This window comes from Bifidobacterium sp. LH_743 (assembly GCF_056355775.1).
In genome coordinates this window covers 517,580-632,922 of record NZ_JBKESZ010000001.1, presented here as the reverse complement: position 1 = coordinate 632,922, position 115,343 = coordinate 517,580, and the positions used below count along the sequence as shown (strand labels likewise).

The 115,343-nt window shown below is 60.7% G+C and carries 90 protein-coding genes, 6 tRNA genes and 1 pseudogene (2 of these 97 running past the window's edge); 39 read left to right on the top strand and 58 right to left on the bottom strand.

Annotated features, from left to right (window positions below; genetic code table 11):
* The 3 genes from AC1ATL_RS02660 to AC1ATL_RS02650 all read left to right on the top strand — a co-directional run.
* Positions 1 to 2,100, top strand: partial view of a glycoside hydrolase family 94 protein gene (locus AC1ATL_RS02660; protein ID WP_476568206.1) — the 3' portion only. It extends 402 nt beyond the left edge of the window; only the last 2,100 of its 2,502 coding nucleotides appear in the window; the start codon falls outside the window, past its left edge; it ends in the stop codon at positions 2,098 to 2,100.
* A 136-nt stretch (positions 2,101 to 2,236) separates the two neighbouring features.
* Positions 2,237 to 3,058: an alpha/beta hydrolase gene (locus AC1ATL_RS02655; protein WP_476568204.1), complete on the top strand. Its 822-nt coding sequence runs from the start codon at positions 2,237 to 2,239 to the stop codon at positions 3,056 to 3,058.
* Between the two features lie 96 nt (positions 3,059 to 3,154).
* Positions 3,155 to 3,970: a TetR/AcrR family transcriptional regulator gene (locus AC1ATL_RS02650; protein WP_476568202.1), complete on the top strand. Its 816-nt coding sequence runs from the start codon at positions 3,155 to 3,157 to the stop codon at positions 3,968 to 3,970.
* Between the two features lie 97 nt (positions 3,971 to 4,067).
* On the opposite strand, the gene AC1ATL_RS02645 is transcribed toward AC1ATL_RS02650, so the two are convergent.
* Positions 4,068 to 4,901 carry an ROK family protein gene (locus AC1ATL_RS02645; protein WP_476568200.1) on the bottom strand — a complete coding sequence of 278 codons (834 nt, stop codon included), beginning with the start codon at positions 4,899 to 4,901 and terminating at the stop codon, positions 4,068 to 4,070.
* A gap of 393 nt (positions 4,902 to 5,294) precedes the next feature.
* Here AC1ATL_RS02645 and AC1ATL_RS02640 point away from each other — a divergent pair, with 393 nt between their 5' ends.
* Entirely contained in the window at positions 5,295 to 8,090 is a 2,796-nt protein-coding gene (locus tag AC1ATL_RS02640) for an InlB B-repeat-containing protein (RefSeq protein ID WP_476568198.1), read from the top strand.
* Between the two features lie 166 nt (positions 8,091 to 8,256).
* Here the strand turns inward: AC1ATL_RS02640 and AC1ATL_RS02635 are convergent, their stop codons facing one another.
* The 3 genes from AC1ATL_RS02635 to yicI all read right to left on the bottom strand — a co-directional run bounded on the left by AC1ATL_RS02635 (position 8,257) and on the right by yicI (position 12,744).
* A complete protein-coding gene (locus tag AC1ATL_RS02635) occupies positions 8,257 to 10,287 on the bottom strand; it encodes a beta-galactosidase (RefSeq protein ID WP_476568196.1) in 2,031 nt (676 codons plus the stop codon).
* A gap of 81 nt (positions 10,288 to 10,368) precedes the next feature.
* On the bottom strand, positions 10,369 to 11,457 hold the full coding sequence (locus tag AC1ATL_RS02630; protein ID WP_476568194.1) for a glycoside hydrolase family 5 protein: 1,089 nt from the start codon (positions 11,455 to 11,457) through the stop codon (positions 10,369 to 10,371).
* A 123-nt stretch (positions 11,458 to 11,580) separates the two neighbouring features.
* On the bottom strand, positions 11,581 to 12,744 hold the full coding sequence (yicI, locus tag AC1ATL_RS02625) for an alpha-xylosidase (RefSeq protein WP_476568192.1): 1,164 nt from the start codon (positions 12,742 to 12,744) through the stop codon (positions 11,581 to 11,583).
* On the opposite strand from yicI, the gene AC1ATL_RS02620 reads away from it, so the two are divergent.
* Positions 12,722 to 12,991 carry a hypothetical protein gene (locus AC1ATL_RS02620; protein ID WP_051633887.1) on the top strand — a complete coding sequence of 90 codons (270 nt, stop codon included), beginning with the start codon at positions 12,722 to 12,724 and terminating at the stop codon, positions 12,989 to 12,991. The two genes, yicI and AC1ATL_RS02620, sit on opposite strands and share 23 nt — an antisense overlap.
* A 21-nt stretch (positions 12,992 to 13,012) precedes the next feature.
* On the opposite strand, the gene AC1ATL_RS02615 is transcribed toward AC1ATL_RS02620, so the two are convergent.
* Positions 13,013 to 14,245 carry an ROK family transcriptional regulator gene (locus tag AC1ATL_RS02615; protein ID WP_223895037.1) on the bottom strand — a complete coding sequence of 411 codons (1,233 nt, stop codon included), beginning with the start codon at positions 14,243 to 14,245 and terminating at the stop codon, positions 13,013 to 13,015.
* 169 nt (positions 14,246 to 14,414) lie between these two features.
* Here AC1ATL_RS02615 and AC1ATL_RS02610 point away from each other — a divergent pair, with 169 nt between their 5' ends.
* A complete protein-coding gene (locus AC1ATL_RS02610) occupies positions 14,415 to 15,935 on the top strand; it encodes a xylulokinase (protein WP_117836817.1) in 1,521 nt (506 codons plus the stop codon).
* Between the two features lie 202 nt (positions 15,936 to 16,137).
* Here AC1ATL_RS02610 and AC1ATL_RS02605 read toward each other — a convergent pair whose 3' ends face one another.
* The 8 genes and pseudogenes from AC1ATL_RS02605 to AC1ATL_RS02570 form a co-directional block, all read right to left on the bottom strand.
* The gene (locus AC1ATL_RS02605; protein WP_021913013.1) at positions 16,138 to 16,767 is read right to left on the bottom strand and encodes a sugar O-acetyltransferase; all 630 of its coding nucleotides are present in this window, start codon (positions 16,765 to 16,767) and stop codon (positions 16,138 to 16,140) included.
* Positions 16,768 to 16,829: 62 nt separating this feature from the next.
* Positions 16,830 to 17,162 carry a carboxylesterase family protein gene (locus tag AC1ATL_RS02600; RefSeq protein WP_229027832.1) on the bottom strand — a complete coding sequence of 111 codons (333 nt, stop codon included), beginning with the start codon at positions 17,160 to 17,162 and terminating at the stop codon, positions 16,830 to 16,832.
* Positions 17,163 to 17,273: 111 nt separating this feature from the next.
* Positions 17,274 to 18,248: pseudogene (locus AC1ATL_RS02595) on the bottom strand (carboxylesterase family protein); the annotation flags it as partial.
* A 23-nt stretch (positions 18,249 to 18,271) separates the two neighbouring features.
* The gene (locus AC1ATL_RS02590; RefSeq protein WP_446472681.1) at positions 18,272 to 20,218 is read right to left on the bottom strand and encodes a sialate O-acetylesterase; all 1,947 of its coding nucleotides are present in this window, start codon (positions 20,216 to 20,218) and stop codon (positions 18,272 to 18,274) included.
* A gap of 90 nt (positions 20,219 to 20,308) precedes the next feature.
* Entirely contained in the window at positions 20,309 to 21,940 is a 1,632-nt protein-coding gene (locus AC1ATL_RS02585) for a glycoside hydrolase family 43 protein (protein WP_021913011.1), read from the bottom strand.
* Positions 21,941 to 22,016: 76 nt separating this feature from the next.
* Positions 22,017 to 22,910 carry a carbohydrate ABC transporter permease gene (locus tag AC1ATL_RS02580; protein ID WP_021913010.1) on the bottom strand — a complete coding sequence of 298 codons (894 nt, stop codon included), beginning with the start codon at positions 22,908 to 22,910 and terminating at the stop codon, positions 22,017 to 22,019.
* Entirely contained in the window at positions 22,910 to 23,953 is a 1,044-nt protein-coding gene (locus AC1ATL_RS02575) for a carbohydrate ABC transporter permease (protein ID WP_021913009.1), read from the bottom strand. The genes AC1ATL_RS02580 and AC1ATL_RS02575 overlap by 1 nt, the downstream gene beginning before the upstream one ends.
* 100 nt (positions 23,954 to 24,053) lie before the next feature.
* Positions 24,054 to 25,328 carry an ABC transporter substrate-binding protein gene (locus tag AC1ATL_RS02570; protein WP_046999156.1) on the bottom strand — a complete coding sequence of 425 codons (1,275 nt, stop codon included), beginning with the start codon at positions 25,326 to 25,328 and terminating at the stop codon, positions 24,054 to 24,056.
* A gap of 360 nt (positions 25,329 to 25,688) precedes the next feature.
* Between AC1ATL_RS02570 and AC1ATL_RS02565 the strand changes: the two genes are divergently transcribed.
* Positions 25,689 to 26,708 carry a LacI family DNA-binding transcriptional regulator gene (locus tag AC1ATL_RS02565; RefSeq protein WP_021913007.1) on the top strand — a complete coding sequence of 340 codons (1,020 nt, stop codon included), beginning with the start codon at positions 25,689 to 25,691 and terminating at the stop codon, positions 26,706 to 26,708.
* A 132-nt stretch (positions 26,709 to 26,840) separates the two neighbouring features.
* On the opposite strand, the gene AC1ATL_RS02560 is transcribed toward AC1ATL_RS02565, so the two are convergent.
* Together AC1ATL_RS02560 and xylA are read right to left on the bottom strand one after the other, a co-directional pair.
* Complete coding sequence (locus AC1ATL_RS02560; protein ID WP_476568184.1) at positions 26,841 to 28,538, bottom strand: glycoside hydrolase family 43 protein; 1,698 nt, start codon at positions 28,536 to 28,538, stop codon at positions 26,841 to 26,843.
* A gap of 388 nt (positions 28,539 to 28,926) precedes the next feature.
* Positions 28,927 to 30,276 (bottom strand): xylose isomerase, encoded by a 1,350-nt coding sequence (gene xylA, locus AC1ATL_RS02555; RefSeq protein WP_011742887.1) that lies wholly within the window; start codon positions 30,274 to 30,276, stop codon positions 28,927 to 28,929.
* 236 nt (positions 30,277 to 30,512) lie between these two features.
* Here xylA and AC1ATL_RS02550 point away from each other — a divergent pair, with 236 nt between their 5' ends.
* Positions 30,513 to 31,793: an O-acetylhomoserine aminocarboxypropyltransferase/cysteine synthase family protein gene (locus AC1ATL_RS02550; RefSeq protein ID WP_085407562.1), complete on the top strand. Its 1,281-nt coding sequence runs from the start codon at positions 30,513 to 30,515 to the stop codon at positions 31,791 to 31,793.
* Positions 31,794 to 32,105: 312 nt separating this feature from the next.
* On the opposite strand, the gene AC1ATL_RS02545 is transcribed toward AC1ATL_RS02550, so the two are convergent.
* Entirely contained in the window at positions 32,106 to 33,605 is a 1,500-nt protein-coding gene (locus AC1ATL_RS02545; protein WP_217063211.1) for an amidohydrolase, read from the bottom strand.
* Between the two features lie 346 nt (positions 33,606 to 33,951).
* On the opposite strand from AC1ATL_RS02545, the gene AC1ATL_RS02540 reads away from it, so the two are divergent.
* Positions 33,952 to 34,794: a DUF559 domain-containing protein gene (locus AC1ATL_RS02540; RefSeq protein ID WP_476568181.1), complete on the top strand. Its 843-nt coding sequence runs from the start codon at positions 33,952 to 33,954 to the stop codon at positions 34,792 to 34,794.
* 211 nt (positions 34,795 to 35,005) lie between these two features.
* Here the strand turns inward: AC1ATL_RS02540 and AC1ATL_RS02535 are convergent, their stop codons facing one another.
* Positions 35,006 to 35,794 (bottom strand): bifunctional diaminohydroxyphosphoribosylaminopyrimidine deaminase/5-amino-6-(5-phosphoribosylamino)uracil reductase RibD, encoded by a 789-nt coding sequence (locus tag AC1ATL_RS02535; protein ID WP_476568179.1) that lies wholly within the window; start codon positions 35,792 to 35,794, stop codon positions 35,006 to 35,008.
* 153 nt (positions 35,795 to 35,947) lie between these two features.
* On the opposite strand from AC1ATL_RS02535, the gene AC1ATL_RS02530 reads away from it, so the two are divergent.
* The 3 genes from AC1ATL_RS02530 (at position 35,948) to AC1ATL_RS02520 (ending at position 39,541) form a co-directional block, all read left to right on the top strand.
* Positions 35,948 to 36,373 carry a peptide deformylase gene (locus AC1ATL_RS02530; RefSeq protein ID WP_476568177.1) on the top strand — a complete coding sequence of 142 codons (426 nt, stop codon included), beginning with the start codon at positions 35,948 to 35,950 and terminating at the stop codon, positions 36,371 to 36,373.
* 245 nt (positions 36,374 to 36,618) lie between these two features.
* Positions 36,619 to 38,295 (top strand): energy-dependent translational throttle protein EttA, encoded by a 1,677-nt coding sequence (ettA, locus tag AC1ATL_RS02525; RefSeq protein ID WP_026646437.1) that lies wholly within the window; start codon positions 36,619 to 36,621, stop codon positions 38,293 to 38,295.
* Between the two features lie 322 nt (positions 38,296 to 38,617).
* The gene (locus AC1ATL_RS02520; RefSeq protein WP_432624864.1) at positions 38,618 to 39,541 is read left to right on the top strand and encodes an acyl-CoA thioesterase; all 924 of its coding nucleotides are present in this window, start codon (positions 38,618 to 38,620) and stop codon (positions 39,539 to 39,541) included.
* A gap of 3 nt (positions 39,542 to 39,544) precedes the next feature.
* Here AC1ATL_RS02520 and AC1ATL_RS02515 read toward each other — a convergent pair whose 3' ends face one another.
* The 9 genes from AC1ATL_RS02515 to AC1ATL_RS02475 form a co-directional block, all read right to left on the bottom strand.
* The gene (locus AC1ATL_RS02515; RefSeq protein WP_432624396.1) at positions 39,545 to 40,084 is read right to left on the bottom strand and encodes a DUF3180 domain-containing protein; all 540 of its coding nucleotides are present in this window, start codon (positions 40,082 to 40,084) and stop codon (positions 39,545 to 39,547) included.
* Positions 40,081 to 41,637: a 2-amino-4-hydroxy-6-hydroxymethyldihydropteridine diphosphokinase gene (folK, locus tag AC1ATL_RS02510; RefSeq protein ID WP_476568174.1), complete on the bottom strand. Its 1,557-nt coding sequence runs from the start codon at positions 41,635 to 41,637 to the stop codon at positions 40,081 to 40,083. The genes AC1ATL_RS02515 and folK overlap by 4 nt, the downstream gene beginning before the upstream one ends.
* Positions 41,638 to 41,690: 53 nt before the next feature.
* Positions 41,691 to 42,569: a dihydropteroate synthase gene (gene folP / locus AC1ATL_RS02505; protein ID WP_476568172.1), complete on the bottom strand. Its 879-nt coding sequence runs from the start codon at positions 42,567 to 42,569 to the stop codon at positions 41,691 to 41,693.
* A gap of 102 nt (positions 42,570 to 42,671) precedes the next feature.
* A complete protein-coding gene (folE, locus tag AC1ATL_RS02500; RefSeq protein ID WP_432622771.1) occupies positions 42,672 to 43,307 on the bottom strand; it encodes a GTP cyclohydrolase I FolE in 636 nt (211 codons plus the stop codon).
* Complete coding sequence (gene ftsH, locus AC1ATL_RS02495) at positions 43,307 to 45,412, bottom strand: ATP-dependent zinc metalloprotease FtsH (RefSeq protein ID WP_432622773.1); 2,106 nt, start codon at positions 45,410 to 45,412, stop codon at positions 43,307 to 43,309. Before ftsH ends, folE begins: the two co-directional genes overlap by 1 nt.
* Positions 45,409 to 45,972 carry a hypoxanthine phosphoribosyltransferase gene (gene hpt, locus AC1ATL_RS02490; RefSeq protein WP_432622775.1) on the bottom strand — a complete coding sequence of 188 codons (564 nt, stop codon included), beginning with the start codon at positions 45,970 to 45,972 and terminating at the stop codon, positions 45,409 to 45,411. Before hpt ends, ftsH begins: the two co-directional genes overlap by 4 nt.
* An 80-nt stretch (positions 45,973 to 46,052) precedes the next feature.
* Entirely contained in the window at positions 46,053 to 47,495 is a 1,443-nt protein-coding gene (gene dacB, locus AC1ATL_RS02485; RefSeq protein ID WP_476568169.1) for a D-alanyl-D-alanine carboxypeptidase/D-alanyl-D-alanine endopeptidase, read from the bottom strand.
* 90 nt (positions 47,496 to 47,585) lie between these two features.
* Positions 47,586 to 48,809 carry a glycosyltransferase family 2 protein gene (locus AC1ATL_RS02480; RefSeq protein WP_432622779.1) on the bottom strand — a complete coding sequence of 408 codons (1,224 nt, stop codon included), beginning with the start codon at positions 48,807 to 48,809 and terminating at the stop codon, positions 47,586 to 47,588.
* Positions 48,809 to 50,329 (bottom strand): AI-2E family transporter, encoded by a 1,521-nt coding sequence (locus AC1ATL_RS02475; protein ID WP_476568166.1) that lies wholly within the window; start codon positions 50,327 to 50,329, stop codon positions 48,809 to 48,811. The genes AC1ATL_RS02480 and AC1ATL_RS02475 overlap by 1 nt, the downstream gene beginning before the upstream one ends.
* 54 nt (positions 50,330 to 50,383) lie before the next feature.
* Between AC1ATL_RS02475 and AC1ATL_RS02470 the strand changes: the two genes are divergently transcribed.
* Positions 50,384 to 51,310, top strand: coding sequence for a glycosyltransferase family 2 protein (locus AC1ATL_RS02470; protein WP_476568164.1), 927 nt, complete (start codon positions 50,384 to 50,386; stop codon positions 51,308 to 51,310).
* Between the two features lie 113 nt (positions 51,311 to 51,423).
* Here AC1ATL_RS02470 and fucO read toward each other — a convergent pair whose 3' ends face one another.
* The 14 genes from fucO to trmB all read right to left on the bottom strand — a co-directional run bounded on the left by fucO (position 51,424) and on the right by trmB (position 67,734).
* Complete coding sequence (gene fucO / locus AC1ATL_RS02465) at positions 51,424 to 52,575, bottom strand: lactaldehyde reductase (RefSeq protein WP_476568162.1); 1,152 nt, start codon at positions 52,573 to 52,575, stop codon at positions 51,424 to 51,426.
* Positions 52,576 to 52,749: 174 nt separating this feature from the next.
* A complete protein-coding gene (locus AC1ATL_RS02460) occupies positions 52,750 to 54,936 on the bottom strand; it encodes a GGDEF domain-containing protein (protein WP_476568160.1) in 2,187 nt (728 codons plus the stop codon).
* Positions 54,929 to 55,594, bottom strand: coding sequence for a DUF4956 domain-containing protein (locus AC1ATL_RS02455; RefSeq protein WP_432622789.1), 666 nt, complete (start codon positions 55,592 to 55,594; stop codon positions 54,929 to 54,931). Before AC1ATL_RS02455 ends, AC1ATL_RS02460 begins: the two co-directional genes overlap by 8 nt.
* A gap of 81 nt (positions 55,595 to 55,675) precedes the next feature.
* Positions 55,676 to 56,467 (bottom strand): polyphosphate polymerase domain-containing protein, encoded by a 792-nt coding sequence (locus AC1ATL_RS02450; protein WP_476568364.1) that lies wholly within the window; start codon positions 56,465 to 56,467, stop codon positions 55,676 to 55,678.
* A gap of 4 nt (positions 56,468 to 56,471) precedes the next feature.
* Complete coding sequence (locus AC1ATL_RS02445; RefSeq protein WP_476568157.1) at positions 56,472 to 58,247, bottom strand: CotH kinase family protein; 1,776 nt, start codon at positions 58,245 to 58,247, stop codon at positions 56,472 to 56,474.
* 62 nt (positions 58,248 to 58,309) lie between these two features.
* Complete coding sequence (gene pelG, locus AC1ATL_RS02440; protein WP_476568155.1) at positions 58,310 to 59,791, bottom strand: exopolysaccharide Pel transporter PelG; 1,482 nt, start codon at positions 59,789 to 59,791, stop codon at positions 58,310 to 58,312.
* A gap of 1 nt (position 59,792) precedes the next feature.
* Positions 59,793 to 61,211: a GT4 family glycosyltransferase PelF gene (gene pelF / locus AC1ATL_RS02435; protein ID WP_432622795.1), complete on the bottom strand. Its 1,419-nt coding sequence runs from the start codon at positions 61,209 to 61,211 to the stop codon at positions 59,793 to 59,795.
* Positions 61,208 to 63,139, bottom strand: coding sequence for a DUF2194 domain-containing protein (locus AC1ATL_RS02430; protein WP_476568153.1), 1,932 nt, complete (start codon positions 63,137 to 63,139; stop codon positions 61,208 to 61,210). The genes pelF and AC1ATL_RS02430 overlap by 4 nt, the downstream gene beginning before the upstream one ends.
* Positions 63,136 to 64,053 (bottom strand): hypothetical protein, encoded by a 918-nt coding sequence (locus AC1ATL_RS02425; protein ID WP_476568151.1) that lies wholly within the window; start codon positions 64,051 to 64,053, stop codon positions 63,136 to 63,138. Before AC1ATL_RS02425 ends, AC1ATL_RS02430 begins: the two co-directional genes overlap by 4 nt.
* Entirely contained in the window at positions 64,050 to 66,185 is a 2,136-nt protein-coding gene (locus AC1ATL_RS02420) for an NAD-dependent epimerase/dehydratase family protein (RefSeq protein ID WP_476568149.1), read from the bottom strand. Before AC1ATL_RS02420 ends, AC1ATL_RS02425 begins: the two co-directional genes overlap by 4 nt.
* Before the next feature lie 272 nt (positions 66,186 to 66,457).
* Positions 66,458 to 66,533 (bottom strand) — tRNA-Phe (locus AC1ATL_RS02415).
* A gap of 23 nt (positions 66,534 to 66,556) precedes the next feature.
* Positions 66,557 to 66,630, bottom strand: a tRNA-Asp gene (locus AC1ATL_RS02410).
* 25 nt (positions 66,631 to 66,655) lie between these two features.
* Positions 66,656 to 66,727: transfer RNA gene (locus tag AC1ATL_RS02405), tRNA-Glu, on the bottom strand.
* A 134-nt stretch (positions 66,728 to 66,861) separates the two neighbouring features.
* Complete coding sequence (gene trmB, locus AC1ATL_RS02400) at positions 66,862 to 67,734, bottom strand: tRNA (guanosine(46)-N7)-methyltransferase TrmB (protein WP_432622803.1); 873 nt, start codon at positions 67,732 to 67,734, stop codon at positions 66,862 to 66,864.
* Positions 67,735 to 67,901: 167 nt separating this feature from the next.
* Here trmB and galE point away from each other — a divergent pair, with 167 nt between their 5' ends.
* The gene (gene galE / locus AC1ATL_RS02395; RefSeq protein ID WP_432622805.1) at positions 67,902 to 68,912 is read left to right on the top strand and encodes a UDP-glucose 4-epimerase GalE; all 1,011 of its coding nucleotides are present in this window, start codon (positions 67,902 to 67,904) and stop codon (positions 68,910 to 68,912) included.
* Between the two features lie 234 nt (positions 68,913 to 69,146).
* Positions 69,147 to 69,223, top strand: a tRNA-Asp gene (locus AC1ATL_RS02390).
* Between the two features lie 319 nt (positions 69,224 to 69,542).
* Here the strand turns inward: AC1ATL_RS02390 and AC1ATL_RS02385 are convergent.
* The 3 genes from AC1ATL_RS02385 to AC1ATL_RS02375 form a co-directional block, all read right to left on the bottom strand.
* Positions 69,543 to 70,046, bottom strand: coding sequence for a low molecular weight protein-tyrosine-phosphatase (locus AC1ATL_RS02385; protein ID WP_432622807.1), 504 nt, complete (start codon positions 70,044 to 70,046; stop codon positions 69,543 to 69,545).
* 7 nt (positions 70,047 to 70,053) lie between these two features.
* On the bottom strand, positions 70,054 to 70,719 hold the full coding sequence (locus tag AC1ATL_RS02380; RefSeq protein WP_432622809.1) for a dihydrofolate reductase: 666 nt from the start codon (positions 70,717 to 70,719) through the stop codon (positions 70,054 to 70,056).
* A gap of 76 nt (positions 70,720 to 70,795) precedes the next feature.
* The gene (locus tag AC1ATL_RS02375; RefSeq protein WP_476568146.1) at positions 70,796 to 71,668 is read right to left on the bottom strand and encodes a thymidylate synthase; all 873 of its coding nucleotides are present in this window, start codon (positions 71,666 to 71,668) and stop codon (positions 70,796 to 70,798) included.
* A 192-nt stretch (positions 71,669 to 71,860) separates the two neighbouring features.
* On the opposite strand from AC1ATL_RS02375, the gene AC1ATL_RS02370 reads away from it, so the two are divergent.
* Positions 71,861 to 72,274 carry an OsmC family protein gene (locus AC1ATL_RS02370; protein ID WP_432622813.1) on the top strand — a complete coding sequence of 138 codons (414 nt, stop codon included), beginning with the start codon at positions 71,861 to 71,863 and terminating at the stop codon, positions 72,272 to 72,274.
* A 126-nt stretch (positions 72,275 to 72,400) separates the two neighbouring features.
* On the opposite strand, the gene AC1ATL_RS02365 is transcribed toward AC1ATL_RS02370, so the two are convergent.
* From AC1ATL_RS02365 to AC1ATL_RS02355, 3 genes are all read right to left on the bottom strand, one after another.
* A complete protein-coding gene (locus AC1ATL_RS02365; protein WP_432622815.1) occupies positions 72,401 to 73,435 on the bottom strand; it encodes a universal stress protein in 1,035 nt (344 codons plus the stop codon).
* Positions 73,436 to 73,591: 156 nt separating this feature from the next.
* Complete coding sequence (locus AC1ATL_RS02360) at positions 73,592 to 74,365, bottom strand: C40 family peptidase (RefSeq protein WP_476568143.1); 774 nt, start codon at positions 74,363 to 74,365, stop codon at positions 73,592 to 73,594.
* Positions 74,366 to 74,426: 61 nt separating this feature from the next.
* The gene (locus AC1ATL_RS02355; RefSeq protein ID WP_476568141.1) at positions 74,427 to 75,362 is read right to left on the bottom strand and encodes a CHAP domain-containing protein; all 936 of its coding nucleotides are present in this window, start codon (positions 75,360 to 75,362) and stop codon (positions 74,427 to 74,429) included.
* A 226-nt stretch (positions 75,363 to 75,588) separates the two neighbouring features.
* On the opposite strand from AC1ATL_RS02355, the gene serC reads away from it, so the two are divergent.
* Positions 75,589 to 76,731, top strand: coding sequence for a phosphoserine transaminase (gene serC, locus AC1ATL_RS02350; RefSeq protein ID WP_432622821.1), 1,143 nt, complete (start codon positions 75,589 to 75,591; stop codon positions 76,729 to 76,731).
* Positions 76,732 to 76,762: 31 nt separating this feature from the next.
* Positions 76,763 to 77,017, top strand: coding sequence for a DUF2530 domain-containing protein (locus tag AC1ATL_RS02345; RefSeq protein WP_432622839.1), 255 nt, complete (start codon positions 76,763 to 76,765; stop codon positions 77,015 to 77,017).
* A gap of 113 nt (positions 77,018 to 77,130) precedes the next feature.
* On the opposite strand, the gene AC1ATL_RS02340 is transcribed toward AC1ATL_RS02345, so the two are convergent.
* Positions 77,131 to 78,306 (bottom strand): sensor histidine kinase, encoded by a 1,176-nt coding sequence (locus AC1ATL_RS02340; RefSeq protein ID WP_476568138.1) that lies wholly within the window; start codon positions 78,304 to 78,306, stop codon positions 77,131 to 77,133.
* A gap of 194 nt (positions 78,307 to 78,500) precedes the next feature.
* On the opposite strand from AC1ATL_RS02340, the gene phoU reads away from it, so the two are divergent.
* The gene (gene phoU, locus AC1ATL_RS02335) at positions 78,501 to 79,181 is read left to right on the top strand and encodes a phosphate signaling complex protein PhoU (RefSeq protein ID WP_432622825.1); all 681 of its coding nucleotides are present in this window, start codon (positions 78,501 to 78,503) and stop codon (positions 79,179 to 79,181) included.
* 220 nt (positions 79,182 to 79,401) lie between these two features.
* Positions 79,402 to 81,282, top strand: a complete 1,881-nt coding sequence (locus tag AC1ATL_RS02330; RefSeq protein WP_476568136.1) for an oleate hydratase — start codon at positions 79,402 to 79,404, stop codon at positions 81,280 to 81,282.
* Positions 81,283 to 81,471: 189 nt separating this feature from the next.
* Here AC1ATL_RS02330 and AC1ATL_RS02325 read toward each other — a convergent pair whose 3' ends face one another.
* Both AC1ATL_RS02325 and menA read right to left on the bottom strand, forming a co-directional pair.
* Positions 81,472 to 82,212, bottom strand: coding sequence for a phosphoglyceromutase (locus AC1ATL_RS02325; RefSeq protein ID WP_432622829.1), 741 nt, complete (start codon positions 82,210 to 82,212; stop codon positions 81,472 to 81,474).
* Between the two features lie 108 nt (positions 82,213 to 82,320).
* Complete coding sequence (gene menA, locus AC1ATL_RS02320) at positions 82,321 to 83,388, bottom strand: 1,4-dihydroxy-2-naphthoate octaprenyltransferase (protein ID WP_476568133.1); 1,068 nt, start codon at positions 83,386 to 83,388, stop codon at positions 82,321 to 82,323.
* Positions 83,389 to 83,598: 210 nt separating this feature from the next.
* Here menA and AC1ATL_RS02315 point away from each other — a divergent pair, with 210 nt between their 5' ends.
* The gene (locus tag AC1ATL_RS02315; protein ID WP_432622841.1) at positions 83,599 to 83,979 is read left to right on the top strand and encodes an RDD family protein; all 381 of its coding nucleotides are present in this window, start codon (positions 83,599 to 83,601) and stop codon (positions 83,977 to 83,979) included.
* Positions 83,980 to 84,288: 309 nt separating this feature from the next.
* On the opposite strand, the gene lysS is transcribed toward AC1ATL_RS02315, so the two are convergent.
* Entirely contained in the window at positions 84,289 to 85,968 is a 1,680-nt protein-coding gene (gene lysS, locus AC1ATL_RS02310) for a lysine--tRNA ligase (RefSeq protein ID WP_217063199.1), read from the bottom strand.
* 95 nt (positions 85,969 to 86,063) lie between these two features.
* On the opposite strand from lysS, the gene AC1ATL_RS02305 reads away from it, so the two are divergent.
* From AC1ATL_RS02305 to AC1ATL_RS02295, 3 genes are all read left to right on the top strand, one after another.
* A tRNA-Pro gene (locus AC1ATL_RS02305) sits at positions 86,064 to 86,137 on the top strand.
* Between the two features lie 173 nt (positions 86,138 to 86,310).
* On the top strand, positions 86,311 to 87,465 hold the full coding sequence (locus AC1ATL_RS02300; RefSeq protein ID WP_476568131.1) for an MFS transporter: 1,155 nt from the start codon (positions 86,311 to 86,313) through the stop codon (positions 87,463 to 87,465).
* Between the two features lie 486 nt (positions 87,466 to 87,951).
* Entirely contained in the window at positions 87,952 to 89,679 is a 1,728-nt protein-coding gene (locus AC1ATL_RS02295) for an alpha/beta hydrolase family protein (protein ID WP_476568362.1), read from the top strand.
* On the opposite strand, the gene AC1ATL_RS02290 is transcribed toward AC1ATL_RS02295, so the two are convergent.
* Both AC1ATL_RS02290 and AC1ATL_RS02285 read right to left on the bottom strand, forming a co-directional pair.
* Complete coding sequence (locus tag AC1ATL_RS02290; protein WP_476568129.1) at positions 89,638 to 90,093, bottom strand: hypothetical protein; 456 nt, start codon at positions 90,091 to 90,093, stop codon at positions 89,638 to 89,640. The two genes, AC1ATL_RS02295 and AC1ATL_RS02290, sit on opposite strands and share 42 nt — an antisense overlap.
* Positions 90,090 to 92,021 (bottom strand): PspC domain-containing protein, encoded by a 1,932-nt coding sequence (locus AC1ATL_RS02285; protein ID WP_476568127.1) that lies wholly within the window; start codon positions 92,019 to 92,021, stop codon positions 90,090 to 90,092. Before AC1ATL_RS02285 ends, AC1ATL_RS02290 begins: the two co-directional genes overlap by 4 nt.
* Positions 92,022 to 92,134: 113 nt before the next feature.
* On the opposite strand from AC1ATL_RS02285, the gene AC1ATL_RS02280 reads away from it, so the two are divergent.
* On the top strand, positions 92,135 to 93,676 hold the full coding sequence (locus tag AC1ATL_RS02280; RefSeq protein WP_476568125.1) for an ATP-binding protein: 1,542 nt from the start codon (positions 92,135 to 92,137) through the stop codon (positions 93,674 to 93,676).
* 74 nt (positions 93,677 to 93,750) lie between these two features.
* Positions 93,751 to 94,431: a LuxR C-terminal-related transcriptional regulator gene (locus tag AC1ATL_RS02275; RefSeq protein ID WP_476568123.1), complete on the top strand. Its 681-nt coding sequence runs from the start codon at positions 93,751 to 93,753 to the stop codon at positions 94,429 to 94,431.
* 96 nt (positions 94,432 to 94,527) lie between these two features.
* On the opposite strand, the gene AC1ATL_RS02270 is transcribed toward AC1ATL_RS02275, so the two are convergent.
* A tRNA-Ser gene (locus AC1ATL_RS02270) sits at positions 94,528 to 94,612 on the bottom strand.
* A gap of 239 nt (positions 94,613 to 94,851) precedes the next feature.
* Entirely contained in the window at positions 94,852 to 96,138 is a 1,287-nt protein-coding gene (serS, locus tag AC1ATL_RS02265) for a serine--tRNA ligase (protein WP_204441754.1), read from the bottom strand.
* A 128-nt stretch (positions 96,139 to 96,266) separates the two neighbouring features.
* On the opposite strand from serS, the gene AC1ATL_RS02260 reads away from it, so the two are divergent.
* Positions 96,267 to 97,391, top strand: coding sequence for a diacylglycerol/lipid kinase family protein (locus AC1ATL_RS02260; RefSeq protein WP_476568120.1), 1,125 nt, complete (start codon positions 96,267 to 96,269; stop codon positions 97,389 to 97,391).
* Positions 97,392 to 97,542: 151 nt separating this feature from the next.
* Here the strand turns inward: AC1ATL_RS02260 and AC1ATL_RS02255 are convergent, their stop codons facing one another.
* A complete protein-coding gene (locus tag AC1ATL_RS02255; RefSeq protein ID WP_476568118.1) occupies positions 97,543 to 98,400 on the bottom strand; it encodes a PRD domain-containing protein in 858 nt (285 codons plus the stop codon).
* A gap of 29 nt (positions 98,401 to 98,429) precedes the next feature.
* The gene (locus tag AC1ATL_RS02250) at positions 98,430 to 100,523 is read right to left on the bottom strand and encodes a glucose PTS transporter subunit IIA (protein ID WP_476568116.1); all 2,094 of its coding nucleotides are present in this window, start codon (positions 100,521 to 100,523) and stop codon (positions 98,430 to 98,432) included.
* Positions 100,524 to 100,844: 321 nt separating this feature from the next.
* Here AC1ATL_RS02250 and pgm point away from each other — a divergent pair, with 321 nt between their 5' ends.
* The 5 genes from pgm to rpiA all read left to right on the top strand — a co-directional run bounded on the left by pgm (position 100,845) and on the right by rpiA (position 107,195).
* Positions 100,845 to 102,521 carry a phosphoglucomutase (alpha-D-glucose-1,6-bisphosphate-dependent) gene (pgm, locus tag AC1ATL_RS02245; RefSeq protein ID WP_476568114.1) on the top strand — a complete coding sequence of 559 codons (1,677 nt, stop codon included), beginning with the start codon at positions 100,845 to 100,847 and terminating at the stop codon, positions 102,519 to 102,521.
* A 285-nt stretch (positions 102,522 to 102,806) separates the two neighbouring features.
* A complete protein-coding gene (locus AC1ATL_RS02240; RefSeq protein WP_476568112.1) occupies positions 102,807 to 103,601 on the top strand; it encodes a LytR/AlgR family response regulator transcription factor in 795 nt (264 codons plus the stop codon).
* 1 nt (position 103,602) lies between these two features.
* The gene (locus tag AC1ATL_RS02235; protein WP_476568110.1) at positions 103,603 to 104,976 is read left to right on the top strand and encodes a sensor histidine kinase; all 1,374 of its coding nucleotides are present in this window, start codon (positions 103,603 to 103,605) and stop codon (positions 104,974 to 104,976) included.
* A 53-nt stretch (positions 104,977 to 105,029) separates the two neighbouring features.
* On the top strand, positions 105,030 to 106,319 hold the full coding sequence (locus tag AC1ATL_RS02230; RefSeq protein WP_476568108.1) for a ribonuclease H family protein: 1,290 nt from the start codon (positions 105,030 to 105,032) through the stop codon (positions 106,317 to 106,319).
* A 174-nt stretch (positions 106,320 to 106,493) separates the two neighbouring features.
* A complete protein-coding gene (rpiA, locus tag AC1ATL_RS02225) occupies positions 106,494 to 107,195 on the top strand; it encodes a ribose-5-phosphate isomerase RpiA (RefSeq protein WP_026646483.1) in 702 nt (233 codons plus the stop codon).
* 147 nt (positions 107,196 to 107,342) lie between these two features.
* On the opposite strand, the gene AC1ATL_RS02220 is transcribed toward rpiA, so the two are convergent.
* Together AC1ATL_RS02220 and AC1ATL_RS02215 are read right to left on the bottom strand one after the other, a co-directional pair.
* Entirely contained in the window at positions 107,343 to 107,432 is a 90-nt protein-coding gene (locus AC1ATL_RS02220) for a 30S ribosomal protein bS22 (protein ID WP_004268639.1), read from the bottom strand.
* A 169-nt stretch (positions 107,433 to 107,601) separates the two neighbouring features.
* A complete protein-coding gene (locus AC1ATL_RS02215; protein ID WP_476568106.1) occupies positions 107,602 to 108,255 on the bottom strand; it encodes a hypothetical protein in 654 nt (217 codons plus the stop codon).
* Positions 108,256 to 108,472: 217 nt separating this feature from the next.
* Between AC1ATL_RS02215 and radA the strand changes: the two genes are divergently transcribed.
* The 7 genes from radA to AC1ATL_RS02180 form a co-directional block, all read left to right on the top strand.
* Positions 108,473 to 109,891: a DNA repair protein RadA gene (gene radA, locus AC1ATL_RS02210; RefSeq protein WP_476568104.1), complete on the top strand. Its 1,419-nt coding sequence runs from the start codon at positions 108,473 to 108,475 to the stop codon at positions 109,889 to 109,891.
* A gap of 77 nt (positions 109,892 to 109,968) precedes the next feature.
* Complete coding sequence (locus tag AC1ATL_RS02205; RefSeq protein ID WP_476568102.1) at positions 109,969 to 111,441, top strand: adenosylhomocysteinase; 1,473 nt, start codon at positions 109,969 to 109,971, stop codon at positions 111,439 to 111,441.
* Between the two features lie 80 nt (positions 111,442 to 111,521).
* A complete protein-coding gene (locus tag AC1ATL_RS02200) occupies positions 111,522 to 112,838 on the top strand; it encodes an amidohydrolase family protein (protein WP_476568360.1) in 1,317 nt (438 codons plus the stop codon).
* Positions 112,839 to 112,866: 28 nt separating this feature from the next.
* Positions 112,867 to 113,331, top strand: a complete 465-nt coding sequence (locus AC1ATL_RS02195) for a cupin domain-containing protein (RefSeq protein WP_476568100.1) — start codon at positions 112,867 to 112,869, stop codon at positions 113,329 to 113,331.
* Between the two features lie 166 nt (positions 113,332 to 113,497).
* Entirely contained in the window at positions 113,498 to 114,358 is an 861-nt protein-coding gene (locus tag AC1ATL_RS02190) for an ABC transporter substrate-binding protein (RefSeq protein ID WP_476568098.1), read from the top strand.
* Positions 114,359 to 114,388: 30 nt separating this feature from the next.
* Positions 114,389 to 115,267, top strand: coding sequence for an amino acid ABC transporter permease (locus tag AC1ATL_RS02185; protein ID WP_476568096.1), 879 nt, complete (start codon positions 114,389 to 114,391; stop codon positions 115,265 to 115,267).
* A protein-coding gene (locus tag AC1ATL_RS02180; protein ID WP_476568094.1) for an amino acid ABC transporter ATP-binding protein crosses the window boundary here: on the top strand, positions 115,264 to 115,343 show its 5' end (the start). It continues 667 nt past the right edge of the window; the window shows 80 of its 747 coding nt (coding positions 1-80); it begins with the start codon at positions 115,264 to 115,266; its stop codon lies off the right edge, out of view. The genes AC1ATL_RS02185 and AC1ATL_RS02180 overlap by 4 nt, the downstream gene beginning before the upstream one ends.

Below are 115,343 nucleotides of genomic sequence, written 5' to 3'. Positions count from 1 at the left end.
CACGCCGAGATCAACCGTCTTGATGTGACCAACACCACCGGCAAGCCGGTCGTCATCGACGTGACCGGCTCCGTGGAATGGTGCCTGTGGAACGCCGTGGACGATTCCTCCAACTTCCAGCGCAACCTGTCCACCGGCGAAGTGGAGATCGAACGTGAGGCGGACGCCACGCTGCTGTACCACAAGACCGAGTTCAAGGAGCGCCGCAACCACTACGCCTTCTATGCCGTGAACTCCCCCGTCGTCGGCTTCGACACCAGCCGCGACGAATTCCTCGGCCAGTTCAACGGCTGGGACACCCCGCAGGTCATCGCCGAAGGCAAGGCCCACGATTCCGTGGCGCATGGCTGGTTCCCGATCGCGGCCAACCGCGTGCGTCTGACCCTCCAGCCCGGCGAGACCAAGTCTCTGGTCTTCGTGCTCGGCTACATCGAGGTCGCCAAGGACCAGAAGTGGGAGGATCCGAACGATCCGGCCAAGGTCGGCATCATCAACAAGAAGCCGGCGCACGAGCTGTTCCGCCGCTTCGCCAACGTCGAGCAGGTCGAAGCCGCGTTGAAGGAGCTGAATTCCTACTGGACGGAGCTACTGAGCACCTACAGCGTCGAATCCGGCGACGAGAAGCTCGACCGCATGGTCAACATCTGGCACCAGTACCAGTGCATGGTCACGTTCAACATGTCCCGCTCCGCCTCCTATTACGAGTCCGGCATGGGACGCGGCATGGGCTTCCGCGATTCCAACCAGGATCTGCTCGGCTTCGTGCACCTTATTCCGGGCCGCGCGCGCCAGCGCATCATCGACATCGCCTCCACCCAGATGGAAGACGGCTCCGCATGGCACCAGTACCAGCCGCTCACCAAGAAGGGCAACGCGGACATCGGCGGAGGCTTCAACGACGACCCGCTGTGGCTGGTGGCCAGCACCTACGCCTACCTCGCCGAGACCGGCGACGCGAGCATCCTGACCGAGCCGGTGCCGTTCAACAACGTCGAAGGCTCCGAGGTGCCGCTGCTCGAGCACCTGCGCCGCTCCGTGAACTTCACCATCACGCACAAGGGCCCGCACGGACTGCCGCTGATCGGCCGCGCCGACTGGAACGACTGCCTGAACCTCAACTGCTTCTCCGACACCCCGGGCGAAAGCTTCCAGACCGTGGAGAACAACGACACGGGCGTCGCGGAATCCGTGTTCATCGGCGGCATGTTCGTGCTCTACGGCGGACAGTACGCCGACATCCTCGAGCACTATGGCAAGCTCGCCGGCATGACCGACGCCGACGTGGCCAAGGAGGCGGCCAGCACGCGTGCGGAAATCGGACAGGTCTCCGAAGCGGTCAAGACGGCCGGCTGGAATGGCGAGTGGTTCGTGCGCGCCTACGACGCCTACTCGCGCAAGGTCGGCACACACGAGGACACCGAAGGCCAGATCTACATCGAGCCGCAGGGCATGTGCGTGATGGCCGGCATCGGCCTGGACGACGGCAAGGCCCAGCAGGCCCTGAAGTCCGTCAAGGACCGTCTGACCTGCGATTGGGGCACCGCCATCCTCGCCCCCGCCTACTCCACCTACCGCATCGAGCTCGGCGAGATCTCCTCCTACCCGCGCGGATACAAGGAGAACGGCGGCATCTTCTGCCACAACAACCCGTGGATCTCCATCGCCAACGCCCTCGCCGGCAACGACGACGAGGCCTTCGCCGTCTACCAGCGCAACTGCCCGGCCTACGTGGAGGACAAGTCCGACGTGCGTAAGGTGGAGCCGTACGTGTACTGCCAGATGGTCGCCGGCCCCGAGGCGGCCACCCCGGGCGAAGGCAAGAACTCCTGGCTGACCGGCACCGCCGCATGGACCTTCGTGGACGTGTCGCAGTACCTGCTGGGCGTCCGTCCGACGCTCGACGGCCTGGCCATCGAGCCGCATCTGCCGGAACGCTTCACCGAACTGGTGGTGACCCGCGTGTTCCGCGGAACCACCTACCGTATCCATATGAAGCGCACCGGCGAACGCACGGTGAGCGTCGACGGCAAGCAGCTGGACGGCAATGTCGTGCCGGCCCAGGAATCGAACAGCAGCGTGGAAGTTGAAGTCACGTTCTGATAATCCACCGCGCGAGCGTCGTGGCGGGCACCCGAAACGGCGCCTGTCCGCCACGACGCTCGCATAATGTTCGTACCCATGCGCATAGCATGGAAGTCTCCATGCGGCGCACCCGCGCCGCCGAAAGGATAGACCAATGAAGTACTTTGAAGATGAGATTCCCGGCATCGACGGCAGCCATGCCAAATTCGTCGGATATTGCCTCGATAACAGCGAGGAGATCGTTCCCGACCGTGTGCGCCCATCCGTGCTGGTGATTCCTGGCGGCGGCTATGAGATGACCTCCGACCGCGAGGCCGAACCGATCGCCATGCAATTCCTTGCAGCCGGATACAACGCCTTCGTGCTGCGCTACTCCGTCAAGCCCTCCGTGTTCCCCGTCGCGCTGCTGGAAGCCGCCGAGGCGATGAAGCGCATCCGCGACCATGCCGCCGAATGGCATGTGGACGCCGATGCGATCGCCGTGATCGGATTCTCCGCGGGCGGCCATCTCGCCGCCAACCTTGCGACCAGCGCAAGCGACGACGTGATCGCCGCGCACGGCTACGATCCGGACTATGTGCGTCCGAATGGCCTGATGCTCTCCTACCCGGTGATCACCTCCGGCCCTCTCGCGCACCGCGGCAGCTTCGACGCGCTGCTCGGCGACAGAAAGGACGACAAGGAGGCACTCGACGCCGTCTCCATCGAGAAGCACATCGATGCCAAGACCCCGCCGGTCTTCGTCTGGCACACGCTCCCCGACGGCTGCGTGCCGTGCGAGAACACGCTGATGCTCATCGACGCCTGCAAGAAGGCCGGAGTGAGCATCGAGGCGCACCTGTTCCCCGAAGGCGGCCACGGCCTGGCTCTGGGCAATGCCGAAACGGCATGGCAGGGCGTGAACGGCATCGAACCATGCGTGCAGGCATGGCCGAAGCTCGCGATCGACTGGATGCGCAGGACGTTCGCAAAGTGATCGCGACGGCGGGTGATCGTCGGACATTCCGATAATCACCCGCCGGAGTACAGTAAGGACGATACCCCAGACACCGACTTTTTCGAAGGAGACCGAATGAGCGTCGCGGCATGGAACCGGTTTCTGCAGGAGCAGGACAACTGGCCTGCGGCTTCCCGGGTCAACAGCCCGACCCCGTACGCCGTCCAGGCACGCAATGCCCTGGCCGGCAAGACCTTCGAAAAGAAGAAGCGCATGAGCCAGGAGGAGCGCCACCTGCAGATTCTTCAGGCCGCGGTCAAGATCCTCGCCACCAAGGGATTCTGGGGCATGAGCCTGCAGGACATCGCCGACGAGATCGGCATCACCGAAGCCGCGCTCTACCATTACATCTCGTCGAAGGACGACCTGCTCAACATGGTGTTGTCGGAATGCTACGACACCCCTGATGCGGACGAGTACAACGCGGTGACCGCGGGTGTCACGGACAGCGACGGCCATCGCGTGTATTTCTATCCTCGCTACTGTCTGAACATCGCGCTGTACAACCTGCAGCGGCCCGAACTGGTACAGCTGTACTCCGTGCTCAACGGCGAGGCGCTCAGCCCGACGCATCCCGCGCACAGCTTCTTCATCGGCCGCCACATGCGCAATTGGGAGATGATCGGCTCGATGAACTGGGTCCTGCCGCCGGACGTGGATGAGGAACGCTTCTACGACCTATACACCTTGGCGATGAGCGCGATGGACGGCCTGCAGTACCGTTGGCTCGGCGACGACTCGTTGAACCTGCTCGAGGAATGGATTTCGATCTCCGACATCATCTTCCCACCGAGCGAATGGGCCGGATACACCGATCCGAGCGAATACGACCCAGCGCCGGATCATTGTCTACTGCCGATGACGCTTTCCGCACGTCAGCAGATGGCCTGAGGATCCTCTTCCGAATCCGGCCGCATGATTCGGACGGCGCCGTCCGAATCACATCGCGAGCCACGCAGGCCGCGACGATGGCCACACCATCCGCGAATCAGCGGATCGGCACCTGCTCCAGCCCTTCGACTTCGGTTTCGAACGCGTAGTAGGCTCCGATCAGGCCAGCGTTGTTGGTATGACGGCAACGCTTCACGGACGTGCGGAAATCGGCCCACTGCGGAATCCCGTCAAGAGCCGCATTGACCATCGGCAGGATCTGCTGCTCCCTGCAGATGCCGCCACCCAGCAATATGCATTCCGGATCGGCGATGGCCGCGATGTTGAAGACCGCGATGGCCAGGTAATCGATCCACTTGTCCACGATGGCGCGGACGCGCGGCTCGTCAAGCCTGCGGAACAAGGAGGCCGGAACGATGGATCCCGTCGGCACGTCGAATTCCTTGGAATAATCCTCCGCGAGCACGATGGTCGACAGGTAGTCCTGCATGGTCAGGAATCCGCCGGTCTCGTAGTTCGGGATCATCATGCCGAGCTCGCCCGCGCGCCAATCCTTGCCGCGGCGGATCTTACCGTCCAGGAACAACGCGCCACCCACGCCACTGTCGATGGTGATCAGCGCGAAATCGTCGAGCTTGACGGCGTTGCCGGAAAGCTTCTCCGCCATGGCGGCGCAGTTGGCGTCGTTTTCCATCCACGTGGGCACCGGATCGTCGAGGTATTCCTGCAACTCCTTGCCGATCTCATGCTTGTACAGCATGCCCAACGCGCCGGCGGTCACGGCCAGCTGCTTGCTGACGTCGATGAATCCCGGCACGCTGATGGCGATGCCGTCAAGCTGGCAACGCTGGTTGTTGGCGATGTGGGCGAGCGCCTGATAGAAGGATTCCACGCTGTCGACCGGCGTCGCGATGGTACCGGGAATCCCCATGCGCCCGTCCTCAAACACCACATAGCGTGTGAAGAATGTTCCGATCTCGAATGCAAGTATGTGCTTCGACGCTGCCATATCGCTATCTAACCTGTCTTTAATAGAAGTCAAATCTTGATACAGTATAGCGTTCATCGGCGCTTTTCAAGCGATTCCGCCCACGACGTGACACCTTTCCGTCATATCGGCAAGACTCCCTTATTTGAACCGCCCGTCATCGCTGAAACCTTCATCGCATCAAACAGACAAACGGATGCCTTGTCAGCGATTACAACTAATCTCACACATTGGAGGGTTCGTTATCGATAATTAGAATAACCCCCCCCCGGCCATATACCCCTAGATATACATCCCTTAGACGATGTCCAACATTCGTCAGGACAGGAGTAGCAGATGAGAAGAAAGGCAATCACCTGCCTTGGTGCAATCGCGGCCTGCGCGATGACCTTCGCGGGAATTCCAGCCAGCGCCATTGCGGATGAATCCGCCAGCCTGGCACCCAAATACACGTACAATTCCCAGAACGGCAACGGCATGACCTTCGAGAAGATCAGCCATGCCGATCAGGGGCTGAGCCAGGCCGACGGCGTGGTCGATTACACCGGCAACGGCACCATCGCCCCGTACACCGCAGGTCTGAGCGCCGCCGGCAACGGCGACCGCGGCCAGTCCTACAGCTACGCCGCCGCATCCTCCGGCGACTGGGTCTACATCGGCACCATGTACGGCGGTCTCGGCGTGCAGGCCATTCTGAGCCGCGACATGACGAGTCTGGGCATGACCGCCAAGCAGGCCACCGCGCTCATCCAGACCATGTACGCGGGCAACATGTATCTCGGCGAGCCGGATGGCAAGAGCGCCGGCGGCATGCTGTTCAAGTTCAACGTGAAGACCGGCGAGACCAAGATCCTCATGTCCCAGAGCGCCGGCGTCGCCGGTGGCAAGGGCGTGATCCCGACCTTCCGCAGCGCCTTCAAGATGAACGGCAAGCTGTACTTCGAGGGCATGGTCATGGATACCAACAACAAGGATCTCACCCAGAAGGAGATCCAGACCGCCATGGCCTACCAGAACGGTTTCCCGTGCATCTACGAAATCGACCCCGCCAATAACGACAAGCTCACCAAGGTGTACGACAGCGTCGACGTCGACGGCTTCCGCTCCCTGGTCAAAGGCAACGTGTTCACCTCCACCCGCGCCATCGGCTCCTTCGGCGACACGCTGATCGCCGGCGACCTCAAGCCGACCGCCGACGGCAAGGGCCAGGCACTGCTCGTGGCCTCCAAGACCCCGTCCGATCCGAACTCCTACAAGGTGATCGCCGACATGGCGAGCTTCGACAACCTGCCCGCCATCCACCGTCAGGACGTCAATGGAGGCGGCGGCATCTACCAGGTTCAGGAATTCAACGGCAAGCTGTACGTCGTGGTCTGCACCGGCGACACCAGCACCCTGAACGAAGAGACCGGCACCATGCGCTCCTTCGCCATCTACGTGGGCGAGAACAAGGGCGATTCCACCAACAAGGCCGATTGGACCTGGCGTCCGCTCGTGGGCGACACCTCCAAGGGCGCCAAGTACTACTACGGTCTTGACAAGAGCCGCGTGAGCGCCGGCGCCTGCACCCTGCAGGTCTACGGCGACCACCTGTACATCGGCGACTACAACGACGTGTCCAGCGCGCTGCAGGGCTTCGTCACCAAGAGCAACTTCGTGACCCAGGCCACCAACCTCGAACAGTCCGTCAACCTGTACCGCATGGACAAGAACGAGAACGTCGAGATGCTCGTGGGCGACGCCAACGACACCTTCCCGAAGGGCGGCTCCACCGGTCTGGGCAGCGGCTACGACAACCACATGAACCAGTACACCTGGCAGACCACCGTTCACGAGGGCAAGATGTACCTGTCCACCATGAACACCACCACCCTGCTGGAGCCGGTCGCCCAGTTCACCAACGGCGATATCCTCAACATGAGCGAGAAGGACTGGAACAACACCGTCCACTACCTGCGCGTGTTCCTGCGCCTGCTGTGGGGCATGGGTCCGACCGATCCGGCCTCCGCCGTCAACGCGCAGAACGCCGATCAGAACGCCAAGGCGTCCGCCCAGGCCATGCCGTCCACCGACGATCCGGAAGCGCTGGTCGATTGGGCCCGCACCCAGGCCGGCAAGGACGCCTCCGCAGCCCAGCCGCAGACCGCCGACTCCAAGTCCGCCTCCTCCGCCAAGGCGATCGACCTGACCAAGGAGCAGACCCAGGAACTGGTCGACGGCATCAAGGACGGCAGCATCGTCCCCGGCAGCCTGGCAGCCTCCAATTCCGCCGATGAGGCCTCGCAGCTCTTCGACATCAACAACGAGCTCGACACCCTCGGCTCCCAGCTGGGCGACAAGGGTTCCGCCGACTTCGCCAACGCCTACGGCGAGGTCGTGGACGCGTTCTCCGGCATCTCCGACATCATCCCCGACAAGTTCAAGGGCCTGTACGAGACGCTCGTCAAGCTGACCAGCAAGGCCAACCTCAAGGCCTACGCCAAGTCCCTGCCGTACCTGACCAAGTCCAAGCGCGGCTTCAACCTGTTCGAGATCACCGACCGTTCCGCCGCGAACGAGGGCGTGACCGTCGGCACCGTCACCGACAACGGCTTCGGCGACCCGTTCAACCACGGCCTGCGCATCTTCTGCGACACCGACGACTACATGGTGATCGGCACCGCGAACCCGTTCTACGGCACCCAGCTGTGGCGCGTGCGCGATACGCAGTACGCCGTGAACGTCTCCTCCACCGAGGGCGGCTCCGCCTCAGCGAATGCCGAGCGCGCCGCCAAGGGCAGCAAGGTCACGCTGACCGCGACCGCGGACAAGGGCTACCACTTCAAGGAATGGAAGATCCTCAAGGGCGGCGTCACCGTTGAGGACAACACCTTCACCATGCCCGACGGCAGCGTTTCCGTCCAGGCCGTGTTCGAGAAGGATGCCAAGGATCCGTCCACTCCGTCGGATCCGTCCACTCCGTCCAATCCGACGAATCCGGCAAAGCCCGCCGCCGACACGAAACCATCCACGGCTCCGACCGGCACCACGTCCACTCCTGCAACCGGCTCCTCCGTGCTTGGCATGGCGGTGGCCGCGATTGTGGCGCTGATCGCGGGCGCCGCGATTCTGCTGAAGAAGAAGCAGGCGTGATAATGGCCAGTGCCGCGATTGCGGTCTTTCGCTGAATGCGAAACGACGTAATCGCACCGCTGGTTCCAATAAGGAAGGCCGATGCCTATCAAGGGCATCGGCCTTCCTTATATTCGGGTTGCGTTGGACACAACTTATTTCATCCAACGCAACCTATCGAACGCGGTCACCGCAAGGCGATCACATCCACGCCATACGACTTGAGCGAGATCACGCCGTTGATGACGGAACCGGAAAGCAGCTCCCTGCCACCGTCAAGCTCGCCAAGGCACAGCTGCTTGGCATTGGCCGACTGGTTGATCAGAAACGCATACCGCGTGCCGTCGTCGGCATGGCGGATGGACAGGCTCACGTCCTCCGGGGTGTCGAGCGGCTTCAGATCGAGCTGCTGGACGATCGGCGCCATGAAGGCGCTCATGCCGGTCTCGTCCAACGGGGTGCCGACGAAATAGGCCTTGCCCTTGCCGTACTCGTTGACAGTGAGCGCGGAATGGCCGGCATAGAATTCGTTGCCGCCGTACGAGGCGAGCCGTTCCGCCCCCTCGCGGTGGATGATGCTGGCCACGATCTCGCCCTTGGCGTCGACCACATCGCCGTGCACTTCGATGGTCTCGTCCGGTGCGAGCGCGTCGATCTCCTCGACCCACACGCCCATGAGCCTGCGTAGCTTGCCCGGGTAACCGCCAGGCACCACGAGATCATGCTCGTCGTGGATGCCGGCCATGTAACCGGTGATGAAGCTGCCACCGTCGGCCACATACGATTCCAGTGTTTCCGCCACGCCCGGAAGCACGGTGATGAGCGCCGGCGCGATGACCAGATCGTACTTCTTGAGATCATCGAGCGATGCCGTGCTTTCGATGAAATCTACCGGCACGTTGCGGCGCCACAGCGCGCGGTAGAAGCGATGCACCTCGTTCGGATAGTTGAAACCGGCGGTAGGTCCCACACAGCCCTCAAGCGACCAGTAGCTCTGCCAGTCGAACATGATGGCCACGCGCGATTCGATGCGCGATCCCATGATCCGCCCGCCGATACGGTCCAGCTCCTCGCCCAAGGCCGCGGTCTCCTTGAACACGCGGGATTCCTCGGTGCCGTCGTGCGCGATGACCGCGCCGTGGAAACGTTCGCAGCCGCCGATGGACTGTTTCATCTGGAAGAACTGCACGGTGTCGGCGCCATGGGCCACGGCCTGCCAGCTGAGCTTGCGCACCTCGCCGGGGCGCTTGACCTTGCAGAACGGGAACCAGTTCTGCTGGTTCGGGGTCTGTTCCATGAGCATGAACGGCTTGTTGCCGCCGATGCCGCGCATCAGATCATGGCACATGGCGGTGTAGCTCGGCGGGGTGTCCATGCCCGGGTAGTTGTCCCAGCTGACCACGTCCATCTCCTTGGCCCACTCGAAGTAGTCGAGGTCCTTGAACGTGCCCATGAGGTTCGTGGTGACCGGTGTGGCGGCGTCGTATTCGCGGATCGCGTCGCGCTCGTTCCTGTAGCAGTCGAGCTGGGCCTGGCTTTGGAAGCGACGGTAGTCCATCTGCAGGCCGGAGACCACGCATTTGGCGTCGCTGATGCCGTCGCCGTAGCTGACGGGCGGCACCACGTCGTCCCAATCGTAGATGGTGTGGCTCCAGAAGTTCGCGCACCATGCCTGGTTGAGTTTTTCCACGGTGCCGTACTTGGCTTTGAGCCATTCGCGGAACGATTCGGCGCACTGCTCGCAGTAGCACAGGCCGCCACCTCCGCCGTACTCGTTGCACACATGCCATGCGACCAGTCCAGGGGTGCCTGCGTAACGTTCGGCCACATGTGCGGCGAGCGCACGGGACGCCTTGCGGAAATACGGGGATGTCGGGCAGAAGTTATGTCGGCCGCCGAACACGTGTCGGGTGCCGTTCTGCTCGGTGCGGATCACTTCGGGGTGCTGGCGCACCATCCAGCCGGGCAGGGCCGCGGTGCCGGTGGCCATCACGATGTTGAAACGATGCTTGACCAGCAGCGCGACGATTTTGTCGAGCATGGTGAAATCGTAGCGGTCCTCCTCGGGCTGGAGCAACGCCCACGAGAACACGTTGATGGTGGCCTCGTTGATGTGCGCGTCCTCGAGCATCTCGATGTCGTGCTCCCAGGTGTCTTCCGGCCACTGCTCGGGGTTCCAGTCTCCGCCGAACAGGAAGCTGTCGAACATCGGCTTCATTGTTCTTCTCCTTTGTTGTGCATGGGTGTTGGCACGCCGCAGGACGCGCCGGATATGACGAATCGGAATGTGACCGGCCGGTCAGTCGCGCAGCCGCGTGCGCGCGTCGGCGAAGATCCTCTCGACCTCGGGGTCGAAGAAGCGTCCGGTCTCACGGTCGAGGAACCGCATCTCCTTGGTGGAGGTGTCCCACAGGATAGGGCATGAGCCGTTGTCGAGCGCGCAGCGGACTACGGTGCGCAGCCAGGCGAGGTTGCTGGCGTGGTCCTTGTGGTCAACCGGCTCGGTCAGCAGGCCGTATTCGCCGATGATGACGGGCACGCCATGGTCGATGAACCGCGCCTTCTGCTTGGCGAAGTCCGCTTCGACGGCGGCGATTTCGGCATCGCCGCCCCAATGGTCGACCGGCGTGCACCAGGTGCTGTCGTGTTCGGCGAGCACGAATTCGGCTGGCGAATAGTAGTGGATGGAGACCATGAGCCTGTCGTGCGCGGAGTCCTTCGGCAGGCGGAAGCGGGCGTCGCAGGTGAGCGCTGTATCGGTGTTGTAGCCGGGGATGAGCAGGAAACGGTCCACGTTTTTCGAACCGCTGGCGCGTACCACATCCACGAAGGTCTGATTGAGCTGGTTGAGCAGTTCGTAGGCGGTGTCCTGATGGGATGCGCTCGGGAAGCAGATCTCGTTGCCGCCTTCGAAGATCAGATGATGGTCGTAATCCGCGAATCGCGCGGCGATCTGCCGCCAAAGTTCGGAGAATCGCGAGCTGACGCCGAGATAGTGCCTTTCCGCGGTCCGAATCCAACCGAACGGCCCGTTGCCGCCGTCATGGTGCACGTTGATGATCACGTTCAGACCGGCCTCATAGCTCCAATCGACCGCTTGCTGGACCGCGTCCATCCACACGTCGTCGACTTCGCCGGTGACCGGATCCTGCCAGTCCTTCCATGTCACCGGAATGCGGATGGTGTCGAATCCGGCCTGCTTGACATAGCGCGCGCATTGACGGGTGAACGGCTTGTTGAACCACAACCGCTGCTGGTCGTCGGGAGTCCACACTCCCCCGGTGGTGATTTTTCTGTTCCGTTCGTCATTCAGGGGAATCGAATCGAAAGTATTGCCCAGATTCCATCCAAGGCCCAATCGGCTGACGAATTCGAGTGCGGTGACCATACCCTTGCCGTTTCTCCTTTCCCAAAGCGTCCGCCAAAAAACGGCTCCCGCAACCAATTGATCGACGGGAGCCGTTCAGGCGATTTTTTCAGTCCGTCAACGGACTATGCGATTCGACACGGCTCACGCGTGCAGCGGATCGGTGCCCGGACGAGCCAGCACCGGCAGGGTGTGGTAGTCGTACTGCTCGGTGTACCACTTGCCCGGCTCGTAGGCGGTCTTGGTGATGATGTTGGTCCACGGCTGGCCGCTGCCGTCGTCCGGCACGTAGAAGCGGGCCACGCCGTCCTCGCGGAAGATCGGGGCGACCAGCAGGTCGTCGCCCAGCATGTACTGGGTGTCGATGTCCTCGCAGGTCGGATCGTCCGGGAATTCGAGCACCATGGCACGCATCATCGGAACACCGGTCTCGTGGGTCTCCTGAGCCATCTTGAGCAGGTACGGCTTGAGCTGCAGCTTGAGGTCCACGAACTCGCGGGCCACATCGACGGCCTCGTCACCGTACAGCCACGGCACCTTGTAGGCGGTGGAGCCATGGTAACGGGAGTGGGAGCTGAGCAGGCCGAACTGGGTCCAGCGCTTGTACAGGTCCGGGCTCGCCTGGTCTTCGAAGCCGGCGATGTCGTGGCTCCAATAGCCGAAGCCGGACATGCCGAAGCTCAGGCCGGCGCGCAGGGATTCCGCCATGGACGGATAGTTGGAGGAGCAGTCGCCGCCCCAGTGGACCGGGAACCGCTGGCCACCGACGGTGGCGGAACGGGCGAACAGGATGGCCTGATCGGCGCCCTTGGTCTCCACGAGCACATCGTAGACAGCCTTGTTGTACAGGTAGGTGTAGTAGTTGTGCATCAGCTCCGGGTCGGAACCGTCATAGTACTTCACGCCTTCGGTCGGGATACGCTCGCCGAAGTCGGTCTTGAAGCAGTCGACGCCCATGGCCACGAGCTTCTTCAGGTAGCCCTGGTACCACTTGGTGGCCTCCGGGTTGGTGAAGTCGACGATGGCCATGCCGGCCTGCCACTTGTCCCACTGCCAGACGGAACCGTCCTCGTTCTTGATGAAGTAGCCGTTCTTGGCGCCTTCCTCGAACAGCGGGGACTTCTGGCCGATGTAGGAGTTGATCCACACGCAGATCTTCAGGCCGCGGTCGTGCAGTTTCTTGAGCAGGCCTTCCGGATCGGGGAACTTGGACTTGTCCCACTCGAAGTTGCACCATTCGAGTTCCTTCATCCAACGGCAGTCGAAGTGGAACACGGACAGAGGAATGTTGCGCTTCGCCAACACCACCGGCAGGCTCTTCTCGCTATCGGCGATGTTCCCCTGGCGAGCCTTCCCCTGCTCGCTCGTCCTCGTCGTCATCGACGTACTCGCGGCCGGCCTGTCATATTTCGTACCGTTCATACGCGTTCTCGCCATCCTCTTCGGCATCGCCTGGGTGGCGTATGCGAAATCCCTCATTCTGCTGTGGGGCTTCAAACGGTATGGCGGAACGGGCAAAGTGGAGAATCCGCAATATGTCAATGCGCACGAGTGACGTTGCGGCGGCGCTCAGGAATCATGCTTTGTCGGCGATGAACGTCAGCGGATTGTCGATGAATTTGCGCAAGCCGACTTCCGCGGCACCGTACAACGCCGGATGGTCGGCCACCAACGGGATGGACACGCTCACCTGCATGTCCGACGCCCCCAAGACCTGCGATTCCAAACGGTTTTCGAGCGTTTCGTAGAAGAACGGCCCGAAATCGGTCCACCAACCGCCCAGCAGCACGGTATCGACATCGGCCAGATTCAGTGCGGAGCCGATGGCCGAGGCCAGCGCGTCGATGGCCCGTCCGACGGCCTCCACGGTCCGCACATCATGGGAATGCCATGCGTCCAACAGACGCTCCAGTGCCTCACCGCTCGAAGCCGCATTCTTTTCGGCCACTCCGGAAGCCTCGACCAGCGCGCGACGGCCAGCATACGTTTCCAAACATCCGCGTCGTCCGCATCCGCACAGCGGACCGTCCAAAGACACCGACACGTGACCGATCTCACCGGCGAAACCGTGGCTTCCCGACACGATCTCACCGTCACGGACGATCGCGCCGCCGATGCCGATATCGCACGACAGATACAGGAAGGAGTCGGCGCAATCCACGCCATCGAACACGTCCGCACGCGCACAGGCATATCCCGGAATCTGCGCGATGGCGGCCAGCTTCGCCTCATTGCACGGGGTAACGTCATACCCTCGCATAACGTCGAACGTGGTCAGATCGACATTCTCCCAACCGAGATTGCGGGCCATGAGCAGCCTCTTGTCGGAGGTGACCAAGCCCGGCAGCGCACACGAGACGCCCGCGATGATGCATCGTTTCGATTCCAGATCCTCAGCCATCGCCTTGGCCATGGCGTCAAGCTTGCCGAATACGACGTCCGGCTCGACGCCGCTCATGTCGGCATCCACCCATTCGTGCCTGAGTATGTCGTGGTTGATGTCCAAAGCCATGCATCCATAGCCGTCGGTGTTGACCTGCATGCCGATGCCGCACACCTTGCCGCCTCCCAGCATCAACGGCGTGGACGGGCGCCCATAGCTGGCCGAGTTCTGCGGCTCACCCTCCTTGACGACGCCCGCATCGATCAGCAGCGACACCAGCAACGACATCGTCGCCTTGGTCAGCCCGGTCTCCTTGGCAAGATCCGCTCGGCTCATCGGCCCGGAGGCACGCAGTAGCGTGTCGATCACCACCGAAAGATTGTGATTGCGCAGATCGTCCTGATTGATCCTGCGAAGAGATGCCATAGCCGTTCCCGTCCCTGCCCTGTTTGCCGTGTTGCCGCATCAGCATGAATTCCCCGAACCGATGTTCCGGAGCCTTTCCTGGTGCTACACTACTATAGTATAGTTTATTCATCTAACTATTAACCGTGCGCCACCGGCGAACGGCACATGCAAGGAGGCAACACAAACCATGGCAAGGACTCTGGTTGCAGGCGTCGACACATCGACGCAGTCCTGCAAGGTACGCGTGACGGACGCCGAAACCGGCGAGCTTGTACGATTCGGGCAGGCCAAACACCCGAACGGCACATCCGTCGACCCCTCATACTGGTGGAGCGCATTCCAAGAGGCCGCCGAGCAGGCCGGCGGCCTGGACGACGTATCCGCGCTGGCCGTCGGCGGCCAGCAGCACGGCATGGTGATCCTCGACAACCAAGGCAATGTGATCCGCGATGCGATGCTGTGGAACGACACCAGTTCGGCGCCCCAGGCTGCGGCTCTGATCGAAAAGCTCGGCGCAGCGCCCGCACAAGACGGCGAGCCGGAAGACCCAATCGCCCGAGGCAAGCAGCGTTGGGTCAAGGCCGTAGGCTCCTCCCCCGTCGCCTCCTACACGCTGACCAAGGTGGCATGGGTGGCCGAGAACGAGCCCGAAAACGCCAAGAAAATCGCCGCCATCTGCCTACCTCACGACTGGCTGAGCTGGCGCATCGCCGGTTACGGCCCGGTCACCGAAGGCGAGGACGCCCATCTTGAAGCCCTGTTCACCGACCGCTCCGACGCCTCCGGCACCATCTACTACGATGCCGCGTCGAACGAATACCGCCGCGACCTGATCGCCATGGTGCTCGAGGCCGCGGAAGGCGCCGAAGCCGCGCAATCGCACGCCGAGGCCATCGTGCTGCCCACCGTGCTGGGGCCGCGCGACGCCGCCCCCGTCAAGGCCGATCCGGCCATCGCCGGCAAGAACGTCGAAGGCGGCTGCCTGCTCGCCCCCGGCGGCGGCGACAACGCCATGGCATCGCTGGGACTGGGCATGGCCGTCGGCGACGTGTCCATTTCCCTGGGCACCTCCGGCGTGGCCGCAGCCATCTCCGAGAACCCAACCTACGACCTGACCGGCGCCGTATCCGGCTTCGCCGACTGCACCGGGCACTACCTGCCGCTGGCCTGCACCATCAACGGTTCGCGCATCCTCGACGCCGGCCGCGCCGCCCTCGGCGTGGATTACGACGAACTGGCCAAGCTGGCCTTCGCCTCCAAGCCCGGCGCCAACGGCATCACCCTGGTGCCGTACTTCGACGGCGAACGCACGCCGAACCGCCCGAATGCCACCGCCACCTTCTCCGGCATGACTCTGGCCAACACCACACGCGAGAACCTGGCCCGCGCCTTCGTCGAAGGTCTGCTGTGTTCCCAGCGCGACTGCCTGGAACTGATCCGATCGCTCGGCGCAAGCATCACGCGCATTCTGCTCATCGGCGGCGGCGCGAAGTCCGAAGCTATCCGCACGCTGGCACCAAGCATTCTGGGCATGGACGTGACCCGACCCGCCACCGACGAATACGTGGCCATCGGCGCGGCCCGCCAGGCCGCCTGGGTGCTGTCCGGCGAAACCGAGCCTCCGGCATGGCAACTCACCATCGACGGCGTGGAGACCGGCGAACCGACCGAAGCCGTATACGAAGCCTACGCCAAGGCCCGCGGCTGATCCATCACCGCAGGAATTCAGGCATAGGGCCGGGAAGCTTCCCAACAATGGGGCTTCCCGGCCCTATGCTGATTCATGAACCATACTCATAGAAACGACAATATGAACGACAGCTTCCGTATAAGGCTTTACGCGCTCACCTGCATCGCATGGCTGGAGAAATCGATTTGCCGTCAACACCCCCTATGAAACGTTTGCAAAACTACAGCAAACCTTCCACATCGGCGAAGGCAGGGTCATGTTCGGGAATCTCACGAATCACATGCGCTGGATTGCCCACGGCTATGACGTTCTCCGGAATGTCACGTGTCACCACGGACCCGGCGCCGATGATGGAATTCGACCCGATGGTCACCCCCGGCGTGACCGTCACATTGGCGCCGAACCACACGTTATCACCGATGGTCACGGCACTGGCATGCTCCCAGCCCGCCAGGCGGGTGGCAGCGTCCTTGGCATGGTTGGGTGTGGCGATGGTGCAGCGCGGACCGATCAGACAATCCTCACCGAGCGTCACATATCCGCCGCCGCACACCATGAAATCCTTGTTGAGGAACGTGCCGCGGCCAATGGTCAATCCGATACCATAATCGACATTGAACGGCGGCGTGAACTGCACGCCCTCCCCCGCGTCCGGGACCAGCTCGTGAAACAAACGGTACGCCTCGTCCGGATCATCGAAGAAGATGCGGTTGATCTTCGCGCAGGCGCGCATGGCCTCGCCTGTGAATTTCGGCAGCGACTTCGATTTGCGATATTGCGTCGGCTTGCCGGCGAACAGTTTGGTCAGATCCTCGTCGGACGCGATCAGCGCTTCCGTCTCCTGCGTCATATCCGTCTCCTTCATCACATTCCACCGCACTATAGTGAACGCTCACACCATACTATATTCACTTACTTGACCATGACGCATGAAACGTTACCCGGCGTATCATGGCATCCACCGAACAGCATATATCGTTGACCATCAGGTCCGCATGCCGTCCACTCAGGCAATCCGGAACCGTTCGGATCACCTGTCGCCGCGAAATTCACCCAATATCGATTCATCGCATGGGACAAATCGTAATGCCAGCCTCGAAACGGCCGCCAGCTCGCAGGGAGCGTCCCGAACGAAAACCATAAATCGGACGAATGAAACGCACCGGCATCATCCCCCGGCATATCCACATCGAATCGATATCTGTATGGTTCCGAGCCGCCGCCTGACACCCATGCATCGATCATATCCAGATTGCCGCATTCACCCTCCGGATACGGAGTGCCATCAGGGCCCGGAACCATGAACTCGCCGGTCGTGTTCCCCACCAACAAATCACACGGAACGCGATGTCCCGCAATAAGCGCATCACGGTATTGCTCGACAAGGAATGTCCCATCGACGCAGGGAATCCAATTAGTCATCGGAGCCCATACGACATCATCACCCTGCCCAGACCAATCGCAAGCAGGAAAAGTCACCGCCGCCTCCAGCAGATCAGTCGCAGGAACAGAACGCGCCTCGGCAATCGATTCAACTTCCAGATACTTCAAAAAACGCGCTCCATTTCGCTGCGCATCCTCAAGAGACCACAGATGGCGATTGAACAGACCAGTTCCACCTCCAGACTGCATGATGACGCGTTGGAACAGACCATCGTTCATCGGCGAGACACTTTGCGCCAACGCGCTTGCGGCCCCTGCGGACTGGCCGAACACGGTAATGTTCGCAGGATCGCCACCAAACAAGGCAATATTGTCCTTTACCCACTGAATGCCCATCCGCTGGTCAAGAAATCCGAAATTCGCACAAGGCCGTCCATCAACCGCTTCCTTTTCCAACATGGCATGCGCGAAAAAACCAAACACATTCAACCGATAAGCAATGGAGACCACCACCACGCCCTGACGGGCCAGCTGCTCTCCATTGAACTCCTTCTCACAGGTAGATCCAGTCTGAAACGCTCCACCGTAAAGCCATACCATCACAGGCAGCCCATGCCCATCGCAACGGGAATCCGTACGAATCTCGGAACCACTGCCGCATCCACGGAAGGCCGGCGTCCAGATATTCAGATACAGACAATCCTCAGCCATCGGAGTGTCAGCGTCAATCTGTCATTCCCTGCCGTAGAACTCATCCGAGCCGGGCAGCGGCTGCATCGGCATCGGCGCGAAATCACCGGCTTCGAGCACGCCATCCCACGCTTCAGCAGGTTGTGGCTCACGCCAGCGTAACTCATCAACAGGCGGCTTGGCATATGGAATGCCCCGAAACACGGTGATCACAGGATCCGCATCGGAGAATCCGTCGACACATCCTTGACGAATCATGACTTGTCTGCGCATGACTGCCCCTAATCAACCATGGGCAACGGCAGATGAAACGGCGGAAGCAGAACACCGTCCCCGTCGCAGATGAGACCGGATTCCGGGCTGTTGCTCCACGCATACCGCACCTCGTCCGGCATGCGCGACGGTATGCGCGCCACAATATCGCAACCATCCAGCCATGCCTCAGCCCGCACCGAAGTGGCGCAGTCGTGCCACAGGAAATCAATTTCTCGCGGAACGTCACCATCCAACGTCATCAGATGGCGATTCTGCGATTGCATCTGTTCGCCCATGGAATTCCGCCACACGCAGTGCATCCTCAACAATCCATCGTCCGCCTCTGCGGTTTCAACAACCGGCTGAGGCTGAGCCTGCTGGCCATACACAAAATCCATCGCGACATTGAATGCACGATCCGCGATGGTTTTCTTATCATGAGGATGCAAATCATTGCTTTCACCGGCATCAAGCGTCACCACCGCAGCCACGTGTTCAAGTTCGTCCGCCACTCTCCATTCCTGTTCTCGAATAAGCGGCCAACCACCATCCTCGATGGCGTCGATGCCGAATTTCGGAAGCTGGACGATCAGGAACGGCATATCCGGCTGATGCCACTTGCCACGCCACAATTCAATCATGGCCTTCAGCTCGTCACCATATTGCATGGCGTAGTCGCCGGTATTCGATTCGCCCTGATACCACAGCACGGCCCGCACCGCATATGGAAAACACGGGGCGAGCATGGCGTTGTACAGGCCGGTCGGCTTCCATCTGACGAAATCCTCGAATGGGCAATCGCGGTCGGCTTCGGCGGTCACGGCATACTGCCAGATGCCGGACAGGTCGAAGACATCGTCTCCGATGGTCAGTGTCATCCGTTTGCCGGGCGTCACACGGCCGCCGGGCCGTTCAACGACCAGACGCATGCGGATTTCGTTCGCGCCGGCGCGCAACACGCCGGCTGCGACCGGATAGTCCCGCGGCTCATACACATTGCTTCGCCCACCGACCAACACACCGTTGACCCACGTATGGTCGGCATCATTCATGGTGCCCAGACGCAGTAGGGCGGGCTTCCCCGCATCCGACGGAGGCAGGAACACGGTTTTTCTCATGGTAATCTCGCCACGGAAACCGGCAAGTCCGCGATCCTTGTACCATCCAGGCAGGCGTATGTCATGCCATGCCACGTCGCGCGGCTCGATGTTCTTGGATTCCGGACAGTCCCACGCGATCAATGGCAGCCATTCATGGTGGGCATCGGCCACGGCCTCGTACCCGAGCGCCTGGTACCACCGGTCCCGCTCGGCAACGGAATCGAGGCTTCTTTTCGACGCCACACCATCGCCAAGGTACGGTTCAAGACTGGCGAGCGCTTCGGGGAACGCTCGTAATGTGTCAATGTCCATCCAGGATTCGATCGGAGAGCCGCCCAATGAAATGTTCAACAGACCAACGGGCACACCGAGCCACTGGCGGATCCTGCGACCGAAAAAATATGCGAGCGCTGAGAAATCATCAAGCGTATCCGCATCGCAGCCCTGCCAGAACGCACGGTCGTGATCGTCGCGAGGACCTTTGAAATCGTAATCGGGAATCACTTTGTACTGCCGCAGCAATGGATCGGGATCACGGTCCCACTCCTGTGGATAGTCGGCGCGCACCCAAGCCATAGGCAGTTCCATATTCGACTGCCCGGAGCACAGGAACACCTCTCCCGCATAGCACTGCCGTGAGATACGCTCCGCTCCGTCCTCGTAGCATATGGTCAGCTCGTACGGCCCTCCAGCTTCGATCGGACCATACGGCGCGTTCCAAGTTCCGTCGTCTTTCACCTGCACCATATGCCGCTCGTCAGCAAGCCGTGTCAATACGATGCGTCCGGGATCGCCGGTGCCCCAAATATGCATGTCCACACCGGCTTGCAGCACGCAGCCGTCGTCAAGTAGTTTCGGCAATCGCAAAGTCATCTCAGCATTCTCCCCATTGAGTCTGCGTTCATTTCACCAAATAACCGACGGGCGGCAGGAATGCGGCGAATCGCCGCCCGTCGGCATCGACTACCGGTTGTCGGGAAGCTCCCGATAATCGAAATAGTCGAATTCGGCTTTCGCGTCATAGCCAGACAGATCAACACAGGCGAGACCCACGAACGCGCCGGTGAAGAAGCCGCCATAGCGCTGGTTCACATAGTCATCGGACAGAATCTTCGCATCGAGCTTCACCGGAATCTCGGTGAAGCGCTCACCGTCGAAGGAATATTCGTAGGAATAGTATTCCGTGCGGACCTTGGTGCGCAGCCATACCGCTTCGGCGTCTTCGGGCACCACGATGGCGTCATCCTTGAGGAACGACGTGTATTGGTTGAAATCGTTCTGAGCCACTTCGATGACCCTTGCATGTCGTTTCTCATCCCAAGTGACGAACGCCCATGACCAGCACAGGTCATCGTAATAGTTGGTCAGGCCTGCCATCTGCATGTAGTTCTTCGGATCGAAACGCACCTTGGTTTCGGCGTCGAAATCGAATGCCTGCCAGCGACGAGCCACAAGGGACAGGTCAAACAGGTTGCACAGCGAGCCCTGACCACGCAATGCCAGTTTGCCGTCGCCCACCGTGCCCATGGCGTCGGTGAACGGGACGCGCAGGGTGTTCCAATTCGGTCCGAGTTCGTCGGATTCGAACTCGTCGCGCTCGTCGCGCGTCGCTGGGGCAACGGTCTCGATGGCGTCTTTCGGAGCGTCGACGTAACGCTGTCCGCCATGGCCTCCGACCACGCGCGGCCAACCGTCCTCATCCCATTCGACTTTCTGGATGGAGGTCTCGCGTCCGAGTGTGCACCATCCGCGGGTGCCATGGGCCGGTTCGGTATCATGACGCCACGGACGACCGCATAGGGAGGCGTAATACCACTCGCCGGACGGGGTGTCCACCAACGCTCCATGGCCCTGCTTCTGCAAATAGGTGTCAGGAGTGTCGAAGTTACCGATGAACGGGCCATTCGGCATAACTTCGAAGGAGCATTCGTCAAGGGTACGGGAACGCGCCACAGATTCCTGATGCTCATACACCGTGCCGCCTTCTGCGGCAAACAGGTAGTACCAACCATCCTTCTTGTATAGGTGGGGACCTTCGGTGATCTTCACCGAGGTGCCATCCCAGATGGTGCGGGCCGTTTCTGGCTTGAGCTTCATGGTGTCGACGTCGAATTCCGTCAATGTGATACCGTCGAACTGGTGGTGGTATTCACGGAAATCCCATGTCTGCTGCACCAAGTATTTGCGGCCGTCGTCGTCATGGAACAGGCTGGCGTCAAAACCGACCCCGTTGATGCGAACCGGCTCGCTCCATGGCCCGTGGATGTCCTCGGCGGTGACCAAATAATTAGTGCAATCCTTGAATGCACCATTGACCACCTTGACATCAGTGTAGATCAGCCAGAACCTGCCATCCGCATAGCTTAGGTCAGGAGCCCAGATGCCTCCCGAAGAGGGGTTTCCTCTCATATCAAGCTGGCTGGACCGGCTCAACGGGCTTGGAAGAATGTTCCAATGCACCAGGTCCTTGGACTCATGCAGGCGAACGCCTGGGAACCATTCGAAAGTGGAATTGGCAATGTAATAAGTGTCACCGACGCGAATCATTGAAGGATCGGCATGAAAACCGGTGAGCACCGGGTTGGAAATCTTCATAATGTACCTCTTGCATAAGAGATGAAGCCCGGAAGACGGAAAGGAACATCTTCCGGGCGTGGGTTGTCACATTCCGTCAGCCCTTGACCGCACCTGTCAGGCCGCCGACGATCTTCTTCTGGAAGATGGTGAAACAGATCAGGGCCGGAATCATAGCCAGAGAGGTGAAGGCCAACACCTGTGCGGTGTCAACGGAGTGTTCAGAGCTGAACATCTGTACGCCAAGCGGCAATGTGTACTTGTTGGAATCACTGAGCACGAACAGCGGCAGCATGTAGGCATTCCAGCTTCCCACGAAGGTAAGGATTCCAGTGGTGGCCACGCCAGGCATGGACAGCGGAATGACCATGCGCCAGAAGAAGCCAAGGCGGGAGCATCCATCGAGAAGACAGGCCTCCTCAAGCTCATTAGGAATCGACTGTAGGAACGGCACCAAGATGATGATGGTCTGAGGAAGTCCGAAGGCAATTTGCGGAAGGATCAGACCCCACAGGGAGTTGGCCAGACCCAGATTGCGAATCAGCAGATACAAAGGTGTAATGCCAACGGTCATCGGGAACATGAGACCAGCAGAGAACAACGCGTACATAAGCGGCGCATAGCGGAATTTGTATCGGGCGATGACAAAGCTCACCATGATGCTAAGCACCACGACGCCTACCATGGTGGCGATACCCACGATGGTAGAATTCTTCAGTTCCGTCCAGAAAATATCACTTTCGAAGACCGTCTTGTAGTTGTCGGGGACCCATGGGTTCGGCATCCCGGACGGATGGTTGGTGATCTGCGAATTGGTACGGAAACCACCGAAGATAATGTACAACACCGGAGTGATGCAGATGGCCACAAGCACCAGGGAGAAGAAGTAGACGATTGGGTTGCCCCATGGCGTCTTGGACGACTTACGGTAACCATTCTTCTTGCTGTACTCGCTTTTGTTGGAATGTCCTGCGATTGTTGCGGCAGTCATCACTTCACCTCACTTGCCAGGGCAGCAACCTCACGATGCTGCGCTTCCTTTGCGCGCTTCCTGGCACGCTTCTTGGCTTCTTTCTGTTCAGTAACAGCACCGTCCAAGTCACGGTTCAGCACGAACTTCTGATAGACGAGTGCGATGATCAAAGAGATCACGAAGATGATCAGAGCAACGGCGGAACCATAGCCATAGTTGCCGGCTCCACGACCTTCACGCACCATGTAGGTGGCCATGGTGGACACACCAGCGGTGGTCGACACATACTTGCCCCACACGATATAGACCAGATCGAAAAGCTGCAGAGAGCCAATCATGGAAAGGAACACCCAGATCCGCAACGTCGGAGCAAGCAACGGCAACGTGATGCTTTTCTGCATCTGCCAGAAACTCGCCCCATCCACCTTGGCTGCTTCATACAGTTCCTCGGGAATGGATTGCATGCCGGCGAGCATCAGAATTACGGCGAAACCGACGTATTTCCAGCTGATCAGCAACAGCAGCGTCCAAATAGCGATCTTCGGGTCGGCCAGCCAATCGGGACCATTGATGCCGAAGTTGGCCAGAATCTCATTGATGGCGCCCTTCTTCTGTAGCAACAGGCTCCATCCTGTGCCGACGATGACCTCGGAAACGACATACGGCACGAAGATGAGGGTGCGGATGAGACCACGCCCCTTGAACTTCTGGTTCAGCAGCAATGCGAACAGGATGGCGAGCGGAGCCTGGATGACCAACGAGCCGATCACGACCTCGAAGGTATGCAGAATTGCCGCCTGGAACGCGGGATCCTTAAGCGCTGTGATGTAGTTCTGGAGACCAACGAATTTACCTGTCTTGGAGGGAAGTCCGTAGCCCTTCCACTGATAGAAGCCGTAATAAGCACCCAAGACGATAGGCAGAATCACAAAGCAGACGAACAGAAGAATCGCAGGTGCGGACAGTACGAAAATCTCAACATTACGACGCATTTTGCCATCGGACGGTTTCTTGGACCGCTTAGCGCGCAGCGTCACCGCGTCTTTGCTTGTACTTGACATGGTTTTCTCCACTACCAGATACGTTTCTCGAATAGGAAGGAGGGTGGATGAATATCTGTCTATCCACCCTCCTTTGGCCGTCAACCAGCCATGTTCACTGTCAGCCCTTGGCCGCTGCGTCCTTCATCGCCTTGACGATGTCAGCCGAAGTCCCCTGTCCGGAAAGCAGATTCACCACTCCGGAATTAAGAGCGTTGCCAATATTTCCGCCGAGAGCGGTATCCATCCACAGCTGCATGCCATCGGACTTTTTCATAGCTTCGATGATGCTCTTAAGATTTTCATCGGTAACCGCATCGTAAGCTTCGGCGGAAGCCGGAATGGTGCTGAACGCAGTGGCGTATTTCTCCTGATTTGATTTCTCAGCCATGAAATTGACGAAATCAACAGCAGCGTCCGGAGCCTCGGGATTGACAGCGAAACCGGTCACAGCGCCCATCAAAGCACCTTCCTCGCCTTTTCCTCCGTCCACGGTCGGGAAGGCGAAGAAGCCAAGGTCAGCCATTGGCTTCTTGTCCGGAGTCAGGTCCTTGAGAACTCCAGGCTCCCATGTGCCCATGAGCTCCATCGCAGCCTTATGATTGGCCAGCAGACCTGCGGATGAGCTGGCGCCCTGCTGGGCCGTCGTGGTGAGGAATCCTTCGTTAAAAGCATTCGCATCCAACAAATCCTTCAGATCATCTCCGGCCTTGGTCCAGCAGGAGTCGGAGAAGTCCTTGTCATTGACGCCCTTGGCGTAGGCCTTCGGAGAGCATTCGCGCATGGACAACCAGTAGTACCAGTGACCGACCGGCCAAGCATCCTTGCCGCCGAGTGCGATCGGATCGATGCCAGCGCTGCGAAGCTTCTGTACATCGGTCTTCAGCTCGCTGAAGGTGGTCGGCGCGGCATCGATGCCAGCCTGCTTGAACAGATCCTTGGAATACCAGATGCCACCAGGCTGCACAGTGACTGGAACACCATAGACCTTGCCGTCATAGGACATGGACTCCAGCGCAGAAGACATCTGCTTCTTGACGGTGTCACTGATCTTATCAGTGAGGTCCATGCCCTGTCCGGCGTCAATCATGTCCTTGGTCTTGGCTCCACCAAGGGTCATGTACACATCCGGGCCGGAGGCGGGATCCTGCATAGCGGTGGTCAGCTTGCCTTCGAAATCCTCGTTTTGGATGGCTTGGATCTGGACCTTGACACCGGTCTTCTTCTCGAACGCTTTGGCCATATCCTCCCAATACTGCTTGCCGTCACCAGCTGTTGCGTTATGCCAGAACGTAATGGTCTTATCGTCTTTGGCACCAGCGCTGGAGCCGCAGGCACCCATGCCCAACATGGTCGCCACCGCAAGAGTGGCAGCTGCAATGGTTTTGAACTTCATTGTCTTCTCCTTATTGACCAAATCATCATCGACAAAATGATGGCAACGACAGGAACGATTTCTCTCGAATGGGCCGAATCGGGAAGCATGACCGCAACGAATGCTGCCGCAGCTCCCTGGCAGACAGAGAATCAGCCTTTGACTCCCTTCGAAAATTTCCATTCCGTTTTCGCTGTACCTACAGACTACCGAAACAAATCACACAAAGTCAAGTTTTTTGTAAAATCAGAAAACTAACTATTTTTTCGTTGATTTTACAACGTTTTTAAGCATTGCCAACATATCGAAAGTTTCGAAAAACGTAAACCGAAACTTTCGTTCGCATTTTCGGATATGATGAAAATGAAGAAGGAGTGACTCATGCGCAATACGGCAAAAAAAGCTACGGTACGACTCTCTGACATAGCTAAAGAGACCGGTTATTCCCTTTCCACCGTATCCAAGGCGCTCAACGGCAGAGCCGACGTTTCCGAAGAGACGCGGCAAACCATCAACGCGGTGTTGAAACGGTATGGGTATTCCCGTAAAGCGACAAGCACGAAAAGCCAACGAATTATCGAAATCGTGTTCCAAGATTTCGATAATGTTTGGGCCCTTGAAGTACTCCGTGGCGCCATTCGCGAAGCCAAGTTGCATGATTTGAACGTCATCACCACCGAAGGCGGCAATCGCCAGCACCCGGACTCATCCTGGATTGACAACATGCTGCGTCGGCAGACAGATGGCGCCATTCTTGTCTTCTCCAGTCTGACACGTATCGAACGGAACAAGCTGCATTCCAGAGGTATTCCCTTCGTCTTGTTCGATCCATTCGGTAATCCAGATCCAGACACGCTGTCGGTGCAAGCGGACAACTGGACCGGAGGCGTAATCGCCACCAGGCATCTGCTCGCACTCGGACATACCCGCATAGGCATCATCACCGGACCGGAGGAAATGATGTGTTCCAAAGCACGTCTGGACGGATATACATCAGCGCTTGCAGAACATGGAATCGAAACCGATCCCGAACTTATCACCGAAGGCGATTTCACCACTTCCGGCGGTTACGCACAGTCCATCTCCCTGTTGAAACGACCAAATCGTCCGACCGCAATCTTCGCCGGCAGCGATCTGCAGGCCATGGGCGTCTACGAGGCGGCAAGGCAATTGGGGTTACGTATTCCGGAGGATCTATCCGTGGTCGGATTCGACGATGTGCAGACCGCCGCATTCCTCGGCCCGGCGCTGACCACCGTACGGCAGCCGCTCCAAGACATGGCAAGGGCCGCCGTACGCATGCTGATCGAGGCGCTGTCCACCGACGACGTGATCCAACCGCACATCATCATGCCGACATCGCTAGTGGTACGCAACAGCACACAGCAACTTGAGGGTTAATCAGCGGGGCAAACCTCACAGGCACAACCGGAGGGAGAACACAGCGCTCCTAGCCTTTCGACCCGTTTTCACCTCGTTCTAAGACGGCCCGTCGGAACACCAGCAGTGAACCATCCTGAAACTCCGTAGAATCTATGCCATGAAGCCGGCCATGCAACCGACGAACCCACCGGCCCATTCGGTGCTAAGGAAACGAGCATCGACACTCAGCAGAACCTGCCCCTGACGCACGAACGTCGCAGAATCAACCGGACCATGCACGCCAGCCACGATGACCGACAAACGGTTGTCGTCGAAAAGTACCGCCGGACGCACTCCGTCAGCCTGTACGACGGCAACAGACCCAGCTTGCGAATCGTCTCCATTCACCATCTCGTAGCGCACATCCGTGCCACGCATCGAAAACACCGCGTAATGTGTGGAATTCTGCCGGATCACTAAAGAACCGGACATAGGAATCGGCATGAGCGTCGGCAGTTTCGCTATTCTGCGGTAGCTGACATCACGCTCGTCGCGCACCACCACACCGTTCGTCGAGCCATCAGCCACATCCACCAGCGCAGGTTCCACGTCACCGGCGAGCGAGGATTTCACCCTAGGCTCGATGGTGATGCCATCGTCTTCAGTAGTAACCGTGATCTCGTCGGCCAAGCGGCCAAGACCAGCGCAAGTTACCGGCCATCCGGGGTCACCCTCATGCGTATCTAATGCACCGTTGCCGTCCAGCTTCCAATCGGCCGGATTATGTTCCCAGGATACCGGAGCGACAAAGCTCTCCCTTCCCAAGTAGCTCAATAATTCGCCGTCATGCTTTCCCCGCGTCTCCCTCACGCCGAGACACACCAGCCACCATCCCAGTTCCGGATGAAGCAACAGGTCCGCATGTCCCACGCATTGCAGCGGTTCCGACAAACCCAGATGTCGGTGGGTGAGAATCGGATTCTTCTTATCCGCATGGAAGGCACGGATTGCGGTGCCAAGATAGCAGCGTTCCCCGTCACGAACCTGCGGAATGCACTCACCCGATTCGGATGCTTCCCGTTCGTAAGCTTCGAACGCCCGAAGCAGTCCATGCGGCGCATAGATGCGCATGGCCATCTCACTGTGTTCGAAACTGGTGCCCCCCTCGGCGGTCATCAGATACACATAGTCGCCCACGCGATAGAGATGCGGCGCCTCAGCCCACACCGCCTCCACACCGTATCCGCGCCATATTACCGTCTTGCCCGATCCCGCAGGAAGACCGTCATCGACAAAAGTCCAAGTCTCCGGATCAATGCGTTGAGTCCAGACCTCGGTCTGTCCTTCCCATTGCGGATTGACCGCAGGACGGGTCTGGGTCCAGTACACGTTGCCGTCCCCGTCCTCGAATATGTCTGGATCGATGCCTTCGGCGCCCTCGATCCAGAACGGCCCACGCCAAGGTCCGTCGATCGAGTCCGACTCAAGAACGAAGTTGCCTTCCGCCGCCTGGGCCGAATCCAATTCGGCCTGGGAGCATCCTTCCGCGATGGCTTTGCGTCCATTGATGCGAGCGATGGTGCAGGCAATCACGTATTTGCCACGAATCCTACGCAGCGTCGGCGCATAGACGCCACCCGAGTCATCCACGAAAGGAATGAGCAAACGTCTTGCCAACTCCTCATCTATCGCATCCGACGCGTGTTTCCAGTGGGTCATATCCCTGGAAACGTAAATAGGCAAGCCTGGAACCAGTTCGAAGGTGGAGGTCACAAGCACGATTTGCCGAAGATCATCATCCCAAATCCAACTCGGATCAGGATGCATTCCGTGAAGAATGGGATTGGCGATGGTAATCGTTGTGGTCATAAGTACACCTCATTCGGGAACGTTTGGATACATCACATCATTGCGAATAATCGAAATTTTCGCTTGGTCTAACAACGCAAACAAGCCGCTCACCGGCGATCTAGCCGGCAAACGACTTGCGTGCGAAGGAAATTTGAGGAAGGAGGAAGGAAAGAAAAGTGAGTGGTGTGCCGGAACACCGACGCTTCGGCACACCACATCCGGCTCTGTCACAGTCGAGCCCCACTGTTTGATCCAGCGATGAATCAGGAGTCCTAACGGAAACTCCTTACTGCGTCCATGCCTCGGTCCTGCAATTCCGGAACGCTACGCGCCCAGTCATTGCTCGCCCTCGACTACCGTCTCGGACTTCGCCCGAGGCTACCTAAAACCCTAGTGGGTTTTCGGCTCACGCCTCGGCCAGGGCGTCGATCATGTAGTTGTTGATCGTGGCCTTGACGGACTCGAGGTGATCGGACTTGGTGGCCTCGATGAGCTTGGACTGCGGGATATCCAGAGCGTACTCCTCGAGGGAAGCCAGGGAGGCGGTGCCGTTCTCGACGGTCGCGCCGATGCCGGAATCGAAGGAGCTGTAGCGCTCGGCCTGCAGGTTCTCGATGACCTTGTCCTCGTGCATCTTGGCGGCGACCAGGAGGCCTGCTGCGAAGGAATCCATGCCGGCGATGTGGGAACGGAACAGATCCTCGGCGGTGAAGGAGGTACGACGCGGCTTGGCGTCGAAGTTCAGACCACCGTGAGGGCCGATCTGGCCTTCGGCGAGGACTTCCCACATGACGGTGGAGGTCTCGTACAGGTCGGTCGGGAACTCATCCATATCCCAGCCGATGAGCTTGTCGCCCTGGTTGGCGTCCAGGGAGCCGAGCACGCCGGCCTCGCGGGCGGTGCGGATCTCGTGCTGGTAGGTGTGGCCGGCCAGGTTGGCGTGGTTGCCTTCCAGGTTCAGCTTGAAGACGTCCATCAGATCATAGGTGCGCAGGAAGTTGATGGCGGTGGCGGCATCGAAGTCGTACTGGAACATCGTCGGTTCCTTGGCCTTCGGCTCGATCAGGAACTGGGCGTCCAGACCGATTTCCTTCGCATAGTCATGGCACATGTGGAAGAACTTGGCCATGTGCTCCTGCTCGCGCTTCATCTGGGTGTTCCACAGGTTCTCGTAGCCTTCACGGCCGCCCCAGAACACGTAGTTCTCGGCGCCCAGGCGCTTGGCGATCTCCAGAGAGTGCTTCAGCTGGCCGCCGGCGTAGGCGTAGATGTCGGCGAACGGTGAGGTGGAGGCGCCGGAGACGAAGCGCGGGTTGGTGAACAGGGAGGAGGTGTTCCACAGCAGCTTGATGCCGGTGGACTTCATGTTCTCTTCGATCTTGTCGACGACCTTGTCCAGGTTCTTGTCGGTCTCGCGCAGGGTGTCGCCTTCCGGAGCGATGTCGCGATCATGGAAGCAGAAGTACTCGACGCCGAGCTTCTGGAAGAACTCGAAGGCGTAGTCGACCTTGGCCAGGGCCTCGTCCTCCGGATCGGAATACTTGCCGTACCACGGACGCTGGGCGGTGCCGGTGCCGAACGGATCGACGAGCTGCTGGTCGAAGGTGTGCCACCATGCGACGCCGAAACGCAGCCAGTCCTTCATCTTCTTGCCGGCAACGACCTTGTCGGCATCGTAGTAATGGAAGGCAAGACCCTCCTGCGGCCCCTTTTCGCGACCGACGTACGGAATCTTATCGATATCCCACAGACCCATGGAATGCTCCTTTGCTTGGTTTACTTACGTAAAGCTTTATTTCGCAGCGGGCTTTCCGCCCGTCTTGGTCTACATAATAAATTGAATTACCTAAGTTTGTCAATTCGTTAAACTATACGGCGTTTCCATTGGAATCAAGCCATTTATCAATGCAGTGATACAGTGTGTTTGTTTGTTCGCATCGCGGCGCAACACCTGCGCGGCGCACGGAAGCGCGGAATCGAAAGAAGGAACATATGAGCGAAAACGTCGACACCATCTGCGTGCAGGGAGGCTATCAGCCGGGCAATGGAGAATCCCGCACTCCCCCAATCATCCAGGCCACGACCTTCAAATACCAGTCGAGCGAACAGATGAGCCGACTGTTCGACCTGTCCGAATCCGGCTACTTCTACACCCGCCTGCAGAATCCGACCAACGACACCGTCGCCGCGAAGATCTGCGAGCTGGAAGGCGGCGCGGCCGCGATGCTCACCTCGTCCGGCCAGGCGGCGAACTTCTTCGCGCTGTTCAACATCTGCAACAACGGCGACCACATCGTCGCCTCCTCCGCCATCTACGGCGGCACGTTCAACCTCATCAACGTGACCATGCGCAAGATGGGCGTCGAATGCACCTTCGTCAGCCCCGACTGCACCGAAGAGGAACTTGAGGCCGCGTTCCAGCCGAACACCAAGGCCGTGTTCGGCGAGTCCATCTCCAATCCGGCGCTTATCGTGCTCGACTTCGAGAAGTTCGCGAACGCAGCGCATCGTCACGGCGTGCCACTGATCGTCGACAACACCTTCCCAACGCCGATCAACTGCCGTCCGTTCCAGTACGGCGTGGACATCGTCACGCACGCCACCACCAAGTACATGGACGGCCACGGATCCTGCGTGGGCGGCGCGATCGTCGACTCCGGCAATTTCGACTGGATGGCCCATGCGGAGAAATTCCCGGGCCTCACCACTCCGGACGACTCCTACCATGGCGTCACCTACGCGAAGGAATTCGGCAAGGCCGCATACATCACCAAGGCCACCGCGCAGCTCATGCGCGACTTCGGCTCCACTCCGGCGCCAATCAATTCGTGGATCATGGGCATGCATCTGGAATCCCTCGGCGTGCGCATGGAGCGCCACTGCGCGAACGCACTGGCCGTGGCCAAGTGGCTCGACGCCGATCCGCGCGTCAGCTGGGTGAGCTTCCCGGGCCTCGAAACGGACAAGTACCATGCGCTGGCGGAGAAGTACATGCCGAACGGCACCTGCGGCGTGATCTCCTTCGGTGTGCCGGGCGGGCGCGAGACGGTTTCCGCGTTCCTTGACCATCTGAAGATGGTGTCCATCGCCACGCATGTGGCCGATGCGCGCAGCTGCACGCTGTATCCGGCCGGCACCACGCATCGCCAGCTCACCGAGGAGCAGCTTGAGGAAGCCGGCGTCGGCATCGACCTGGTGCGCCTGAGCTGCGGCATCGAAAACACGGCCGACATCATCGCCGACCTCGACCAAGCCCTCGCCGCCGTGCAGTGAGCCTCATAAGCCTGTAGATAGGGCTTGTATCCCCGCCATTGCAGGGATACAAGCCCTATCTTTATTCGAATTCATCTTCAACCCCTGGATAACCAACTCCTTGGATATCCAGCAGCACATGAAATCCGCTATATGTGGCAGATTTCCGTACCCATCGAAGATGATTTGTCCTATGTGTGGCAGCTCCAGGTACAAAGCCCTATGTTCGGGGGCATAAATCCGGCGATTCCTTCATCTTAGGAGCCATCGACCTGCCACATATAGCGGTTTTGACTTTTCCGGCATCCCGGAATCTGCCACACATAGCGGTTTTCATTCAGCGCATTGATATGTCCAGCGTCCGGCAAGCATGGTGGCAAGCACGTGGTCGGGCATGGCGCGCATGGCCTCAGGGGACTCAAGCGCACTCGGATCGCAATCCAGCAGCACCAGATCAGCCGCATCCCCAGCTTGCAACGTCGTACGTCCCAGGGCGGTGGATGAAGCAAGCGCGGTTTCGAATTCCAAGCATTGCTCAGGCTGGAAAGGCTCCCGGTCGGAACTCTCCGTGCCGAACACCGCGGCGGAGATGGCCAGCCATGGGTCCAACGGCGCGACCGGCGCGTCCGAGCCCATAAGCAGTTTGGTTCCGACCTCATGCAGACTGTTGAACGCGTAGGGAATGCCAGCGGGATTGCCCCAGAATCGTGTGATGACGTCGCGGTCGTCCATGGCGTGCTGCGGCTGGATGCTGGCGGCAAGTCCCAGCCGTGCAAGACGCGGAATATCGCACTCCTTGAGCATTTGAGCATGCTCAATGGAACCGTGCGCATGGGTACGTTCCGCGCAGTCGAGCACGATGGTGTTCGCTTCGTCGCCGATGGCATGGCAGGCGATATCGAAGCCATGTTCAGTGGCTAGCCGCATATACGATTCGATTTGCTCAGGGGTGTAGCTCAACGTGCCGTAGGTTTCCGGGGCGATGCCCGAGTATGGCGTGGAACAGTAAGCGGAGCGGGTGTTGAGTGAGCCGTCGGAGATCATCTTCATCGCACCGACGTGGCCTAGCCCATGACTTCCAGGCAGTTCGTCGCCGGTGTGCCAGCCGTCGTCGATGGCCTGCTGGAGCCGTTCGGGGTATACGCCGGCCTCGATACGCAGGTCGACGAGTCCTTGCGAGAATCGCTCGATCCATGTGTCGATGTTCTCCGCCATCTCGTAGTCGCGCACACCGACCACACCTTTGCCGGCGGCGTCCCGCTCCGCGTTGCGTAGCAGACGAGTCAATTCATCGGCCGCGCCTGGCCCTTTGTCCAGCTTGCAGTAGGCGTCGAACCACTCAAGCTCTCCGACGAGCCCGGATTCGCCCACATGCACACCCAGGTTGCGCGCGGCAGCGGAGTTCACCCAGCCGCAGTGCATGTCGGCACTTGACAAAGCCACCGGCTGGTCGCCCGACACCGCGTTGATCGCGGCCAATGTCGGCTGGGCGGCATCGGCCCACAGTGAGTGCCGGAAGCGCATGCCGACCACATATTGGTTCGGGTCGAGCGTGCCGTTCTCACGACGTTCATCCAAGTGCCGACGCAACATGTCGAGCGCCTCGTCGGCACTGCGCGCGTCGATCAAATCAAGACGTCCCAACGTGTACGACCACTGCGTGAAGTGCGTATGACAATCCCACAATCCGGGAATGACCCACGTTTTCGAAGCCTTGTCTACCGACTTTTCCGAAGACCGTACATCCGCAATCCGCCCTTGCTCAATCGTGATGTCGACAGGCTCATTGGACCCCACGAAACACACATTTTCAATCACATACGGTTCGCCCATACATCCTCGATTCAACAAAATGACCTCATTGCCAGCCATAGTATCCTTGCGATGCTTGCGATTGCCACCCTCATCTCAATCGGCTATGTGCACTTTGGGTTTTCGCTATTGAAATGCGTTTATCTACATAGGCAAGAGAAAGGCGCAGTTATCCACCGGTTTTTCAAGGAAGGGTGAATCATCCACTTTTCCACCGTTTCCCAAAAGCCGGTAGACAGCGCAGTGCCATTTCCTCTACTTTGACGCTATGGACAATGGAGCACAATATTCGGAAAACCTCGCGCAGCTGAGGGCAAGGACCATCGAACAATGTCTTGAAGCGCAGAAAAGAACCGGAAGGCGATTGGTGCTCGCGCTCAATACCGCACTGGACCTTCTAGGCATCGAAAGGCCAAGATATCCACGAAACCAGCAAACGGAATCTTCCCTACACGTTCTCGCTCCATGCAACAACGCCCGAACGCATCTTCAGAACATCCACTTCGCACTATGGGAAGGCCCCGTTCTCGAAACAACCACGCATTATGGCAAAATTCATCACACTGACGCGATAACCACTTGGGCGATGCACGCCAATCGTATCCCGCAAGAGGAATTGGTAACGCTCGGCGATTCCATGATGAGGAGGAACGCTCGCTTTGGAACAATCACTCTCGACGAATTCATCGACTATGTAAACCGTCTCGAAAATCTCAACGAATATGTGAGAACAAACAGACAACGGCCGATTCGCGGAATCAACAAAATGAGGCAAGCCCTACGGCTTATGCGCGAAGGCACGGATTCCTCGCAGGAGAGCCGTTGCCGAATCACGCTGATTCGACACGGGCTTCCCTGCCCGGAAGTCAATTACAAGGTCCGCTCATCCAATGGGAAAATCGTTTTTCTGGACATGGCTTATCCAGAGATAAAAGTGGTTATTGAATATGATGGAAGGCATCACGCCGGACAGTGGCTCGCAGACAGCAAGCGACGCGAAGCCCTAGAGGATGAGGGCTGGATCTACATCCAAGTGACCGCCGAGAATCTGGCGAGCGAAAACGAAGAACGGCTCCTCGCCGAACGAGTGGCCAGCAGAATAAATCAGAGGCTCAGCAAATCCATCAGACTCAGCCAAAGAATGCCATCAGGAAGAATACATATCCGTATAGCGTCCCTTGCCACTGGGAACAGACGGATTCTCATCTGACAATCCCTATATGTGGCAGATTTGACATCCCCAGGAAACTTAAAACCACTACATGTGGCAGACCTAAGTAGACAATGACCGCCAAACCCACTGATTTATACCCTCTAACTCAGGATTTCTTTGGTTGTCTGCCACATATAGGGAAAATCACTTTCGTACGACGACGGAATCTGCCACATATAAGGCATTTCAAAACCGCGAACGCGACACATCAGTCTTTTTGGCAGGCCGTGGACAACCGCTCGAACGCTTCGTCGCTTTCCACGATGAGGCTGTCGATTTTGCGTTTGCCCAGTTCGTGCAACCACTCGTCCGGGTCCGCGCCGGCGAGCGTGCTGGTCTTCAACAGCAACGGCTTGTGACGGCCGATCACCACTTCGTCCGCGCCGACGGATTGGACCGGTCCGTCGAAGTGCGCGAAGGACTCGTCAGAAACATCCGATTCAGTTCCGGCAAGCACCGCCGCATACGTGGCATACAGTTCGCGCCGACGGACCGCATACTCGGCATCCGATTCCCCCACACGTCTTCTGCTGTCCACAATGTACGGCATTCCCGTGGTGATGTAGTGGAAGAAATGGCGATTGATGGCGTCGCATTCCGACCGCATGACGTCACGCACCACTTTCACGCCGGCTTCCTCAAGGATGCGAAGGCCTTTCCCGGCCACGACGGGATTGGGGTCGATGGAGCCGACCACCACCCGCGAGATGCCGTGGGCTAGAATCAGATCAGTGCATGCCGGCTGCGATCCAACGTGGCAGCAGGGTTCGAGCGTATCGATGACTGTAGCTCCACACATATCGATGCCATGCGCGTCGGCATAGTCGAACGCCATGCGTTCCGCATGCGGACCACGGTAACGGTCGTGGTACCCGGTGGCGAGAACCTCGCCATCACGTACCACCACCGCGCCTACCAGCGGATTCGGATCCACCCATCCCGCACCTTTGCGGGCCAGTTCAAGCGCTTGTGCCATATATTCGCGGTATTGCAACATGTCTTCCATGACCTCAAGCATATTGCACCGGCCGCAGTTTCATGCATCACGCCTCGTATCCCGAGGGCGGGCAACTCCATCCATCCGTCTCGCAAGCCATGCGACGCCATACAATATTGGCAGACCGGCAACATCCAACGAGAGGAATTTCACATGCAGCGTGAGATCATGACGTCCATCCCATTTCTCAGCCAACCGTCCGCCGCAGCCGAGAACACCGAAGAGGATCTGGCCGTGGCGCAGGACCTGAAGGACACGCTGGACGCGCACCGCAATGGTTGCGTGGGCATGGCGGCCAATATGATCGGCGTATCCAAGCGCATCATCGCTTTTGTGGATGAGGATTTCGGCGGCCGCATTTTCGTGATGTTTAATCCGCGCATCACCGCCAAGGACGGCGCGTTCGATACGGCGGAAGGTTGTCTTTCGCTCCAGGGCGAGCGCCGCACCGTCCGATATCAGCGCATCGAAGTGGATTATATGGATCGGAAATTCCGTGAGCGCCACGCGGCGTTCACCGGTTTCACCGCGCAGATCATCCAGCATGAGATCGACCACTGCGACGGCGTGATTATCTGACGCGCCTGCACCGCACTCGATACGCCTACTGTGTAGACGGGGTATGGGATAATCGGCGATGGTACTTTGCGTAATGGCATGGTCCGAGAATACTTGGTTTCGACCGATTCGCAGCAGATTTGCGATTCGTCCACAGCCAAGCCGCGTCACGTAATGCGCCGCAAAGCGGCGATAAGTGCGATTCCCGTCGACCGACGTACGCAAGACGCTGGAATTCCAACGTTCTTTAAGGATGGAACACAACATTGGCTGAGTTTATTTACCAGATGATCAAGGCTCGCAAGGCCTACGGCGACCGCGTGATCCTCGACGACGTGACCCTGAGCTTCCTGCCGGGCGCCAAGATCGGCGTCGTCGGCCCGAACGGCATGGGCAAGTCCACACTGCTGAAGATCATGGCCGGACTCGACACCGTTTCCAACGGCGAAGCCTATCTGACCCCGGGATTCACTGTCGGCATCCTGCAGCAGGAGCCGCCGCTGGATGAGACCAAGACCGTCGGCGAGAATATCAAGATGGCATTCGGTCCGATCGCCGAAAAGGTGGCCCGCTTCAACCAGATTGGCGAGGAGATGGCCAATCCTGACGCCGACTTCGATGCCCTGATGGAAGAGATGGGCAAGCTGCAGAACGACATCGACGCGGCCAACGGCTGGGATCTCGATTCCCAGCTTGAGCAGGCCATGGACGCCCTGCAGTGCCCGGACCCGGACACTCCGGTGACCGTGTGCTCCGGTGGCGAGCGCCGTCGTGTGGCGCTGTGCAAACTGCTGCTTGAAGCTCCGGATCTGCTGCTGCTCGACGAGCCTACCAACCATTTGGACGCCGAGTCGATTCTGTGGCTGGAGCAGTTCCTGCACCAGTACAAGGGCGCGGTCATCGCCGTCACCCACGATCGTTATTTCATGGACAATGTGGCCGAATGGATCTGCGAAGTGGATCGTGGTCACCTGTATCCGTACAAGGGCAACTACTCCACCTATTTGGAGACCAAGGCCAAGCGCATGGAGATCCAAGGCGCCAAGGACGCCAAGCTTGCCAAGCGACTCAAGAGCGAACTCGACTGGGTACGTTCCTCGCCGAAGGCCCGTCAGGCCAAGAACAAGGCCCGTCTGGAACGTTACGACCAGATGGAGCAGGAGGCACGCAACAACAAGAAGCTTGACTTCTCCGAAATTCAGATTCCGGCAGGTCCGCGTCTGGGTTCCACTGTGCTGGAAGCCGAGCACATCCACAAGGCATTCGGCGACCGTGTGCTCATCGATGACCTGAGCTTCACCCTGCCGCGTAACGGCATCGTCGGCGTAATCGGTCCGAACGGCGTGGGTAAGTCCACCCTGTTCAAGACCATCGTCGGTTTGGAACCGTTGACCTCCGGCTCGCTCAAAATCGGCGACACCGTGCAGATCAGCTATGTCGATCAGAACCGTGCAGGCCTCGACCCGAACAAGAACCTGTGGGAGGCCGTGTCCGACGGACTCGACTTCATCGAGGTTGCCGGCGTCGAGGTGCCGACCCGCGCCTACGTGGCGTCCTTCGGCTTCAAGGGTTCCGACCAGCAGAAACTTGTGGGCGTGCTCTCCGGCGGCGAACGCAACCGCCTGAACCTGGCCCTGACCCTGAAGCAGGGCGGCAACCTGCTGCTGCTCGACGAACCGACCAACGACCTTGACGTCGAGACCTTGGAATCGCTTGAGAACGCGCTGCTTGCCTTCCCGGGTTGCGCCGTGGTGATCTCCCACGACCGCTGGTTCCTCGACCGCGTGGCCACGCATATCCTCGCGTGGGAAGGCGATGACGAGAATCCGGCCAAGTGGTACTGGTTCGAAGGCAACTTCCAGGCCTATCAGGAGAACCGCGTCGCCCGCCTCGGCGAAGATGCGGCCCGCCCGCACCGCCTGCATCGCAAACTAACGCGCTGAGCCGTTAAGCCTACGCCCCGGTGGGGCGTAGGTAGGCTCAGCCCGAACGAGGACGACAGTCCGAGAGAGGGAAACAATGAGCCTCGCAGACAGTGCGAGACCTTAATTGCACGGCCAGAGGCGAGCCGTCAAGCGCACGCCCCGGAGCGCCACCTTTCGCAACGAGAGGTGGCGCCTCATCATATGCAGCCATCCCCCGCAGCTAACCGGCCGTTCACTCTTCTCACGTACTCGTTACAAAACCATCCGGCGAAATTAACCGCACGTCGATAGACTCAGTGTCAGTGCAAAGCTTTCCAGTGCAGGAGGAATCAGGACCATCATGACGCAGACAGACATGACGCCGTTGCAGCGGCTGACGAAGGTGCTTCAGCTGGGCACGCCCTCAAATTACCGCAATCACACCTATATCAATGGCGAGAGCCTGTACTTCCCCACCGGCCGCGTCTACGGCGGGCAGGTCATCGCGCAGTCGCTGGTGGCCGCGGCGAAAACCGTTCCGCCGTCAAGACTGCCGAATTCGATCCACGGCTATTTCATTTCGGCCGGAGACATTCACCAGGATCTGCTGTTCGATGTGGAGAATCTGCGCGACGGCCGTTCCTTCTCCGCCCGCCGCGTGAACGTCACGCAGGCGCAGGGCTCGATTCTGACGGCGATCGCCAGCTTCCAGGAGCACGACCAGGAAGGCATCGAATTCGCGGATCCCATGCCGGAGGACGTTCCGGATCCGGACAGCCTGACCAGCGCGAAGCAGCTGATGGAACCGTTCGCGGAGAAGTCGTCGTTCGCCAAGTATTATGCGAAGAAATCGCCGTTCGATATCCGCCATGCGACACGCACCATCATGCTCGGCGCCGACAAGAAGAGCGCCAGCAACGATTCCGGCAAGCAGATGGTGTGGATGAAGGCCGACGGCAAGGTGGACGCACCGCAGGCCATGCACCGCGCGATGCTGGCAATGGGCTGCGACCAGATCATGCTGGAGCCGATTCTGCGCAGGGCAGGCTTGAGCATCGCCACCCCTGGCATCTCGTACGCGTCCATCGATCACTCGATGTGGTGGTACCGCGACATCGACATCAACCAATGGCATCTCTACGTGCAGGACACCCCGACCGCGGCCCATGGACGCGGCCTTGGCTCGGCGAAGGTCTACACGCAGGACGGCAGTCTGGTAGCCTGCATGGCGCAGGAAGCGATGTTCCGCGTACCAAACGTGCCAGGCACGACGGAAAAGGCCTGATCCTCAGATCTTGGATTTGGTCGCGGCGGCCGCATAGCGATTGCGCTGTGCGGCCTTTTTCATTGCCGGGCTTTCCGGGCCGTCAATGGGTGGAATCCGGCACAGCCACTCCCCCACGATGCCGACGATCATGTCGGCGATGCACACCACGCACGCCACCGCGCATTCGATGATGGCCTGATTGTAGAATTCCGCCTCGCCGTGCGGCAGACTCATGATGATCTGCCCGCCGTACCAGCCTGCCAAGGCCGCTCCTGCAAGGCCGAGCGCCTTGCATGCCACCAGCGTGCCGAAGGCCTTCTGCGGGTCCAATGGCTTGAGCTGCGCGCGTTTGACGGGGTCTTTGGTCGTGTATTTGTGGATTTGCAGGGCCATGTACAGCACGGTGATGCCCAGTGCGGCCAACACCACCGGCACGATCCATGGAGCGCCCACCAAGGGCAATCCCGAGATTTCGCCGTATTTCGCCAAACCCATGCCTGCGAGCACGCCAAGCACGGCCGCGAGGACGAAAGACCACCAAGGGGTTCTGCGTGCTCTCATAGCGTGTCTCCAATGATCCAGTTGTCGGTCAGCATTCCCACCTGCGCGGCATCCGGTGCCACGGCCAGCAGGAACGCGACCGGATCCCTGCCGAGTCTCGCGTCCGGATCCATGTCGAACCAAGGAGCCAGCACGGACGCGTGTTCACGCGCGGACGGCCATGGCACCTTGCAATCGGGTTCGTCCGAAACCACGCCTTCCATGTCCACAAGGTCGAGGTCGAGTTCCGGTGAGATGGAGGATTCCACCGATTTCAACGCTCCGATCAATTCACGCGCATCCATACGCGTGGAGATCTGCATGACAGCGGCCATCTTGTCCGGAAGATCGTCGACTTGGCTGACATGGTAAAGGGGCGAGATGCCCTCCACCTGGTTGCCCGGGAGCCCATCGACAGCCACGATGGCCCGTCGGAACTGGTTTTCCGCGTCGGACGATGGGCTATCCAAGGAAATCACCGCGCGACGGGATGTCGGTCCGGGTCTCACCGCGGCAGCGGCGGCCGCTTTGGAGGCTGCGGTGCCTTCCGGAAGGTCGGCAGGGTCGGCGGTTTCGGCGGTATCGATGATTTCGGGAGCATCGTCGATACCGTGCGACTCTTCGGAATCGTGTTCGGTCCGCATATCAGCTGCGCCCGCCGCACCGGCGACCATCCAATCGTCCGCGATCTCGTCGATATGATCACGGTCGGACGCTTCATGCAACAGCTGCGCCACGGAACCAGCGTGCGCTCCGCCAAGTTCGGCGTCCGGTTCGAGCGCGAGCCACGGCCCCAGCACGAAAGCCCGCTGCCATGCTCGCGGATGCGGCAACGTCAGGTCGGGATCGTTGCTTTCCTGACCGTCGAAGTCGATGATGTCCAGATCGAGCGTACGGGAAGTCCAGTGATCAGTGCGCTCCCGTCCATGCGAGGCTTCGATGCGCTGCAATCCTTTCAGCAGTTCGGCCGCAGAAAGTCTGGTGTCCACGGATATGACCGCATTGCGGAATTCCGACGTGCCTTCCGGCATGCCCCACGCATCGGTGCGATACAGCGGAGATACCCCTGTCACCTGTGTGGACGACAGTCCGTCCACACAGCGCACCGCGTCGCGCAATGTCGCCGTCACATCACCTTGGTTGCCTCCCATGGCGATGATGACATGATGCGTCCGGCCGCTTTCCCTCGCATCATCCGATGACCGTCCATCGTTTGTTTCACGCGCACGTTCCACGGTCACGCTGACGTCGTCGAATGGTACGGTGATCGGCGCGTTCGGCTTGTGCACGGTCACTTGCGTACGGCGTACGGCCGGAAAATCGAGGATCATACGTGCGATGCGGTCGGCGAGTTTTTCGATCAGGTCGACGTGTTCGCCTTCAATGATGGCGACGATGCCTTTGGCGACCGCGCCATAGTCGACGGTGTCGTTCAGATCGTCGGAACATCCGGCCGCAGCAAGGTCGAGGAACAGCGTGGCGTCCACCACGAAGGTCTGGGCCCGCTCATGCTCGAAATCAAGCACGCCGTGTTTGCCCGTAGCGCGGATTCCCGTCAATCGAATCTGATCCATGCCAGCCTTTCCATGCTGTTCCTATGTTTTTACGAATGAATTTCGCGTCACGCTCACGCGTCCGCGCAGCCACGCCATGCATTGCCGACGGCGACCGCGTCACGGCTTTTCGCCACGTCATGCACGCGCACGGCCCACGCGCCATGCTCGGCGCACAAAGCGCTGATGGCCGCGGTGGCGTTGTCCTTGGACGCCATGTCCGGCTCGTCCACGCCGGCGTCCGCCAGCAACGCCCCGATAAAGCGCTTGCGGGACGCGCCGACCAGCACCGGATATCCGGTCGCGTTGAATCGGTCCAAAGCCTTCAGAATCGGCAGATTATGCTCGACTCCCGGCTTGGAGAAGCCCAAGCCCGGGTCGATGATGATCTGTTCGGCACGTATCCCGGCCGTCAGCACCGCATCCACCTGACGCATGAGCTCGTCGTAGACATCCTGCACCACGCCATGGTTGTAGACGGAGGTGTCGGCGTCGGGCACATTGCCTGCGGCTCCGGCGAGCCAGCCGCGCCAATGCTGCACGATGTACAGGCTTTCGGAGTGGTCGGCCACCACATGCGGCAGCTCGCGGTCCAATTGGCCTCCGGACACATCGTTGATGATCTGCGCGCCATGCTCGAGCGCGGCAGACGCCACCGAGGCACGCGTGGTGTCTATGGACAGCACCGCACCTTCGGGAATCAACGAGTCCACCGCGCCCAACACGCGGGCCTTCTCATCGGTCTCGCCGACGCGCTTGGCACCGGGACGGGTGGATTCCGCGCCGATGTCGATGATGTCAGCACCATCCTTCATCATCGCCTCGCCGTGGGCTTTGGCCGCCGCCGGATCAAGCCACAATCCTCCGTCGGAGAAGGAGTCCTCCGTGATGTTCAGCACGCCCATCACCAATGTGCGGCGGCTGTCGTGAATCGCTTTCATATCGATCGACATCGGTTTCCTCCCTTGTACGGCATATCCGATTTGCCCGGCTTGCCCGATTTGCCCGGCCCGCTCAATCAACCTGATTCATCCGGCAAGACGAGCGGGTTGAATTCACGAATGGTTCGACAGAATCAGGCTCATCGCCTCGGCCCGCGTAGTGGCGTCGCGCATGCATCCGCGGACCGCCGAGGTGACGGTGCGGGATTGTGCCTTCTTCACGCCGCGCATGGCCATGCACATGTGGTCGCATTCGGTGACCACGATCACGCCACGTGCATCGATGCCTTCCATCAACGCGTCGGCCACCTGCTGGGTGAGGCGTTCCTGCACCTGGGGCCGACGGGCGTACAGTTCCACGAGTCGGGCCAGTTTGCTCAGACCAGCCACCTGGCCATTGGATGGGATGTACCCGACGTGGGCCACGCCATGGAACGGCAGCAAATGGTGCTCACATACGGAGAACAGTTCGATGTCACGCACCAGCACCATTTCGTCGGTATCCACCTTGAAACGTGTTTTGAGCACTTCCTCCGGCCCGTGTCCAAGGCCGGCGAACAGTTCCTTGCATGCCCGTCCGATGCGGTCGGGAGTTTCCAGCAGTCCCTCACGATCGGGGTCCTCGCCGATGGACTTCAAGAACAGGCGCACGGCCTGGCGCACGCCTTCCTCGTCATAGCCGACAGGCCCGGCCGCATGGGCGGCACGGGCCTTGTCGTCGAGGAGGGTATCGAAATCGGTATCGCTCATCAGTTGGTCAATCCTGCGCTTTTCTTCAGGTTCTCGGGAATCGGGACCGGTGGAATGTCGGAGTCCGGACGCTTGTCGTCGCTCAGCCAGACCTCGCGCTTCGGCGCCTTCTTGATGTTGGCGAAGATCGCTGCGAGCTCCTTCTCGTTGAGCGTCTCCTTGACGAGCAACTGACGTACCAGCTCGTCAAGGATGTCACGGTTCTCGTTGATGACGTTCCAAGCCTCGGTATGCGCCGTCTCCACAAGCTTGAGCACTTCCTCGTCGATGATTTCGGCGGTGCGCGCGGAATACTTGTGGGTCAGGGCGCCAAGATCGCTCTGCTCGTCGTCGGACCACTTGATGGCGCCGAGCTTCTCGGAGAAGCCATAATCGAGCACCATCTGGCGGGCGATCTTCGTGGCCTTTTCGATGTCGTTGGACGCGCCGGTGGTCGGATCGTGGAACACGACCTCTTCGGCGGTACGTCCGCCCATGGCGTAGGCCATCTGGTCGAGCAGCTGGTTGCGGGACATGGAATAGCGGTCCTCGGTCGGCATCACGGCGGTGTAGCCGAGCGCGCGGCCACGCGGCAGAATCGTCACCTTGGTCACCGGATCGGTGTCGTTCATGGCGGCGGCCACCAGCGCATGACCACCCTCGTGGTACGCGGTGTTGCGCAACTCGTCGAGCGCCATGCCCTTGGAGCGACGCTTCGGGCCGGCCTGGACGCGGTCGATGGCCTCGTCGATGGCACGGTTGTCGATGAGCTGGGCGCCGGCACGGGCGCACAGCAGCGCGGCCTCGTTGAGCACGTTGGCAAGGTCGGCGCCGGTGAAACCAGGCGTACGTACGGCGATCATGTGCAGATCGACGTCCGGCACGAACGGCTTGCCTTTGGCATGCACCTTCAAAATCGCCTCACGGCCTTCAAGATCAGGCGCTTCGACGGCCACCTGGCGATCGAAACGGCCGGGGCGCAGCAATGCCGGATCAAGCACGTCCGGACGATTGGTGGCCGCGATGATGATGAGGTTCGTGTCGTTGTCGAAGCCGTCCATTTCGACCAGCAGCTGGTTCAGCGTCTGCTCACGCTCGTCATGGCCGCCGCTCATACCGGAACCGCCGCGCTTGCGGCCGACGGCATCGATCTCATCAATGAAGATGATGGCCGGAGCGTTCTTCTTGGCCTCGTCGAACAGGTCACGCACTCGGGACGCGCCAAGGCCCACGAACATCTCCACGAAGTCGGAGCCGGCCATGGAATAGAACGGCACGCCGGCCTCACCTGCGATGGCTCGTGCCAGCAACGTCTTACCGGTTCCAGGAGGGCCGTACAGCAGCACACCTCGCGGAATGCGGGCTCCCAATGCCTTGTAGCGGGACGGATCTTTGAGGAAGTCCTTGATCTCCTCGACCTCCTGCACGGCCGCGTCCTCGCCGGCCACGTCGGAGAACTTAGTGGTCGGGGTCTGGCCGTCAAGCAGCTTGCCGCTGTTCTTCTTGCCTCCCATACCGAGCATGCCGCCAGCGCCGCCCATGCGGCTCATCAGGAACCAGAACAGGCCGAAGATGATGAGGAACGGCAGCAGCGAGGTCAGCAGATACGTCCAGATGCTGGTCTGCTGCATGCTGGCAGTCCAGCCCTTGGCCGGATCGGCCTTCTGCACGGCCTTGACCACCGCCGCCGACTGCGCGTACGTGTAGTAGAACTGCACGTTCTTGCCATAGTTCTTCGTACGGCCGGTATCCGGGTCGGTTGCGGAGTAATCGCTCGAAAGCTTGAGCTTGACCTGCTGGGTGTTGTCCACGATCGTCGCGTACTCGACGGTGTTGCCGTTGAGGATCTGCATGCCATCCTTGGTGTCGATGGTCTGCGATCCGGAGCCCGCGAAAATCTGGAACATGGTCACGGCGAGCAGGGCCACGACCACCACCCACAACCATGGCGACTGCCAGAACGGACGGGGGCCATTGGACTTGTTGCCATCCGCTCCGTTCTTGCCGTTCCTGCCACCGTTGCCGCCGTTGTTGCGGTTGAACGGATTGGTGAACGGGTTGTTGCCACCATTGGGGTTATTGCCTCCGCCACTGCTTGGCGGCTGATTCGGACCAGGGAAACTCAATCCTGACCTCCTTCATAGACTGACGGCTTCAGCACCGCAATCGAATCGAGGTTGCGGTAACGCTCGTCGTAATCCAAGCCGAAACCGACCACGAATTCATCGGGAATCTCACGTCCCTTGTATTTCACATCCACGTCGACCGTACGACGTGCCGGCTTCTCCAGAAGCGCAAAAACCTCCACGGAAGCCGCACCACGACGCTTGAGCTCGTCGACCAGCCAAGCCAGTGTGAAGCCGGAATCGATAATGTCCTCGACAATCAGCACATGGCGGCCACGCACGTCGGTGGACAGGTCCTGCCGGACGGTGATCTTTCCGCTCGACTCGGTGCCGGAGCCGTAGCTGGACAGGCTCATGAAATCCATCTCAGCGGGAATGCTCATGGCCTGGGAGAACGCCGCGAGCGTGTTCACAGCCCCCTTAAGCACGCAGACCAACAACGGGTCCTTGCCACGGTAGTCTTCACTGGCCTGGGCCGCGGCGCGGTTGATGATGTCGGCAATCTCTTCTTTGCTGATCAGCTCGTGATCAATGTCTTCTTGTACGTCAGCGATTCGCATGCCCACCATCTTGACACATGCGAATGACGTGTTTCTGGCTATATGCTGAATATCCGCTGAGAAGATTCACACACGTCGCGTCATAACCGCGGCAGGCCGGCCACAAACTTGTCGATGGCCGATTTCGCCGCGGAAAGATCGGTGGGATTGTTGACGATCACCGCGAAGGACAATGCTCCGCCGTTGATCCGCGACACATTGCCCGTCATGGAGGTCACATCGCCCAGGCTGCCGGTCTTCGCGCGGATCAGGCCGGCCTCGCTGGCGTCAAGCAGACGGTTCGCCGCAGTGCCGACGAATCCGGCGATGGACAGGCCTTCCGCGGCCGCAGCACCCGAACCGGCGGTCAGATTGCGCCGCTGTACCTCGAGCAGCGTGCGGGCCGTGAGTTTGGAATCCTCGGTAAGGCCGGAGCAATTGCGCATATCAAGCCCCTGCGTGGAGATTCCCTCGCGTTCAAGTACCGACTTGACGGCCCGCACCGCGCCCTCCGGAGAATTGTCGGCGCCGGTCTTCAAGGCCAGCAATCTGCCGAACTCCTCGGCGAGCGAATTATCGGAATGCCGTAGGGTGAACGCCATGACCTCGCTCAGCGAAGCGGAACGCACACTGGCGAGCGGACTGGTGGACTGCGGCGCACTTCCCTGCTCCACGGAGCCCTGCACCGTGATGCCCTGTTCGGCGAGCCTCTGCGCGAACACCGCGGCGGCATCGGACGACGGACTCATGCTCAACGCCGGATACGAAGTGAACTGATCCGGATCGGAAGGCTTCGCGCCGTTCCAGTTCCTGCCGCCGTCCACCGCCATGGAAGAGGACGGCGCATAGTACACGTGATCGGTATCGAGTTCCGCGATACCCTGTGGCCAGCGGTTCTCCCCGAACAGGGAATCGTCATACATCAAAGTCACGGCAGTGATGCCGCGCTGCCTCAACGCCTGGGCGGTATCCGCGGCGAGTGTGCCAAGTCCGGCGCGCCCGTTGACATGGTTCGAATCGGACAGGCCCGCGCCGAGCAGCATGTCGCCGTTGCCTTTGAGCACCAGACGCGCGGTACCGTCCTGCACCTGTTCCAGATAGGTCTGCGTATCCAAGGTGGATCCCATGTCAAGCTCGCTGGCGGCAGCGTACGCGGTCAGCGTCTTCATGGTGGACGCGGGCGTGCGTGGCGTGTCGATGTTCCGTTCGGCGACCACCTTGCCGGAAGCGTCCGCGATGGCGATCGAATAATCGCCGCCGAAGCTTTCCGCCGCGGACGAGAATGTGTCGACCAGCGCGTCCGCCGCGGACGCGTCGGCATTGGAGGAGCCAAGATCCGGAACCACATCCGCCGCTTCGATCGATTGCTTCGCGGCCGCGACCGTCGGACGATCGACCTGACGCATCGTGAGGACGCCCGGAACCACATCGCAGATGTCGGCCACGACATAGCCGATACACAACGCGGCGGTGACCGCGACGGAAACCGCCACGGTCACCGTCCTGCGGCGCCGGACGGCACGATAACCGTCAATATCGTCCATAGCCAGAACACACCTTCCTGTCGTAATCCCCTTTTCCGCGGCTGCGCCCACGTCATGCCAAACCATCGCATGGCATGACGGACCGGCACGTCAGCCTTTATGGGCGATGGGCTTCCATTCGGATTTGGCGAAAATCGCCTGGAACGAAATCGGCACGTAGCTCAGCATGTAGATGGGGAAGGCCAGCACGTAGGCGAACAGCTCCTTGTTGGTGGCGCCCACGTGGTCGCGTTCCGCCACGATGGTCAACGCGGCAAGGCCCATCATGCCGACCACCGATGCCACGATGCCAGAGGTCCAGCCGGTCAGCGAATCCAGCTGGCTCTGCCACGTCACGAATCCGCAGGCCGCGAACAGCATGCCCAGCAATATGCGCGCGATGCCGAGCACGGTGAACGGACACAGCAGCAATGTGAAGTCGACGGCGGAGAAATCACGTTCCCTGACCGCGCGTTTGATCAGCGCCGGGCCGTAATAGCGGAACACCTGCAGGAAGCCCTTGCTCCAGCGCAGACGCTGCCGCCAGCTCTGCGCGAAGGTGACGGGCTGCTCGTCGTACAGGATGGCGGTGCCGCAATAGCCGATGCGGTCGCCGTGCAGCACGCTGTCCATGGTGAATTCCAGGTCTTCGGTGAGCAGATGGAACTTCCAGCCGTTGTTGCGGCGCATGATCTCCTGCGAGAACATGAAGCCGGTGCCGCCCACATGGCAGCTGTTGCCGAGCCACATGCGCGAAGCCGACACGAAGCGCGACTCGCGGATGAACCACAGCGCGGAGCCGGACGACACCCAGTTGTCGGACAGGTTCACGGAATTGCGGTAGCTGGTGAGGATCTTGAACCCGGCCTGGAAGCCCTTGTTCATCTCCTCGAGGTAATGCTTGTCGAGTTTGTTGTCCGCGTCGAAGACGAAGAAGGCGTCGTATGGGTCGGACGCGCCGGATTCGTTCATCCGGTCGAGCAGGTAGGTCAGCGCGTAGCCTTTGCCGACCTGTTCCTTGTTGAAGCGTTCGATGACGTGGCATCCCAGATTCCGCGCCACTTCGGCCGTGTTGTCGGTGCAGTTGTCCGCCACCAGCCAGATGTCGACGAGTTCGCTCGGATAGGTCTGCTCGTGCAGGCAATTGATGAGGTTGCCGATGACGTTGGCCTCGTTTCGGGCGGAGATCAGCACCGCGTAGCGTTTGTCCATCGGCGCGTCGGGAAACTTGATCGGCTTGGCGAACAGCGAGATGACGATGCAGACCGCCTGGTACAGCATGCCGGCGCCACCCAGAACGACCAGCACGACATCAAGCACGCTCAGCAATACCATTAACGCCACCTACTTCTCGGATTGTCATCCGGATTGTCATCCGGCTTCCGCGATTGAGCCCCGTCCTCATCCTCGGATCGCGACTCGTCCGCATCCTCGGTCCCCTGCAACGGTTTGCGTCCGTTTCCGTCCAGCAGATGCTTCGGAATGGCGACGGTCTGCGATTCCTCCGCGTTGCCGTCTCCGTCGGACAGGTTGATATTGTACGCCTGCTCCTGCAGGATTCGCACGTCGTCGGGAATCGGCACATGCGCGCTCGATCCCTGCACGGCGCGCGGTATGGTGTGCAGATGCTCGCTGATGGCTTCGGCGCCCTCCACCAGCTTCGACTTCTTCTCCGGGACCGGATCGTCCATCAACGGGGAATCCACCAGATCGTACCTCTTGGTGTAGGTGCGCAGAATCGTCTGGATCGAAGCGACGATCGGCAGGGCCAGGAACGCGCCGATCGCGCCGAACAGCGAGCTGAACGCCAGCACGGCGAGGAACGCCACCGCGTCGTTGACGTCCATGGTGCGCTGGGAGATCTTCGGCGCGAAGATCAGGTTCTCGATCTGCTGGTAGATGCAGATGAACACCACCACGGCGATCGCCTGCCACAGGCCGCAGCTACCCCAGGCGAACAGCACCGGCAACGCGCCGCCGATATACGTGCCGAGCATGGGGATGAACTGCGAGACGATGCCGCAGAACAACGCCAACGGCATCCAATACGGCACATGCAGCGCCATCAGGCAGATCGAGGTGAAGAACGCGTTCAGCACGGCGAGAATGGCACGGGAGAACAGGAACGAGGAAATCTGGGTCTGGCTGACGGTCCAGACGAACAGGAAACGGCGCTGCGCGGCCGGCGCCATCCACTGGCAGGCCGAACGGCGCAGTTTCGGACCGGCCGCCGAGATGTAGAACGTGGTCATGATCACCGTCATGAGGTTCAGCAGGAAGGAGAACAATCCGGATACCGTGCTGACGGCGGTGCCCGCGAAGTCCGTGACCCAGGAGGTCTGGATGTTCTTCAGGATCTCACTGCCGAGGCTGTTGATTTCGGGAAGCTTGAAATCCGTGTATTGCTCCACGAATTCGACGATCTGCCTGTACAGGCCGGGCAGGCCGTTGCACAATGCGATGACCTGCTGCACGAACAGGTTGCCGAACAGGGCGAACATGGCGCACAGGATGATGGCCAGCATGAGCAGCGCGAAGATCGACGCGAACGCACGCTTCCAGCCATGCTTGACCAGCGGCACCACCACGGGTTCCACGGCAAGCGCCAGGAACAGGGAGACGATGATGTCGATGACAAGATATTCGATTTTCCCCCAGCTACGCCAGCAGAAGGAGAACAGCACGATGGCGATGGCGATGTACAGCAGCGCCCGTCCCAGCCATTCCGGGGGGCGTCGGGGATCACCCTTCGCGGGGAACAGGGTGCCCAGGTCCCAACGCATCCCGTCGGTGCCGTCGTGTTGCCCGGACGATTCATCCGTGCCTGTCTTCATATGCCGTTCGCTGTCGCTCATGGCTCCTTATTGTAGGCAGACGCCGTGTACGGGCTGGAACCTATCCTTGAAATCATGCTGAACGTTTCAATTGTCATCCCCGCTTGGAATGAACAGGAGCGTATCAACGATTGTCTGCTCAACGCCACCCGGCAGACCGTGATGCCCCATGAGGTGATTGTCGTCGATAACCGTTCCACCGATTCGACCGTCGAAGTGGTCGAGCAGTTCATGAAGGATCATCCGGAGGCTCCGGTAAAGCTGCTGCACCAGGATGAGGAACAGGGCCTGATCCCCACGCGCGACTACGGGCTGAATCACGCTACAGGCGATATTCTCGGCCGGTTCGACGCGGATTGCATGATCCGTCCGGATTGGGTGGAGGTCGTTTCCGGCATTTTCACCGAGGATCCGGAAGCGATGGGCGCCACCGGTCCGGTGATGTACTACGATATGCCCAGCCGCCATTTCGGGCTTCGTGGGGACAATTCCACACGCAAGAGGATCTACAAGGCCGATGGCGGCAGACCGCTGCTGTTCGGTTCCAACATGGCGTTGCGCGCCACCGCTTGGCGGCAGATCGCCGACGAGGTCTGCCGCGACAAGGCCGATGTGATGCATGAGGACATCGACATCTCCCTGCATCTGCTGGGCAAGGATCTGAAAACCGTGTACAGTCCGCGCATGGTCGCGGGCATCAGCGCGCGGCGCATGGACACGTCGCCGTCATCGTTCCTCAACTACATGCGCCGGTTCAAGAACACCTTCAACGCGCATCCGCAGCATTACCGCAAACATCGTCCGGAAATCCTCCTCACCGCGCTGTATCCGGTGATGCATCTGCTGTATCCGGTGTGGCAGAAGGTGCTGGACACCGCGGACATCAATCCGGCCGAAGCCGCTTGGATCAACGAGCAGATGGAGCTGGCGGAGCAGGAAGGCCGCGAATTGTACGACGACACCCCCACTGATGAGGAGTGGAGCGAGAAGCACGAGGAATAGCGCGTTCCGCCAGCCATGCGTCCACTGCCGATGACAAAAACGGACGGTGCCGGAAATCTTCGGCACCGTCCGTTTTTCTTGTCCTTTCCGCGATTTCCCTACCGCGGAGGAGCCTACATCAGGCTGGTGTAGATCTTGAGGATGTCCTCCTGCGTGGCCTGGCGCGGGTTGCCCGGCGTGCACACGTCGTGGAAGGCATCGTGCGCCAGCGGCTCGAGATCGGCCTCGGTGGCGCCGACCTCGGAGATCTTGGTCGGGTTCTTCAGATCGACGGTGAGCTTGTGCACGGCCTGCACGGCCTCCTCGCGCACCTTCTCGATGTCTCCGGTGTACGCGTCCTCCACACCGAAGGCGTCGGCGATGTCACGGTACTTCTCGCCGGTGTAGTCCTTGTTGTATTCCATGACCGGCGCCAGCAGAATGCCGTTGGCCACGCCGTGGGCCACACCCAGACGACCGCCCAGCGGGTGGGCCATGCCGTGCACCAGACCAAGGCCGACGTTGGAATAGGCCATGCCGGTGATGTAGGAGGCGTAGGCCATCTGCTCGCCGGCGGCCACATCGCCGTCCGCGCTCTTGGCCAGGTTCTTGGCGATCATGCGGATGGTCTGCATGGACAGGCAGTCGGACAGGCTCCATGCGCCCGGGGTGATATAGCCCTCGATGGCGTGGGTCAGCGCGTCGAGGCCGGTGGCGACCTTGAGGCCACGCGGCATGGAATCGGTCAGATCCGGGTCCACGAAGGCGACGATCGGAATGTCGTGCGGATCGACGGCCACGAACTTGCGCTTGTTGGCGGTATCGGTGATCACGTAGTTGATGGTGGTCTCGGATGCGGTGCCGGCGGTGGTCGGCACGCCGAAGATCGGCACGGACGGGTTCTTGGTGTCCGCCACGCCCTCAAGGCTCAGCACGTCGGCGAACTCGGGGTTGGCGGTGACGATGCCGATGCCCTTGCAGGTGTCCTGCGGCGAGCCGCCGCCCAGACCGATCAGGAAATCCGCGCCGGAAGCGGCGAACTTGGCGACGCCATCCTGGATGCATTCGACGGGCGGGTTCGGCTTGACGTTGTCGAACACCTCATACGGCATGCCCGCTTCGTCCAGCACATCGGTGACCTTCTTGACGGTGCCGGTCTTCAGCAGCACCGGATCGGTGACGATGAACGCCTTGGTGAATCCGTGCGACTTGGCGACATTCGGAATCTCCTTGATCGCTCCGCGACCGAAATACGCCGTCTGGTTGAAAATCATGCGATAGACCATAATGCTCTCCTTTAAGCAACGGTTCCCTGCCACGACGCCCATCGTCGAGGCCAACGGTTTCATGATAACCCCGCCGCCACCGGCTTTCCCGACCACGACACGCTGATTGTGAACGTTCTCGAAAAAAGGGTGGATATACATGATCCCCGACCTGCGCCGTCCCGTCATCGGACGTTAGTCGTCGAACAACTCCTCTTCGACCTGCGGCAGATCCGCCTTGGAGAACACCCAAATCGTCTCATGCGCGGAATTCCGGCTCGGAAAGATGGTGATGAGTATCCGTTCGCCATTGGTTTTGGTGTATCCGTATTGCAGAGCCCCCGTGGCCCCGACCCTCGCCTGGACGAACTCGTAGTCGAACAGGAGCTGGAAGCTGCTACGGCATTGGGGGGTGACCATCTCATCGCAATACGCCTGCATGGCCTCCTTGAACGAGCCGCCATGCTCACGAAGCATGCGGAGGAACAGCTGGCCCGACACGATCGGACGATGCGCGTCGGTACGCAGATCGACCACATAGGCGACCGTATAGCGCACATGCAGATACCACAGCAGCTGCTCCATATCCTGGCTGTGCACCAGGATGCCCTCCAGCTTCTCGTTGAGCATGCGGGCCTGACGCCTGTTGCCGTTCTGCGCGTAATATGCCTTCTTCGCGGCGCGCATCTCGGTCTCGGCCTGCTCTATCGCCTTCGGCAGATCATCCCCGCCATGCGCGGCCGCCATGCCGACGGATATCTCACACCCCCGGTCCCTCAGCTGCGTGGCCATGTAGGAAGCCTGCTTGCGCGTCTGTTCCAAAGTATGGCTGGAACTGAGCACCACGAACTCGTCGCCGCCGATCCTGTAGATCCGGTCGTCGCCGAAGAACGCGCGTGCGGCATCGGCGACGTCGCACAGCGTCTTGTCTCCCTTGGCATGGCCGAGATGGTTGTTCACCTCGTGCAGCCCGATGAGGTCGATGTACATGCATACCACGGATTTTCCGGCGAATATGTCCTTCCGCCGCACATCGGCGTCATAGGCGTTACGGTTGAGCAGCCCGGTCAGCGAATCTTGCCGGTATCCGATCTGCAGGTCCCTGGCGAGCAGATCGAATGGAAGATTGGTTTCGACGAGCACCACGGCCCATGGATCATCCGCGCCGACCTCGTCGGATACCAGGATGTTGAATGCGACGATGCCCGATTCGGCTTCGATCTCGCTGGCGAAGTATGTGAAGACCGAACGCCGATCGTTGAACAGCCTGTGGCGCAGATCCGGCAGGTTCATGAACGTCAGGAATTTCATGGCGTCCCTCGGATGGATGATGCGCTCGTCGACCAGAGTCTCGCAATAGTCCGAGAAATCGTCGGACGGCACTTCGGGAAGCACGGAATCGCGCCTGATCACACGGTATTCGCCCGTCATGAGGTTCAGCCTCGAGATTTCGGACACGCCTTTCTCGAGCAATTCGAACGCATGCGCGGCCACCGACGACGATTCGAGCAGCGCGCGTCCGCTGTGCGATTTGCGATAGTCCTTCTGGCGGAGGTCCCGGCTGATGTTCCAGAACTGGTGGCAGTCGGAACGCTTTTCGAGCAGACCCTCGGCCTGTTCCACGGTGAGCGGCTTGAAGAAGAAATATCCCTGGATGTAAATGCAGCCCAATTCACGCAGCTGATTGACCTGCTGGGCGGTCTGGGCCCCTTCGGCGATGACCCCGATCCTCAGCTGGTAGGCCATATCGATGACGGCCTCGACGATCTTCAATCCCTTGGCCTCGTTGTCGGAATTGAGATCGAGGAACTTCATGTCCAGCTTGATTGCCTCGACGTTGATGTCCTTGAGCATATTCAACGATGAATACGCCGAGCCGAAATCGTCCATCAGCACCGCTATCCCGCATTCGTGCAGGTCATGTATGGTCGATGCCACGACTTCGAAGTTCTGCGCTATGACGCTTTCCGTGATCTCCACCTGCAGCAGCCCCGGATCGACGCCGTAACGGTCGAGCATGTCGCCCAGCGTTCTTGCCACGTCGACCGCGTCGATGTCCGTCATCGACACGTTGACGGAGACCGGTACCGTATTGCGTCCCTCACGCTGCCAGCGTGCCAGCATCTCGCACACCGATCGCCAGATATAGAAGTCGAACCGGGTGACCATCTTCGCCTGTTCGAGCAGCGGAATGAATCTGTCCGGAGTGATCACCCCGTATTCCGGATGGTTCCAACGGATCAACGCCTCCATACCGACGATCGCACCCGTCACCGCATTGCATTTCGGCTGCAGGTAAAAACAGAACTCGCCGTCATCGAACGCGTGGTTGATGTCGTCGAGGGTGAACGTCGGTGTCTCTTCGTCGGAATGCCTATCCATGGTATTCACCGTTGTACTGAATCAGCGTGACATCGTCGACGCCCTGGATCGCGCGGATGCGCTCGGCGAAAGTCATGTCCTTGTCGTCGCAGAACACCTCCACTGCCATTTCCACCTTTTCGCCGCGCATGGTCTTGGATTTGACGAAGAAGCGGGTGCGTCCGAACGCGCGGACGATCTCGTCGCCGACGTTGTCGCCCAGATAGTGGATGACCGCGATATAGACGCGTCCCTTGGCCTGGTGGGAATAGAACACGGCCAGCATGGCGATCATCACCACGCCCGCCACGATGGCAAGCAGATACATGCCGGCTCCGGTGGTGATGCCGGTGGTGATGGCCCAGAACAGATACAGCAGATCCATCGGATCCTTGACGGCGGTACGGTATCGGACGATGGACAACGCGCCGACCATACCCAGGGAGATCACGATGTTGGTGCTGATGGCGAGCGTCACCATGCAGGTGAGCACCGACATGCCCACCAAGGTCACCGCGAAGCTGCGCGAATAGACCACACCCGTGTAGAACCGCCGGTACACGGCGTAGATCACCACGCCCAGCAGCAGCGCGGCAAGCAGCGCCACCGCCATTTTCGGCACATTGTATTGGGCGAACGAATTCACCACCGATTTCTTGATCACATCATTGACGCTCATCCGTCTCTTCCTTCCTCCGTGTGTTGCGTATGTCGGACGTGCCGGTTCCGTCGGGGAGACCGGCCATGCGTGGTTCCGGGCTCAGCATGTCGCCGTCGCCCAGCTCTCCTTCCAGTATTCGGCGCTTCTCAGATACGAGGTCTTGTCGTAAGCCAGCACGTATTTCGAAACGGCCGTCAGCTCGTGGGCCTTGCCTGGCAGCAAATCGCGGACGAACTGCGGCAGGAATTCCGTGAACTTGACCTCCATCACCAGTTTGCCCGGTTCGAGCACCGGTATCGTCGGCAGCGTCCTGTCGAAGATGTCGTATCCACCAACCGCGGCGCGCACGTCCATGTCGAAGGTGACGCGCACGGTACCGGCCTGCAGTATCCACGGCTCACGGTCGTAGTCCACGATCACCCGGGGACGCATCATGTTGCTCACGCATTCGACGTAGAACTCACGGCAGAGCTGGTGCGGACTGTCTTTGAGGAATCCGTAGTCGCCGTTCAGGATGCGGTCGAACTCATCATGCGTCAGCGGCGCGTCCTCCTTGTATATCCAACTGTCGCTCTTGCGTTTGCGTTCCAGTTTGATGACGGCGTCGCTGTAGTCGTAGATGCGGATGCGGTATTTCTTGCGCAGCAACACACCATCTATCTTCTCCTGATACGCCGTGTTCCAGTAATCATCGAAATACAGGCTGCGAATCAGATAACTGCCGTTCCGCGCATGGCTGTCCCGATCAAGCAACGGCGCCATGCGCACGTTCAGATCGGCCTTCTGCCCGTAGGAGATCAGATATTTCAGCTCATGCCGGTACCGCTCCTTCGTCGTGCGCGCGGGCGGGGCGAGGAACCAATCAATGCCGTCGCGCAGGCGGGCGATCATGTCGTCACCGCGCATTGGTGTCCTCCACGATACTGCCGTCGTCATGCACGTAGAAGCATTTGATGCCGTAATGCTTTCCTTCGTCCGTGACGTAGTAGTCGAACGCGTCCTGGGAGCGTCCGGAGGAGTTCGTGGCGCTCACCTTGACGAAATACTGGCCGGCCTGGGGCATGTCCGTCACCGCTTCAGGAAGCGCCAGGTCGCTGGCATGGAAGACCACGTCCTTGAAGTCGTAGTCCTTGGCCACCTGCACGTCGTAGCGCAGGTCTTCGTTGTTGAAATCGTAGGACGGATCCCAAGTCAGCTTGAGTTTGCCGTTCGCGTTGGATGGGGTTCCGATGAAGAACGGCATCGGCTTCTTCCAGCTCGTCCAGTAGTTCCGGTAGTTGTCGACGATCTCGTCGTGCAACTGGTTGGCGACCGTATTGTAATCCGACTTCACCAGCGGCTCGTGCATGGAGTCGGGCATGTTCCACACGTACTGTTCGACGATGGAACGGTAATGCCTCACCATGGTGTTGATGCGATTGGCGCTCATGTAGGCGTATTCGCTTCTGATGGCCTTGTCGAGCGCTTTGCGGAACGTCTTGGTCTGCAGGCAGCGTTTGAACAGCACGTTGCCCCAATAGTTGCTGACGCCACGTTCCCAGCTCAAGCCGTCGCTCGAATTCATGATCTCGCGTTCCTTGCGCATAAGCATGCCGTCGTTATCCCAGTCCAACACGTACCACGTGTCGGAATTCTGCGGACTGTACAGATACATGTTGCGGTTCTGCGTGTCCGTGTTGCCCGTCAGTATCTGGAACGCCATCCAATAGGAGAGGTTCTCCACATCGAAGTGCTTGTCGAGGATCGTGTCCATGGGAATCGAGTAGTCGTTGAGATCGTTGAGCATGGCGATGAGCTTGCTGTTGTCGTCATCGCCCTTGATCTCGAGCTTCTCCTCGAATTTCTTCCGGTCGAAGGTCGGATCGTCGGTGAGTTTGATCACGTCCTTGTCCCGGTAGAACTCGAAATAGTTGACCTTGTACAGCTGTCCGTTCTTGTCGAGTCCATGGGCCTGCAAGGCGGTTTTGTTCAGCTGCTCCACCTGCGTGTACAGGCCATAGTCGTCGAAGGTCTTCGAGCCCGAGGTCTCGTCCTTGACGTACAGGTGCACGAACTGGGTGCGCAATCCCATCATCTGGTCGATGCCGCGGATCAGGTCGTAGGCCATCTTATTGCGGAAACGCAGCCCCTCGCCCATATGCTTGTTGAGCGCGATGGTGCGTTGGCCGCGCCATTCGCCCTTGCCTTTTTTCAATTCGATCTTGTAGTTCTTCTGCACGTTGGAGCTTGACGACTGTCCGCGCACCTGCACGGTCGCGTTCGGCGCGGATTCGCCGTAGCCCAGCTGTCCCTGCACGGGACCTTTGTCGTCGCCGACCTGCAGCAGGCCGTTGACCTTGTACCGGTCCACGCCCATCGCGTCGTAGTCGTCCACGGAATACTGGTTGATCTCGCTCCAGCTGTGGTCCGTACCTTCGGAACTGTTGCCCCGGGACACCGTCAGGTACATGGTCTCCACGCCGCTGTCATCGTACACTTTGTACAACGATTCGTTGTCGCGCAGGTGGGTGCCGTCGATGCCGTGCGTCTTCGATTTGACGACCTGACGCTGCGTCGATTTCGAAGCGGAGCCGCCATTCGATTCCTGCCGGCTTCCGCATCCCGCGCAGCACACGGCCAAAGCCGCCACCAGCAGCGTCGAAACCGCCCTGCGGAACGTCGTCATACGCATACCCGTCCTCCTCAATGTCTCGAAACCACGCGCGAACCATCGTGCATTATGCATGAAGCCCCTCATTTCCGTCGTCCTCCGCGCATCGCCCTGGTAAGTCTTCCATCCCATAGCCCGAGCCGCCGGCCGAGTCTGGCGAACCGTCCCTCACGGTGCCGGGCCACCATGGGCTGCTCCCCCAACACATGGTAGGGGAGATTGCCGGTATACATATCCAATCTGACCACGGCAAGCAGCAGAAACACGGAGGAGCCCAGCAGGAAACCGAAACCGTACAGTGTGGCGGGCAGCAGCTGCCCGACCGCGGACAGCACCGTCGTCAGGACCGCGAACGTCGCCGCGCTGACCAGCGCTCCCCGATAATCGGTGAAATACAGCAGGATCATCATCACCGTATTGCCGACCGCATACAGCGCGTAGCCGACGCACAGCGTACGGAAATAGCCGTGCATCATATCGTTGAATCCCAACGGCAGCAGTCCGAGCACGGACTTCTCCAAGGAGATGACCACGGCGGTGACGAACAGCTGCTTCAACGCCGTGTAGTGCAGCTCCCTGACCAATACCGACAGCATCTCCTTCTCCGCGGTGACGATGTCTTTGACGGTGCCGCCGTCGTTGAGCAGACTGTAGTATTCGCGGTATTTCGGATAGAAGTTCACCTCCACCGACACCACGAAATTGATGGTGGTGACCAGAATGGTCAGGAAAGCCAGCAAGGCAGGCACGTCATAGTAGGGCGCGCCGTAGAACAGTCCTTTGACGTGCACGCCAAGCGGCCCCATCCACGTGATGACCAGATGGGAGAACAGTCCGACCGTGGTGGCCAATCCAGTAAGCGCCAACGGCATGAACCGGTCGACCCAACGCAGGAAGGCCCAGGGGTCCTCATCGCTTTGCGGGAAATACCGGTTCAGCAGAATCACATCCCACAGCAGCATGACGCCGTAGCCGAACGCCACGGCCAGCAGCAGTCCCTCCACAGGCGGCACGCCGAGCGCGAGCGCCGCGCAGGCCGTCAGGAACGCGGCCACGACGGCGGCCATGAACGAATACAGGATGCTTTTGTAATCCTTGATGGCCGTCAGATAGCTCATGGCATTCCAGTTGACGACCATTTCCGTGAACAACCATAGGCAGAGCAACCCCTGCAGAAGCGTCGCCCCCGAGAAAACGAGGAATATGCCGTACAGCACGGTTCCCAGCATCAGCATGAGGGCGTTCGACCCCCAGAACGATGGCAGGATGGTCTGTTCGCGATGCTCGAAGATCATATCCGCCAGGAAACGCGTGACCGGCATGGAGAAGAAGCTGGTCAGTACCAGCGAGGCGAGCAACGTGTACGTGACCATGCATACCAGCAGGTCCTGCTGGCTCCTCGCCACATGCCACCATCCGCTCACCGCGAGCACGCCAAATTGCAGGAGGATGCCCAGCAGCATCGGTCCGGAGCAGATGATGCCCGCGTATCCGTAGGCGCGCGCCATGGCGACCAGACCGTGTCGGTGGAACAGTTTTTTGAGTTCGAATCCGATTCCCGCCATGCTATTGCTCCAATGAGTGCGCCTGGGCGGTGTCGACGTACAGCTGCCGGTATTGTTCCAGCATGCGTCCGTGCCGGTAGTAGCGGTTCACCCGTTCACGGCCTACGAGCCCCATCTCCTCGCGGCGTCTACGGCTCGCGCACATACGTTCCATCGCCTTGCTCAACCCTTCACGATACATGGGAGGCACGCAGTATCCGGCGATACCGAGATCGTCTCCCGGAGCGCCTTCCAGCAGTTCCCTGCAGCATCCAACCTCCGTGGTGACGCAGGGACGTGCGGCGGCGAACGATTCGAGCACGGACAGCGGCTGACCTTCCGAAATGCTGGTCAGCACCGTGAAATCGAGTTTTCGCATGTATTGCGTCACGTCGACACGTCCGGTGAATTCAAGGTTCTTCACTTCCAGCTGGTCGACCAGGTCGTAGCATTCCCTCGCATACTCCTCGTCGTCCACGCCACCGAGGATGTGCAGCCGCACGTGGTCCACATGCGATGTCAGCTCGTAGAAGGCGTAGATCAGTGTCTTCACATCCTTAATCGGAGCGAGGCGGATCACTGCCCCGATGTCGACCCAGCCATCGTCGGGTTTGAACGGGATGTCGCAGAAACGCTCGTATTGGATGCCGTTGGGAATGACCATGCATTTGGATGCGGGGGCGCCCATGTCGATCTGCGTCAGCCGGGCGTTGCCGAACAGGCTGGTCACCTTCCATGCGCGACGATAGATCTCCTCGGACAGCATGGCGAAGAAGCGGATCCAGCGCGGGCGGAACGACGGCTCCACCCATTCGGCGGAGATGATCTCCTCCTCACGTTCACGCGTGTAGATGCCATGTTCGGTCAGCAGCACCGGCTTGTGGTTGATGCTTCCGCCCAGGCAGGCCAGCAGTCCGCCATAGCCGGTGGAAATCGCATGGTAGATCTGCGCCTGCGGGACCTCGCCGCTCATGAGATACAGCACCGGCAGCAGCATCGAACGCACGGTGTGGAACGCGTCTGCGTAGGCGACATACGGATACTCCCGCAGACAGATCCTGGTGAACAGGTCGATGAACTCCCTGCTTTGCAGGAAGGACAGCGGGTGCACCTTCCTGACCTGGAACAGGTTGAACAGCACATCCCAGTCGGGGTGGCCAAGGTTCACCAACTCCTCCAGCGCATTGAGCTCGCGTTCGTTGAAACTCACTTCACTCGCTCCGCCGCGCAGCCGCAACGCGTCATCGAGGAACACCTCGTGCACCTCGACCACATTGGACGGCAGATCGTACACGAATTTGCCGCGGTCCTCGGCCTTGGCCCCGATGACCCACAGCACGAACTCATGCTCGGGCATTGCGGTGATGTAGCTGTGCATCCATGTCGAGACACCGCCATGCACGTAGGGATAGCATCCTTCCAGCACCAGGCAGATCCTCATGACCGCTCCTTCCTCACATGTCCGGCGACGGCGGTTCCGTTGTTCCGCGCCATGGCCTGGGCCGTTGCCGCATGTCCCTGCTTGCGTTCGATGCGGACGGTGTCGGATGTGGCCTTGAGCAGATACAGGTCACCAGTGAGATGAGTGATGGAACCGCCTTTCACCACGCCGGGCACGCCATCGTTGGCGCGGAACATCAGCCAGGCCTCATCGGTGAAATTGCCCAAGGCGAGTGTCCAATCCCGCTGGTGCGTCTTCAGATCGACCGTCAATCCGGAATAGCGCTGGATTGCAGCCGCCGTTTCGGAACCGGTCTGCATGCGAATCGACGGTGCCGACTTCTCCAGCCATCGCAGATACCGTTCGAAGCCATTCCTGTAGACGGCCCATCCTTCGGCCGCGCCTCGGTCGGGATCGAGCAGGTCGTCAGGATGCATGAAATGCGTGCTGACGAAATGCATGTTCAATTCGGACACCGCGGCCATGCGCATGTAGCTGTCGCCCACCATGCTTCCCGACACGATGCGCGGCTCCTCAACCACGCCATCGGAGGCGACACCGAATTCCTGCACATACGGCAGGTGGCTGCCATCCGGCAGATAAGTGCTGGCCACGGTGCGGATCTGCGGCACGCTGCGTCCGATGACGGCGCGCCCCTCGCTCGACATGACGTTGGACGGCGGCACGTACACGGAGCCGATCGCAGCGGGCAGCACCTCCTTCTGGAACGCGATGAGCTCCTTGAGCGAATCCGCCATGGCCTTGCGGCTCGGCCATTGCACGTAATCGTATTCGTTCCCGTAATCGGTGTTCGGCAGCACCAGCGGCTGATGGTTGTAGCCGTGGTAGCCTATTTCGCCGTTCTGCTTGAGCAATAGACCGCCGAAATAGACGAATTGGCTGTCGTCGGATTGCCGTACGGGCGCGTCATGCGTGTCGTCGCCGTAGTTCTCGATCATCACGCCGGTGAAGCGTATGCCGTAGCGTTCCGCGAGCTTGGTCAGGTCGGGCCACCAGACGCGCGAATAAAATTCCGCGATGCTCATGTTGTAGTCGCGCTTGATGTACTTTCCGTTGCCGGAAGGCACAGGCGACGGGAAATCGTCGAGATAGAAGGCGGCGCCGTTGATGACCGGATAGGCGGAGGCATCGCCGAGCAGGCTGTATGCCGACGCGTAGAATCCGCGCATCACCTTGCCGTAGATGCCGATGTTGCATACCACGGACGTGCCCTTGCCTGTGGAAGCGCGCCAGATCAGCGGAACATGCCCCGACCCGCTGACGGCCTCCACCGTCGCCTTGTCGGACAGGCTTACCGCCATGGACGATTCGAAGGGGTCGGTGATCTTGTACGCCTCGCCTCCGCCGATCATGAAATCCGAGTCGGGAATGATGCTTTTCGTCATTTTGTAGTCGCCAGACGTGGCGTCCACGCCGATGCTCTGGCTGATCGCATCGAAATATCCGGTTTTGGACGGGGTCATGGCGAACATCACGTTGCCGCCGCGTTTCACCCATGCCATCAGGCGGCTCAGTCCGTTTCCCAGAGGGTCCAGCACGGGCATCGCCACGACGACCGTGCTGTACTTGGAGAACGACGGCAGCGCGGACGCGGGCGTTTTGGCGATGTCCACGACGGTGGTGCCCACCTTCATGTCGAGGAATATCCGGTCGAACATGTCGGCGGCTTCGGACACGCCGTCCTGCGAGCTGTCGATCAGCATAAGGTTGCGCGGTTTGACGTCAACCATCGCGTTGCGTTCAGGAATCGCCTTGTTCCTGTCAAGATAATGCAGCTTGATGGTGGTGGCCCCGTAATGCAGGCCCATGCTTTCGGCGAACAGCACCATGGCCATCGCCATGAACACGGCCCACACCCTGACCAGCGAGCGCCAGCGGAAATGCTTCCAGAATGACCTCATCCTCATGCGGCCTCACCCGCCCCGTCATCGGTCCAGAAACGCAGCGCCTGACGCCCTTCAGCACCCAGATACACATGCCTGTGCCGTATCTCGTCCACCACCGCGGCGACCGCCTTACCGTCCTGCCGGGCAGCTTCCAGCGAAAGCCGCAGCAGCCACGCGTCCCCGGATTCCGGGTCGCGAGACAGCAACTCGTCGATGACGGATCGCGCACCTGCCTCATCGCCCAAATCGATGCGCACCCGTGCCAATGCGCGTGCCACGCCGTCATCGAACCGCCGGTTCAATCGCAAGTCGAGCAGCTCGGCATACTTTTGCCGCTGTATCTGCCGCGCGTGTCCCTGCACCAGACCGGAGGCGAGATACTCACCGACGTAATCGCAATATTCGGCGAGCGCCGTATCCGATGTGGGGTCAGCCTCGTACGCGCGTTCCAGCTGACGCAGGCGCATATCCTCCTTCTTGGAGATCTGTGCCATGGCGGTCGCCGCGTAATGCACGACTTCGGCGTCCTCGTTCAACCGGGCCTGTTGCAGCAGTCCGATGTACCTGCTGGGATTCTCGTTGAGGATGGACAGCATGAGGCTTCGCTTCTGTTTAGGCGTGTCGACGATGAGCGCCTCCTCGAGCGGGACCGTGTCGGCGATCGTGCTGCGGTCCTCCACCAGCACGCTGCGCCGCTCCTGATCCTCGACGCGCATACGTTCCAGCGTCGGGGCGGCCAGGCGCTTGCCGAACACGGTGTTGCGGGTGTGCAGAAGCACCGTGCACAACGGTCCCCAGAGCGGCACGAGCAGCATGAACGGCAGGAAGGTTCCCTTCACTTCCAACACGTCGAAACGAATCAGCAGCCACAGTATCAGGCAGACCAGCAGATGGAGCAGCACTGCGATGATGGCCACGATGGTCATGATGGTCATGACGCGTCTCCGTCCGTATCCGGTTCGGCGAGCAGATCGGCTTCGCTTTGGGCGTCCACGTTCCGCACATTAAGACCGTTGCGGGCAAGTCGCGCGCTGACGATGGGCAGTTCGCGCTCACCGGCCTGATTCATAAGCAGACACACGCTGCCGTCGGCGAGCACGCCGGCGTCATCCGTCTCACGGATCGACCTGACGATTCGTTCGTTGAAGTCGCCGGCTTCGGGGTATTGGTCCGTCACCATCAGCAGCAGATGTGATCCCATGCGGTCATTGCCCAGGTCGACCGCGGCACGCAGTTTCTCACGGAACGACGGCCAGTTGAGCAGCGAGGTTCCGGGGACCAGCATGGACTGGCGCGCCGCATGCTCGTATTCGAACGCGCGGGTCATGGCGGATTCGACCAATCCGCAGATGATCAGGAACAGGTTGCGGTAGTACAGGTTCATCTGGTCGGCGGCGGCTTTTCGAATGACGATGACCACACCGATACGGCCGTGTTCACGCACTCCCGCCGCGTACATGGGCAGGTTTCCGTCCAATTCGCGGTTGACCCACAGGCCTTTGGCCTCGATGTCCCGCATCACCGTGTCGTATGCCGCCACGTCGGCCGACTTCGGCAGTATGGCCTCCTCCTGAGGGCTCGCGGCCACCAGACGCGCGAAACGTTGCGACTCGTCCAACCGGTAGATGCCCAGGCAATCGGTCTCCAATGTGTCCTGCATGATCTGGATGGCCGTGCGGTAGATCTTCTGCGGCTGCACCTCGTCGAGCTTGCGCGTCATCTCGTACATCTTGCCGAAACTGTCACGTCTGCCGAGGATCTGCCTGCGCAGCATGGTGCGGTCATCGAGCACACCTTGGTATAGTCCCCGCAGGAACGTCAGCCGTTCGCGCAGCAGATGGTTCTCGTCACGCACGAATCGGACATGCTCCTGATTGCGCATGCGCACGTATCCGCACACTGCGCCTGCGATCAGATACGCGACGAACGTGAGCCAATTGGTAGGGTCGTACAGCAGGGGCAGGAACGAGGCGCCGTTGCGCGAATATTCGAACAGCACTCCAATGCAGGCCAGGACGGCCGCAAACACACCAGCGTTCAGTCCGTAGATGGTGCCGGCGATGACGACGTACAGCAGACGGAAGTCGATTTGGCTGATCTGCGATTGCCCAGAGGTGGCGGCCACCAGCCATTCGACCAATATCGCCGCGATGACGATCTCGATCGCTCCCAGAATCCGAGAATGTTGCTGCAGTTTCTGCCAGAAACGATGCTCGGTGCGCCTGTCGTGTTTTTCCTTGGCCTGGCGCCAGGTGTCGATGGCCATGGGCAGATCGTCGACCACGCTGTAACGTGGACTCCAGCCATACCGTCGGCGCAGCACGCCATCGTCGTCTGGATAGCCATATGGCGCATCGGCGCCGTATCTGATTTTGGCTTCCGGGAATCCGTTCGCGATGGCCTGCGCGAAATCGCGGAATGTCGGGTGGAACGTATTGGGGACGTGCAGCACCTCATATGCCGTGGTCCAATCGTCGTATATGCGTCTGACGAGCTCGGCCAGATCGTCGACGCACAGGAAGTACGCCTCCTGTTCCGGACGTTCGCAGAACGCGACCTCCCCTTCGGATGCCTGTTCGAACAGTCCGTCGAGATATGAGGATGTGTCGATGTGATGCGGTTCGTACAGGTATGGGCAACGAACGATTTTGACGCTCATGGCATAGGTTTGCGCGTAATAGCGGCCCAGTTCCTCACCCGCTCGCGACATCAGGCTTTTGCTGGTCTCGTGGGCTTCGTCGTTCCCCGCATGGGTGAATTCCGATTCCGGTCCCGTGACAAGCAGCACTTGGGCCGCAGTGTCGCGCGTGGCATGCAGTACGCCCCGCAACCGGCCGAGATTGCCGTCGCTGTCGCTGTGCAGGGTCAGACTTTCGAAAAAATAGACGATGCGGTCGAAACGATAGGACGAAAGAACGGTTTCGGAATCCGCGTCGTTCTCCAGATCGATGGTGGTGATCCTGCCGCCTGAGAGGCTGCCGGCGTCTTTGCGGGCAACGACGACGCGGTCCTCGGCGAAGGCATGCTCGACCCACTGTTCCGTCACGAAACCCGTGTTTCCGGCCAACAGTACTTCCAACTTGCCCCCAGGAAAGTGCTTACCCCCCACGCGAGGGGGTCCTCAAACAAGGTACATCCCCGCGATTTCAACCATATGTCATTTCAGTGTATTCCTTGACGGGACAACGCTTTCCGACGTCATCCCCCACCGTCCGAATGCCACCACGCGGATATGACCATTCCTTGGCAATACCATACATCACACGCGATGCCGAAGAACGGTAAAAACAGGAGAATCGTCATGAGAAAAAGAAAAAGCCCGCTTTCGCGGGCTTCAAATGGTGGCTCCGAGCGGCATCGATCCGCTGACCTAACGATTTTCAGTCGTTCGCTCTACCAACTGAGCTACAGAGCCATGAACAACTTGCGTTGTTCGAGCGACCACGGCCGGACTTGAACCGGTGACCTCCGCCGTGACAGGGCGGCGCTCTAACCAACTGAGCTACGCGGCCATTGCCACCTTGTTACCAAGGCAAGTACCCCCTGAGAGAGTCGAACTCTCGTTGTCAGATTGAAAGTCTGGTGTCCTAACCGTTAGACGAAGGGGGCGCTTTCAGCGTTTCCGCTTGACAACTTGACCTACTATACGCGATTCAGCCCGACATGCAAATCACGGCGTGTCGCGACGCGGCGCAGCAAGGCGAAAAACGCTGGAAACCATTGGAATCACACGCCTTGCAGGGTCACACGCGACGATAGGTGAAATCGTGGATCACACGATTGGCGGCAAGCCCCTTCTTCTCGAAATTGGTGAGAACACGACCGTCGAATCGCTCCGATTCGACGAAATCGGCGTGTCGCAACGCGGCGGCCTCGTCCGCATTGCCCTTGCCGACATGCTCGACGGGCAGGCTCACAGTGAGCGTGCCGTCGTTGCGGAAGCCCTCCAAGCCATCCATGACCTCATGGACGTGCAATGCGTAATCCTCGATATCGGTGGCGATGCGCCACACCCCGCCCTCGGCCAGCGTGCGGTGGATGTCCGCGGCGAGCTCCGACTGCACGATGCGACGCTTGTGGTGACGCATCTTCGGCCACGGATCGGGGAAGAACGTCCACACTTCGGCGATCGATCCATCCGCGGCGGCTTTGAACAGCTCAGGGGCGTTGACCTGGGCGATGCGTAGGTTCTCAAGGCCCTGCTTGCCGGCCAGCAGCATCGTGTGGGCCACGCCCGGGTCGTAGACCTCCAGCGCGAGGAAATTGGTTTCCGGATGCGAGGCCGCCGCGGCCACGACGTTCTCGCCTTGGCCCGAACCGATTTCCACGATCAACGGATTGCCGTTGCCCCAGGTCTCGCGGATATAGGCTTGGTCGAATACGAATCCGTCGCGCACATCGAGCGACCCCTCGCCCGCGTTGATCTTCAGCAGGTAGGTGTCGGCATAGGCGTCCCATGCGCGCTGCAGGCGCGCGTCGAGCCGGGCGGAACGACGCACGAAGGACAGCACTTTGCGGCCGTACAGCACTGGCCTGCCGTCGGCGGCCGCCTGCGCATTCCGTACGTTTTCGTCTGTTTCATGGCCATCAATCGGCGTGTTTTCGTCTTGTTGCATACCCTAATTTATAGAGGAAACACAGGAGCGAATCGATTATGTGCGTTCGTGTTCGCGTGTTATACTCAAATTGTTCAAAAGGTAACAAACTCGAGCAAAAGTGAACAATGGTTGACGTTTTCACCAACTATTGCATCCCGGAGCTCATTTGGAGGAAAGGCCAGAACATGACAGTTCTCGTCACTGGTGGGTGCGGTTACATCGGCGCCCATGTCGTCCACGCGCTTCATCAGGCCGGTGAAAAGGTCGTTGTCGTCGACGATCTGAGCTACGGCAAGCCCACCCGTATCGAAGGATCCCGCCTGTACGGCATGGATATCGCCGCTCCGGGCGCCGGTGAGCGCCTTGCGGAGATCATGAAGGCCGAAGGCGTCGACTCCGTAATCCACTTCGCCGCCCGCAAGCAGGTCGGCGAATCCGTCGAGAAGCCGCTGTGGTACTACCAGCAGAACATCAACGGCATGCTCAACGTGCTCATCGGCATGCGCGATTCCGGCGCCAAGAAGCTCGTCTTCTCCTCCTCCGCCGCCACCTACGGCGTGCCGCCGGTCGATGTGGTCCCAGAGGACGTCGTGCCGATGCTGCCGATCAACCCGTACGGACAGACCAAGCTGTTCGGCGAGTGGATGGCCCGCGCATGCGAAGAGCCATACGGCATCCGTTTCTGCGGTCTGCGCTACTTCAACGTGGCCGGCTGCGGCCCGGTGGAGCTTGAGGATCCGGCCATCCTGAACCTCATCCCGATGCTGTTCAACCGCCTCAAGCAGGGCAAGGCCCCCGCTATCTTCGGCGACGACTATCCGACCCCGGACGGCACCTGCGTGCGCGACTACATCCACGTGTCCGATCTGGCCGACGCGCACATCGCCGCTCTGAAGTATCTGGACCGCGACGAGCGCAAGTACGATGCGTTCAATGTCGGCACCGGCGAGGGCACCTCCGTACGCCAGATTGTCGACGAGGTCAAGAAGGTCACCGGCCTGCCGTTCAAGGAGACCGTCATGGCCCGCCGTGCAGGCGATCCGCCGCACCTGATCGGCTCCCCGAAGCGCATCAACGAGGAGATGGGCTGGCACGCCAAGTACAACGTCGAGGACATCGTGAAGTCCGCTTGGGCCGCATGGCAGGCCAATCCGGAGCACCACATCGACGTCGACACCTGGAAGCAGGAAGACTAGTTTTCCGCGATTGATTGTCAGCGCCGACGTCAATACACGGCAGTGCGCTGAAAATACGATGAGAAGCCGTCTTGCATGGGAGTTTTCCCTTATGCAAGACGGCTTTTCATGTCCTCGGCACTTTTTCGATTGCCTGCAATGAACGATTCCGACGGCCGTGACACGCCGTAATTTGCATGATGACGATTTTGCCGTAATATTTTTATCTGTTGTCAGTCGCAAGATTGAAACAACGGCCGCGTAGCTCAGTTGGTTAGAGCGCCGCCCTGTCACGGCGGAGGTCACCGGTTCAAGTCCGGCCGTGGTCGCCACCAAACCCCAGCCCAACCCGCTGGGGTTTTTCTTTTCCTCCCCCCTCCTTCCCCGCGCCATTACACGCCGCTGCAACGCATCCCAAAAACGAAACAATCACCGCGGAAAAGCAGAAATACCCCGCAAAGCGAGGTGGAGGCCGGCACATGCGTTATAAGACCGTAAAGACTCAGCCTAAGCGGCCCGGAGCGTGTCGTTAATGCATATGCCGGTCTCCACCGGACACCACGAAAAGCAAATATCTCACATTCCACCGAACGCAACAAACAAAAACGGCATGCCCGTAATACAGACATGCCGCACTCGCAATAAGAAAATTCAGTTCTGCAACTGCTTTTCGACCCAATCGACGATATATGGCGCAACCTCTTCGATTTGGTCGATCGCCACTTCGAATTCGCGCGGTCCGCCATACCACGGGTCCACCAGATCGATCTCGTCCTCACGTCCCGCGGACGGCTTGGGCAGGTTCGGGTCGAAGCTGCGGTACATATGCACCTGCGCACGCTTGCCCTGCGGAAGCTGGCGAAGCAATGCGCGCATATGCGAAGCGGTCATCGGCAGGAACAGGTCGGTGCGTTCGATCTCGTCGCGGGTGATGCGATGCGCGAAATGATGCGCAGGAAGCTCATAGCCGCGTTCCTTCAGCACCTTGACCGCGCGACGGTCGATCGGGTTGCCGTATTCCTCGTCGCTGACGCCGCTGGATTCGACGTCGACCCTGTCGTCCAGTCCGCGGCGCTCGAATTCGGCGCGCAGAATGATCTCGGCCATGGGAGAACGGCAGATGTTGCCCGTGCACACGGTCATCACGGTATACATGGAAAATTTACTCCTTGCGATTCTTCTCGTACGTCACGAAACGGAAGCCTTCGATGTCGTCGCTCCCCTTCCGCGTCTTCATCCACGTGCCTTCCTCGGCCACACGCCATACGCCGGATTCGACCAGCGCGTGGATGTCCGGCGCGTAGGTGTCGGCGTCCACGTGCATGCTGATCTGCGTCACATACGCCTTGTCCGCGAATGGCATGGCTTCCCGGAATATCTGCGATCCGCCGATGATCCAGATTTCGCTACGGTCGAGGCCGTCGTCCGGAATGGCCTCCTGACGGGCCAGGTCCAGCGCGTCCTCCAGAGAATCCACCACGGTGGCGCCCGGCGCGCAATAGGACGGGTCGTGTGAGACCACGATGTTGTCGCGATTCGGCAGCGGACGGAATTTCGGACTCAGCGACTCCCACGTCCTGCGACCCATGATGACCGGATGGGAGACGGTCAGTTCCGTGAAACGCCTCATGTCCTCAGGCAGATGCCATGGCATGCCGCCTTCGAATCCGATGGCACCGTCGTGACCTTCCTTGTCACAGGCCTGCGCCCAGATCAGATTCACCGAAAAGGTCTTGGGAAAATCGTCACCCCAATCCTCTTCTTCTTCACGCCCGGCAAGTCCGGGCTCGGGTTCGTGATAGCCACTACGGCTACTGTCGTGCTCCATTTCACTCACTCCTTGAAGTCGAACTAGAGTCAGTAGTCTAACGTTTGGCGAAGACTCGCCAAACGGGGCGATCGTTTCAGACCGCCACCGGCGCCTTGATGGTCGGATGATGCCGGTAATCCACGATTTCGAAATCGTCGTAATCGTAGTCGAACAGCGAATCGGCCTTGTTGATGCGAATCTTCGGATACGGGTACGGCGTGCGTCCCAGCTGCTCCAGCACCTGGTCGATGTGGTTGTCGTAGACGTGGCAGTCGCCGCCGGTCCAGACGAATTCACCCGGTTCGAGGTTCGTCTGTTGCGCCATCATGAGGGTCAGCAGCGAATAGGAGGCGATGTTGAACGGCACTCCGAGGAACATGTCGCAGGAACGCTGGTACAGCTGGCAGCTCAGGCGCCCGTCGGCCACGTAGAACTGGAACAGCGCATGGCATGGCGGCAGGGCCATGTTCTCCACTTCCGCGGGGTTCCATGCGGAGACCACCATACGGCGGGAATCGGGATGGTTTCTGATCAGGTCGAGCACATTCGAGATCTGGTCGATGGTGCGGTTCGGATCGTCCGGCGTCGGAGCGGGCCAGCTACGCCATTGCGCGCCGTACACCGGTCCCAGATCGCCGTTCTCGTCGGCCCATTCGTCCCAGATGTGCACGTTGTGCTCCTGCAGCCAGCGCACGTTCGTGGAGCCCTTGAGGAACCACAGCAGCTCATATGCCAGACCTTTGAAGAACACGGTCTTTGTGGTGAGCAGCGGGAAGCTGTCCTTGAGGTCGAAGCGCATCTGCTGGCCGAACAGGGAGATGGTGCCGGTGCCGGTGCGGTCGGATTTCAGCGTGCCTTCCATGAGGATCTTGCGCACCAGGTCCTCGTAGGGCATCGGAATGTCGGTTTCCGGGCGTGCGGGGATGCGGGTGCGGATGTCTGCGAGTTGTTCGGAAGTCAAAGCCATAACCGTTCAGTCTATACACAGCCATGGAGCCGTTTTGCCGATGGTTTCGTCGAATCGGCCGGAGTCTTGCGGACGGAGCCTTGCAAATGGGCCCTTACGCAATGCGGAACGCGTTCCTCCGATTCCATGGCGATACGCTAGATTGGAACATGGTCGGCGCGAATGGCGCGCCATAGGACATGAGGAGTTTCCATGGGCAAGAGACTGTGGGTAGAGCGCAACAAAGACGGTTCCTGGGACGCGTTCAGCGATGACGGCGCGCATATCAAGTTCGGCAAGGGCCGCGGGCAGTTCACGCCGGGCGATCTGATGAAGGTCGCGCTGGCTGGTTGCGCCGCGCTGTCCAGCCAGTTCGCCGTCGAGCACACGCTGGGCGAGGGCAAGGGCGCCAAAATCGTGGTGGACGGCACCTATGACGCCGATAGCGACGCCTATATCGGATTCGACGAGCAGGTGGTCGTCGACGCCACCGACGCCGGTCTGAGCGATGAGGACGCCGAGAAGCTCGCCGATCGCGTCAGCCGCCATATCGAGAAGGGCTGCACGGTCAAGCACACGTACGTCGAGCCGACGCCGGTCCGCATGAACGTCACCGTCAAGCACTGACGCACGTTTCCGCGACGTTCGCACGAACGAACGCGCATACGCATACGAAGGGGCGGTTGCGATTCCCGGTCGGGATTCGCAACCGCCCCTCGTTTTTTCTATGATTTTCAGGCGTTTACCATGATGTCACTGGCGTTCCGGATCAATCTTCGTCTCGATGGCTTCGGCGACCTCCGGCTCGGCCTTCTTGACCGGCACTTCCTCGACGCCCTTGATCTCGTCGATCGCCTTCGGCTTGATGTCGGCAGGCGAGCTCGGCGCAGTGTCGAGACGGCTTTCCGCGGCCTCCACATACTTGCGCGGCACCACATACACCGGACCGGCCGCGTGCTGCAGCAGGCCCTGGCTGGTGGAGCCGAGCAGCAGACCGGTGAAGCCGCCACGGCCACGGGAGCCGACCACAACGACGTCATGATCGAAGCTGGCCTTGGTCAACGCTCCAATCGCCGGGCCCGGCACAATCTGCTTGTTGATCTTAAGATTCGGATGAGCCTCTTCGAACGGCTTGATGCGCACATCGAGGTCCTCCTTGTAGGAGGCCATGACGCCTTCGTCCTCGGAACCCTTCATGTTGGGAACCGCGGAGATGACATCCAGCTCGGCACCCCAGGAATCGGCGAACGAGGCTGCAATCTCCAAAGCCTTCAGACCCCACTTGGATTCGTCGGAACCGACGGCGACCTTGGTGATGGTGTTGTTCAGGTGCATCAGATTGCCTTCGTCGTCGGTGTACGGCACCACGACGATGGGGCAATACGCGTATGCCGGCAGGCTGGAGCTGGTGGTGCCCAGCAGACGTTCGGCCAGACCGCCCTTGCCACGGTTGCCGATGACGATGAGGTTGTAGTTGCGCGACAGTTCGACGAACACGGACGCCGGATCTCCCGTGACGATCAACGTCGATGCCTCGACGCCCTGTTCGTCGGCAATGGCCTTGGCCTTCGACAGAATCTCCTGAGCGTCGTTATGGGCCGCGTTGTCATCCCCCATGGCCGTGTATGTGGCATCGAACGAGACCGCAGCATAGCTTGGCAACGAGTACGCGCAGACGATCTGCAGCGTCAGTCCGGCATGCTTCGCGTAATTCGCTGCCCACCACGTAGCTTTATAGCTGGCGTGGGATCCATCAACACCAACGAGGATTGCCTTGTCATTAATCATGAGCGACCTCCTTGAATCACATCGCGGCAACGCGACTGTGCGTTGCACCTACGTTCCACAATACCGCGCGACATGCGATTTGCGCGTAACGACGCGGGAAAAACAAACAAAAAGGGCGTATCCCATGTGGGATACGCCCTCAGCGCAAAAGCCGGTTCACAGCACGCGGCGAATCACATAGCTGCTGGTGAACACCGCCAACGAAGTGACCTGGGTTCCCTGCGCGGGGTTCAACGCGTTGATGACCATGCCGTTGCCGATGTAGATGGCGGCATGCTGCGAATTGACGATAATGTCTCCGGGAGCGGCGTCCGCGATGCTGCCCACCGGGGAGCCGACGCTCATCTGCGCGCCGGAGTAATGGGGAAGGCTCACACCAAACTGGGAGAACACCCACTGCACGAAACCGGAGCAGTCCCAACCGGATGGCTGGTTGCCTCCAGCGACATACGGATAGCCTTGGAATTGAAGCGCATACTGGGCGAGGGCCTGGCCAGTGGCGGTGGCCGGCGCAGCGGGGATGCCGGTGGTCGATGACGTAGTAGCGGATCCCGTGCTCAAAGCGGAACGGCTTTCGGAACGGTTCGCGGCCTGGGACTGAGCCTGAGCTTGGGCCTGGGCTCGAGCCTGCTCCTCTTCCCGGGCCTTCTGATCGGCCGCTTCCTGATCCTTCTCGGCCTGCGACTTCGTCTGCGGGACGTTCAGGCTTTCCACTCCGCCCCAATCCGAACCGGATTCGACTTGGGTGGAAGTGGATTCCGCGAGGATGTTCTTCCTCACGGCGTTGGTCTTCGGGAAGGAACGGGTCGCGACGACGGCTTCCTGCCGCGTCGCGTCACTTGCGGCCATAGCGGTAGGAGCCACGCCGACGAAAGCAAGAGAAGCCGCGGCGAGCACAGTAATCAAAGGAAATAATTTAATGCTCTTCATCACTGCCGATGATACCGCGTCCCCCATACAGGGACGATGGGCCACTGATATGGCTGACGATTCAGTAATGGATGTAGGTCAGTTTCGAAGCGGCGTCCGCGCTGAAGGTCCTGTCGGAAATCACTCCAAGACCTTTCACATTCGATTCCGAGATTTCAATGGAACCGTCGGCATTGATCTTCTCGACGATCGCCACATGTCCGTAATCGGCGTCCGCGCCCTGCTGTCCCGGGGCGAACACGATGACATCGCCGACATGACGAGGGGTTCCGTCCACCCAATAGCCCAAGGCCTTCGCGGATGTGCCCCAATCACGGGCATTGCCGAAATGGCTTCCGACCGGCAGTCCTAGCTGGTGCCTACGGGTGTAGGCCCACCAGGTGCACTGGCCGTACGGATAGCCGCTGCCGTCCTCGCCAGTGGCGTGGTTCGGATTGAAACCCGCGGGCAGGATGGAGCTGTCCTGATCCATCAGCACCGCGACGTTCGGATTGTCGGCGAGGGACTTGGACAGCAGGCTGGCATCCATGGAGGAGCTGGTCTCACCCAGCTGCCAACCACCGTTGTTACTGGTTGAGGATTCCTTGAGCGCGGCACGGTCCTCGGAACGGGAGGCGGCACCATCCGACACGCGTTTGATCTGCGTGGTCTCAACGCCATCGTCAGCAAGCACCAGACGGGAGGCGTTCTGCTGGCTGAATGCCAAAGCGGTCGCCGCGGTACCGACAAGAGCGGCCAGGGACGCGGACGTCACCAACGTGGATTTGCGGGAAGCCGCTTTGGCAGCCTCACGCATGGCACGGCGGCTCATCGGAGCCACCTCGTTGAGCTTTTCCACCACTTCCGGAGCAAGACCTACCACTGCGCCGCCATCCGCCAGCTGCGCCATGCGCACCGCCTTGGCGGTATGGGAACCACGGCTTGACGTGAACAGCGCCTTGGAAACGCTGAAACGCGCGCTCGAAGCCTTGGCAGCCTTATGCGCCGCATGTCTCATATATCAATCACTCCTTGCGGATTAAGAAATCGCATCAACTTATGGCCGTGCAATTACAGAACCGTCACACAATACCACAGGCTACACCGACATAGGGATTAACGTAAGGCATATTCCCCACATTGCAGGAGCGCATTCCTGTCGTTTTCCCCGCATTTCATGGCGAAAAGTTCGGAAAATGAACGCGCCACCATGCAATCCGACCATCTGACTACCCTATGGAACCATGACGAACACTATGAACATTCCTTCCGATTTGCTTCCCGAGGACGGACGCTTCGGCTCGGGGCCGAGCAAGATCCGCCCGGAGCAGGTTCAGGCGCTCGACGCGGGCGCGCGCAATCTTCTGGGAACCTCCCACCGCCAGACCCCGGTCAAGCAGGTGGTCGGCTCCATCCGAGAGGGACTGTCGAACTTCTTCCAGATCCCCGACGGCTATGAGGTGGTTCTCGGCAACGGCGGCGCCAGCGCGTTCTGGGACATCGCCTGCGCCTCGCTCATCACCCGCAAGGCCGCGTTCGGCGCATACGGCTCCTTCAGCGCGAAGTTCGCCAAATCCGCGCAGTCCGCGCCCTTCCTCGAGGATCCGGAGATCTTCGAGGGCGAGCCGGGCACATATCGTCTGCCGGAGCTCACCGAATACGTGGACGCCTACTGCTGGGCGCACAACGAGACCTCCACCGGCGTGGCGGCTCCGGTCAAGCGCATCGAAGGCTCCCAAGAGCAGGGCGCGCTGACCCTTATCGACGCCACCAGCGGCGCCGGCGCGCTTGACGTGGACATCAGCCAGACCGACGCCTACTACTTCTCCCCGCAGAAGGCATTCGGCTCCGACGGCGGCCTGTGGATCGCCGTGCTGTCCCCAGCCGCGATCGACCGCGCCTACGGCATCGCGAAAAGCGTCAAGCTTCCGGGCGCACGCCGTTGGATTCCTCCGTTCCTCTCCCTGACCTCCGCCATCGAGAACTCCCGGAAGGACCAGACGCTGAACACTCCAGCCGTGGCCACGCTGGTCATGCTGGAGAACCAGGTGCGCTGGCTCAACGACAACGGCGGACTCGCCTGGGCCACGGCACGCTGCGCCCGTTCCGCGTCCCTGCTGTATCAGTGGGCGGAGAAATCCGACTATGCGCAGCCCTTCGTCTCCGACAAGAACGCGCGTTCCAACGCCGTAGTCACCATCGACCTCGACGAGAACGTCAACGCGTCCCAGGTGGTCGCGGCGCTGCGCGAGAACGGCATCGTGGACACCAACGGCTATCGCAAGCTCGGCCGCAACCAGCTGCGCATCGGTGTGTTCCCGTCGGTGGAGCCAAGCGACGTCGAGGCGCTCACGAAGTGCGTCGATTACGTGGTCGAGCATCTGTGACCCGGAACGCGAGGTGAGACTCCCCATGAAACTGAAACTCGCTCCGATTATCGATCCAAGCGTGCGTAGGCCATCACCGAAGCCGGTCCGCGTCGATCTGCGGAAGGTGTTCACGTTCGGCACCGCCTTGTGGGCCATCGCCTTGGTGGTCTGCATGATTCTGCTGGCCATCGGCATCAACGTGGAACGTGCGCAGACCATGTGCGCCGCCGGCACGGTGGTCGGCGTGCTCATGCTGGTCTGGGAGCATTTCGACCGGTGGGATTACCGCCGACTCGGAGAATGATTCCCCTGTTCGATTGACCGGTAGTTCAGCCGAACGCGAAAAGAACCGATTGGGCCGCTTGCCATAGGGTTTGGCAAGCGGCCCAATCGTATTTCCATAACCTTCCATCACCCTCAACCACGGGCGGCAGGCAACGTCAACGTGAACGTGCTGCCCTGTCCGGGAGCGCTCCACACGGAAGCCGACCCATGGTGGGTCAACGCCACATGCTTGACGATGGCGAGCCCCAGTCCGACGCCGTCGCCGGAACGCTCGTTCTGATTGCCACCACGGTAGAACCGCTCGAAAATACGGTCCTGCTCCTTTCTCTCGATGCCGCAACCGCGGTCGATCACGCTGATCAGCACCTGCGAACCATCCTCGTCCGGCTTCACGGACACGGTCACGCCCTTGCCATCCGGGGAATATGCGATGGCATTCTCGAGCAGCTTCGCGATCGCGGTTTGGATCTGCTCGCTGTCGCCATTGGCCTCCAGCGATCCGTCGCCATTGACCTCGATGTCGATTCCCCGCTGCCGTGCGGCCTGTCGATGCGCGTCGGCGACGGCTTCAACCTGTTCCATGACGTTGATGCGATTGTCGGACGTCGGCAGAATCGGTTCCTGCGCTTTGATGAGCAGCAGCAGATCGGACACCATATGCTTCATGTGGGCGCAGGATCGGCGCAATTTGGCCGCGCTTCTCTCGACGACGTCCTTGTCGGCTCCATCGTTCTCCAAAGAGTCCGCAAGCTCCTCCAACGATTGCGTCGGCTTGAGCAGCTGCTCGGAAACGTTGACGATGAAGGAATCACGCACCTGGGAGAATCGGACCGTATCGCTCACGTCGGAGACGAGCACCACCACGAACCGCTCGTTGAGCCTGCCGACGATCACCTTCAGCCAGTTCGGGCGGGACACCGACGTGGAAGGCTTGTCCTGCGATTGCCCCATCAACGACTGTCTGGCCACCTCACGAACGGATGGCCGGCCGGCCTTGGGCGCCTTCTTCGGCGAATGCAATGTGGTGGTGGTCAGATCGAACTGCCTCTTGCCACCGTAGGAACGCACTTCGTGCACCGCGCTTGCCACGGTGTCGTCCGCGATGACGTCATCGCGCACCACGCCGAGGGCATAGGCGTCGGGATGCGCACGCACCACCTCGTCATGCTCGTCTACCACGATGGAGACCAGCGGAAGAATGGACAGCAACGCGTTCGTCGTATCGTCCAGCGTATCGCCATCGGCATCGCGGCCATCATCACGGCGATGCGTCAGACCGCCCCACCACATCTTCAGGGATTCAAACATGCCTTCATTCTCGCATAACCCGGACATGCACATGGACGACGCCGCACGTTCGTGAACGCACGGTGAACGCACGGGTGAACTTTGACGGAACAACACGTTCGACGCATGCGGATCCGCAGTTTACCTAATACACTTGGAAAAGGCTATATCCGAACCCGATACCAACACACGTGAAGCATTTGAAAGGCAAGCATATGCGCGTTATTTTCAACGAAGAGCTCAAGGCTGTCGCCGATGACCTCGACCGCATGGTGCAGGACGTCCGCAAGGCGATCAACGGCGCCGGAGACGCGTTGATCAACCAGAACCTCGAGGCGGCCCAGGCGGTCATCGACGGAGACATCGAAATCGATGCCCTCGAATCCAGCGTCATCGACCAGTGCGTGAAACTGCTGGCCAAGCAGAGCCCGGTGGCCACCGACCTGCGCGTGGTCGTCTCCACACTGCGACTGGCCGCCACCTTCGAACGCATGGGCGATCTGGCCCGCCATATCGCCGAAGCGGCCCGCCGCACCTATCCGGTCTCTCCCCTGCCGGCCGAAGCCCAGCCGCTGTTCGCGGAAATGCAGGCGTTCCTGGACAACGTGGCCGACCAAGTGGTCTCCATGCTCTCCGACCGCGACACCAAGACAGCCGAGGAGATCATTCTCAACGACGACAAGCTCGATGCCCTGCACAAGAAGACCTTCGAGCTGGCGCAGTCCGAAACCTGGTCGGGCACGAACCAGCAGCTCATCGACGTGGTGCTGATCGGCCGTTTCATGGAGCGTCTTGGCGACCATGCCGTCTCCGCGGCCCGCCGCGTCGTGTTCATCGTCTCCGGCTTCGACCCGTCCAAGGAGCCGTCCCGCGACGAAGGCACCGACATCGACTGACATTTCTTTTTTTTTGCAGCTTCTTTGCGCGAAAGACGGTTTCCGCATCCCGCGGGCACCGTCTTTCATTGCATTTCCCCGTGTTTTCCCATCTTTCACCATCCTTCTTCCGTCGCCATCGAAATACATTCAAAATTAGACATCATGTCTAACTTATGCCCGTATACTTTCCGATCGCAATGCGGCACAATGGGCTCAGCGACATCCAAAGGAGGAAGTCATGTACTATTCCAACGGCAATTACGAAGCGTTCGCCCGGCCGAAGAAGCCCGAGGGAATCGACGCCAAGAACGCATACATCATCGGCACCGGACTTGCCGCCCTGAGCGCGGCCTGCTATCTGGTACGCGACGCGCAGATGCCCGGCAGCCATATCCACGTGTTCGAGAAGGACGCGGTCCCCGGCGGCGCCTGCGATGGCGCGAACATTCCGGGACTGGGCTATGTGATGCGCGGCGGACGCGAGATGGACAACCATTTCGAAGTGATGTGGGATCTGTTCCGCTCCATCCCCTCCATCGAGACCGAGGGCGTTTCCGTGTTGGATGAGTACTACTGGCTCAACAAGGAGGATCCGAACTTCTCGCTGTGCCGCTCCACCAAGGCCCGTGGCGTCGACGGCGGCACGGACGGCAAGTTCGCGCTTTCCGACAAGGCTGCGATGGAGATCATGAAGCTGTTCTTCACGCCGGACGAGGAATTGTACGGCAAGAAGATCTCCGACTTCTTCGACGACGAGGTGTTCGATTCGAATTTCTGGATGTACTGGCGTACCATGTTCGCCTTCGAGAACTGGCATAGCGCGTTGGAGATGAAGCTGTACATCCGCCGCTACATCCACCACATCGGCGGCCTGCCCGATTTCAGCGCGCTGCGTTTCACCCGCTACAACCAGTACGAGTCGATGATTCTGCCGATGACCAAGTATCTGGAAAGCTTCGGCGTGCAGTTCCACTACAACGTGAAGGTGGAGAACATCGAATTCGCCATCGGCGGCGGCATGGGTCCCATGCGCCCGCATACCGGCACCGGACAGGACACGATCCTCAGAAAGCAGGCCGAATCCGGCGCGTATCCACGCAATCCGTTCAGCTCGCCGACGCGCAAGGCGGCCACACGCATCGACCTGACCGAAGCCGACGGCACGGCCCGCAGCATCGACCTGACCGATGACGACCTGGTGTTCATCACCAATGGCGGATGCGTGGAGAACTCCTCCATGGGCTCGCAGACCACCTCAGCCACATGGGATCCCGAACTCAAGCCCGGCGGCGGCTGGGACATGTGGCGGCGCATCGCGGCGCAGGATCCGAGCTTCGGGCACCCGGACGTGTTCTGCTCCGACCCCGAGCATTCGAAGTGGATGAGCGCCACCGTCACCACGCTCGATATGGAGATTCCGCCGTACATCCAGAAGATCTGCAAGCGCGACCCGTTCACCGGGCATGTGGTGACGGGTGGCATCGTCACCGTGGAGGACTCCAATTGGCTGATGAGCTGGACGCTCAACCGCCAGCAGCAGTTCCGCGACCAGCCGAAGGACCAGCTGTGCGTATGGGTGTACGGCCTGTTCCCGGACAAGCCCGGCAACTACGTGAAGAAGCCGATGCGGGAATGCACCGGCGAGGAGATCTGCGCCGAATGGCTCTACCATATGGGCGTGCCGACCGACAAGATTGAGGATCTGGCCAAGAACCACGCCAACACCATACCGGTGATGATGCCGTACATCGATGCATTCTTCATGCCAAGGTCCGCCGGCGATCGTCCCGACGTGGTGCCGGACGGCGCGGTGAACTTCGCGTTCCTCGGCCAGTTTGCCGAGACCCCGCGCGACACGATCTTCACCACCGAATATTCGATGCGCACCGGCATGGAGGCCGTGTACACGCTGTGCGACGTGGATCGCGGTGTACCGGAGGTGTGGGGTTCGGTCTACGACATACGCGACCTGCTCAACGCCACGGTGATGCTGCGCGACGGCAAGCCGATCACCGATATGAACCTCAACATCGTCGAGAAGACGCTGCTGAAGCAGGTCCTGAAGAAGCTGGATGCCACGGATGTGCCGAAGCTACTCAAGGAATACGGCGTGATCTGAGCCGATTGCACCCACGTCCGTCCACCGCCGCTATTCCGCGTCGGGCAACACATACGGTGGGCGGACGTGATATTTCCGACAAAGGCGCCGGACGCAAAAAGGTGGGAACCCACGTACTGTGGATTCCCACCTTTTCATATGCGTTTCATGCGATCGAACGCGATAGCCCGCGTATCAATCGCAGCGAACTCACTTCTGGCCCTGAGCGGCGACGGCGGCGGCACCGGCAGCGGCGGCTTCCGGATCCAGGTACTCGCCACGCGGCTTGATCGGCTTGAAGTTCTCGTCCAGCTCGTACAGCAGCGGCATTGCGGTCGGGATGTTGACCTTGGCGATCTCCTCTTCGGAGAGGTTGTCAAGCATCTTCACGATGGCGCGCAGGCTGTTGCCGTGAGCGGCGATCAGAACGGTCTTGCCGGCCTTCAGCTCCGGCTCGATGTCGGACTTGAAGTACGGCTCGACACGCTTGACCACATCGGCCAGGCACTCGGCTTCCGGAACCGGATCGCCGGTGTAGCGCGGATCATGGTTCTGCGCGTACTCGTCGTTCGGATCGATCTCGGGCGGCGGGGTGGCGTAGGAACGACGCCACAGCATGAACTTCTCGTCGCCGTACTCTTCGCGGATGGTGGTCTTGTTCTTGCCCTGCAGAGCGCCGTAGTGACGCTCGTTGAGACGCCAGCTGCGCTTGACGGGGATCCACAGGCGATCGGCCTCATCCAGCGCGTAGTTGGCGGTGTTGATGGCGCGGCGCAGCATCGAAGTGAAGACGATATCCGGAAGGACGTTCTTCTCCTTGAGCAGGCGGCCGCCGTTCTTGGCTTCCTCGACGCCCTGTTCGGTCAGCGGGACATCGACCCAGCCGGTGAACTGATTGGTTTTATTCCATGCGCTCTGTCCATGACGGAGCAGTACTAGTTTGTAAGTCATAGTTGCCAGTCTACCGCCTTGTGCGGCCAACACAACCGGTGATGACGATTATTCGGTTACGGTCATGAAACAATTTTCATTCCGTTGCACGGACGTTTGCAGTCGGGCTCAAGCGAACGCCACCGTTGCGACGAATGCGGCGGCGAGCGCCAGCGAGGCGAAGGTGCAGAGCGGCAGTGCTTTGCTGTAGTGTTTTCTTGCGATTGCGACGGCTGTGGCAGCGCATATCGCGCAGGTAATCGCCAGCATGACGATTGTCGAGATCGTGCATGCCGATTGCAGCTTGGTATACGCGACAGCCAGCAGCACGGCAGCGGCCAGCAGCACGATCGTGAAGACGGTGCCGTTGCGACGGTCCAACGCGGTCATCCACGTATGTTTGCCGTGTTCACGGTCGGATTCGATATCGCGCAGGTTGTTGACGCACAGGACCGCGACGGCGATGAGACCGACGTTCACGCCGCCGCACACGCCCGCCAAGGAGACCGTGCCGGTCAGAGCGAACATCGTGCCGCAGGTGGCGACCAGGCCGAAGAAGACGAATACGAATATCTCACCCAAATAGTGGTAGCCGTAGGGGTGTTTGCCGCCGACATAGCACCATCCGGCCACGAGGCAGGCGATGCCGATCAGAATGAGCCACCAGTAGCCGGTCAATGCGATGACGGCCAGACCGCACAGACAGGCAATCAGCGCGTTGATTCCGGCCGCGGCCAGCACTTTTCTGGGATTCACGCCGGATGCGATGAGACGGGCGGGACCACGCTGGGACTGCGATGCCTGAGACGAAACCGGTCTTGAATTCCGTTCCGTAGGCTGATTCTCCGAATCGATGGCACGCCCCTCATCGGTGCCACGCACACCGTCGGAATAGTCGTTTGCATAATTCGCGGCGATCTGCAGGAACAATGCCACACAGCCGCACAGTACCGCCACCACAGCAAACCAGCCCACCGAACGCTGGCATGCGCCGACCAACGAACCAAGCTTCCACTCCCCCAGGTCATGCTGCCCGCCGAAGAACGGACACGGCTCGTGCAGCAGATCACCGCCCTGCGAATACACGAACATGCCCCGCCACGACAGCGCGGCGCCGATAGCCACCGGGGCGATCGCCAACGGCAACGTCTTCAGGCGAGCGCCGCGAATCCAAGTCGATAACTGCATGAACGCCATTCTACGTGCGGTTCAGGTTTCCGGGTGGCCCCATTTTTCGGTGAGCCATATGGCGATCGCCTGGCTGCGTGTTCTGGCATTGAGCTTCGCCATGGCACGTTTGGTGTGGGTTTTGACCGTGAGCCACACACACGTCTACATATACTGACTGGTGATATGAATTCCTGATTGACCAACGCACAGGAAGACCCATTGACGGAGGGAGACGCCATGTTGGCCCCATGGTGGCGCAGAGCCGTAGCATACGTCATTCGCATCATATTGCCGGCATCGTTGCTGTCACAGCTGATAGGAAGCATCCTGTTCGACAGATCCTCACCGGATGGAACAACCGGATTCTGGCTATTCGCCGTATCCGCCGTCGCCGCCGGCATGTTCTCCACATGGTCCACGCACAACGGTCAATCCTGGGCGCATCGTCTGCTCAGGATCCAGGTATGCAATCAGGATTCCGGAACTCCCATAACCGGCTTGGCCATGGGACTACGCGAGATAGCGCACATCGTTGGGCACCGCTATGTATCGGTTTCCTTTGGCCATTATGGGACAAGAACAATCAGACCTTCGCCGACAAACTCGTCAACACGATAGTGGTGAATGTGGCCTAGTTCATGCAGCGTGTCTAGCTTCAATGTTTCGCAGACATTCCCCGCTATTCTTCACAGCAGCACGAAACACCAGATGAAACACATTCTCAAATGCGAAAAGGGCGCTTCCCTATCGGAAAACGCCCTTAGATTTTCTTGCCTCAGTTCAGCGGCTTCATTTTAAAAGGATGGCTCCGGCGGAAACGGATACCTTCGTCGGCGAACAGTCCACAGGACCGTTCTTCTCCTCGGGCGGCATCCTGCCAAGCGGGATGCCGCGCCTCGCGTCAAACCGATATGAACTGAGCTTCGCTCAGTTCAGCGGTTTGACCAGCGGGAAGGTGATGGTCTCGCGGATGGTGGCGCCGGTCAGGGCGATGAGCAGTCGGTCGATGCCCATGCCCATGCCGCCTGCCGGAGGCATGCCCACGCCGAGGGCCTCCAGGAAGTCCTCATCGATGTCGCAGGCCTCTTCATCGCCGGCGAGCGCATCCTTGGCCTGGGCCACGAAGCGTTCGCGCTGCACGACCGGGTCATTGAGCTCGGAGTAGCCGGTGGCCAGCTCGAAGCCGCGCACGTACAGATCCCACTTCTCGACCACGCCGGCCTTGGAACGGTGGCCCTTGACCAGCGGGGAGGTCTCGACCGGGAAGTCGCGCACGAAGGTCGGCTCGTACAGCTTGTCCTCGTAGAAGTGCTCCCACAGGTGTTCGACGAGCTTGCCGTGGTTCTCCACGTCGTCGCGTTCCACGCCGAGCTTGTCGGCGATCTCGCCCAGGTGCTCCACGGAGGTGCCGGGGTTGTCCGGGCCGCCGTTCGGCACGATCTCCTCGCCCAGGGCTTCGGAGAGGGAGTCGTACATGCTGATGGTCTTCCATTCGCCGCCGAAGTCGTATTCGGTGCCGTCCAGCAGGGTCACCTTGTGGCTGCCGAATACGTCCATGGCGGTGTCCTGCACGAGCTGCTTGACGAGCGCGCCGATGGTGTCGTAGTTGCCGTAGGCCTGGTAGGCCTCGACCATGGTGAATTCCGGGGCGTGGGTGGCGTCGACGCCTTCGTTGCGGAAGTCGCGGTTGATTTCGAACACGCGGTCGATGCCGCCGACGAGGCAGCGCTTCAAGAACAGTTCCGGCGCGATGCGCAGGTAGAGGTCCAGGTCGAAGGCGTTCATGTGCGTGGTGAACGGACGTGCCGCGGCACCGCCGTGCACGGTCTGCAGCATCGGGGTCTCGACCTCAAGGAAGTCATGGTCGGCGAAGGTCTTGCGCAGGGAGGCGACGGCCTTGGAACGGTTGCGCACCATGTTGCGGATCTTCTCGTCCGCGATCATGCCGATGTACGGCTTGCGGGTGCGGGTATCTTCGTTCAGCTCCTTGTGCAGAGCCGGCAGCGGCTGCAGCGCCTTGGCGGCGATGGCCCATTCGGTGGCGAACACGGACAGTTCGCCAGTCTTGGAGGCGATCACGCGGCCCTTGATGAACAGGTGGTCGCCCAGGTCGACCAGCTGCTTGAACTGCTTCAGGGAGTCGGCGCCGATCTCCTTCTTGGAGATCATGCCCTGGATCTTGGTGCCGTCGCCGGCGGCGAGCTGCACGAAGCACAGGCCGCCCGCGTTACGCAGGAAGAGCACGCGGCCGGCGATGCCGACCACGTCCTCGGTCTCGTCGCCCGCTTCGAGCTTGCCGTCGTACTTGGCACGGACCTCTTCGATGGTGGCGGTGACGTCAAGGGTCACCGGGTACGGCTGGATGCCTTCCTTGAGCATCATGGCGCGCTTGGCCACGCGCATCTGCACCTGCTCCGGGTGGGCCAGCGGGCCGAATTCCTTGTTGGACGGGTCCACGGCCTCGTCCAAGGTGGCGCCGTCGTTGATCTTGGCGCGAATCGCAGCATCCTGCTGCAGCAGCATTTCGGCGCGTTCCACCGTGGTCATAGTGGGGACCGCAGCCTCGTCCTCATTCTGGTTTTCTTGGGATTCATTGGTCTCAGTCATAAGCCAACAGTGTACCGAGAAGCCACTACACAACACGCGACACGCCGTGTTTGCAAGCGCCGCGCAATCGTGTAACATAACCAACTGTTGCCAAACGGGCTGTAGCGCAGCTTGGTAGCGCGCTTCGTTCGGGACGAAGAGGCCGCGGGTTCAAATCCCGCCAGCCCGACAACTAAGGCGGAACTTCGGTTCCGCCTTTTTCTTTGCCTTTCCACCAAACCGACGCTTGGCATCGTCTCACCGTCGGTTTCACGGGAATCGCAATATCGAACCGACGCCCGGCACCATCCAAGTGCCGGCCCAAACGCTGGTTCGGCGGAAAATCCAAAATAAGGAATCCCCATGAAGAGAAGCATTCTGGCGCTGGCCTCCGGCGCCTTCATCCTCGGCGCCGCCGAATTCGTGATGATGGGCATCCTGCCCCAGACGGCCGCCGCCATGCATGTCAGCATTCCCGCGGCCGGCCATTACATCTCCGCGTACGCCATCGGCGTGTGCGTCGGCACGCTGATCCTGGTGTTCGGCCGCAAGGTGCCGCCGAAGCATCTCATCATCCTGTTCATGGCCATCGCACTGGTCGGCAACACGCTCAGCGCCGTCTCCTTCTGCTCGCCGATGCTGCTGGTGGCGCGTTTCATCTCCGGCCTGCCGCATGGCGCGTTCTTCGGCACGGCCACGCTGATCGCCAAAACGCTTGCCGACAAGGGCAAGGAGGCGCAATCCGTGTCCATGATGGTGATGGGCCAGACGGTGGCCAACATGCTGGGCGTGCCCGCGGGAACACTGCTCGCCGAGGCGATGTCTTGGCGGCTGGCGTTCGCGATTCTGGCCGCTTGGGCGCTTATGACGATCATCGTGGTGATTTCGTGGGTGCCGTCCATCGACCCGATCAAGGATGCCGGCATCAAGGGGCAGTTCCGCTTCCTCACCCACCCCGGCCCGTGGCTGATTCTGCTGGCCGTGTTCTTCGGCAATTCCGGCATCTTCTGCTGGTGGAGCTACGTGTCGCCATGGCTGCAGAAAACCGGCGGATGGCCGGCTGCGATGGTGCCGATTCTGATGGTGCTCGCCGGTCTCGGCATGGTGGTCGGCGGCATTGCGGGCGGCAGGCTGACCGACCTGTGGAAGGCGGGCGCGACCGCGGCGCTGTCGCACGGCATCGCCTTGTGCGGACTGTTGCTGGTCTTCCTGCTGCCCGGCAATCATGCGACCACCGCGCTGCTGACGTTCGTCATCGGTTTCGCGCTGTTCTTCAATTCGTCGCCGCAGCAACTGCTGATGGTGCAGGCGGGCGAAGGCGGCGGCGAGCTGATCGCCGGTGCCGCCGTGCAGATCGCTTTCAATTTCGGCAATGCGATCGGTTCCATCGTCGGCGGCGCAGCACTGACTGCGACTGCGATGAACTACCATTTCACCGGCATCGCAGGTGCGCCGATCAGCCTGCTCGCCGTGATCCTGCTGGTGCTCTACACCCGTCGCTACGAAACCCGCGCCTAACCCCTCATCCCAACTCCCCACTTCTCTCTCCCAAATCCCATCTCAGCGTCGATTCCATCGTCCCCAATCCGTCAAACCGACGCTGAGGAGGGACTAAGCGTCGGTTTGACGGAAATCGCAATATCAAACCGACGTTTGGAACGCTCACCGTCGGTTTGGCGGAAAAGGCGCGGCGAAACCGACGACTGGAGGCCTCCCACCGTCGGTTTGGCGGAAAGGAGGCGATGGAACCGACGGATTTCCACATATCCACAGGCGGATTGTGGAAGGGGTTATTGCGATTTTCCCCTGGTTTCGCGCTGCTTTACGGCACGAGAGCATTGACTTGCGACGCAGGGATTGCGATTGCGCCGCGGATTCCCCATGATTTCGCGTTTTCCACGCCATAACCACTGAACACGACTAGAGTGGCGTACCGTGCGAAGCATTGTGAAACGAATTCTCGTCACCTGCGCGGCGACCACCGCGCTGGCGCTTCTTCTGACCATGGTCTTATGCGCGCTCGGCAATGCGATGGCGCCGAAATGGCAGGTCGGGCCATTCACTGACCATATCACGCCCGCTACGGCCAACACCGCCATCCAAGCCGTCAACCCGGCCACGGGCGCCGTGCTCAAAACCCCGCAGGAAGGCGCATACCGCACCAAGGAAACGCATATCACGGTCGCGTTGGACGGTGGCAAAACCGTGAACGCCATCGTCCGCGAGCCACTCGACGCTCCGACAGACCGTCCCGCATGCCTGTTCCTGCACGGCTCAGGCACCGGCAAATCGTCTGAAGCGTTCGGCGATGTGGCGAACGCGATGGCGTCGGCCGGCATCACCACCCTCGTGCCCGACAAGCGACTCGACAACTACACGATGCTGCACCGCAACTACGTGTCCAGCGCGCGCGACTATGCGAAATCGCTAGAGATCCTGAGAAACTGGCCAGGCGTGAGCAGGTCGGAAACCGGCATCTACGCCGAATCGGAAGGCACGTGGATCGCCACCGTGCTGACGCGGCAGCATCCGGACCTCGCCTTCGCCATCCTCACCTCTCCCCCGGTCGTCTCGGGCCGCCAGCAGATGACGCTCGCCGCCACCAACTATCTGACCGCCGCGGGCGCGCCCGACGCAGTCAAGCAGCTCATTCCGCGCATCACCAGCCTTGGCACGCAACGCATGGGACTCGCCTACGCGGATTTCGACGTGGCCAAATACCGCAGATCGCTCACCATGCCGCTGCTCATCAACTACGGTGTCAAGGACACGGCCATGCCTGTCGAACAGGGCGCACGGCTGCTGACCAAAGCCGCGAACCAGGCCGGCAACACGAATGTGACGCTGCGGTATTACGACGCGAACCATCAGTTGCGAACCGGTTCGAACCAGACGGTTCCGGGATTGCCATTGGAGCCGCATTACACGCACGATCTGGAGGATTGGATCAACGCGGTGGCGAGTGGCACGGGCGCGGACGATTGGGCGACACCGATGGTCGCCGGAGCGCAACCGGACCAGACGGTCACGGCACCGCTGAAGACCCCGCCCGCGCTGGTTAAATCGATGGGCGTGATCATCGGCGCGATCGCGGTTTGCCTGCTGTGCGCATTGCTGGCGATGTGTGGCGCGCCGATTCTGCTCGTCGCCGGCTGGGTGCGCGAGCGCCGTGCGTCACGGCGGATATCACGCGATTCGGCTTCGGTGGATTCGACCATTTCGAACGTCTCTCCAAGCCTGTCCGCGCAGCCGAACGTGGCGCATCCGATCGGAATAACCGACCATCGTTTCCCAACCAGCATGCGCACCGCACTGATAATCAACACCCTTCTTGCCGTCGGCACGACCGGCGTGTTCCTGGCGTATCTGGTCACCGTCATCATCGATGCAATCTCATTGACGGACAATTCGGCGGTGCTTGCCAAGAACTGGCATGTCATCGTCACGCTCACGTGGCTGAGCCTTGTCGCGTTCGCCTGGCTGCTGGCGGAAATCATCGTGGACATGTGCCGTCGTCATGCCGAAAACCGCGCGATCGCAGACATGAACACCACCGCGAATATGAAAACGCATATGAAGAATGGCCACGATGCCACAACCGGAATCCGATGCGAATCGAAAGAAAATGGAAAAGCATGCATCGGATCCGGCCATGTCATCGTGGCCACGTGTGTGGTGGTGTCGGCGGCGCTATCGTTGGCGCTGCTGGCCTTCTGGGGACTGTTCTGCTGACTGGCGTTCCCGTCGGCGCAGACGCATCGCGGCGACGATTGCCCAGATCACGGAGATGACGAGCAGCAGCGCGCCGAGACCGCCGACCACGTAGAAGAACAGCGTCGAGGGATTCGGCATCCAACGCCATGTGCCGGTGGGCAATAGGCACAGCGTGGCCATCAGGCCGACCAGGCAGAAGAACACGCCCAGCACGATGGTTCCGGTGCTTGGCCCGGACGGGCGGACGACCAGATCGCCGTCCGTTTTGCCGATGCGCACCTGTTTGGATGGGTCGACCGGCCGCTGGAACGATTCGGTCTTCGCCTCGCCCGAATCGCCGGCGACCGGCAGGGTTTCCGTAGGCTCGTCCGCGATATCCGCGATTCCCATGACGTCGGTCAACGGCATTTCACGGGTTTTCTCGTCACTCATTTCGTTTCCTTTCCGTCGGCGCTCTTTCCACTGGTGCTCTTCCCGCCGGCGCTGCCGTGCGATTGGCCGTGCGCCGTTCCCAATGGCAGCTTGCTGTCGGACGCGTACTGCATGGTGACGCTGCCACCGACCGTTCCATCGACGTTGACGAACAAATCCGGCTCCTCCGGAGCCTTGTCCGAATCGATCGACGGCCAATACCACTTGTTCTCGTAGATTGTTTTGAATGCCTTGTCGAGATCCGCGCCGTCGTACACCGAATCGTGCGAATCGTCCTCGCTATCGGATTCATCAGATTCGTCCGGATCGTCAGCATCATCCGCATCATCATCGTCCGAATCGTCGGGATCGGTGGTGCCGTCGAGCGCCGGAACGCCCTTGTTCACCCCATGGTGGCCAGGCACCGAACCATCGTCCTCATCGAGGGACAGGCCCATGAAGCCCGTGCCATTGAAGAACGTGAGCCCGTCCGGCCCTCCCACGTAATCCGTGACGTTGGTGTAGCCGCTGTCCCTGTCACTGACCGACCACTGGCATCCGTCCGGCAGCGTGACCACCACCTGGGCGTTCACCACCACTAGATTCAGTTCTCCCGTCGGACATGAGCTTTCGCCGTACGTGCCGTCGTCGAGCTTGACCTTGTGTTTGCCATGCGCGGCCGGATATCCGCTCAGATCGATGTCAAGCACATCGTTGGCGTAATTCTTGCCGACCACCACCAGTCCCTGTTCGTACCGTTTCATCTGGGCGTCGCTGGTGTCGCTCCATGTCACGGTGCCGGAGACCGTCATACGGTGATAGTCGTCCGACATCATCCATCCGCGGCTTTCCCATGCCACCGCGCCTGTACAGAACGTCATCGCCACGGCCATGAACGCCGCGAACCATGCCAGCGGATGCAGACCGCCGGCGCGACGGCCCATACAGCCGAGCACGACGATTACCACGCCGATTCCCAGGCAGATGCCGCCACAGCACAGCGTGGCGAGACGCAGAATACGCAAGGCGTAATCCCAATCGACCGTCATCGTGGTGGCGTACCAGCCGGTTCCGGCGATCGCCAGCAAAGCCATGCCAAGCGTCACCAGCACCAGCAGCGGTCCTGCCGGCTTGCGGCGGACTCGTTTCGGTTGCGGCGCCTCCACCGTCGGCGGAGCGGTGAAAGTCGGCGGCACATTGGCCGTGGCGAACGCGGCCGGCGGGTTCACCGGCTGTTGAAACGTCTGGTATGGCGATTGGGCGGGACGCGCGTACTGCTGGTAGCTAGAAGGCGTGGGACGCGTCGGCTGCGGCATTGGTTGGCCGGTCATGCCTGACATGTTCGCGGCAGTGGCCGTGTTCGCCGGCATCGGACGCGGCATATATTGCGATTGCGCAGGCCGCGCCGGCTGTCCGGGCTGCGTGGGTTGGGTAGGCTGCCCCGGCCATGGTCCGCCCGCTTGCGGCGGCTGCCAGCTTGCCGCATACGATTGGCGATTCACCAGCAGCCAGAACACCAGCACGGCCACGCCGAACGCCAGCCATCCGGCGCCGGGCAGGCACAGCGCCACCGCGGCACATACCAGCGCGCCCGCACAGTTCCAATCCCAATGGCCGTTGATCAGCTCCTCGCACAGGATCCGGCCATCCGTCTCGTCCGGCAGCAGGAACCAGGCCAGTGCGTAGAACGCCGCTCCGGCGCCGAACAGCAGCGAGGTGAGGATCACCAGCGCGCGGACCAGGGTGGCGCTCCATCCCAGGCGGCGCGCCACGCCGTCGCACACGCCGGCGACCCAACGGTTACGGCCGCGCATGATCCGGCTGGAGCGGATCCATGTGAAGAATCGATTGCCGCGATTCGGTTGCGGCTGATACATCGACGGCTGGGGCTGCGGTCCGGCAGAACCAGCGGCACGACCGCCTTGCGGATTGTTGTTTGCATTGCTCATGTCTCCATTACAGCAATCCGCAGCCGTCACACGTATCGGGGAACACCCTGAATCTGCCCTGAACACTGGCTGAAAGCCCTGAATCGGCATCCCCGACAGGGCACAATGGAAGCATGAAGTCCTTAGCCAAACCGCGATACACGCAGGAACAGTACGACCAGGCCAGCGCGGTCTACATGCGCTGGTGCTACGAACAGGCCCTGCGCGAAGGCCGTCCCGCACCATCACGACCGGCCAGGCTACCGTTGCTGCGGCCAACGTATGGACGTGCGGCTGCTGGCGTGGCCAAGGCCATCAGCATGCATCTGGGCGTGTCCGTCAATCTGATCCATTTCATCTTCGTCGTCACGTCCTTCTTCTTCGGCTCCGGACTCATCGCCTACATCTTCCTGTGGATCACCATTCCCACCGGCGATCCGGTACAGCAGGCATACGCCATCGCAGGCAGCCAGCCCGTAGGCAGCGCGCCGTTGTCACGCGGGAACGCGCCATACGGCAGGTCCGACGCACGCGGCATCGCGGACGCTGGAACAAGCATGCAAAACGTCGGCTCGCAATCGGCTGCGACCGGAGCAATAGCAAACGAAACGCCATCTGAAGACGGTTGGCAATCGTCCGAAAGCCTGGAACAGATGCTCCGGCAGGCACCGAAACCCGCGTTGCTGGCCATGGCGGGACTCGCCGCGTTGGGTCTGTGCGCGGTGATGGCGGCGACCGGTCTCGAAGGCACGCTGATTCTGCCGGTGCTGCTCGGCGTGGTCGGCATCGGCGTGTCCTGGCTTCGTTTCAACGCGAAGGAAGGCCAGTTGTGGACGATGCTCGCCGGCATTGCGATCATCTTCGCCGCATATGCGCTGTATATCGCCACGCATGTCCGCACGATGCCATCCGCACGGCATGCCACGCTCACCATGCTGGTCGCCGGTCTGGCGATGCTTGTCGGCGTGCTGCTGGCGATTGTGCCATGGATCACGGCGTTGATACGGGATTTGGGCACGGAGCGCGCGTTGAAGGAACGTGAGGAGGAGCGTGCCGATATGACCGCCCACCTGCACGATGGCGTGCTGCAGACGCTGGCACTGATCCAGTTGCATGCCGATGACCAGCAGACCGTGTTCTCGCTGGCGAGGCAGCAGGAACGCGAGCTGCGCGAATGGCTGTATCAGGAGCGCACCACGTCGGATCGTTCCGTCAACGCCGGTTTGAAGCAGATCGCGGCGCATGTGGAGGACACACATGGCAAACCGATCGAGGTGGTGACGGTGGGCGACGCACAGCCGAGCGCGCAGACCGACGCGCTGCTGGACGCCACGCAGCAGGCGCTCGTCAACGCCGTGACGCATGGCGGCGAACCGATATCCGTCTACTGCGAAGCCGGCGACAAACTGGTGGAGGTGTTCGTACGCGACCATGGCAACGGCTTCGATGTCGACGCCATTCCAGCGAATCGCCTGGGCATCCGCGAGTCCATCATCGGACGTATCAAGCGCCGCGGCGGTACAGTGGAGATTGTGTCGAGGCCCGGCTGGGGTACGGAAGTGCGCATGCACATGCCGATTTCAGGTACGGCGGAAGATACGGACGGCGGCGCGGCCACCACGGCGAACGGCGATGCGGGCGCACAACCGGCGCAATCGCAACGGCAATCGCGATGACGGATGCAGCCAGCGCAATGAACGCGATACACACGACAGACGCGGCAGCGAATCGATCGAACCAAGGAGTAAGAATGAGCGAGCGGGAACAGCACATCAGAATCGCCGTCGTGGACGACCACGAGATGTTCCGCGCAGGCGTGATCGCCACGTTGCAGCCATATTTCGACGTGGTCGGACAGGCGGCCGACGTGGAAGGTTCGGTGGCGATGATCGCGCAGACCAAACCGGATGTGGTGCTGCTGGACGTGCACGTGCCGGGCGGCGAGAACGGCGGGGGCGCCGAAATTCTCGCGAAATCGCGCGCATACTCCCCCGATACCGTCTTCCTCGCGCTGTCCGTGTCAGATTCGCCGCAGGATGTCGGTTCCGTGATCCGCGCCGGCGCACAGGGGTATGTGACCAAGACGATTTCCGGAGACGACCTGGTGTCCTCCATCAAGCAAGTGTATGAGGGCTACGCCGTGTTCTCGCCGAAATTGGCGGGATTCGTGCTGTCCGCCTTCCAGAATGGGCCGAGCGCGAACGGCGCGTTCGGCGGCCCGATCCACGATGACGAGCTGGACCGGCTGTCCAATCGCGAGCAGGAGGTCATGCGGCTGATCGCGCGCGGCTATACGTACAAGGAGGTGGCTTCGGAACTGTTCATCTCCATCAAGACCGTGGAGACCCATATGAGCTCGGTGCTGCGCAAGCTGCAGTTGTCGAACCGCTCGGAACTCACCCGTTGGGCCGCGGACCGTCGTATTGTGTGATTGGGCATGAGGGGCATGCCCCGGGCGGACCGGGCGTGGCCGGAACAGGACCCGAACGAAAAAGGGCTTATCGGCAGAAACCGATAAGCCCGCAAGCGGACAGAGCGAGATTCGAACTCGCGGAAGGTTGCCCTTCAACGGTTTTCAAGACCGTCTCTTTAGACCGCTCAGACATCTGTCCTTCGTACGAGAGGCCGAAACCACACGTACGAAACGTCAATATATCACAGCGATGAGAAAAGCGGCGTGGCACAGGTGCCAACGCCGCTTTTCACGGATTCACATCAGAAACCGGATATGGCCGGTCCCGGGAATCAGGCTTCCCATTTAGTGGGACGGACAGTCCAGTGGAACTGTCCGTGGCCGGTGCGTAGCGAAAGCGTCACGCACCGCGCACAGACCCGGCGAAGCCTGATGAAATCAGGCTTCCCATTTAGTGGGCTCGATGACTTCCTTGCCACCCATGTACGGACGCATGGCCTTCGGAATCTCGATGGAGCCGTCCTTCTGCTGATGGTTCTCAAGGATGGCGACCAGCCAACGAGTGGTCGCCAGCGTGCCGTTCAACGTGGAGACGGCGCGGGTGCTGCCATCCTCCATGCGTTCGCGAATGTTCAGGCGGCGTGCCTGATACTCGGTGCAGTTGGAGGTGGAGGTCAGCTCGCGGTAGCGGCCCTGGGTCGGCACCCAGGCCTCGCAATCGAACTTGCGGGCGGCGGAGGAACCCAGATCGCCGGCGGCGGTGTCGATGATGCGGTACGGCACCTCGACCTTGCCGAGCATCTCCTGCTCCATGGCCAGCAGGTGCTCGTGCTCCTTGTAGGAGTCCTCCTGCTTGGCGTAGACGAACATCTCCACCTTGTCGAACTGGTGCACGCGGATGATGCCGGAGGTGTCCTTGCCTGCGGCGCCAGCCTCGCGGCGGTAGCAGGAGCTCCAGCCGCAATAACGCAGCGGACCGTTCTCAAGGTTCAGAATCTCGTTCTCGTGCATGCCGGCGAGCGCCACTTCGGAGGTGCCGACCAGATACTGGTCGTCGGGCTCGCGCAGGCGGTAAATCTCGTCCGCATGGGAGTTGAGGAAGCCGGTGCCGCGCATCACTTCCGGACGCACCAGCGTCGGGGTGATGGCCAGCGTGAAGCCGTGCTCCTCGGCCTGGTCGACGGCCATGGTGAGCATGGCGATCTGCATGCGAGCCACCTGGCCGCGCAGGAAGTAGAAGCGGGAGCCGCCGACCTTCACGCCGCGCTCCATATCAATGCCGGCCACGCCGCGGCCGAGCGTCAGGTGGTCCTTCGGCTCGAAGCCTTCGGCCGCGAAATCGCGAATCTGGCCGACCTTCTTGACGACGACGTAATCGTCCTCGCCACCTTCCGGAGCCTCCGGTTCGACAATGTTGGACAGCTTCCACATGGCGGTGGTGTATTCCTCGGCGGCGGCATCCGCGGCGGCCTTGTATTCGGAGACCTTCTGGGACAGCTCCTTGGTGGCGGCGATCAGCTTGGCCTTCTCGTCCGCGGGGGCGGCGGCGACCTTCTTGCCAATCTCCTTCTGCCGCGCGCGGGCGGCCTCAAATTCCTTCAGAGAGGAGCGGCGAACCTCGTCGGAGCGCAGCACCTCGTCGACAAGTTCGACCGATTCGCCACGCTTACGCTGGGATTCCTTGACAACGTCAGCATGTTCACGAATGAATTGAATATCAAGCATGGTTCTCAGCCTAGTGCCGAAAGCAGACACCGACGCAACCGTTCTCATTTTTAGACGCGTGTGCGGGAATCGTCGAAATTCGGCATGTCAAATTCGCCTTTTTCGAAGGCCCAGTGGACAATGGACGTATGCCTATGCCACTTATCATCCTCATCATCGCCGTCGTCGTGGTCGCCGTGGGTGCGGCCGCGTTCTTCGGTTACCGCGCCTACAGGCACCGCACGCTCGCTGAGAAACTCGACAAACGCGACGATGATCAAGTGCATTACGCGTTCGTCGTCAATCCTTCCAAACCGCAGGCGGAGCAGCGCAAGGAGCATATCAGGGAGTTCTGCGAGGCGAAGCATCTCACCCAGGTGGAGTTCATCGAGACGCAGCTCGACAAGGATGGTCGCGCCTGCGCTTTGGAGGCTTTGGACCATGGCGCCGACGTCGTGGTGGCGGTCGGCGGAGATGGCACGGTGCGCACCGTGGCGAGCGCGTTGTCCGGAACCGGGCACGCGTTGGGCATCGTACCGATCGGCACAGGCAATCTGTTCGCCCGGAATATGGGCATTCCCGTGGACGACATCGACGCGGCGCTCACCGTGGCGACCTCGCACGGCTCACGTCAGGTGGATGTGGGTCGTCTCACCCTGTTGGACGACAAGACCACCGACCACGGGCACGCGTTCCTCATCATCGCGGGCATCGGCTTCGACGCGATGATGATCGAGGACACCGATCCGGAATTGAAGAAGAACATCAGCTGGCTGGCCTATTTCGTGTCGGGCGTGAAGAACCTGTTCGCCCCGAAATACAAGGGCGACGTCACCATCACCAGCGCCGACGGCAGCACGCATTCCACACATGGACTGGTCTTCCGCACGTTCATGGCGGGCAATTGCGGACAGATCCCCGTGTTCTCGCTGATGCCCGACGCCTCATACGATGACGGTCTGCTTGATTACGAGGTCATCGACACCTCCGGCGGCCTCCTCGGCTGGTGCAACCTGTTCGGCGACGTGCTGCACCAGACCATCACCGGCAAGGCGCAGCAGAGCCCGCTGTCCACGAATTCCACCGTCGATCAGGTGCAGGGCGTCAGCGCTGAGATTAAGTTGGAGAAGCCCGTTTTGGCGCAGGTGGACGGCGATATGCTTCCCGAGACGAAGCACATCCGTTTCAGCGTGGAGCGCAAGGCGCTGACCGTGCGTGTGCCGGAGACGTCCACGGAGCCGAGCGCGCTGGAACGTGTCGCCGAACAGCGGTAGCCGACGCCGGAATCGCATGCAGGTCATTCATTCCGTCATGTATTCCGCGTAGGACACGCACGGCTCGCGGGATGTCCGTCGTCGGGATGTCCGTCGTTCCGGAAATATGGAAATATAAGCGGCCGAACGCCACGGCTATTTCGATTATTGATTACGATTCCCGCGGTTGCGGCTCCCCGGCCTTCTCCGCGACACGCGACACGTGCAACGCAAGGTATGCGGTTTCCGATTCCGTAAGACCGACCTCCAGCCTCATCCTCACCACCATCGCAAGCTGCTTCGCGCACTGGTACGCGCGCGGATACGAGGTTTTGATCGATTCGATGATCGGCTGCGGCTCGTCGTCGAGCTGCTTGTGCTGGTGGATGCGCACGAACAGGTAGCGCAGATGTGTGATGAACCGCGCCACGTTGACGCTGTCCTGCTCGAGTTTGACGTCGTATGTGCTTTCGATGACGGCGATCATCTGCTGGATGACGCCGGTCATGGCGTATGTGGTGGACATGTCGCCGCCTGAGAATCCCGCATTGACCAGATGCAATGCAAACGCCACCGCTTCGCTGCGGGGCAGGGCTCCGCCCAGATAGGTGTTCATCGCGTCGACCAGCGCCAGACCCTTGGCGTATTCGTCGGGATAGAGCGACCTCACTTCCGCCTCAAGCGGATATTCAATGCTCTGCTTTTTCTGCGCGCGTTGGATCGCGCCGCAGAGATGGTCGGCGAGCGCCATGACCAGGGATGGCTTGCCGTCGGCCTGTTCCTTCAGCCCCGTCCGGTTCATGGCGTCCGTGACGAGTCTGATGATTTCGGGAGGGATCCCGGCCACCTGCTGTGCCATGTGGTCGGGATCCCTGCCGTCGACGGGGACGAATCGACGGACGATCTTCGCGTCATCCACGTGCTGCCCCGGCTTGGCCTGGAAGCCGATGCCACGACCCGTGAGGATCACCTCGCGGTCGCCGTCCTTGGCCAGCACGACATTGTTGTTGAATACGCGAAGAACGTCCACGTCGACCCCTTTTCGCCTCTGTGTGACAGTTAGCGCTGGATGTCGATCACCTCATCCCCTGCCTTGACGTCGATGCCGGTCTTCGGCGTGACGGAGGCGAGGGCTGCGGTGTTGAGCACCGTCATCAGCGTGGTGGTGCTGTATCCAGCTTCCTTCACTTTAGCAAAGTCGACGGAAACCAGCGGATCCCCCGCGTTAACGCGATCGTTGGCCTTGACCTTGACGGTGAATCCCTCGCCGTTCATCTTCACGGTGTCGATGCCGACATGCACGAGCACCTCCACACCGTCATCGGTTTTGATGCCGAAGGCATGGCCGGTTTCGGCGACGGTCTGCAGCACACCGGAGACCGGGGCCACGACCTCGCTGGCGGACGGCTGGATGCCGACGCCTTCGCCGAGAGCACGGGATGCGAAGACCGGGTCGCCGGTTTCGTCCAGAGCGATCACATGGCCGGCGACCGGCGCGTTCACCACGGTGGTGGAAGTGGCGACGGCAGGAGCGGCGGCTTCCGTCTTGGTCGCGGTTGCAGTGGCGACAGCGACCGGGGCGGCGGCTTCCTTGACTTCGGCGGCCGGGGCGGCATTCTTCTGGTCGGCGGCGGCACGGGCCAGCACTTCGGCCTTCTGTTCCGGCGTGCGGTAGTCGAAGGTGATGATCAGCACAAAGGAGGTAAGGAAGGACACCGCGATGGACACCGCGTACACCCACATCTGGTTGAAGACCGGGATGGTCAGCAGCGAAGTGAAGGCAAAGGCGGTGGTGGTCACGCCGTGCACGGTCTGGCCGGCGGCGGTGACGGACGGGAAGAGCCAGCCGAGGATGGCGATGACGACGCCACCGAGGCCGCAGCCGACGAGCATGCGCTTGTAGATGAGCTTGTAGCGCAGGTGGATGCCGTACAGGGACGGTTCGGAGACACCGCCGAGCAGGCCTGCGGCGAGCGCGCCGAAGGCAGTCTGGCGCATGTCCTTGTCCTTGTCGCGGATGGCAAGGAAGAGCACGCCTGCGGTGGCGCCGAAGCATGCGAAGTTCCACACGCCCATCGGGCCCTGGATGAAGTCGTAGCCGAGGGTCTGGATGTTCATGAGCATCAGGGCGTTGAGCGGCCAGTGCAGGCCGAGCGGCACCAGGAACGGATACAGCAGCGGGATCATGATGGCGAAGATGAACGGGGCGTGGGTGTTGAGCCATGCCAGGCCGACGCCGAGGCCGTTGCCGACCCACACGCCGAGCGGGCCGATGATGAAGGCAGTCAACGCGCCGACGATGATCATGGAGAAGAACGGCACGAAGACCAGCTGGACGCTTTCGGGGATGATCTTCTTCAGTCCGTGGTAGACGAGCGCGAGCACGGCGGCCATGAGCAGAGGCACGAACACGTTGCCGCTGTAGTCGCTCAGAGCCATCGGCAGGCCGAAGATATTGGCCGTGCAGGACTTGGTGCCGAGGGCCGCGTTCTCCACGCACATGGTGGTCTTGGCATCCATCAGTCCGGTGAACTGCGGGGTCATGAGGATGGCCATGATGGAGCCGCCCAGCCACGGATCGACTTTGAGCTTCTTGGCGGCGTTGTAGGCGACCATGATCGGCAGGAAGTAGAACACGCCCTTCCAGATGGCCTTCACGAACACCCAGCCGGCGGAGGCCTCGTCGTTCGGAATGACGTTCAGCGAGATAAGCAGGTTGACCAGCGCGATGATGATGGACGCGCCGAGCAACACGCCCAGGATCGGACGGAAGGAGTCGGCGAGGTACTCGAAGAAGGAGTCCATCCACGCCACCTTGCCGCGTGCCTTGGAACGGGCCTCGGCCTTGACGTCGGCGTTGCTCTTGTGGCCGCTGCCGTCATCGGCGGAGCCGGTGCCGACCTTCGCCATCTCGGGCAGATGCATGATGTTCTCGTACACGGTGGCCACGCCGCCGCCGATGACCACCTGGAAGCGGTCGCCGCTCTGCGGGACCGCGCCAAGCACGCCCTTCATGTGTTCAAGGGAGTTCTGGTCCACCTTGGAGGCGTCCACCAATTCGAAGCGCAGCCTAGTGGCGCAATGCGTCAGGCTGCAAACGTTGTCAGGACCACCGATTGCAGTGATGATCTGCGATTCGAGTGAGTCAGCCATCCTGATTCCTTTCTTTTCCTTTCGACCGTTCCGATCATGCGATCCTGGCTGCCGCGCAACAAAAAAGACCCGAGACATGGCATAGCAATGCCACATCTCAGGTCTTGCGTCTTAAAAAGTTGACTTGCAACCCTGCATGAGTCGAATCAGGTAAGACAATACACGACCAACACGATATTGGCAAATCGCCCGTCAGCAAACCACGCAAAGCCCCGGCCACATATGAGACACGCCGAAATCAGCCAAAAAAGAAAACGTATTCATCGCACATAATGGGACGATTGCGCCGATTGGACATGCACGCGTGGCACAATGTTGACTATGGTTGCAAAAAATGCGGGAATGCCCGCCACCCCAGCAGATCTGATCAACGTCGACGAGGTCATCGGCAAGTACTATGACGTCGTCCCCGATCCCAACATCCCGGAGCAGCGTGTCTCCTTCGGCACCTCCGGCCACCGCGGATCGTCCCTGAAGACCTCGTTCAACGAGGCCCACATCGTGGCCATCACCCAAGCCATCGCCGAATACCGCAAGAAGGCCGGCGTCACCGGCCCGCTGTACATCGGCCGCGACACCCACGCCCTGTCCGAACCGGCTTGGAAGACCGCCATCGAGGTGCTCGTCGCCAACGGCGTGCGCGTGCGCGTCGACTCCCGCGACGACTTCACCCCGACCCCGGTCGTGTCCCAGGCCATCCTGACCCACAACCGTGCGGCCGACGGCACCCAGCGCTTCACCGGCGACGGTCTCGCCGACGGCATCGTCGTCACCCCGTCCCACAATCCGCCCACCGACGGCGGCTTCAAGTACGACCCGGTCACCGGCGGCCCGGCCCCGGCCGACGTCACCAACGCCATCGCCGACCGCGCCAACGAGCTGCTCGGCGACTTCAAGAACGTCAAGCGCGTGCCGTTCGAGCAGGCCATCAAGTCCGACCTGGTCGAGCGCTTCGACTTCCGCGAGCACTATGTGTCCGATCTGGAGAACGTCATCGACTTCGACGTGATCCGCTCCTCCGGCGTGCGTCTGGGCATCGACCCGCTCGGCGGCGCCTCGGTCAATTACTGGCCGCTCATGAACGAGAAGTACAACCTGACCATCGACGTGGTGCGCCCGCAGGTCGATCCGACCTGGAGCTTCATGACCATCGACCACGACGGCAAGATCCGTATGGATCCGAGCTCCCCGTACGCCATGAAGGGTCTGGTCGACTCCCTCAACAACGGCGCGTGGGACAAGTACGATCTGGTCGGCGGCACCGATCCGGACGCCGATCGCCACGGCATCGTCTGCCCGAACTGGGGCGTCATGAACCCGAACCACTACATCGCCGTGTGCGTGGAGTACCTGTTCGGCGGCAACCGCCCGGGCTGGCCGGAGAACGCCGGCATCGGCAAGACGCTCGTCTCCTCCTCCCTGATCGACCGTGTGGCCGCGTCCATCAACGCCAAGCTCGTCGAGGTTCCGGTCGGCTTCAAGTGGTTCGTTGACCCGCTGTTCAAGGGCGAGGTCGCCTTCGGTGGCGAGGAAAGCTCCGGCATGTCCTTCCTGCGCAAGGACGGCCGCGTGTGGACCACCGACAAGGACGGCCTGATCCCCGACCTGCTGGCCGCCGAGATCACCGCCAAGACCGGCAAGAACCCGGCACAGCTGCACCAGGAGCAGGTCGAGCGCTTCGGCGAAAGCTGGTACAAGCGCGTCGACACCCCGACCACCCTCGAGCAGAAGCAGAAGTTCGCCAAGCTCACCGGCGACGACGTCGAGGCCACGCAGCTGGCCGGCGAGGACATCACCGCCAAGCTCACCGAGGCTCCGGGCAACCACGCCAAGATCGGCGGCCTGAAGGTCACCACCAAGGACAACTGGTTCGCCGCCCGCCCGTCCGGCACCGAGAACATCTACAAGGTGTACGCCGAGTCCTTCGAGTCCCCCGAGGCTCTGGACAAGGTGCTCGCCGAGGCGACCGAGGTCGTGGACAAGGCTCTGGCCGAGTGATGCGACGCCGTCATGCCGCGCGGTGATGCACGGCATGCGATGACGGCATAACGACATGGTCCGAAAGGCCCGTTCCCATTTGCGGAACGGGCCTTTCGCCATCCATGCGGCCATACGCCTCAGCCCACAAATCGACGTCCGTGGCACGAAACACGGTTTTCTGGCATGAAACGCGCCGTTCGCCGCACCCCGTATTTCCCTCTCCCGGTACGCTGGAGACAGAACAGGCAACACGGCCGACTTCGGACAGCGGACGTCTGCCGGGAATCGCCGGAAGGAGGGAACGTGCGCATCGCCATCGTCGAGGACCACGCCGCCGAACGTGAGCAGATCGCGGCCATGTGCACGGACCATTTCAGCCGCGGACATGACGGGGACATGGTCTGCGACGCCTTCGCCGACGCGGGATCGTTCATAGCAAGCTGGAGAAAAGAGCGGTACGATCTGCTACTGCTCGACTGCTATCTCACCGATGACGAGGCCTCGCCGCATGCCGCCACCGGTTTGGACATAGCGCGGCTGATTCGCCGACAGAACGACGACTGCACAATCGTGTTCATCACATCCAGCAGCGATTTCGCGGTGCTCGGTTACGAGGTGCAGGCAAGCGGCTACCTGCTCAAACCCGTCGACCGCAAAACCTTCGACGCCACCATGGAACGCGTCGGGAAACGATTCGAATCGAGATTCCCGTCCATGCACCCGACCTCGGCACGCTCGCCCGGCACCGTGGACCCCAGCTGGCATGTGGCGTTCGGCAACCCCGCCATCACCATGGACCGACGGCTCATCGTCTGCGCGCTGTCCGACGCGCACTACGTGGAATTCACTTTCTCGGACGGCACACGGACCCGTATCCGCACCAATTTCTCCGACGTGGATCGACGGCTCACCGTCTTCGACAACTTCTATCGCACCGCGCGTGGCGTGCTCGTCAACTTCGACTACGTATCCGGCATCGTCAACGCGCAATTCGTCATGAAAGGCGGCCGACGCATCCCCATCACGAAAACGATGGTGACCACCACCTGCCGCGCATATGCGGAATACACGTTCACACGCATGCGAACGGAGGACTGACATGCACAACCTGTTCGCAAGCCTCGCCCAAATCACCCCATCGTCCCTGTTCTTCGCCGTCGGGGAGCAGTTCAACGCGCTTGCCGGACTGGCGCTGTGCCTCATCATGGCGTGGGACCATATGGACAATCCCCGTCGCGACGGCGCGCTGGTCATGTCCGCCGGCCTGATCTGGTTCCTGTTGTGCGGAGCGCTGTGCTGTGCCTTGGGCATCCCCTCGCTGTGGACGGTCCTTCCGACCGCGCCGATCGTGCTGCTGGTCTTCAAATGGCTGTCCGAACTGCCATGGAGGCAACTGCTGCTCATCGTGGCCACCGCATCCTACATGGTGGCGATCATCTACTATGTGTCGCTCGTCATCGACGTGGCGGCGCTCGGCTCCCAATCCGTCAACCTGCGCGTCGGCTGGCCGGGACTGACCACCCTGCTGCTGCTTGACATCGTCGCGCTGCTCTCCCTGTGGCACCCGTTGCACGACTCGATTCCAGACACCTTCGACTCCCCGTCCATCAGCAAGGACTTCTGGAGGCTCATCTGGCTCTTCCCCTTCATCTCCACGTCGATCGTGGTGTGGTGCCTGCCCGCGGACAATCCGTCGCTGCTGGACGCGCGCGTGCTGGAGATAGCGTTCACCGTGGCCGTGTTCTACACCTTGTTCATGGCCTTGGCGTACTTCCTCATCTGGTACATGATCAAACAATCGGACCGTCTGCTCGAGGCCCACAGGCGGGAGCATTACGAAGCCATGCAGACGCTGCAGCTGCAGCACATGGACGAGCGCATCCGCGAGGCCCGCCAGATCAAGCACAATGTGCGCCACCACATCCATTCCCTGCAGGCATTGGCGGCCGCCGATGACATGGACGGTATCCGCTCGTATCTGGAGGAGATGTCGAAGCACCATCTGCTGCAGCCCGCACCGATGCAGTATTGCGAGCACACGTCGCTCAACGCGGTGCTGGTCTATTATTGCGACTGGATCCGGCATCTGGGAGCGGACGTGGACGTCAAGGCGTCGGTTCCGCAATACATCGGCATCAACAACGCGGAGCTCTGCTCGATGGTCGGCAACCTGCTGGAGAACGCCACGGACGCCATAACCCGGCAGACCAGCGGCAGCAAACGTCTGAGGATGCGCGTCCAATATCGTTCCGGTCCACCATCGGCGCTGTTCATCACGGTGGACAACACCTACGATGCCAGCAAAACCGACATCACGCGGATCGATGACGGCTTCGCCTCGACGAAGCACGGCGGCAGCGGACTGGGCACCGCCACCGTGCGGGAAACCGCCGAACGGCATCATGGCACGGCCACGTTCGATTATGGGGACGGCGTGTTCCGGGCCTCCGTCATGCTGTGTCTGGACGATTGACGCGCGATACGGCCCAATGCTTCGCGTCGCGCGGCTTTCGTAGGGTAGAAGGCATGACGATTACGGTTTCCACAGATGGCTCCGCCCTTGGCAATCCGAACGGCCCGATGGGCTGGGCATGGGCCGACCACGAATCCGCCGCGGGCGGAAAGCCCGGGCACGAGCATGCCGGCGATTGCGATGCCGGCGGCGCCACGAACGGCACCAACCAGATTGGCGAGCTCTGCGCCGTGCTGGAGGCGTTGCGCGCGCACCCCGGCTCCGAGGATCTGGTGATCGAAACCGATTCGCAGTATGCGATCAACTGCTCCACCAAGTGGGTGCAGGGTTGGAAACGCAACGGATGGAAGAATTCGCAGAAGAAGCCGGTGAAGAACGCCGATCTGATTCGCGCCATCGACGACGAGATCGGGCGCAGGACCGGCTCGGTGCGCTTCGTCTGGGTCAAGGGCCACGCGGGCAATGCCGGCAACGAGAAGGTGGACGAACTTGCGCGCACCTACGCGGGAGACTGCCGTTCGCACGTGCGCGAAGGCTATCTGCCGCTGGAAGGCTGGAAATCACTGCTGGCTTCCGAGTATTCGCGCGGCACGGACGTTCCCGAGGACGCGCGCATGCTGATGGACGGCACAATCAGCGCCGCCGAATACCACATGGGACGCGGACAGGGCGATTCCTCCTCCGATTCCGCCGTTCGCAACGCGGGCGACGCAACCACCGCCACGAATGGCGGCGCGAAGCCGCGTTCGATCGCCGACATGCTGGCGCAGCCGGAAGGCGTTCCCGACGATCTCGCGGATTTCAGCCAATCGTCCGACGACGCTACGGAAGCCGACGGTGTGGCGGAGACGACGGCGCTTGATAAGGCGTCTGAAGCAGATTCCGCCGTCTCCACTGCGGAGCCGTCCGCCGAAGACATGTCTGCCGAGGAATCGCAGGAACCGCACCAGTCATATGCGCAGATGCTGGTCAAGCATGACTACTTCCCGCGTGAAGATGGTGAAGCGGACAAGACCGCAACGGACGCAACAGACAAATCAGTGGAATCGGATGAAGCGGAAAACGTCGAGGAACTGGATCGGTCCGATGCCTCGGCGCCTCAGTCCGACCAACCGGCCGCGGAGGAAAAGCAGCCGCGAAATCTGCCGAAACTGCCGCATCGCAAAAGCCCATCGGGACTGTCGGTGTCGGGCACGGTGCGTTTCTCTCCCCCGCCGAATTCCAGCCCGACCTTCGACGGCAAGCCGCGTCTGATCCGCGGCTACATCGCAGTGGAAGGGTACGTGGACGGCGATGGCACGCTGATACTGGACGAGGCGCCGTTCGCGGTCAAGCACAGCTGATCTGTTGGTCGCGCATATCAAGGTGTTTCACCATGGGCCCCATCGTGAAACACCTTGTGAAACAATCCACATCCCCGCATGCGCGAGCACGACGCAGACCACACCATTCCCGCCCCGAAAATCAACGCATCCGATAGTATGGAGACGGTCTTAACCCCATATCGAAGGAGGATCATGGACAAGGCACAGCAGGACGCGCTGAAGAAGGCGGCCGGCATCGAAGCTGCAAAGCTGATTCACAGTGGCATGATCGCAGGTCTGGGCACCGGCTCGACCGTGCGTTTCCTGGTCGACGAGCTCGGCCGTCGCGTCAAGGAGGAAGGCCTCGAGTTCACGGGCGTCACCACCTCCCGCCGCACCCAGGAGCAGGCCGAAGGCTATGGCATCAAGATCGTCGACATCGATGATGTCGACCACATCGACGTGACCATCGACGGCGCCGACGAAGTGGACAAGAACTTCAACGGCATCAAGGGCGGCGGCGCCGCTCTGCTGTGGGAGAAGATCGTGGCCACCAACTCCAACAAGATCGTGTGGATCGTGGACGAATCCAAGGTCGTCGACACCATCGGCAAGTTCCCGCTGCCGGTCGAAGTGATTCCGTTCGGCGCAGGCCAGGTCATCAAGAAGTTCGAAGCCAAGGGCTACAAGCCGGTGCTGCGCCTGGACGCGGACGGCAAGGAAGTCCGCACCGACGAGAACAACTTCGTGGTCGACCTGCATCTCGACCGCATCGACCATCCGCAGGAGCTCGCCCAGGACCTCATCACCACGGTCGGCGTGGTCGAGCACGGCCTGTTCCTGAACATGGTGGACCAGGTCATCGTCGGCGACCCGAACGGCCCGCGCATCCTGGACAATCCGAACAAGAAGTGATTCACAGGAAGTGATTCCGGACGGCCGGCGGAATCCCCGCCGGCCGCACATACCAGAATCACACAAAACCACATAGCAAAAATCCCGCGCCTCCGAAAGGAGATGCGGGATTTTGTTTTGAGCGGACGCTTCACACGCGCCTGAAGACTACTTGCGCTGGTGGCGAGTCTTACGAAGCAGTTTGCGATGCTTCTTCTTGCTCATGCGCTTGCGGCGCTTCTTGATGACCGAGCCCATCTCAGCCTCCGTTCCTTAAACTCAAGGGGTAAAAGTTTGCAACTTGCCCAATACTACACCGCTTCGGGGACGAATACGCGCCCATGCATTCATATGGTGGAAAGTCGTGCCCTATTCACAACCCATCCGCCATGCGACGGCGACGATTCGGCCGCGGAGCCGCCACGGATCACAGGGGGAACTGCTGGTAGAAGCGCTGGACGGAAGCTTTGGCTCCGGTGGCGTAGAACACCACGGTATCGTTCTGCCATACGGCGACGGCCTTGCTGTCGTCGTCGTTGTCAAGATTGACGCTGTACGTGCCGGTGTTCTTGCCGGACACTTTCACGTTGCCGCTTGCCAGCTCCTTGCCGGTCAGCGCCTTGGCGAGCGTGTCGTATTGGGTCTTCGCCTTATCCGCGTCGGACCATTGCGCCGTCTCAAGCGTGATGTCCTGCCCCGTCTTGCCGGTGGAATAGGTCAGCGTGTATTCCTCGACCGGGGAGGCACTGGACCACGCCGTGCCTTCGTCGGCCTTGATGCGCGCGAAATTCAACACGGAATCCGGCATGGCCTTGAGCAGCTCGCTGGCTCCGTCCGGCAAGGCCACGGCGTCGATGGACGGCGTGGTCGGCTCGCTAGTGGCGCCTTTCGATTTGCCGTTGGACTTGGTCCCGGTCGAACTTGAGGTCTGCTGTCCGGACTGGGCGGACCCGTTGTCCTTGTTCAATGCCCAGCCGGGCCACACGAATGCGGACACCAGAGCGAGCACGACCACAAGAGCCGCAGCAAGGACGGCGGCGATCAATTTGCCATGGGAAGAGGAATTTTGCGTATCAGACATGGTTGTTATTGTTTCACAGCCATAAGACTCGTACGGACGCCCTCGAAAGAACGGAAATGCCCGCGCCAAAACGCCTGACACGGCCTTCCCCATCACCTTCCGCACGGCTTTCCCACCACTTCGCGCAACCCCGCATGCAGCCTTCATGGCACCCGCTATGCCAACAGCTATGCCACCCGCGAACATCTTGTCCCAAAACCTCCGTATTGTCGGCCGTATGGCAAAGACGTCCTCTCAATTCCTCTGTTCGGAATGCGGATGGAGCGGCCCGAAATGGCTTGGCCGATGCCCCGAATGCGGCCAATGGGGCGCCATCGAGGAATTCCATGAGGCCCGTCCGTCGGCGGGCGCCCGCACCGCGGCTCCCGGACGCACGTCCCGCACGCAGCCGCAACCCGTCGCATCTTCCGAAGCCAAGCCGATCACCGAGATAGGCACGGAGAACGTCTCACGCATCGCCACGGGATTCTCGGAATTCGACCGTGTACTCGGCGGCGGCATCGTGCCCGGATCAGTCACGTTGATCGCCGGAGAACCCGGAATCGGCAAATCGACGCTGCTGCTGGAAACCGCAGGCAACGTGGCCCGACTTACGGCGTTCGCAAGCGAACGCAATACCGTGCTGTACATTTCCGGCGAGGAATCGCAGGCGCAGGTGCGCATGCGCGCGTCACGCATCGGCGCGATGGAGCCGAATCTGCTGCTCGCCTCCACCACCGATCTGGCCACGGTGCTGGGGCTCATCGAACGGTTCAAGCCTTCGCTGGCCATCGTCGATTCGGCGCAGACCATCGTCTCGCAGGACGTCGACGGCATCTCCGGCGGCTCCACGCAGGTGCGCGAGGTGGCGAGCGCGTTGATCGACACCGCCAAAAAGCTTGACATTCCAGTGCTGCTGGTGGGCCATGTCACCAAAGATGGCTCGATCGCGGGTCCACGCACGTTGGAGCATCTGGTGGATGTGGTCTGCCAGTTCGAAGGTGACGCCGAAACCGCGCTTCGCATGCTGCGCGCGGTGAAGAACCGTTTCGGACCGACGGATGAGGTCGGATGCTTCGACATGAGCGGCGAAGGCATCGAGGAGGTGACCGACCCGTCCGGCCTGTTCCTGTCCACCGGCAACGGCGCGTGGCCGTCCAACGTGGACGGCACGTGCGTGACGTTCACGTTGGACGGCCACCGCAGCCTGCCGATCGAGGTGCAATCGCTCGTCACCAAATCGGTGCTGCCGACGCCGCGACGTGCCGCGAACGGCGTGGATTCCAACCGCATCGCCATGCTGGTGGCGGTGCTGTACCGGCACGGCGGCATCAACCTGCTGTCCAACGACCTGTACATCTCCACGATCGCCGGCGGACAGGCGCGCGAGCCAGGTTGCGACCTGGCGATCGTCGCGGCTTTGGCGAGCGCCGCGAAATCCAAAGCGATCGCCCGCACGACATGCGCGATCGGCGAGATCTCGTTGACCGGTCAGGTACGTCCGGTGCCGCGTCTGGAATATCGGCTTCGCGAGGCCGCCCGATTGGGCTTCACCACCGCCGTCGTGCCGACGTTGCGCAAGAACGTCGCGATACCGGGACTGGGCGTGGTGCAGGTGGATACGTTGCAGGACGCGCTGTCGGCGATTCTGCGCTAATACCAAAACACCATATTTTTTCGCCCTGTACCACGCGTGGGCAATACTATTTCCGTTCACCGATTGAGGAGAGTGAGATGGAACGGCTTCGCTTCGCCACTTGGGCGGAACAATATTCGCAGAAGACCAATCGTTCGCTGGCGGGTTCGCGCCTGCATGTCGATGATGGCGCGCTTGAGGCTGGCGAACGCCTCATCGCGCAGGAATGGGGCATGGTCGTGTCCTCCGCGCCGCAGGATGCCGGCGATGCCGACGCGCAGGCCGTGATCGATGCCGCCATTCCCGTGGAGGACGTGGCCGACGCGCGCGAACTGTCCGGCGCGCAGGCCGTGGATTTTGCCCAGCATCACATGCCGGTGCTTGACGCGCTGATGCGGGATGCACGGGAACGGGTGGATTTCACCGGAATCAGCATCGCCGTATGCCTAATCCTCGAACCGAAGACCGCAGCGCTGCTGCGCCAGCTCAAGGCCGCGGGAGCGAAGGTCGGAGCGTACTGCGGGGCGGAGGCCAACGACGAGCGAGTCGCCGAACAATTGCGTTCGGAAGGCATCGCGGTAGCGTTCGATCCGAACTGGACGCCGGCGCAGGCGCATCAGGCCGCGCTGGATCTGCTCGACGAGCTCAAACCGAACATCATCATCGATGATGGCGCGAGTTTCGCACGTCTTGCGGCGATGGAACGCCCCGAACTCATGGCGGACATCATCGGCGTGGCCGAGGAGACGACCAGCGGCATACGCGCCTTCCAAGCCATGCAGGATGCCGGCGCGTTGTCGTTCCCGGTCATCGCAGTGAACGACAGCATGCTCAAGACCGGTTTCGACAACGCCCATGGCACCGGCGAGACCTGCGTGACCACCATGCAGAGGATTCTCGGAGCGGACGCGTTCAACGGCGCCCGCGTGACCGTGGTCGGATACGGTCCGGTCGGCCGCGGCTTCGCCCGTCGTGTCCGCGCGTTGGGCGCGGACGTGACCATCTGCGACACCGACCCGGTCGTCGCCTTGCAGGCGGTGTTCGACGGCTTCCGCGCACTTGACATCGATCAGGCCATACGCACCGCCGATATGGTCGTGTCCGCGACCGGCGTGCGCCACACCATCACGTTGCAGCATATGCGTGCGATGCGGCCGCAAGCCGTTTTGTCCGTGATCGGCGGCATCGCCAACGAAATCGCATTGGCCGACGTTCCCGGCTTCCATGCCGAGAACAAACGCGAGATCCGGAACCTCGCCGTGCCCGACGGCCCGACGATTCGTCTCATCAGCGAAGGCGACGGCGTCAACTACACGGTGGGCGGCGGCAATCCTATCGAAATCATGGATCTGAGCTTTGCCGTGCAGGCATCGGCGGTGACCTATCTGCTTGAGCATCGCGGCACGCTGCCGAATGGATTGCAGCGGCTGGACCGTGACGTGGACCGGCATATCGCGGACATCGCCCTGCGTGTACGCGGATACCAGGCCAGCCATGCCGTTGCCGACAACGGTTACGATTGGACGCTGACCCGCTTCGCCGAAGACGAAGCGGCGGATGGAAAAGAGTGATTCCCGTGACGTTGAACACCCCTTTGCAGATCGCGGCGCATCCGAAGCCGCTGGAATCGGTGACCGTATACAGCTCCCCCATGGTGATTCCCGTCACCGGACCGGTCATCGTCGACGGAGCCGTGGCGGTCGCCGCCAACCGAGTCGTGCATGTGGGCACGCGAAAATGGGTTCTTGACGCGCTGAAACGTGATATGGCCTCTTCCGGCCGTATCACGGAACGCCACTGGCACGGTCTGATCACCCCGGGACTCATCAACGCGCACACCCACCTGCAGTATACGAACATGGCCGAAGTGGGACGGGGCACCTACGACCGGTTCCGCGCATGGGAAATCGGCTTCAACGAGGTGTATGCGCGGCTGCAGGAGACCCGCCCCTGGAAGGAATCCGCGTATCAAGGAGCCCGCATGCTTGTGGAGTCGGGCACCACCGCCGCGGCCGACATCGTCACCGATCCGGAGGCCGTGGGGGCGCTCGCCTCGCAAGGCATGCACGGCATCGCCTACTGGGAGGTCATGGGCTGGCATAACGACGATTGGAAGACCGAAGGCATCCAGGAGCTGCTTAACAACCTCGGGCACATGCACGAGGAGGGGCTGCCCAGCATCGGCATCAGCCCCCATGCGCCGTATACCTTGGAATCCGAGCCTTTCGTCGATCTGCCCGACATCGCGCGGCAACTGGATATGCGCCTGCATATCCATCTCGCCGAAACGCCGATGGAAGCAGGAAACCGCGACACCACGCTCACCACGTATTCGGCGGCCGACTGGCGCGACGGACAGTGGGCCAGTTACCGGCAGCTCAAGGATGCCGGAAAGGGCGCTTCCGCGATCCAGTTCGTCGACCAGCTGGGATCGCTCGGCCCCGACGTGCATATCGCGCACGGCGTGTGGGCGGACGCCGAGGACCGCCGAATCCTCAGGCAGCGCGGCGTCGGCGTGGCCCTGTGCCCGCGTTCCAATCGCATCACCGTGACCGGCAAGGACGCTCCGATTCGCGAATACCTGGAGGAAGGCAATCTCCTGGCCATCGGCACCGACTCGCTGTCGAGCTCGCCCAGCCTGGATGTGCTCGACGATGCCGCCATGGTCTACGACCTCGCGCGCGAGCAGGGATACAGGCGTGACGATCTGACGCACCGCATCATCCGCATGGTCACGCTCGGCGGAGCCGAGGAAATGGGCATGCACGTGGGCGCCGGACGCATCGGCCAGATCAACGCCGGAGCCACGGCCGACCTGGCGTTCTTCGACATTCCCGTCGGCACTGACTCGCCGCATGCCATCGAACAGACCTTGGAGGATTTCGTCCGCCACGGAGCCGGCACCAATCGTGCGACCATCATTTCCGGCAATATCGTCTACAACGACGGCGCGTTCGACCTTCGCTGACATCAAGCTCCACAACGAAAGGAATATCATGAGTGTCCCACTTAATCGGATGAGCGACTATGCCCGTGGCGTGGTCGCCGACCTGGGTCTCGAAGCCCATCCGGAAGGCGGATGGTATGTGCGCGACTGGCAGTCGCCGCAGACGGACGAAGCCTCGCACCGACCCCTATCCTCGCTGATCTACTTCCTTCTGCCGGAGGGAGACATGAGCGCCTGGCATAAGGTGGACGCCGACGAAATCTGGCTATGGCATGGCCCCGCCCCAGTCACGCTGCAATTGGGCGGCACGGGCGATTCGCCCGCCACTGACGACGAGGTGGAATCCATCGTGTTGGGCACGGTGATCGCCAACGACGGCGCGCATGGAATTCCCGTCGGTCATGCGGTGGTGCCCGCCGGGGTCTGGCAGCGCACCGTTCCAGGAAAGGGCGACGCGCTCGTCTCCTGCGTGGTCAGCCCGGGTTTCGTGTTCGAAGGGTTCACGCTCGAATAACGGAAAACATTCGATATGCATTACCAAATTTCGATACGCATTACCAAATAATGCGATATCGCGTGCGTGGCTTCGGAAATATCAATAGGCTATAGTGACGCACGTTCATCATGGACAGGAAGAATCGCGTTTCATACGCGGTATTTGAAGTCAGGGGTAAAGAAAAATGGCATTCTCCAGCAGAAAATTCATGCGTGCGGCAGCGGCGTTGGTCTCCATCGCCGCGCTGACGCTGTCCGCCGCATGCGGATCCGATTCCAGCGCCAAGTCGTCCGAATCCGACAGCTCGGACATCACGCAGCAAACCGTCACTCCCGGCAAGCTGACCATCGCCACCGGTGACCCGGCCTACGAGCCGTGGGTCATGAACGACAAGCCGGAATCCGGCAAGGGGTATGAGGCGGCCGTGGCGTACGCCGTCGCCGAGAAGATGGGCTTCAAGAAGTCCGATGTGGTGTGGACCCGCACCACATTCGATTCCGCCATCGCGCCGGGCGCCAAGGACTGGGATATGAACATCCAGCAGTTCGGCATCACCCCCGAACGAAAGAAGGCCGTGGACTTCTCCGCCAGCTATTACAACGACTCCCAAGGCATCATCGTCAAGAAGGACGGCAAATACGCCAAGGCCAAGAGCCTGAGCGACCTGAAGGACGCCACCGTCGGCGCGATGGTGGGCACCGAAGGCTACAAGTACGCCAAGAAGATCAAGGATGACGTGCAGACCTTCAACGATGATTCCGCCGTGGCCCAGGCGCTTGACGCCGGACAGATCGACGCGCTGGTGACCAGCACCGTCGAATGCGTGTACATGGTCCAGTCCGATCAGGTCAAGGACGCCATGGTGCTCGGCCGCATCGCCGGCTCCACCGACCCGAACGGCATGGGCATCGTGCTGCCGAAGGATTCCAAGCTCACCTCCGCAGCCTCCAAGGCCGTGAAGGAATTGGATTCCGACGGCACCATCAAGGCCCTGCAGGACAAGTGGCTGGCTGAATACACCACCGATCTGACGGAACTCAAGTAAGTCCGCCATACAATCCAAGGAATTCACTTCATGAGCATTACGGATAACGGTACGGACAGCCTCGCCGGCCATCAGACCAGCGAGGTCGAGCTTTCCCGGCGCGCCTACCGCAAACAGCAGCAGCTGAAATCGGTCGTTACCAGCCTGATCAGCACCATCGTGCTGGCGGCCATCATCGCCGTCGGGCTGAAGATGTCCCCCGGCTGGCCGCGGGTCAAGGAGACGTTCTTCTCCGCCGAATACTTCGCCAAATCGTTCCCCAAGGTCCTTGACGGTCTGTGGCTGAACGTGAAGGTTCTGGCCGTGGCGGTCGTGGGCGTGGCCATTTTCGCCACCCTGCTGGCCTTGGTGCGCACCAGCAACAATCCGGTGCTGTTCCCGTTGCGCGCCTTGGCCGCGCTGTACACCACGGTGATGCGCGGCGTGCCGATGATCGTGGTGCTCTACCTCATCGGCTTCGGCATCCCCGGACTGGGCATTTTCGGCCGTATCGATCCGTCGATCCTGGGCACCATCGCCGTGATCATGGGCTATTCCGCATATGTGGCTGAGGTGCTGCGAGCCGGCTTCAACGATGTGCATCCGTCCCAGCGCGCGTCCGCGCGTTCGCTGGGACTCACGGCGGGACAGACCACTCGTATGATCGTCATCCCGCAGGCGTTGCGCAAGGTGGCTCCGGCGTTGATGAACGACTTCATCTCCATGCAGAAGGATGTGGGATTGATTTCGGTGCTGGGTGCCGTGGACGCGGTCCGCGCGGCCCAGATCGAAGTGGCCAGCACCTACAACTTCACCCCCTATGTGGTGGCCAGTCTGCTGTTCATCCTGATGAGCGTGCCGTTCATCCTGCTGAACGACTGGTATACGGCACGTTTGCGCAAGCGTGAATTGAGCGGAGGCACGGTATGAGCGACATGAACACTCCGGTACTGCGATTGGACGGCATCCGGAAATCCTTCAACGGCAACGAAGTGCTCAAAGGCAT

What these genes read in the sequence shown, in the direction of transcription:
- AC1ATL_RS02655 (WP_476568204.1), top strand. Translation starts at nt 2,237, where the DNA reads ATGAAGTACTTTGAAGATGAGATTCCCGGCATCGACGGCAGCCATGCC.
- AC1ATL_RS02650 (WP_476568202.1), top strand. Translation starts at nt 3,155, where the DNA reads ATGAGCGTCGCGGCATGGAACCGGTTTCTGCAGGAGCAGGACAACTGG.
- AC1ATL_RS02645 (WP_476568200.1), bottom strand. Translation starts at nt 4,901, where the DNA reads ATGGGGATTCCCGGTACCATCGCGACGCCGGTCGACAGCGTGGAATCC.
- AC1ATL_RS02640 (WP_476568198.1), top strand. Translation starts at nt 5,295, where the DNA reads ATGAGAAGAAAGGCAATCACCTGCCTTGGTGCAATCGCGGCCTGCGCG.
- AC1ATL_RS02635 (WP_476568196.1), bottom strand. Translation starts at nt 10,287, where the DNA reads ATGAAGCCGATGTTCGACAGCTTCCTGTTCGGCGGAGACTGGAACCCC.
- AC1ATL_RS02630 (WP_476568194.1), bottom strand. Translation starts at nt 11,457, where the DNA reads ATGGTCACCGCACTCGAATTCGTCAGCCGATTGGGCCTTGGATGGAAT.
- AC1ATL_RS02620 (WP_051633887.1), top strand. Translation starts at nt 12,722, where the DNA reads ATGTTGCGCTTCGCCAACACCACCGGCAGGCTCTTCTCGCTATCGGCG.
- AC1ATL_RS02615 (WP_223895037.1), bottom strand. Translation starts at nt 14,245, where the DNA reads ATGGCATCTCTTCGCAGGATCAATCAGGACGATCTGCGCAATCACAAT.
- AC1ATL_RS02610 (WP_117836817.1), top strand. Translation starts at nt 14,415, where the DNA reads ATGGCAAGGACTCTGGTTGCAGGCGTCGACACATCGACGCAGTCCTGC.
- AC1ATL_RS02605 (WP_021913013.1), bottom strand. Translation starts at nt 16,767, where the DNA reads ATGACGCAGGAGACGGAAGCGCTGATCGCGTCCGACGAGGATCTGACC.
- AC1ATL_RS02600 (WP_229027832.1), bottom strand. Translation starts at nt 17,162, where the DNA reads ATGATCGATGCATGGGTGTCAGGCGGCGGCTCGGAACCATACAGATAT.
- AC1ATL_RS02590 (WP_446472681.1), bottom strand. Translation starts at nt 20,218, where the DNA reads ATGACTTTGCGATTGCCGAAACTACTTGACGACGGCTGCGTGCTGCAA.
- AC1ATL_RS02585 (WP_021913011.1), bottom strand. Translation starts at nt 21,940, where the DNA reads ATGAAGATTTCCAACCCGGTGCTCACCGGTTTTCATGCCGATCCTTCA.
- AC1ATL_RS02580 (WP_021913010.1), bottom strand. Translation starts at nt 22,910, where the DNA reads ATGACTGCCGCAACAATCGCAGGACATTCCAACAAAAGCGAGTACAGC.
- AC1ATL_RS02575 (WP_021913009.1), bottom strand. Translation starts at nt 23,953, where the DNA reads ATGTCAAGTACAAGCAAAGACGCGGTGACGCTGCGCGCTAAGCGGTCC.
- AC1ATL_RS02570 (WP_046999156.1), bottom strand. Translation starts at nt 25,328, where the DNA reads ATGAAGTTCAAAACCATTGCAGCTGCCACTCTTGCGGTGGCGACCATG.
- AC1ATL_RS02565 (WP_021913007.1), top strand. Translation starts at nt 25,689, where the DNA reads ATGCGCAATACGGCAAAAAAAGCTACGGTACGACTCTCTGACATAGCT.
- AC1ATL_RS02560 (WP_476568184.1), bottom strand. Translation starts at nt 28,538, where the DNA reads ATGACCACAACGATTACCATCGCCAATCCCATTCTTCACGGAATGCAT.
- xylA (WP_011742887.1), bottom strand. Translation starts at nt 30,276, where the DNA reads ATGGGTCTGTGGGATATCGATAAGATTCCGTACGTCGGTCGCGAAAAG.
- AC1ATL_RS02550 (WP_085407562.1), top strand. Translation starts at nt 30,513, where the DNA reads ATGAGCGAAAACGTCGACACCATCTGCGTGCAGGGAGGCTATCAGCCG.
- AC1ATL_RS02545 (WP_217063211.1), bottom strand. Translation starts at nt 33,605, where the DNA reads ATGGGCGAACCGTATGTGATTGAAAATGTGTGTTTCGTGGGGTCCAAT.
- AC1ATL_RS02535 (WP_476568179.1), bottom strand. Translation starts at nt 35,794, where the DNA reads ATGTTGCAATACCGCGAATATATGGCACAAGCGCTTGAACTGGCCCGC.
- AC1ATL_RS02530 (WP_476568177.1), top strand. Translation starts at nt 35,948, where the DNA reads ATGCAGCGTGAGATCATGACGTCCATCCCATTTCTCAGCCAACCGTCC.
- AC1ATL_RS02520 (WP_432624864.1), top strand. Translation starts at nt 38,618, where the DNA reads ATGACGCAGACAGACATGACGCCGTTGCAGCGGCTGACGAAGGTGCTT.
- AC1ATL_RS02515 (WP_432624396.1), bottom strand. Translation starts at nt 40,084, where the DNA reads ATGAGAGCACGCAGAACCCCTTGGTGGTCTTTCGTCCTCGCGGCCGTG.
- folK (WP_476568174.1), bottom strand. Translation starts at nt 41,637, where the DNA reads ATGGATCAGATTCGATTGACGGGAATCCGCGCTACGGGCAAACACGGC.
- folP (WP_476568172.1), bottom strand. Translation starts at nt 42,569, where the DNA reads ATGTCGATCGATATGAAAGCGATTCACGACAGCCGCCGCACATTGGTG.
- folE (WP_432622771.1), bottom strand. Translation starts at nt 43,307, where the DNA reads ATGAGCGATACCGATTTCGATACCCTCCTCGACGACAAGGCCCGTGCC.
- hpt (WP_432622775.1), bottom strand. Translation starts at nt 45,972, where the DNA reads ATGCGAATCGCTGACGTACAAGAAGACATTGATCACGAGCTGATCAGC.
- dacB (WP_476568169.1), bottom strand. Translation starts at nt 47,495, where the DNA reads ATGGACGATATTGACGGTTATCGTGCCGTCCGGCGCCGCAGGACGGTG.
- AC1ATL_RS02480 (WP_432622779.1), bottom strand. Translation starts at nt 48,809, where the DNA reads ATGGTATTGCTGAGCGTGCTTGATGTCGTGCTGGTCGTTCTGGGTGGC.
- AC1ATL_RS02475 (WP_476568166.1), bottom strand. Translation starts at nt 50,329, where the DNA reads ATGAGCGACAGCGAACGGCATATGAAGACAGGCACGGATGAATCGTCC.
- AC1ATL_RS02470 (WP_476568164.1), top strand. Translation starts at nt 50,384, where the DNA reads ATGCTGAACGTTTCAATTGTCATCCCCGCTTGGAATGAACAGGAGCGT.
- fucO (WP_476568162.1), bottom strand. Translation starts at nt 52,575, where the DNA reads ATGGTCTATCGCATGATTTTCAACCAGACGGCGTATTTCGGTCGCGGA.
- AC1ATL_RS02460 (WP_476568160.1), bottom strand. Translation starts at nt 54,936, where the DNA reads ATGGATAGGCATTCCGACGAAGAGACACCGACGTTCACCCTCGACGAC.
- AC1ATL_RS02455 (WP_432622789.1), bottom strand. Translation starts at nt 55,594, where the DNA reads ATGAGCGTCAATGATGTGATCAAGAAATCGGTGGTGAATTCGTTCGCC.
- AC1ATL_RS02450 (WP_476568364.1), bottom strand. Translation starts at nt 56,467, where the DNA reads ATGATCGCCCGCCTGCGCGACGGCATTGATTGGTTCCTCGCCCCGCCC.
- AC1ATL_RS02445 (WP_476568157.1), bottom strand. Translation starts at nt 58,247, where the DNA reads ATGCGTATGACGACGTTCCGCAGGGCGGTTTCGACGCTGCTGGTGGCG.
- pelG (WP_476568155.1), bottom strand. Translation starts at nt 59,791, where the DNA reads ATGGCGGGAATCGGATTCGAACTCAAAAAACTGTTCCACCGACACGGT.
- pelF (WP_432622795.1), bottom strand. Translation starts at nt 61,211, where the DNA reads ATGAGGATCTGCCTGGTGCTGGAAGGATGCTATCCCTACGTGCATGGC.
- AC1ATL_RS02430 (WP_476568153.1), bottom strand. Translation starts at nt 63,139, where the DNA reads ATGAGGATGAGGTCATTCTGGAAGCATTTCCGCTGGCGCTCGCTGGTC.
- AC1ATL_RS02425 (WP_476568151.1), bottom strand. Translation starts at nt 64,053, where the DNA reads ATGACCATCATGACCATCGTGGCCATCATCGCAGTGCTGCTCCATCTG.
- trmB (WP_432622803.1), bottom strand. Translation starts at nt 67,734, where the DNA reads ATGCAACAAGACGAAAACACGCCGATTGATGGCCATGAAACAGACGAA.
- galE (WP_432622805.1), top strand. Translation starts at nt 67,902, where the DNA reads ATGACAGTTCTCGTCACTGGTGGGTGCGGTTACATCGGCGCCCATGTC.
- AC1ATL_RS02385 (WP_432622807.1), bottom strand. Translation starts at nt 70,046, where the DNA reads ATGTATACCGTGATGACCGTGTGCACGGGCAACATCTGCCGTTCTCCC.
- AC1ATL_RS02380 (WP_432622809.1), bottom strand. Translation starts at nt 70,719, where the DNA reads ATGGAGCACGACAGTAGCCGTAGTGGCTATCACGAACCCGAGCCCGGA.
- AC1ATL_RS02375 (WP_476568146.1), bottom strand. Translation starts at nt 71,668, where the DNA reads ATGGCTTTGACTTCCGAACAACTCGCAGACATCCGCACCCGCATCCCC.
- AC1ATL_RS02370 (WP_432622813.1), top strand. Translation starts at nt 71,861, where the DNA reads ATGGGCAAGAGACTGTGGGTAGAGCGCAACAAAGACGGTTCCTGGGAC.
- AC1ATL_RS02365 (WP_432622815.1), bottom strand. Translation starts at nt 73,435, where the DNA reads ATGATTAATGACAAGGCAATCCTCGTTGGTGTTGATGGATCCCACGCC.
- AC1ATL_RS02360 (WP_476568143.1), bottom strand. Translation starts at nt 74,365, where the DNA reads ATGAAGAGCATTAAATTATTTCCTTTGATTACTGTGCTCGCCGCGGCT.
- AC1ATL_RS02355 (WP_476568141.1), bottom strand. Translation starts at nt 75,362, where the DNA reads ATGAGACATGCGGCGCATAAGGCTGCCAAGGCTTCGAGCGCGCGTTTC.
- serC (WP_432622821.1), top strand. Translation starts at nt 75,589, where the DNA reads ATGACGAACACTATGAACATTCCTTCCGATTTGCTTCCCGAGGACGGA.
- AC1ATL_RS02340 (WP_476568138.1), bottom strand. Translation starts at nt 78,306, where the DNA reads ATGTTTGAATCCCTGAAGATGTGGTGGGGCGGTCTGACGCATCGCCGT.
- phoU (WP_432622825.1), top strand. Translation starts at nt 78,501, where the DNA reads ATGCGCGTTATTTTCAACGAAGAGCTCAAGGCTGTCGCCGATGACCTC.
- AC1ATL_RS02330 (WP_476568136.1), top strand. Translation starts at nt 79,402, where the DNA reads ATGTACTATTCCAACGGCAATTACGAAGCGTTCGCCCGGCCGAAGAAG.
- AC1ATL_RS02325 (WP_432622829.1), bottom strand. Translation starts at nt 82,212, where the DNA reads ATGACTTACAAACTAGTACTGCTCCGTCATGGACAGAGCGCATGGAAT.
- menA (WP_476568133.1), bottom strand. Translation starts at nt 83,388, where the DNA reads ATGGCGTTCATGCAGTTATCGACTTGGATTCGCGGCGCTCGCCTGAAG.
- AC1ATL_RS02315 (WP_432622841.1), top strand. Translation starts at nt 83,599, where the DNA reads ATGTTGGCCCCATGGTGGCGCAGAGCCGTAGCATACGTCATTCGCATC.
- lysS (WP_217063199.1), bottom strand. Translation starts at nt 85,968, where the DNA reads ATGACTGAGACCAATGAATCCCAAGAAAACCAGAATGAGGACGAGGCT.
- AC1ATL_RS02300 (WP_476568131.1), top strand. Translation starts at nt 86,311, where the DNA reads ATGAAGAGAAGCATTCTGGCGCTGGCCTCCGGCGCCTTCATCCTCGGC.
- AC1ATL_RS02295 (WP_476568362.1), top strand. Translation starts at nt 87,952, where the DNA reads ATGGTCTTATGCGCGCTCGGCAATGCGATGGCGCCGAAATGGCAGGTC.
- AC1ATL_RS02290 (WP_476568129.1), bottom strand. Translation starts at nt 90,093, where the DNA reads ATGAGTGACGAGAAAACCCGTGAAATGCCGTTGACCGACGTCATGGGA.
- AC1ATL_RS02285 (WP_476568127.1), bottom strand. Translation starts at nt 92,021, where the DNA reads ATGAGCAATGCAAACAACAATCCGCAAGGCGGTCGTGCCGCTGGTTCT.
- AC1ATL_RS02280 (WP_476568125.1), top strand. Translation starts at nt 92,135, where the DNA reads ATGAAGTCCTTAGCCAAACCGCGATACACGCAGGAACAGTACGACCAG.
- AC1ATL_RS02275 (WP_476568123.1), top strand. Translation starts at nt 93,751, where the DNA reads ATGAGCGAGCGGGAACAGCACATCAGAATCGCCGTCGTGGACGACCAC.
- serS (WP_204441754.1), bottom strand. Translation starts at nt 96,138, where the DNA reads ATGCTTGATATTCAATTCATTCGTGAACATGCTGACGTTGTCAAGGAA.
- AC1ATL_RS02260 (WP_476568120.1), top strand. Translation starts at nt 96,267, where the DNA reads ATGCCTATGCCACTTATCATCCTCATCATCGCCGTCGTCGTGGTCGCC.
- AC1ATL_RS02250 (WP_476568116.1), bottom strand. Translation starts at nt 100,523, where the DNA reads ATGGCTGACTCACTCGAATCGCAGATCATCACTGCAATCGGTGGTCCT.
- pgm (WP_476568114.1), top strand. Translation starts at nt 100,845, where the DNA reads ATGGTTGCAAAAAATGCGGGAATGCCCGCCACCCCAGCAGATCTGATC.
- AC1ATL_RS02235 (WP_476568110.1), top strand. Translation starts at nt 103,603, where the DNA reads ATGCACAACCTGTTCGCAAGCCTCGCCCAAATCACCCCATCGTCCCTG.
- AC1ATL_RS02230 (WP_476568108.1), top strand. Translation starts at nt 105,030, where the DNA reads ATGACGATTACGGTTTCCACAGATGGCTCCGCCCTTGGCAATCCGAAC.
- rpiA (WP_026646483.1), top strand. Translation starts at nt 106,494, where the DNA reads ATGGACAAGGCACAGCAGGACGCGCTGAAGAAGGCGGCCGGCATCGAA.
- AC1ATL_RS02220 (WP_004268639.1), bottom strand. Translation starts at nt 107,432, where the DNA reads ATGGGCTCGGTCATCAAGAAGCGCCGCAAGCGCATGAGCAAGAAGAAG.
- AC1ATL_RS02215 (WP_476568106.1), bottom strand. Translation starts at nt 108,255, where the DNA reads ATGTCTGATACGCAAAATTCCTCTTCCCATGGCAAATTGATCGCCGCC.
- radA (WP_476568104.1), top strand. Translation starts at nt 108,473, where the DNA reads ATGGCAAAGACGTCCTCTCAATTCCTCTGTTCGGAATGCGGATGGAGC.
- AC1ATL_RS02205 (WP_476568102.1), top strand. Translation starts at nt 109,969, where the DNA reads ATGGAACGGCTTCGCTTCGCCACTTGGGCGGAACAATATTCGCAGAAG.
- AC1ATL_RS02200 (WP_476568360.1), top strand. Translation starts at nt 111,522, where the DNA reads ATGGTGATTCCCGTCACCGGACCGGTCATCGTCGACGGAGCCGTGGCG.
- AC1ATL_RS02195 (WP_476568100.1), top strand. Translation starts at nt 112,867, where the DNA reads ATGAGTGTCCCACTTAATCGGATGAGCGACTATGCCCGTGGCGTGGTC.
- AC1ATL_RS02190 (WP_476568098.1), top strand. Translation starts at nt 113,498, where the DNA reads ATGGCATTCTCCAGCAGAAAATTCATGCGTGCGGCAGCGGCGTTGGTC.
- AC1ATL_RS02185 (WP_476568096.1), top strand. Translation starts at nt 114,389, where the DNA reads ATGAGCATTACGGATAACGGTACGGACAGCCTCGCCGGCCATCAGACC.